Here is a 115,343-nt window from a genome sequence, read left to right on the forward strand (position 1 = left end):
CCGGCGGGTCAGGTCCTTCTGGAAGAACGTGACGTCCCCGAGGGTCGCCGACATCAGCAGGAACTGCGTCTGCGGCAGCTCCAGCAGCGGGATCTGCCAGGCCCATCCCCGTTCGGGTTCGGCGTAGAAGTGGAACTCGTCCATGACGACGACGCCGATGTCGGCGTCGGCGCCGTCCCGCAGAGCGATGTTGGCGAGGACCTCGGCGGTACAGCAGATGATCGGCGCGTCGGCGTTCACGCTGGCGTCGCCGGTCATCATGCCGACGTTGTCGCGTCCGAACATCTCGCACAGGTCGAAGAACTTCTCCGACACCAGCGCCTTGATCGGCGCCGTGTAGAACCCGACCTGGTCACGTCCCATCGCGGCGAACAGCGCCCCCGCCGCGACCAGGCTCTTCCCCGACCCGGTCGGCGTCGAAAGGATCACGTTGGCGCCGGACACGACCTCGATGAGCGCCTCCTCCTGCGCGGGATACAGCGTGATCCCGCGCCCCGACACCCACCGCTCGAACGCCTCGAACAGCGAATCGGGGTCGGTGTCGTTCCCGGACGGAAGCTCATCGATAAGGCTCACCCCTCCATCCTGCCCCCGATCACCCACTGCCCGCGTCACCGCCTCCGCCACCCCGTGACGATCGCCGCCGCGATCCCGATCCCCGCCGCCACCACATTGAGCACCCCACCGATCACCGGCGCCAGCTCCGCGACCGTCTGCATGACCCTCACTCCGTTCCGTCTCAGACGAACGAGATCAGGTTCTACGGGCACCGTGGGAGCTGCGTGTGCGCTGCCGTGCCGCGTCGAGCGCGCCCCTCGTGTCACACCTTTGACCTGCGTGGTTCTGCGGGAAGAACGCACACCGGCGCACACCAGACGTCACGCGATGGCGTGCCCGTGGTCGCCCGCGAGCGACACGAGATCGGGCTCCCCGAACTGCTCGCGCATCGCGGTGAACGCCGCGACTTTGCCTCCCCCGAACCGCCGCACATGGACGGCATAGGAGTCGGCGGCGACGAACGTGGGCGGATCGGTCTTGCTGTGAAACTTGTCGGCGTACATGACGAGCCGCTCCTCGCCGGTTTCGGCCACATAGTCGCCAGCAGGCAACGGAAGCCGCTGCCGCTCGATGTCGTCCCGGGTCAGGCCCACGCCGGTGTGGCGGGAACAGAACCTGCAGATCTCTTCGGGGAAGCCCTCCGCCCGAAGAATCTCGTGCCCCAGAACCCCATGCCGGATGTAGCTCTTCTGGTCGAGTTCCCCGGTGACGTCGTACAGCCGGTAGACGCCGATGTCGTGCAGCAAACACCCGGCCCGGACGAGATCCTTGTCCACGTCGAGCCCGGCCCCGTCCATGATCTGCTCGGCGATCTCACAAACGATCACACAATGCGTCCAAACAAGCTCGAACGCCCCAGGACTCGGCGCATACCTCTCATGCAACGCCCGGATCTCATCGTCCCCTGGAACCCACACCCGGCAAGCCTACGGCGCAGACATCCACGGCACTCTCCGCAGTGCCGCCGCGATGCTTTCGTCCACGTCCGGAACCTCCAACCCCAACCATCGCAACCGCTCGGCCACCTGCCGCAACCCCATCCTCAGCTTCCCTGTCACCCAGAGCAGATGGAACAGCGGTACAGGTTCGTCCACGTCAAGCCACACATCCGGGCCGTTCCGGCGGTGACGCATCAGCACAAGATCCATCGGATTCGCCGCGTCGTCGATATCGCCAGGCGGCAGAGTCATCCCGCACTCGGCCAACCACTCGGCAGCCGCTCGCGGGCTTATCCCCAGTTCAACGGATGCCCTGATCAGGTGGAACCTGGGGACGGGACGGTCCGGTCGGAGCCGCCTTCCCCGTGGAAAGAAGTCCTTGGAAAGCAACCGAAGCCTCGGTTTGTCGATCTCCTTTGGAAACGGTCCGTCCTGAACCTTCAAACCGTATGCGCTGAGGCGCGCTGCCCCATGGGCGGGCTCGACTCCCGCATGGCTACTCGCGGTAAGCAATTCTGGCAGCGTAATACTTGCTCTATAAGAGAACCAGGGTGGAAGGCCATCACCGTCTTGACTGAGCAGCTTCATATCCACGGCGAGAACACGATCGGGCAATTGCTCGGGAACCGTGATGCCGTATGCCGCCAGCCGGGCGGCGACTTGCTGCACAGGCAGGCCCAAGGCGAGTGACGCGCGAACAAGATGAGCAGGAGAAGGAGGAAGACCAGGGTCGAATTCGTCTTTTTCGAAGTAGTCGAGCTTCCAGTCGAAAAACTGATAGTCGTCTTCCGACGGCTGTGCGGGCAACGCGAGTGTTTCGACTCGAAAGCCGAACTCCCGCAACCTTTCACAGACATCACCAGTCGATATTCCCAACTCCCGGGCCGCTCTGACCACGTGACTGCTCGGCAGTGACAGCGGCCTGCTGTTGATCGGTTCATCTGCTTCCGCGTTCCAACACAGCAGACGCAGGTCTTGGGACGAAAGTGGTCCCGTCGGCAGGTCACGGGAAAAAAAGCCTGTGACCGTAATCCTCAAGCCGCGCCGCCAACTCTCGCATCCCATGGCCGAACTGAAGGGCCACGGCGACCAGATGCCCGACGGGAACGACGTCGACCGTGTTCAGCCACTTGGGCCTGCCGTCGCGTCGTTCGCTGAGCAGGGCGAGGTCGACCTCGGACACTGCGGTCTCGGGGAATCGTTCTGGCTCGATCTCATCAATCCCCAGGCTGGTGGCCCGCCTGGCGACCTGACGGGGCGTGGCTCCGGTGAGATACGCATTCCAGAGCACATGCCCTGGACTGGTGCCGATTTCCCCTGGCGTCCAACTCCAGTCATTTGGGTTCGGATGGCGGTCCGGCTGGAGGTGAACTTCGTTGAACCCTAGGAGAATCGAGTCGGACGGCAACGCGCGCAGTACCCTCCGGCTATCGATTTGGGTCTCCTCGGTAAGCCGCCACTGCTTCCCGTGGGCCGCGAGTCGCCATAGCAGCACATGGTCGGCCACATAAGTTCCGAAGTCGGACGACCAATAGCTGGGGGCCTCGTCCAACGACCGCTGTTCACCTTCGTCGCCGTCGAGAATGAGATGGGAGTCTTGCAGGAAACATCCGTGGCGAGGGATGTCCAACGTGCTCATTCTCGTCCGGAAGACCCGGCCGGTCTCGGCGGCGGCTTCGCTGATGAGGTCGCCGAGCCTGGGACTGGCTTCCGTGACGTTGCTCAGCCAGCGCACATCAAGCAGTTTCTTCCCCGTGGTCAAAAGCTCGTCCACCGCCGACCGCAGCAGTCGTTCGACGTCGTCCGCGACGTCGGAAAGGACTTTCCTCCGGTCCACTGAGAGCCGTTCGGGTGCACGTTCGCCGGTGAGGTTGACGACCACACCGTGCAGGGTTCCGTCCCTTAGCCCGGCGAAGACTCCGCGCCGAACGCTCGGCCGAACGTAGATGCCGTCGACGAGCAGACCTCCCCCTTGCTCACACCAGATCACCTGACCACCGTCGTCGTCTTTCCATGGCACGAGTTCGCCGTGCGCGTCGAGCCCGTCGGTCTCCCAGGATGGGCGGGAGCGAGGGCGCAATTCGCCGGGCTTCCAGATTTCCCGTTGGGAACCGTGCTCGGCGATGGTCGCGAACTCGGCGATCCCGAGGAGGCGGCGCAGTTCCTCGACACAGGACGGAGCGGTCTCGTTCTCCCGCAGGTAGAGCTTCACCGTGGTGCCGGAAGAACGGTCGGTGGGGAGGTGCTCGATGCGGAACAGGTGGCCTGGGCCGAAGATCGAGACCTTCAGCGTCGGATGGGGACGGTGGCCGCGGTCGAAGGGGCGGGTGACGACCTCTATCTCGTCGGCGATCATGAAGTAGCTGAGGACGCCGATACCGAAGCGGCTGTTGGCATGGAACGGGACGGGCGGGTCGGCGCTCTTCCAGTCGGCCGACTCGACCAGGAATTCGGTGGTGTCGGTGAAGCGGGTGCCTGCCTGGGAGAAGACGTCGGTGAGGACGGCCTCGGTCATTCCGATTCCGTTGTCGCGGCATTCGAGGTAGGGGCGGCCGTCCGCGTCCACGCCCTGGGTGAACTGGATACGGCCTTCCCAGCCGTCCAGCCAGTCGCCTTGGCTGCGATAGGCGTGGCGGGCGCGACGGTACCGGCAGGCGTCGAGCGCGTTCTGGTACAGCTCGCGAATGGCCAGGCCACGGTCCTGGTAGAGCTGCTCCCCCATCAGCAGTTCCTGGACGCGCCGCTCGTCCAACCGGAATCGGCTGACACGTTGGAAGAGGAGACGCCCGTCATCGTCGGTGCCCGGCCTGACGTCGTCGGCGGACGCGCGGGCGGGTAGTCCCGTGAGCCCCTGCATCGTGGAGTGGTCCCCGCAGCTCTGCCTGACCGTGTGCAGCAGGGCGTCGACCTGGCTCGCGTATTGGCGCAGCCCTTCGAGTTCGGCGGCGTGGTGGCAGTCCGCGCGTAGGACGAGACAGTCCGTTTGGAGCACCCATTTCGCTCGGCTCATCGCGGTTCTCCGCAACTCACCCAGGTCGACGGGATGGGGAATGCCCAGATGGCGGACGACGATGTCCGGAAGCCGGACGAGATCAAGCGTGAGGGCGTAGGTGACGGTGAGCACCTGCCCGATCAACAGTTCCCTGACGCGCTGTTCGTAGGGCTCACCCACGAACAGGACCGTCTCGAACTGCGGGGCGTTCTTCCGGTCGGTGTCCCCCAGTTCGGAGAGGTCTCGGCGCAGAGCGGCGAGGAAGCGCTGGACGGTCTTCGCGTCCAGTACCTCGTCCCGCAGGCGGTCGTCAGCGATCTCCGTCTCATTCAGCATGTCACGGACGGCAGGCAGGGCATATGCCTGCGGATAGCGGGCCGCCCAGCGGTGGAACAACCACCAGCCGATCTCCGTGCCTGCGGAGTCGCGGTCGGGGAGAGTGCGGGCACGTGCGCGATCCACCAGCTCCCGCTGTCCGCCGAGGAAGGTCTCGTACTCGCGGCGCGCCCCGTAACCGCCGTTGGAGCCGAGGTCGAGCGGGCGGATGCCGCGGTGCGTGGCGAGCGTTCTGGCCATGTGCGTGTGGTGCAGGAGCGGGACGAGCACGAGCAGAGCCGCCTCGGCCGGAGAAAGATCGCACAGGGACTCCGCGAACCGGGTGCGCAGGAGCCAGTCCGTTCGCTTGCTGAAGCGGGCGGCCAGTTCCGTGTCCAGCCAGGGGTCGTCGGCCAGGGCCGCCTCACTCTCGCCGCTCAGAACGCCCAGGCGCCCGGCGAGGCCGATGCTCGCGTCCCTGAAGGCGGAGGCGTCGCGCTGCGGGTCGACCAGCGTCCACGCGATGTGCCCGGAGATGTGCTCGGCCCACGGGTGCGGGGACGCGGCGGCCACCTTGGCGGGCGGCACCTGCTCGAAGAGCCGTAGGGCAGCGCGCGCATCGTCCTCTCCCCCACCGAGGGCGCGGACGAGGGCGGCGAGTTGACGGTCGTCGACCGGACGCCTCCGTCCACGGAGGATGTCGTTGACGCGGGACGGCGACGAGAGGTTCATCGCGGCGCCGATGTCGCGGAGGCTCTTTCGGCCGTTGTCTTGGTGGACGGTGTCCAGGAGTTCCAACAATCGCTGGTACGGGCCACCCTCCGGCCAGGCCGTGCGATCGATCCGATGTCCGCCCGTCACGTACGCCTCCCAACGCCGTCCGAAACGTATCTACACGCTCCCGTAGACGGCAGACCACCCGAACCGCACAACGGCCGATTAGGGACGCACCGTTCGGCAACAACCTGCTGGACGGAACAGCCACTGATCGCAAGGGGGCACAGCCATGGGCAAGAAGGACGAGGCGAACGATCGGGGCCCCGGGGCCAGTTCGGGGCTGGAGGACCAGCCGCACGAGCGGGTCGTCCCGGGTACCGAGAGCGCGGAGGAGGGCTACGAGTCCGACGCCGAAAGCGGCACGCGTGAGGGCGACCCGACCGCCGGGGTCGAGCGCGCTCCCGACGAGTCGTGACCTACGACCGGATCGCCATCATCACGGGCGCCGATTCCGGTATCGGCAAGGCGACGGCCGTCGCCCTGGCCCGGAAGGGGTTCGACGTCGGGATCACCTACCGGTCGGACCGTGAAGGGGCCGAGGGGACGGCACGGGAGGTCGAGGCGGAGGGACGGCGCGCCGCCGTCCGGCAGCACGACCTGACAGATCCCGAACGGGCGGCCGGGGCCGTTGACGAACTGGCCGACGAACTGGGCGGCCTCGGCGTCCTCGTCAACAACGCCGGAACGGGAAGCATGCGCCACCTCCTCGACATGGACTTCGAGGAGTGGCGGGAGGTCATTTCCGTCGATCTCGACGGCGCGTTCCTGTGCTCGCAGCGAGCCGCCCGCCGGATGGTGCGGAGAGGCGAGGGCGGCCGCATCGTCAACGTGACCAGCGTCCACGAGGAGTATCCCCGCATCGGCGCCGGACCGTATTGCGCCGCCAAAGGCGGGTTGAAGATGCTGGCGAGAACCCTGGCGTTGGAGCTGTCCGAGCACGGGATCACCGTGAACACCGTCGCGCCGGGCGAGATCGCGACGCCGATGACCGGGCAGCATGACGAACCGCCGAGGCCGGACAGCCGGGCCGGGTATCCGCTGGCCCGGCCCGGCCACGCCCGCGAGGTCGCGGACGCGATCGCGTTCCTCGCCGCCCCAGAAGCGGCCTACATCACAGGCTCGTCCCTGTTCGTGGACGGCGGCCTCGTCCTCATGGGCCCGCAGGCAGCCGGAGCCCTCACGTCCGCAGACTGGCGCCAGGGGTGAGGACCGCCGCCGTCTTCACTCACCTCGCGGCAGGCGTGAGCCGATCAGTTGCCCAGCGGCGACCGAAGACAGTGAAGAAGAGCCGCCCACTCGTCCCGAGTCAACGCCAAGATCGGCCCGGCGCCCTGAGCCTTGGTATCGCGGACACCGATCATGCCATCCGCCGAGCGTCCCACCTCAACGCAGGATTCGCCGGGATCGCTGTGACGTGACTTACGCCATTGAGCGTACTTCTTGGTCATACAGGGGGCCCTATCTTGTCAGTTAGCCTCTTCGCGGTCTCGGTCAGTAGCGCCAGGCTGTCCTCGGGGGCAAGCGCTGCCTGAGCGAGACCCTCATACCTCTGTCTATAACGTTTCACCTCGCGGCGCTCGGTGTGAACCAAGTCCGTGGTGTGCGTCGCGATGACAGCCATTGGCGGGTCTGCGAGTCCGGGAACGTGAACAGGGAGAACGTCACCTTCGGGAGAAGCGCGTCGGCAATATACGCGTCCACAGGAAGTATCCGCACAGCCAGCCTGGGCTCTGCGGCGACCAGATCGGCTATATGGGTCAGCTGAGCAGCCACGATCGATGGCGCCACGTTGAGGCGACGAGTGATCACCTCATCGATGATGAACTCGTAGGTCGGGCCGTCCGGGCGTAGGACCGTCTTCAGGCGCCGAATTCGAGGTCGGCGTAGAGCCGTTGGCGGGGTCCCATGGATTGTCTATAGCGGTCCCACCAGCCCTTGACCGCGGCCTCGTGGGCGAGGCGTATGATTCTCTCCCACTCCTCACCTGTGACGCCGAGGATGTCGAGTATCGACATGACGACGGCGACGTCGGGGCGACCGGCGGCTGTTTCGAGACGGCTGATCTTCGTACGTGAGTAGTAGAGGCGTTTGGCGAGGTCCTCGGTGAGGATGCCGTGCTCCTCGCGGAGCGCTCGCAGCTCGGTGGCGAGTTTTAGGCGGCGTACGTACGGGCTGACCATGGCGAACCCCCGGGGAGCAGGAACGTAATCGTCTCACTACCCTATGTACACGAGATGTGCTTCTCACGCGGGGAAATCAGTGGATCGCCAGGCCGAACATGGCCATGAATTCTTTCGAACACTAAACAAATGGTGTTAATGGGCCGAATGCCCTCGCGTCTGTGGGGACGCGAGGGCTGCGCCAGCGGGTCAGGAGGTGATTTCGGTGCGGTCGGCGCCCCAGAGGGTGTGGTAGGTGCCTTCGCGGTCTACGCGGCGGTAGGTGTGGGCGCCGAAGTAGTCGCGTTGGCCCTGGGTGAGGGCGGCGGGGAGGCGCTTGGCCCGGAGTGAGTCGTAGTAGGCGAGGGCGGTGGAGAAGCCGGGGGCCGGGATGCCCAGTTTCGCGGCCGTGGCGACCACCTCGCGCCAGGCGTCCTGGGCGTCGCCGACCGCTTCGGTGAAGTGGGGGTCGGTGAGGAGGGTGGGGGTCCGCGGGTCGGCCTCGTAGGCGGCGCGGATGCGGTCGAGGAAGCGGGCGCGGATGATGCAGCCGCCGCGCCAGATGGTGGCCATCGCGCCGAGGTCGACGTTCCAGCCGTATTCGGCACTGCCCGCCTGGATCTCGTGGAAGCCCTGCGCGTAGGCGACGATCTTGGACGCGTACAGGGCCTTCTCGACGGCGTCGGGGAGGGTGGACGCGGCGGCACCGCGGGACGGGCCCGGGAGACCCTGGGCGGCTTCACGGAGGGCGGCGTGGCCGGAGACGGAGCGGGCGAAGACGGCCTCGGCGATGCCGCCCACGGGGACGCCGAGGTCGAGGGCGGTCTGAACGGTCCAGCGGCCGGTGCCCTTCTGCTCGGCCTGGTCGAGGACGACGTCCACGAACGGGCGGCCGGTCGCGGCGTCGGTGTGCGCGAGGACCTCGGCGGTGATCTCGATGAGGTAGGACTCCAGGCGGCCGGTGTTCCAGGTGCGGAAGACCTCGGCGATCTCGGCGGGCTCCAGGCCCGCGCCATGGCGGAGCAGATCGTAGGATTCGGCGATCAACTGCATATCGGCGTATTCAATGCCGTTGTGCACCATTTTTACGAAATGTCCAGCGCCGTCGGGGCCGACATGGGCGCAGCATGGGGTTCCGTCGACCTTGGCGGAAATGTCTTCCAAGAGGGGGCCGAGCGCGGCATAGGATTCGGCGGAGCCGCCCGGCATGATGCTCGGGCCGTGCAGCGCGCCCTCCTCGCCGCCGGAGATGCCGGTGCCGACGAAGTGGACGCCGCGTTCGCGCAGGGCGGACTCGCGGCGGCGGGTGTCGGCGAAGTTGGCGTTGCCGCCGTCGACGATCATGTCGCCGGGCTCCAGGAGCGGCGCGAACTCGTCGATGACCGCGTCGGTCGGGTCGCCCGCCTTCACCATGATGACCAGGCGACGGGGGCGTTCCAGGGAGGCCACGAAACGCTCGGCGGTCTCGGCCGGAAGGAAGGTACCCTCGTGGCCGAACTCGTCCACGAGGGACTTGGTGCGGGCGGGGCTACGGTTGTGCACGGCGACGGAATGTCCGTGCCGGGCCAGGTTACGGGCCAGGTTGCGGCCCATCACCGCGAGTCCGGTGACGCCGATACGTGCCGTTTCCATTGGCTCGCTCCTTCTCATATGCCACCCTGATCAAGGGGTTGTACGCGGAATCCCGATCCCTCGTTCGAGCGTCGGCTTTCGCCTGCCCGCGCGTGGGCGTTGGGAATCTCTTCAACGGTGACATTCTTTCAGGGGGTGCGGATGCTGGGACTGCCGGACGAGGCGGCAGCGTGTCTCTTCGATCTCGACGGGGTGCTGACCAGGACGGCGGCGGTGCACGCCGCGGCCTGGAAGGAGATGTTCGACGGCTACCTCCGCGAGCGGGCGGAACGGTCCGGTGAGCCCTTCACCGAGTTCGACGTGGTGAAGGACTACGGCCGGTACGTCGACGGGAAGAAGCGCGAGGACGGGACGCGTTCCTTCCTCGAGTCGCGCGGCGTCGAGCTCCCCGAGGGCGCGCCGGACGATCCGCCGGAGCGCGAGACGATCCGCGGCCTCGGCAACCGCAAGAACGCGCTGGTCCTCAAGTTCATCGAGGAGAAGGGCGTCGAGACGTTCGACGGCTCGATCGACTACGTGCGCGCCGCGCGGGAAGCGGGGTTGAAGACGGCGGTCGTGTCGTCGAGCGCCAACACCGTCCAGGTGCTGCGGACGGTCGGCATCACCGACCTGTTCGACGCGCGGGTCGACGGCGTGATCGCGGCCGAGCGGCGGCTGCCGGGCAAGCCCGCGCCCGACATGTTCCTCGAAGGGGCGCGGGAGTTGGGCGTCCCGGCGGAGCGGGCGGTGGTGTTCGAGGACGCCATCGCGGGCGTCCAGGCCGGGCGGGCCGGTGGGTTCGCCTACGTGGTCGGCGTCAACCGGGTCGACGGCGCCCATGCCGCGGCCCTCGCCGAGCACGCCGACATCGTGGTCTCCGACCTGTCCGAACTGCTGGAGGTGAAGTGACCGAGCATGAGGGGCTGAGCGGGGCCGACCGGCCTGTGTTCACGGTGGAGCCCTGGTGCGTGCGCGAGCCGGAACTACGGCTCGACCGGCTGGCTCAGACCGAGTCGGTGTTCGCGCTGTCCAACGGCCATGTGGGGATGCGCGGCAACCTCGACGAGGGAGAACCTCACGGGCTGCCGGGCACCTATCTGAACTCGTTCTACGAGCAGCGTCCGCTGCCGCACGCCGAGACGGCGTACGGGTATCCGGAGTCGGGCCAGACGGTGATCAACGTCACCAACGGCAAGGTGATCCGGCTGCTGGTCGACGACGAGCCGCTCGACGTGCGGTACGGCCGCGTCCTGCACCATGAGCGGGTCCTGGACATGCGGGCGGGAACGCTCACCCGGCAGGTGGAGTGGACGTCCCCGGCCGACAAGACGATCAAGGTGACGTCGGTCCGGATGGTGTCGCTGACACAGCGGGCCGTGGCGGCGATCTGCTACGAGGTCGAACCGGTGGACGGGGCGGTCCGGGTGGTCGCGCAGTCGGAGCTGGTGGCCAACGAGGCGTTGCCGGGCGGCGGGAAGGACCCGCGGGCGTCGGCGATCCTGGAGAGCCCCCTCGTCAGCGAGGAGCACGTCGCCAACGGCACGAAGGTCCTGCTGCTGCACCGGACGCGGCGCAGCGGGCTGCGGATGGCGGCGGGCATGTCCCACGACATCAAGGGCCCGAAGTCGATGGCGATCGACACCGAGAGCTCCAACGACGTCGGCCGGTTGACGGTCGCGACGCGCCTGGAGCCGGGGCAGAAGCTGCGCATCGTCAAGTACATCGCGTACGGGTGGTCGAGTCGGCGGTCGCGTCCGGCGCTGCACGACCAGGTGGTCGGGGCGCTGGCGGGCGCGCGGCAGACCGGCTGGGACGGGCTGCTCGACGAGCAGCGCGCGTACCTGGACGAGTTCTGGGAGGGCGCGGACGTCGAGGTCGAAGGCGACGCGGAGATCCAGCAGGCCGTCCGGTTCGGGCTGTTCCACGTCATGCAGGCGGGGGCGCGCGCCGAACGGCGCATGATCCCGGCGAAGGGGCTGACGGGCCCCGGCTACGACGGTCACACGTTCTGGGACACCGAGACGTTCGTCATGCCGGTCCTGACCTACACCTCGCCGGGCGCGGCGGCGGACGCGCTGGCGTGGCGGCACATGACGCTGCCGCTGGCGATCGAGCGCGCCACTCAGCTCGGTCTGGAGGGCGCCGCGTTCCCGTGGCGGACGATCCGCGGCCACGAGTGCTCCGGGTACTGGCCCGCCGGGACGGCCGCGTTCCACATCAACGCCGACATCGCCGACGCCGTCGTCCGATATGTCGACGCGACGCGGGACGAACAGTTCGAGCGGGAGATCGGCCTGGACCTGGTGGTGCAGACCGCCCGGCTGTGGCGGAGCCTCGGCCACCACGACGTCGGCGGCGTGTTCCGCATCGACGGCGTCACCGGCCCCGACGAGTACAGCGCGATCGTGGACAACAACGTCTACACCAACCTCATGGCGCGCCGTAATCTCCAGGAGGCCGCGGAGATGGCGATGCGCCACCCGGACGTGGCGGACCGGCTGGGCGTGGACGCCGAGGAGGCCGCGTCGTGGCGGGACGCGGCGGCGGCGATGCTGATCCCCTACGACGACCGGCTCGGGGTCCACCCGCAGAGCGAGGGGTTCACCAACCACGCCCGCTGGGACTTCGCGGCCACCAAACCCGACCACTATCCGCTGCTGCTGAACTTCCCGTACTTCGACCTGTACCGCAAGCAGGTCGTCAAGCAGGCCGACCTGGTGCTGGCGCTGCATCTGTGCGGTGAGGCGTTCACCGAGGAGCAGAAGGCCCGCGACTTCGCCTACTACGAGGGTCTGACCGTCCGGGACTCCTCGCTGTCGGCGCAGACGCAGGCGGTGGTGGCGGCGGAGGTCGGGCAGCTGGAGCTGGCGCACGACTATCTCGGCGAGACCGCGCTGATGGACCTGCACGACCTGAACCGCAACACCCGCGACGGGCTGCACATCGCGTCGATGGCGGGGGCGTGGAGCGGGCTCGTCGCCGGGTTCGGCGGGATGCGGGCGGGCGGCGGTGAGCTGCGGTTCGCGCCGCGGCTGCCGGGCGGCATCAGCCGGTTGGCGTTCCGGATGCGGTACCGGGGCACGCTGATCAAGGTGAACGTGACGGCGGAGGCCGCCTCGTACGAGCTGCTGGACGGCCCCGGAATCAAACTGTGGCATCACGGTGAGCCGTTCACGCTCGGGGACGAGCCGATCGAGCTGCCGATCGAGCCGATCCCGGTGCGTCCGGCGCCCGCGCAGCCGTCCGGACGGGAGCCGATGCCGCGCCGCATCGACCCCCACGGACGGGACCTGCGCCGCCGCTGACGGGATCGGCGGACCGGTGCGGCCGACGGGTTCAGTCGGCCGTGCAGGAGGCGGCCCGGCAGGGATTCGGCGCGTTCCGTTCGTTCGGTGTTCCACCGGACGGGCGGGACGCGCCGCGCCGGGCGAGGAGCCGACGCGGCCCGGGCCCCTCGTCGCCAAGCCGGTCGTAGGGGTTGGCGAGGGCACATTTGTGGATGGACAGGCAGCCGCAGCCGATGCAGTCGGTGAGGTCGTCGCGGAGCCGTTCGAGCTGACGGATCCGCTCGTCGAGGCCGCCGCGCCACATCTCCGACAGCCGCGCCCAGTCCTCCACGGTGGGGGTGCGTTCCTCCGGGAGGGTGGCGAGGGCGTCGCGGATCTCGCTGAGCGGGATGCCGACGCGCTGCGAGACCCTGATGAACGACACCCGGCGGAGCGTGTCGCGGGTGAAGCGCCGCTGGTTGCCCGCCGTGCGGCGGCTGTGGATCAGTCCCTTGGACTCGTAGAAGTGCAGCGCCGAGACGGCCACGCCGCTCCGCTCGGCGAGCTGTCCGACGGTCAGTTCATGCAACCGGTGCTCAAGCCGCGTCATGAACCGCATCCTATGCGACCTCAACCGAGGTCGAGGTTCATCGGGAGGCGTCCGCCCGCCGAGGTCGTCGGCGGGCGGGCGCGCGGCGGCGTGCCGGTCTCCGGTGTGGCTCCTGCCTCGGTGAGGCGGAGGGTCAGTGCTCCAGGCGGCGGACGAGATCGTGGTACTCGTCCCACAGCGCCTTCGGCATGTGGTCGCCGAACTTCTCGAAGTGCTCGGGGACCAGGGCGGCCTCCTGCTTCCACACCTCGGTGTCGACGGACAGCAGCGTGTCGAGGTCGGCGTCGTCGAGGTCGAGGCCGTCGGTGTCGAGCGCCTCCCGGGTCGGCAGGTGCCCGATCGGGGTCTTGACGGCGTCGGCCTGCCCGTTGAGCCGCTCGACGATCCACTTCAGGACGCGGCTGTTCTCGCCGAAGCCGGGCCAGATGAACTTGCCGTCGGCGTTCTTGCGGAACCAGTTGACGTAGTAGATCCGCGGCAGCTTCTCGGCGTCGGTGGCCTTGCCGATCTCCAGCCAGTGGCCGAAGTAGTCGCCCATGTTGTAGCCGCAGAACGGCAGCATGGCGAACGGGTCGCGGCGCAGTTCGCCGACCGTGCCCTCGGCGGCGGCGGTCTTCTCGGACGCGACGTTGGCGCCGAGGAACACGCCCTGCTGCCAGTCGAACGACTCGGTGACGAGCGGGACCGCGGACGCGCGCCGCCCGCCGAACAGGATCGCCGAGATCGGGACGCCCTTCGGGTCCTCCCACTCGTCGGCGATGATCGGGCACTGCCCGGCCGGGGTGGTGAAGCGGGCGTTCGGGTGGGCGGCCGGGGTCTCGGAGTCCGGGGTCCAGTCGTCACCGCGCCAGTCGGTGAGGTGCGCGGGCGGCTCGTCGGTGAGGCCCTCCCACCACACGTCGCCGTCGTCGGTGAGCGCGACGTTGGTGAAGATGCTGTTGCCCCACAGCGTCTTCACGGCGTTGGCGTTGGTGCTCTCGCCGGTGCCGGGCGCGACGCCGAAGAACCCGGCCTCCGGGTTGATGGCGTAGAGGCGGCCGTCGTCGCCGAACCGCATCCAGGCGATGTCGTCGCCGATCGTCTCGACCTTCCAGCCGGGGATGGTCGGCTCCAGCATGGCGAGGTTCGTCTTGCCGCACGCCGACGGGAACGCGGCGGCGACGTACCGGGTCTCGCCGGTCGGGGGCGTCAGCTTCAGGACGAGCATGTGCTCGGCCATCCAGCCCTCGTCGCGCGCCATCGTGGACGCGATGCGCAGCGCGTAGCACTTCTTGCCGAGCAGCGCGTTGCCGCCGTACCCGGACCCGTAGGACCAGATCTCACGGGTCTCGGGGAAGTGGGTGATGTACTTGGTGGAGTTGCACGGCCATTTCACGTCTTCCTGGCCGGGCTCCAGCGGGGCCCCGACGGAGTGGACGGCCTTGACGAAGGTCCCGCGTTCCTCGATGAGACGCAGCGCGTCCGTGCCCATCCGCGTCATGATCCGCATGGAGACGGCGACATAGGCGGAGTCGGTGATCTCCACGCCGAGCTGGGAGATGTTGCCGCCGAGCGGGCCCATGCAGAACGGCACCACGTACATGGTGCGGCCCTTCATGCAGCCGTCGAACAGGCCGCCGAGGGTCTCGCGCATCTCACCGGGCGCGATCCAGTTGTTGGTGGGACCGGCGTCCTCCTCCTTCTCGGAGCAGATGAACGTGCGGTCCTCGACGCGGGCCACGTCGGTCGGGTCGGACGCCGCGTAGAAGCTGTTGGGTCGTTTCGCCGGGTCGAGCCGCGTGAGCGTGCCCTGCTCCACGAGGAGACCCGTCAGCCGCTCCCATTCGGCGTCCGAGCCGTCGCACCATTCGACGCGGTCCGGCTTGGTCAGCTCGGCGATCCCGCGTACCCACTCCGTCAGTTCGCTGTGGCCGGTAGGGGGTTGATCAAGGCCGGGGACCTGGTTGGACACGGGCAACTCCTTCAGCTGTTCGCAGGATGTTTGCATGATGAACAAGACGCGCTGTTTTTGCCATTTGGTCTGGACCAATCCCGCCCATATTTGATGCTTCCTGCCCGATTTGTGATTGATCTCACTGGTACGGGACGGGACGTGCGTCACAGTGCGCGTTCCGGGGCGGGACCAGCCAGGGATGCGCTCAAGCTGGGTAAACGTGGGTCTCGGTGGCCTTCACGGCCGCCCAGACCGCGCGGCCCTCGGACAATTCGAGCTCCGCGACGGCCGCCGGGGTCACCTCGGCGACGGCGTCGAAAGGCGGCCCGGACAGCCGGATTCGGACCCGGTCGCCGTGCCGTTCGACCGCGTCGACGCGGGCGCGCCACAGGTTGCGGGGGCTGCCGTCGGGACGGGTCCGGTACAGCGCCACCGAGGACGGCGCGAACGCCAGAAAGACCTCACCTTCGAGTGAGTCCGCGGTGTCGAGCGTCCAGGTGGGTCCGGTGGCGGCGTCTCCGAGCGTGACCGTGCCCGCCTCCGCGCGTCCCCGGTACAGGTTCAGTCCGACCAGGCGCGCGACATAGTCGGTGCGGGGCCTGCGGGCGACGTCGGCGGGCGTTCCGTCCTGGACGAGGCGTCCGTTCTCGACGACGACGATGCGGTCGGCCAGCACCATCGCGTCCAGCGGGTCGTGGGTGACCAGGACGGCCGCGCCGGGGAATCCGGTGAGATGGCGGCGCAGCGCGGCCCTGATCTCCATTCGCGTGTGGACGTCGAGGGCGGCGAGCGGCTCGTCCAGCAGGAGCAGCCCCGGCTCGACGGCGAGCGCGCGGGCGAGGGCGACGCGCTGCGCCTGCCCGCCCGACAGCGCCCGCGGCCGGGCGGAGGCGAACTCCGCCAGCCCGACGCGGTCCAGCCACTCGGCCGCGCGGCGCCGGGCCTCGCGGCGGCCCGCCCCCTGGCTGCGCGGCCCGAACGCGACGTTCTCCAGGGCGCTGAGATGCGGGAACAGCAGGTAGTCCTGGAAGACCATGCCGATGCCACGGCGTTCGGGCGACAGCGGGCGCAGGTCCTCGCCGTCCAGCCGGATGTGGCCACCGGCCATCATGACGAGCCCCGCCAGGGCGCGCAGCGCGGTGCTCTTGCCCGCCCCGTTCGGGCCGAGCAGCGCCACGACCTCGCCGGGCCCGGCGGTGAGCGCCAGATCTAGGTCGAACGCGCCGCGCCGCACCACCAGCCGCGCGTCCAGCCCCCTCACTCCTTGGTTCGCTCCGCTGGTCATGTGGGGTTCAGCCACCGGTCTCGAAGGGCCGCCAGTACGACCACCGACACCGCCAGCAGGACGAGGCTCAGCACGATCGCGGCCTGCGGGTCGGTCTCCAGGGCCAGGTAGACGGCCAGCGGCATCGTCTGCGTCCGGCCCGGGAAGTTGCCCGCGAACGTGATCGTCGCGCCGAACTCGCCGAGCGCCCGCGCCCAGCACAGCACGGCCCCGGCGGCGATCCCGGGCGCGACGAGCGGCACGGTCACCCGCCGGAAGACCGTCCAGCGGCCCGCGCCGAGCGTGGCGGCGGCCTCCTCGTACCGCGGGTCGGCGGCGCGCAACGCGCCCTCGACGCTGATCACCAGGAACGGCATCGCCACGAACGCCTCCGCCAGCACGACCCCGGCGGTCGTGAACGGGAACGTGATCCCGAACGTGCCGTCGAGCCACGCGCCGACCAGCCCGCGACGGCCCAGCACGAGCAGCAGCGCGACGCCGCCGACCACCGGCGGCAGCACCAGCGGCACGGTCACCAGGGCCCGGACGAGCCGGACGCCGGGAAACGGGACCCGCGCCAGCGTCCAGGCCAGCGGGACGCCGAGCAGCAGGCACAGGAAGGTCGCCAGGGTCGCGGTGACCAGCGACAGCCGCAGCGCGTCGAGCACCTGGTCCTGCATGAGCCGGGTGCCGAGCGTCGACCACGGGGCGCGGACGAGAAGCCCGGCGAGCGGCAGGACGAGGAAGGCGAGACCGGCCAGCGCGGGCAGCAGCAGGATCCACGGCGGCCGACCGACGGGCCTGTCGAGATCTTTCACGGGCCGACGTCTTTCACGGGCCGACATCCTTCACGGCGCCTCGAAACCGGCCCGGCTCAGCACCGCCCTGCCCCGCGTGCCCAGCACGAGCCCGATGAACTCCTTGGCGAGCGCGGGGCGCGGCGCGTCGGCGACCTCCACGATGGGGTACTCGTTGACGGCGCGTGCCGCCCCCGGGAACTCGATGCCGACGACCTTGCCGCGCGCCGCCCCGACGTCGGTGCGGTAGACGAGCCCGGCGTCCGCCTCCCCCAGGCCGACCTTGGTGACAACGGCCTTGACGTCCTGCTCCAGCGACACGGGCTCGACGTCGACGCCCGCCGTGCCGAGCGCCGTCCGTGCGGCGGCCCCGCACGGCACGGGCGCCGCGCACAGCACGACCTTCAGGCCCGGCCTGGACAGATCTCCCACCGCGCGGACCTTGCCGGGGTTGTCCTTGGGAACGGCGATGACCAGGCGGTTCCCGGCGAACACCCGGGGCCGTCCGGTGGCGTCACCGGCGTCCGTGACCGTCTTCATCGTGGCGGGGCTCGCGGACGCGAACACGTCCGCCGGGGCGCCCTGGGTGATCTGCCGCGCCAGCGACGAGCTTCCGCCGAAGTTGAACCTGACCCGGACGCCGGGACGGCCGTTCTCGAAAGTCTTGCCGAGTTCGGTGAACGCCTCGGTCAGCGACGCCGCGGCGAACACCGTCAGCGTCCCGCCGTCAGCGCCGTCGCCGCCCGTTCCGGACGACCCGTCGCCCACGTCGCCGCAGGCCGCCAAGGGCAGCGTCAGCAGGAGAAGGAGGGCGGAGACCCGCGCGACCCGCACGTGCACGATCCTCCTCAGTCGGGGAGCTCGACGACGACGTTCGTGGACTTCACCACGGCCTCGGCTACCACGCCCACTTGCAGCCCGAGGTCGTCGGCCGCCTCACGGCTCATCAGGGACACGACGCGGAACGGCCCCGCCTGGATCTCCACCTGCGCCATCACCCCGTCCCGGACCACGTCGGTCACGATGCCCCGCATCCGGTTGCGCGCCGAGGAGAACCGCTCGCTCCGCTCGTCCGGGGCGGCGCCGCGGCGCGCCTGCTCGCGCACGAACAACGCCAGGTCGGCCGCCGGGACGAGGCGGTGCCCGTGATCGTCGCGGGACGCGGGAAGCCGCCCGCCGTCCACCCACCGCCGGACGGTGTCCGCGCTCACGCCGAGGAGCGCCGCCGCCTCACTGATCCTGAACGTCGTCACGCCGCCCAGGATAACCCGTCGCAGATTCGAGCTGAAGAACGTCCCAGAGACGGCTAATGCACGTTGGGAGACCTAGACGCGGTCGCAGATGCGGTCATGTTCTTCGGTGCAGGGCCTCTGTGATCATGCCGAGGCAGGCCCAGTCCACGAGCCGCTCCCGCAGGATCCGCCCGAACGGGACCACCTCGACGTAGGTGCGCTCGCTGTCGGCGGCCACGCCGTGCGGCCCGGACGCGCGCAGCCGCGCCACCTCCTCGCCGGTGATCTCGGCGGAGAACAGATGCGCCCGGTGCACGGACATCGTGGGGTTCACCTGCCGTGGCCCGTGCTCGCGCAGCCGCGCCGGCTTCACCACGAGCCCGGTCTCCTCCGCGATCTCCGCCAGCGCGACCTCCGCCGGTCCCCCGGCGCCCGAACCGCCCGGGAGTTCGTGGACGAACCCGTTCGCGCACGGGCTCCGGAACTCCCGCACCAGCACGATCTCCGTCTCGTCGAGCGTCTCGGCTGGCCGGTACAGGACGGCGACGGAGATGTCCGGACGTCCGAACACGACCTCGTTGTCCTTCACCCGGTCCTCGGCGGCCACATGCATCCGGACGTGCAGCCCCCAGTGCGTGCCGAACCGGAACACCACCCGCGCCCCGAGCAGCGTGTTGCCCGCCGCCCGCTGGCCCGCGTACCAGCGCCGCAACGCCCTGTCGCGCCACAACAGCAGCGGGATCTCCCGTTCCCCGCCCGTCCGGGACGCGCCCGAGCCGATCCGGTCGAGCGCCGCCGCGATCGTCGCCGGGAGGTCGGTCGCCGTCGGCACACCGAATTTCTCGGCGTAATGCAGCAGATAGCGGTTCTTAGGCGCCTCTGGCGGCGCCCCGAAGACGACCCGGCCGCTGTCGTGCCACATGCCCCACTCCACGTTCGTCGTGAACGCGGGCATCGTCGTCAGATCACGCGGCACATAGAAGATCACCTCGTCGGACAGGTTCAGGCAGCGTTCCTCCCACTCGATCTGCCCCGTGTAGTCGTCGTGGACGCCGTGCCGGTGCTCCGGGACGAACACGACGAGCCGCCCGTTCGCGAGGTCCCAGCGCTCACGCAGGGCGGCGACCGCCTCCGGGCGCCACGACGGATCCCCGGCCGAGCGGGGTGTCGGACCGGCGAGGAAGACGGCCGCCTCCCAACGGTCCGGCGGGTTCTCGTGGGTGTAGACGACGTCCACGCCGGTCACCGCGCTGTCGGCTCCCATACGGGTTCGCTCCTCTCACCACCACCGTGTGGAGTGGTCTCGTCCGGGTAGGGGGTGATTGAAACCAGAACCAACCAGAACCAAACGCCCGGTCAGGAGGAATGATCATGACTGGGACCATGCGCGCACCACGCTCCCGCGGCGGCCTCAGCGGAACGCTCCTGGTGTTGCTCGGTCTCTGGGGCGGCCTGCTGCCCTTCGTCGGCCCCTACTTCGACTTCGGCTTCGCCCCCGACGACCCCTGGGTGTACGACACCGACCGGCTTCAACTCACCATCGCGCCCGCGGTGGCCGTGGTGGTCGGCGGGCTGATCCTGCTCGCCGCCGCCAACCGCGTGTTCGCCGTGTTCGGAGCCTGGCTCGCCGCGCTCGGCGGCGCCTGGTTCGCCGTCGGCTCCTCCGTCGCCACGCTCTGGGACGTGCCCGGCATCGGCGCCCCGCTCGGAACCGGCGAAACGCAACGCGTCGCCGAACAGGTCTCCGGGTTCACCGGGCTCGGTGTCGCCATCGCGTTCTTCGCCGGGCTCGCGCTCGGCCGGTTCGCCGTGATCGGAGCCCGGGAGAAGATGACGATGGACGAGCACCGGCCGACCGATTCGAACACCACCCGGCCGCTCGTCTACGGACGGTACGCGCGGGAGAACGTACCGTCCGCGAAGGAACCCTCGCACGGTGACCGGCGCATCGCCGGAGAGACGCGCTTCGACGGCTGAGGGCCCCGGCACTACTTCTTGGCCTTGAACCGCTTCTCCCGGATCTTCATGGCGATGTCGAGCGGCGTCCCGGGGAAACCGAACTCCTCCCGCAGGCGCCGCTCGATGAACCGCCGGTACCCCTCCTCCAGGAAGCCGGAGGTGAACAGCACGAACCGCGGCGGCCGCACCCCCGCCTGCGTCGCGAACAGCACCCGCGGCTGCTTCCCGCCCCGCACCGGGTGGGGGTGCGAGCTCACCAGGTCGGCGAAGAACTGGTTCAGCTTCGACGTCGGGACGCGGGTGTTCCAGCCCTCCAGGGCCGTCTCGATCGCGGGGACGAACCGGTCCATGTGCCGCCCGGTCTTGGCGGAAACGTTCACGCGCGGCGCCCACCGGGCGTGGTGCAGCTGCCGGTCGATCTCGCGCTCCAGGTAGAGGCGGCGCTCCTCGTCCAGCAGGTCCCACTTGTTGTAGGCGATGACCAGCGCACGGCCCGACTCGATCACCATGGAGATGATCCGGAGGTCCTGCTCGGCGAGCTGCTCCGACGCGTCCACCAGCACCACCGCGACCTCGGCGCGCTCCAGCGCCGACCGGGTGCGCAGCGTCGCGTAGAAGTCGGCGCCCTGGTTCTCGCGGTGCCGCCGCCTGATCCCGGCCGTGTCGATGAACCGCCACGTCCGGCCGCCGAGGTCGATCAGCTCGTCGACCGGGTCACGGGTCGTGCCCGCCACCGAGTCCACGACGGCGCGGGTCTCCCCCGCCACCTTGTTCAGCAGGCTCGACTTGCCGACGTTCGGGCGGCCGAGCAGCGCGATCCGGCGCGGCCCGCCCGTCTCCACGTCGAACGTCTCCGGCGGCGCCTGCTCGGGCAGCGCGGCGAGGACCGCGTCGAGCAGGTCGCCGCTGCCGCGCCCGTGCAGCGCGCTGACCGGGTGCGGCTCGCCGATGCCGAGCGACCACAGCAGCGCCGCGTCCGACTCGACGGCCGCGTTGTCGACCTTGTTGGCGACCAGCACCACCGGTTTCCCGGACCGGCGCAGGATCTCCACCACGGCCTCGTCCACGTCGGTGGCGCCGACGGTGGCGTCCACCACGAACATCACGACGTCGGCCAGGTCGACCGCCAGCCGGGCCTGTTCCGCGATCGCCGCGGCGAGGCCCACCGAGTCCGGCAGCCACCCGCCGGTGTCGACGACGGTGAAGCGGCGGCCGCTCCACGCCGCGTCGTAGGCGACCCGGTCGCGGGTCACGCCCGGAACGTCCTCCACGACGGCCTCACGGCGGCCCAAAATCCGGTTGACCAGGGTGGACTTGCCGACGTTCGGGCGTCCGACCACCGCCACGACCGGCGCTGGGCCCTCGTCGGCGGCGACGTCCTCGACGACGTCGACGGTCTCGATCTCATATTCGCTCACTGTGACATCCCCGCGGGGGCCGACCCGGCCACCCGTTTCACTCATGCTCTTTGGCGAGGCGGACGACCGCCTCGATGACCTCGGCGAGACTCAGGTCCGTCGAGTCGATCTCGTGCGCGTCGCCCGCCCTGGTCAACGGCGACGCCGCCCTGGTCGAGTCGAGCCGGTCCCGCCGCGCCTGCTCCGCCCGCGTGACGGTCACCGTCGCGCCCGGATCGGCCGCGAGGTCCTTCGCCCGGCGCAGGGCCCGCGTCTCCTCGCTGGCGGTCAGGTACACCTTGACGGGCGCGTCCGGCGCGACGACCGTGCCGATGTCACGCCCCTCCACCACGATCCCCCCGGCTCCGATGATCTCGCGCTGGAGCTCGACCATCCGGGCGCGGACCGCCGGGACGGAACTGACGGCGCTGACCGCGTTCGTCACCGGACGGGTACGGATCGGGCCCGACACGTCCGTGCCGTCCACCATGATCGTCGGCGCGTCCGGGTCGGTGCCGGACACGATGACGGGCTCCGCCGCGCGGGCCGCGACGGCGCCCGCGTCGTCCACCGGGACCCCGTGCTCCAGCATCCACCACGTCACGGCGCGGTACATGGCGCCGGTGTCCAGGTAGCGGAGGCCGAGCGCGCGGGCGACCCCTTTCGACGCGCTGGATTTGCCCGACCCGGAGGGTCCGTCCATGGCGATGACGAGCGGCACGATCGAATCCCTCTCTAGTTCGTCGGACCAGGCTACCGGCCTCGCGGCACCGTCACGGCCCGGCGCCTCCGGCCGGGGACGGGACGGACCAGCCGCGGCCCCGCAACTCCGCCGCGAGCCGCTCCGCCTCCTCCGGCACCACCGCGATCTCCAGCACACCCACGGGACGGCCCGGCGAATGCTCGATCGTCACGTCCTCGATGTTGACACCCGCGACACCCGCCGCCTGAAACACCATCGCCAGCTCGCCGGGACGGTCCGGGATCACGACCTGGACGATCGCGTACGCGGACTGGTCACCGCCGTGCTTGCCCGGAATGCGTGACCGGCCCGCGTTCCCGCGCAACAGCAGGTCCGCCACGTGCGCGGCGGCCTCGTCGCTGCCGTCGCGCAGCAGCGACGCGGCCACCGCAAGATCGGTCGCGACCGCCTCCAGCACCTCCGCGACGGGCACGGAGTTCGCCGACAGGATGCCGATCCACAGCCGCGGGTCGCTGGCCGCGATCCGGGTCACGTCCCGGACGCCCTGACCGGACAGGCCGAGCGCCACGTCGTCGGCGCCGGTTAGCCGCGCCGCGACCGCGGCCGACACCACGTGCGGGCCGTGCGACACCAGCGCCACCGCCCGGTCGTGCTCGGCGGCCTCGACCTCGACGGGCATCGCGCCGCACGCCTCCGCCAAGGCCCGGACGACCGCGACCGTCGCCGCCGACGCCTCCGGAGTCGCACACAACGCCCACGGGCGCCCCAGGAACAGGTCGGCGCGGGCCGCGCCCGGCCCCGACCGTTCACTGCCCGCCAGCGGATGCCCCGCCACGAACGTCGACAGGTCACAGCCCAGCTCCGCCGCCTGCGCCAGCGGCAACGCCTTCACGCTCGCCACATCCGTGTAAGCCGTGGCCAAGCCGCGTTTCTGCGCGTCCAGCAGCGTCACCGCCACCGCCGCGGGCGGCACCGCCAGCACCGCCAGATCGGCGGGCTCCGCGCGTGCCGCGTCCGGCAGCGGCTCCCCGGCGCCGAGCTCGACCGCCAGCCGCAGCGCGCCCGCGTCCCGGTCGGTCAGCAGCACCTCGGCGCCGCGCTCCCGCATCGCCAGGGCGATCGACGTCCCGATCAGGCCCGTCCCGACCACGACGACGCGCCGCACCTCCACACCCTCAGTCACGGCCAAAACCCTACTGTGCCCCCGCCCATGCCTCACTACGCTCGGGCGCTATTGCGCGATGTCCATGCCTCACTACGCTCGGGCGCTATTGCGCGATGTCCATGCGCAAAGCCGTCGCGCCCCTCAGGTAGACGTGCTGGACGTCCGAGCGGGGACGGTCGGTGTCGATGTGCGCCATCAGCCGGATCACGCGGGGCAGGGAGCCGGGGACGCCGATCTCCGTCGCGCACAGCAGCGGCACCTCGTGGAAGCCGAGCTTGCGGGCGGCGAGCGCCGGGAACTCCGCCGTCAGATCCGGTGTCACCGTGAAGATGACGCTGATCACGTCTTCGGTGCTCAGCCCGTTGCGGGCCATCACCTCCGCGACGAGCTCCGTCGTCGCCTCCAGGATCTGGTCCCGGTCGTCGGCGTCGATCTGCGTCGCTCCACGGACCGCGCGTACCGCCACAGTCGTCGTCCTCCCCTGTTCGGTGCCTGTTCGCCTCGTGCGCCGCGCCGCGCTACAGCCCGACGGCCTTGTACAGTTCCCCGATCTCCCGCACGGTCAACGCCCGCATCGTGCCCGGTCGCAACGATCCCAGCTTGACCGGCCCGAACTCGGTGCGCGCCAGCTGCTGGACGGGGAACCCCACTTCCTTCAGCAGCCGCCGGACGATGTGCTTACGTCCCTCGTGCAGGGCGATCTCGACGAGAACGCGCTTGCCGACCTGGTCGAAGACCCGGAAACGGTCGGCCTTGGCGGGCCCGTCGTCCAGCGTCACGCCCGCCCTGAGCCGCTTGCCGAGGTCACGCGGGATCGGGCCGTGGATCTCCGCCAGGTACGTCTTGGTGACCCCGTAGGACGGATGCGTGAGCCGGTGCGACAGCTCCCCGTCGTTGGTCAGCAGGATCAGGCCCTCGGTGTCGGTGTCGAGCCGCCCGACGTGGAACAGCCGCTCGGGCACCTCCACGTAGTCGGCGAGGGACTTGCGGCCCCGTTCGTCGGACATCGTGGACACCACGCCGCGCGGCTTGTTGATCGCGTAGTAGCGCATCTCGGCGCGGGTCTCGACCCGTTTGCCGTCCACATGGATGATGGCGCGCTCCGGGTCGACGCGCTCACCGAAACGGAACACCTTCTTCCCGTTGACGGTGACGCGGCCCTCGCCGATCAGTTCCTCGCAGTGGCGGCGGCTGCCGATCCCGGCCTCGGCCAGGACCTTCTGCAGCCGCACGCCCTCTCTGTCGCTCACGTGTCCTCAACTATGTCTTCTGGCAGGTCGTCGGGAAGGTAGGGGGCCAGCTCGGGCAGCTCGTCCAGGTCGCGGAGCCCGAGCCGTTCCAGGAAGTACCCGGTGGTGCGGTAGAGGTGCGCCTGCGACTCGGGATCCTGGCCGACGTCCTCGATCAGGCCGCGCAGCGTCAGCGTGCGCATGACCCCGTCGCTGTTGACGCCGCGGATCGCCGACACCCTGGCCCGGCTCACCGGCTGCCGGTAGGCGACGACGGCGAGCGTCTCCAACGCGGCCTGGGTGAGCCGCGCCTGCTGCCCGTCGGTGACGAACCGCTCCACGACCGGGGCGCACACGTCCCGGGTGTAGAACCGCCAGCCTCCGGCGACCTCCCTGAGATCGAACCCGCGGCCCTGGGCGGTGTATTCCGCGGCCAGCTCGCGCAGGGTCTCCGCGATCTCGCCGCGGGGACGTTCCAGCAGCTGCGCGAGGGTCATCTCGGTGACGGGCTCGTCCACCACGAGCAGGATCGCCTCGATCGACGCGCGCAGCCCCGGAAGCTCCGGCGCGTCCGCGCCGGGTCCGTCAGTCATCGTGTTCCTCGTCCTTCTCGTCCTTCTCGTCTCTCGGGTCCTTGGCGGGGGCGCCCTCGTAGTCGTCGCCGACCTCCACGTCGCCCTCGTCGGAGCCGATCCACGTGATGTGCAGCTCGCCGAGCGGCTCGTCCTGCTCGAACGTGACGTTCCGGTCGCGGTACAGCTCCAGCACCGCCAGGAACCGCGCGACGACCTCGTAGAGGCCGTCGGCGTCGGACGCGATGACGCGGAACGTCGTCCGGCGGAGCCGACGGAGCTTCTCCACGACGATCGCGGCCTGTTCCTTGACGCTGGCCTTCGGCTGGTAGATGTGCTCGACGGACACCGAGGGCGGCTCTTTCGGGGTGAGCGCCTTGGCGGCGAGCCGGGCGAACTCGTCAGGTCCGAGGCCGAGCAGCACCTCCGGCAGCACGTTGGCGAACCGGGGCTCCATCGGCACCAGGCGCGGGAACCGCCGGTTCGCGTCGGCGATCCGCGCCGCCATCACCCGCGCGACCTCCTTGTAGGCGCGGTACTGCAGGAGCCGCGCGAACAGCAGGTCGCGGGCCTCCAGCAGCGCCAGGTCCTCCTCGTCGTCGACCTCACCGGACGGCAGCAGCCTGGCGGCCTTGAGGTCCAGGAGCGTCGCGGCGACGAGGAGGAAGTGGCTGGCCTGGTCGAGGTCCCAGTCCTTGCCGTGGGCGTGGATGTGCGCGATGAAGTCGTCGGTGACCTTGTGCAGGGACACCTCGGTGATGTCGAGCTTGTGCTTGGAGATCAGCCCGAGGAGCAGGTCGAACGGGCCGTCGAAGTTGTCCAGGTGGACGTGGAAGCCGTGCTGCTCCTCCTCGGCTCCCTGCCCCGGCTCCGGCGGCGTCTCGTCCACGTCGCTCACGGTAGCGGAGGCCGTCTCCCGCACTGTGCTCACCGGCCCCATCGTCCCACGCGTGGCGCGTGCTCGTGCCACGCGTGGCGCGTGCTCGTGCCACGTCCGGAGCCGCCGGGGCCGGTCAGGAGCGGTGGCGGCGGGGATGGTGGCGCGGTCAGGGGTTCCCGTTCCCCGTCATCCGCTTGACGAAGGTCTCCGCCTTCGCCCGGTCGAACGCCCCGGAGATCATCACGGCGCCGCCGGGGATGGGTGCCTGGACGCTCGGCGCGGAGATGACCTTGCCGCCGACGACCACCGCGATCTGCCGGGTCGGCGAGCCCTCCGGTTGCGCGGCGACCTTCCCGGTCAGCCGCCCGAACGCGGCCGCGTCGGCCGTGGTGAGCTTGAGTTCGACGGACCAGCCGGTCTGCCCGCTCGCGCCGTCGTAGACGGCCCGGATGGAACGGACCCGACCGATGGTCATGCGGTCGGCGCCGAGGCGGTAGCAGGCGGTCCCCTCGACGTCGGGCACGGTCCCGGACGCGCACGGCGCGGTGGAGGTCTCCGCGACCTGCTGGAACGTCACCGGTTCGCGCAGCACCGCCGGGCCCGCGTCCACGCCCTCCCGGTCGTCGCCCCCGCGGGAGGCGTCGACCACCAAGATGATGGCGAGGCCCGCCAGGACGAGAGCGAGCGGCACGAGAACGGCGAAGGCGACCACGCGCCCGCCGCCGCCTTTGGCCGGAGGCCCCGGCGGTGGCGGAAACCCGCCCTGGAACGGGTCATGGGGCGGGCCGGGCGGAGGACCTGGCGGGGGGCCGGGCGGAGGCCCGGGTGGTTGGGTCATGGAGGATCCGGTTCGTCCGGGAGGGCTACGCCGCGAAGACTATTCGGCCTCGGCCCACCTGACGAGCACCTCCCGGGCCAGGGACCGGTAGGCGTTCGCGCCCATCGAGTTCGGGTCGAAGAACGTGATCGGCTCCCCGGCGACGGTCGCGTCCGGGAACCGCACGGTGCGGTTGATGACGGTGTGGAAGACCTTGTCGCCGAACGCCTCGACGATGCGTCCGAGGACCTCGCGGGTGTGCAGGGTCCGCGAGTCGTACATGGTGCCGAGGACGCCGTCGATCGCCAGACCCGGGTTGATGCGGCCCTGGACCTTCTCGATGGTCTCCATCAGCAGCGCGACACCGCGCATCGCGAAGTACTCGCACTCCAGCGGGATCAGCACGCCCTCGCTGGCGGCCAGCGCGTTGACGGTGAGCAGGCCGAGGGACGGCTGGCAGTCGATGAGGATGTAGTCGTAGTGCTCGACGGCCGACTTCAGGGCGCCCTGGAGGATGTACTCGCGGCCGACCTCGTGGACGAGCTGCACCTCGGCGCCGGACAGGTCGATGTTGCTCGGCAGCAGGTCCATCCCGTCGACACCGGACTCGATGACGACGTCCTCCCACTCGGTGTCGCGTTCGAGCAGCAGGTTGTGGATCGTGACGTCGAGCTGACGCGGATCCCCCTTGCCGAGCCCGACCGACAGGGCCCCCTGCGGGTCGAAGTCGACGAGCAGGACGCGGCGGCCGTACTCGGCGAGCGCGGCGCCCAGATTGATCGTCGTGGTGGTCTTGCCGACGCCGCCCTTCTGGTTGCAGACGGCCACGATCCGCGCGGGTCCGTGCTCGTCCAGCGGCTCCGGCTCCGGAAACACCGGGACGGGTCGCTGGGTGGGGCCGAGGGCGCGGCTCGGATCGGTCTCTATGGTGGCGGAGGACAGGACTCCGTCCGCACCGTCAGTGCTGGTCACCAGATCCCTCCCGGGTGGCGCGGAAATGCCGTCCAGAACGGGGACTCTAGGGCCGTCCCTCCCGAGGCTCAAGCCGACGCGCGCCGATCGTATGGATTCGTCAAGTCCGGGCACGAGGGTGCGAGGTGGCATAAACCTCCCGCAGCATCTGTACGGTCACCAGCGTGTAGACCTGCGTGGTGGTCACCGAGGCGTGCCCGAGCAGCTCCTGGACGACGCGGACGTCGGCTCCCCCGTCCAGCAGGTGCGTGGCGAACGAGTGCCGCAGCGTGTGCGGCGACACCTCCGACAGCCGCGCCCGGTCGGCGGCGGCGCGCAGCACCATCCACGCGCCCTGCCGCGACAGCCGCCCGCCACGGGCGTTCAGGAACAGCGCCGGGCCGCCCCGCCCGGCCGCGGCGAGTTCGGGACGGGCCCGCACCAGGTAGGCGTCCACGGCCTCGCGGGCGTAGTCGCCGATCGGCACGACCCGGCCCTTGCCGCCCTTGCCCGCCACCCGGACGAACCCCTCCCGCGGGTCGAGGTCGTCGACGTCCAGGCCGACGGCCTCGGAGATCCGGGCGCCCGACCCGTACAGCAGTTCCAGCAGCGCCCGATCGCGCAGCCCCCGGGCGCCGCCCTGGTCGCCGGGAGGACCGGCCGCCGCGGCGAGGAGCCGTTCGACGTCGTCCAGCGAGATGGCCTTGGGCAGCCGCCGCGGCGGCGTCGGCGGCTTCACCTCGTACGCCGGGTCACGGGACGCGAGCCCCTCCCGCAACGCGAAGCGGTGCAGCCCCCGGACGGCGACGAGCGCGCGGGCCGCCGACCCCGCCGACAGCGGCGGATGGTCGTCGTCGCCCTCCCGGAGCCGCACCAGGAACGCGCGGACGTCGTCCTCGGTGATGTCGCCGATGGCGGCGCGGCCCCGACCGTCCTGAACCTGGACGTAGCGGCGCAGGTCCCGGCGGTAGGAGCTGAGCGTGTTGGCGGCCAGTCCCCGTTCGACGGCCAGATGCCCCAGGTAGGTGCGCACGGCCGAGCCGAGCGCGGAACCGGTGTCGGCGTCGGGGGGTCGCTGGGTGCTCCGGGGGGTCGGCGTCGGGGACAGCGGGGCACCTCTTCCGGCCGTGGCTCCGGGGACGTGCCCATCATGCCCCCTCCGGCGTCCGGAGGGGGCGCTCATCCGGCTCAGGCCTCCGGCGCGTCGACCGGGCGCAGGTTCGCGAACCCGGAGGCGCGGGCGGCGTGCGCCGCCAGGATCCCCAGGGTGGCGATCGCGTTGTGCACCTCGCCCGCCAGGACCTTGCGGACCGCCTCGTCCAGCGGCACCCACACGACCGGCATGTCGGCCTCCTCGTGGACGCGTTCGAAGTCGATCTGGTCGGCGGGCACCTCGGTGAGATCGCGGGCCAGGAAGATCCGGACGCGCTCGTCCGACATGCCGGACGAGGTGAACACGTCGACGAGGGTGTCCCAGCGGTCGGCCCGGTACCCGGCCTCCTCCAGGAGCTCCCGCTCGGCGAGTTTGTGGAGCGGCTCGCCCGCCACGTCCCGCAGCCCGGCGGGCGCCTCCCACAGCAGCCGCCCCACCGGATGCCGGTACTGCCGCAGCAGCAGCACCCGTTCGCGGTCGTCGAGGGCGAGGACGCCGACGGACCCGGGGTGCACGATCACGTCCCGGTCGACGATCTCGGTGCCGTCCCCGCGCGGCATCTCCACGGCGTCGCGGCGGACGTCGAACACCCGGCCCCGGAGCACCGTGGTCTCCTCCACGACCGTCCACCGCTCGGGCCGGTCGCGCACGTCGTCCGGGGTCATGGCGCGGTCACGTTCCCCGTGGCGCCGTCGCGGGCCTCGGCGTAGTCGAGCGCCGCCGAGACGAGCCCGGTGAACAGCGGGTGGGGACGGGTCGGGCGGGACCGGAACTCCGGGTGCGCCTGCGTCCCGACGAAGAAGGGATGCTGTTCGCGCGGCAACTCCACGTACTCGACGAGACGCCCGTCCGGGGACAGGCCGGAGAACAGCAGCCCGGCCTTCTCCAGCCGGTCGCGGTAGGCGTTGTTGACCTCGTACCGGTGCCGGTGCCGCTCGGACACCTTCGCCTCCCCGTACAGGGCCCGGACGACCGATCCCTCCGCGAGGTCGGCCGGGTACAGGCCGAGCCGCATCGTCCCGCCCATGTCCCGTTCACCGGCGACGACGTCGACCTGTTCGGCCATCGTCGCGACCACCGGATCGACGGCGGTCGGGTCGAACTCGGCGCTGTCGGCGCCGGTGAGCCCGCCGAGCGTCCGCGCCGCCTCGATCACCATGCACTGGAGCCCCAGGCAGATGCCGAGCAGCGGCAGCCGACTCTCGCGGGCGTGCCGCACCGCGCCGATCTTCCCTTCGATCCCCCGGACCCCGAACCCGCCGGGGATGAGCACGCCGTCGACGCCGTCCAGCTCCCGTCTGGCGCCCTCGGGGGTCTCGCAGTCGTCGCTCTTCACCCAGCGGATGTGGACCCTGGCGTCGTTGCCGAAGCCGCCGTGCCGCAGCGCCTCGGTGACCGACAGGTACGCGTCGGGCAGGTCGATGTACTTGCCGACCAGCGCGATCGTCACCTCGCGGGCGGGCTTGTGGACGCGGCGCAGCAGCTCGTTCCACGCCCCCCAGTCCACGTCGCGGAACGGCAGGCCGAGCCGCTGCACGACGTAGGCGTCCAGCCCCTCCGCGTGCAGCACCTTCGGAATGTCGTAGATGCTCGCGGCGTCGACCGCGGAGACGACGGCCTCACGGTCCACGTCGCACATCAGGCTGATCTTGTGCTTGAGCCCGTCGGTGATCGGCCGGTCGGACCGGCACACGATCGCGTCGGGCTGGATGCCGATGGAGCGCAGCGCCGCGACCGAGTGCTGCGTCGGCTTCGTCTTCAACTCCCCGGACGGCCCGATGTACGGCAACAGCGACACGTGCAGGAAGAAGCAGTTGTCGCGCCCGATCTCGTGCCGGATCTGCCGCACCGACTCCAGGAACGGCAGCGACTCGATGTCGCCGACCGTCCCGCCCACCTCGGTGATGACGACGTCCACCTGGGTGTCGGCGGCCATCCCCCGAATGCGGTCCTTGATCTCGTTGGTGATGTGCGGGATCACCTGGACGGTGTCGCCGAGGTACTCGCCGCGCCGCTCCTTGGCGATCACGTTGGAGTACACCTGCCCGGTCGTGACGTTCGCGGACCCGTGCAGTTCGGTGTCGAGGAACCGTTCGTAGTGCCCGACGTCCAGGTCGGTCTCGGCGCCGTCGTCGGTGACGAACACCTCCCCGTGCTGGAACGGGTTCATCGTCCCCGGGTCGACGTTCAGGTACGGGTCGAGCTTCTGCATGGTGACCCGAAGGCCACGGAGAGTGAGAAGCCGTCCCAGGCTGGAAGCCGTCAACCCCTTGCCGAGGCTGGAGGCGACACCGCCGGTGACGAACAGATGCTTGGTGGGACGTGATCTACCAGTGTCTGCCGAAGGCAAAGAAGGCGCTCCCGTGGTCGATGCGAGGCGGACAAAGCTGCCTGTCCACGGGCCACCAGAATAACAGCCACGGCAAATCGCCCCACATATGCCCAGGCTGTGCTTATGGCAGTGCACTCCTCCTTCGGCCCTGGAGGGCCTCCATCGTCGTGAACTGCGGTGCGATCGCTGGCATCGCTCCGACTCGCCTGACGGCTCGCTACGCGATCAGGTTCTCGCTTCGCTCGATCCTGCCTTCGGACGCGATCGCAGGGGTCGAGGTCGTCGCGGGGTTGCCGGGGGCGGTGAGCAAGGCGGGTCACTGGCTCGCCTGGCGGCTCGCTGGTTCTCGCCTCGCTCGTGCCTCGGCCCCCGGCCGGGTTTTCCCTTGGCGCTCAGGGCCCGAAGGAGGAGGGCAATGCATTAGATGACGAGGGCAGGGCGTTCGATCCCGCGGGCATGATGGTGCGGAGTTGTCTGGTGAGTTCGTCGATCAGGGACCGGGCCTGGTCGGCGGCGTTGCGGGCGGCGTCGCGTTCCTGGGACAGTTCGGCGATCTGGGCGCGCTGCTCGGTGACGGCCTGGGCCAGCTGGTCGACCCACTGGTCGCGTTCGGCGAGCTTCTCGGCGACGGCGTCGCGTTCGGCGGCCAGTTGCCGCATGGCGGCGACGGTCTTGTCGCGTTCGCGGCCCGCCTGGTCGGCGCGGCCGCGGGCCAGGGTCAGCTCGGACTCGGCGCGGGCCTGCGCCTGGACGGCGGCCTCCCGGGAGCGTTCGGCGGCCTCGCGGGCCTTGGCGTTGGCGTCGCGTTCGCGTTCGGCCTTCTTGGCGGCCTCCAGGGACTGCGCGGCGGTGTCGAGGGCCTGCTGGCGCTCGGTCTCGGCGGCGTCGGCGCGTGCGGCGGCGTCCTTGGCGCGGCGGTCGGCGTCCTGCGCCCGGCGGTCGGCGTCCTGGGCGCGGCGCTCGTTCTCCTGGGCGCGGCGCTCGGCGATCTCGGCGCGGCGGCGGGCCTCGTCTGCCTCCTTGCCGGCGGCGACGACGGCGTGCTGGAGGTTCTGCGCGGTCATCTCGGCGTCGGTGAGCTTGGCGCGCAGGGCGGACAGTTCGGCGTGCGCGGCCTCCAGCCCGCGGGACAGCTCCGCGGCCTGCTCGGCGACGCGGTCGCGTTCGGACTCGGCGGAGCGGCGCCCGCTCACGGCGTCCTCGACGGCGCGGAGCGCGTCGTCGCGGGCCTCGCTCATGGCGTCGCGCTGCTGGATGGCCTGCCGGACGGTGGCCTCGGTCTCGGCGACGCGGCGCTCGGCCTGCTCGACCTGCGCCTGCACCTGCTCCAGCTGCGCGCGGGCCTGGTCGGCCTGGGCGCGGGCCTGGTCGGCCTGGACCCGTCCCTGCTGGGCCTGGTTCCACGCGGCGGCCGCGTCGCGCTGCGCGTTCTCCTTCTCGGTCTGAAGGGCGGCGATCTGCGCGACCGCCTCCTTCTGGACGTCGGCGGCGCGGCGGTCGGCCTCGGCGAACTGCCGCTCGGCCTCGACGGCGCGGCGTTCGGCCTGCTCGGCCTGCCCCCGGGCGCGCTGCACCTCACCCCACGCGGCCGCGGCGTCGCGCTGCGCGGACTCCTTCTCCGCGGTGACGGCGGCGACCTGCGCGGCGCTCTCGTTCTGGGCCTCGACGGCGCGGCGTTCGGCCTGCTCGGCCTGCCCCCGGGCGCGCTGCACCTCACCCCACGCGGCGGCCGCGTCGCGCTGCGCGGACTCCTTCTCCGCCGTGACGGCCGCGACCTGCGCCGCGATCTCGTTCTGCGCCTCGCTGACCTTGCGTTCCCCGGCGGCGAGCGCGTCGCCGATGAGGTCGGCCATCTGGCGGAGCCGCTCGACGATGTCCCACGGCTGCGCCTCGGGCTGCTCGCCCTCGGGGCGCGCGGTGTCGCCGGCGCCCGGCTTGGCCAGTTGGATCGGCTGCTGGGCGGCGGGCACGGGCGTCTCGGACGCGCGGCCGGGGTCACGTCCCATGGTGGGCCAGGGTGACGCGGCGTCCGGGAGCCCGCGGGCGCCGCCCGATCCGTTCAGCTCGCTCACTGCTCTGCCCGCCTCGCGGCGCGGGGCCCCGTGGCCCCGCTCGTCGTGGTGCCCGCGTTCCTCGCCCGACGGCGCGTCATCTCGCTCACGTGTCTCCTCGCCCGGCGGCGCCCGGCCGTGTTCGCGGGGGTGGGTGTGCACATTTCGATCGCTCCGCTACCGGCCCTGAGCCTCGTCGCTTCGCTCACTGAAGGCACTCTAGCCCCGACCAGCGGAACGTTTGCCCAGTTTGGGGTTTGCTTTCCCGAGCGCCGCGCTGTGTTCGCGCACGCAGGAGGCCTGGTCGGGGGCGGAACGGCCCGCCCGGCGGTGCCATGGGTCACATCCGGCGGGCGGGTGGGAGAATCGCGGGCCATGGAACTTCGCACGCTGTACCCGCCGATCGAACCGTACGATTCCGGGCTGCTCGACGTCGGCGACGGCGACCAGATCTACTGGGAGGTGTGCGGTGATCCGGACGGCAAGCCCGCGGTGATGCTGCACGGCGGCCCCGGCGGGGGATGCAGCCCCGAGCACCGACGCCAGTTCGACCCCCAGGCGTACCGGATCGTCCTGTTCGACCAGCGCAATTGCGGGCGCAGCCTGCCGCACGCGAAGGATCCGCGGGTGTCGCTGGAGGCGAACACCACCTGGAACCTGGTCGCCGACATGGAGAGGCTGCGCGAGCACCTCGGGATCGAGCGGTGGCTGGTCTTCGGCGGGAGCTGGGGAAGCGCGCTGTCGCTGGCGTACGCGCAGACGCATCCGGATCGGGTGACCGAGTTGGTGCTGCGCGGCATCTTCACCATGCGACCGTTCGAGTTGTACTGGTTCTACCAGGAGGGCGCGTCGTTGCTCTTCCCGGATCTGTGGGAGAAGTTCGTCGAGCCGATCCCGGAGGACGAGCGGGAGGACCTCATGTCCGCGTTCCGCGAGCGGCTGGAGTCCCCGGACCGGGACGTGCGGATCGCCGCGGCCAAGGCGTGGGCGACGTGGGAGGGTTCGACGGTCACGCTCCTGCCCGACCCGGATCTGGCCGCCGGGTTCGGTGAGCCCGACTACGCGGTGGCGTTCGCCCGCATCGAGAACCACTACTTCGTGAACGGGGGGTTCTTCGAGGAGGGGCAGCTGATCCGGGACGTGGACAGGATCCGCCACATCCCGGCCGTCATCGTCCAGGGCCGCTACGACGTGTGCACGCCCGTCGCGACCGCGTGGGATCTGCACCGCGCGTGGCCTGAAGCGGACTTCCACATCGTGGACGACGCCGGACACGCCTACAGCGAGCCGGGAATCCTGCACCGCCTGATCGAGGCGACCGACCGATTCGCCGGAAAGTCCTGACCGTATCCCACCTCGGGCGGGCGGCCGGACGGGTCGCCCGCCGAGCGGATCGCCGATACGGACAGGACACAATCGCCCGGCAGGTTTGACCGAAATAGCACCTTAAATCCGGTTTCAGTGTCGCGTTCCAGGCGCTCAATGGGCGGCCGAAATGTCATAAATCTTACTCTTGAGCTACCCATGCGTTACCGTTCGGCCGGTAAACAGACCCCTTGTCGGCAAGCCGAGTCGACCTCACAGAACACGCGTCGACGCCTTGGCTCACACCCGCACCAACGCGTCCCCGACCGGACGACCTCGCGCGATGCGACGTGACGTCCGCCGCACCCGACCCGTTGACACGAAATCCGAGTGACTTACCTCACACAACCGATACACAAATTCGCTCCCACTGTCACTACGGAACATTAAGGTGGCGTTCAGGCAGCGTCCTGGGAAGGCCGTCGCCGAAGTCGGCAGTACCTCCTGCGTAACACGGGAAATAGCGGACAAGTGCCGTTGTGAACTCGCGCAGAATTGCACCGAATTCGGCATAGCCATTAACCCTACCCAGGCCGGCGCTTCGCTAAACATCTCGCCGATAACATTACTCTGCGATCACGGCCCGAGATTCGCTAAGTTGCCTGGACATGGCAACGCAACCCCTGGAAAGACCGACCCGACGCCCCGGCGCGAACGAGACGAACGCGGACGTGCAACTCCAGGAGCCTAGCCTCGCCGATGGCCCAGAGCTATGGCGTCTCGCCCGCGACTCACGAGTGCTGGACGTCAACTCGCCTTACAGCTACACGCTCTGGTGCCGCGATTTCGCGGACACTTCCGTGGTGGCACGCGAGGACGGTGTTCCCTGTGGATTCGTCACCGGATACGTCCGCCCGTCCCGACCCGACACGTTCTTCGTGTGGCAGGTCGCCGTCGGTCCCGACCACCGCGGCCGCGGCCTCGCCCACCGCATGCTGGACCGTCTCGCCGACCGGCTCGCACCTCGTGGCCACCGGTTCATGGAGGCCACGGTCACGCCGGACAACGCCGCTTCCACCGCCATGTTCGAGGCGTTCGCCCGTGGCCGTGGCTGCGAGGTCACCCGCAGCCCGCTGTTCGGCTCCGAGCACTTCCCCGAGGCGGGACACGCGCCCGAGGTGCTCTACCGGATCGGCCCGATCGTCCGTGGGAACTGATCCTCCACCCGCCTGTCCGCCGCCCACCGCTACCTGCCTGGAGGCAGAAAATGGACGTCTTCGACCGTATGGAATCGGAAGTCCGCGGCTACTGCCGAGGTTGGCCCACGGTGTTCACCACCGCGCGTGGCAGCCACATGACCGACGAGAACGGCAAAACCTACCTCGATTTCTTCGCCGGCGCTGGAACTCTCAACTACGGGCACAACAACCCGCAGCTGAAACGACGGCTGCTGGACTATCTGAGCGCTGACGCCATCGTCCACAGTCTCGACATGTACACCGCGGCCAAACGAGACTTCCTGGAACGCTTCAACGAGTACGTTCTGCGTCCGCGGGGCCTCGACTACAAGGTCCAGTTCCCCGGTCCCGCGGGCAACCACTCGGTCGAGGCCGCGCTGAAACTCGCGCGCAAGTGCACCGGCCGCGAGACCGTCGTCAGCTTCACCAACGCCTTTCACGGGATGACGCTCGGTGCCCTCGCGGTCACCGGGAATTCCATGAAGCGCACCGGGGCCGGCGTGCCGCTCGGCCACGGCGTCGCGATGCCGTACGACAACTACCTGGACGGCCGGACCCCCGACTTCCTGCTGTTCGAGACGATGTTGGAGGACAGCGGCAGCGGCCTCGACAAGCCCGCCGCCGTGATCGTGGAGACCGTGCAGGGGGAGGGCGGCGTCAACGTCGCCACCGCCGAGTGGCTGCGCGGCCTGCAGGACCTGTGCCGCCGCCACGACATCCTCCTCATCGTCGACGACGTGCAGATGGGCTGCGGCCGCACCGGCCCGTTCTTCAGCTTCGAGGAGGCGGGGATCGTCCCCGACATCGTCTGCCTGTCCAAGTCCCTCAGCGGCTACGGGCTGCCGTTCGCGGTCACGCTGATGAAGCGCGACCTGGACGTGTGGGACCCGGGCGAGCACAACGGCACCTTCCGCGGCTTCAACCCCGCGTTCGTCACCGCCGTCGCCGCGCTGGAGACCTACTGGACGGGCGACGGCATGGAGAAGGAGACCGTCGCCAAGGGCCAGCAGGTCCAGACGGCGCTGGAGTCGATCGCGCTCAGGCACGCCGGCGCCGTCGACGGCGTCCGCGGACGCGGGCTGGCGTGGGGCCTGGTGATGAGCGACGCCGAGCTGGCGCCGCAGGTGTGCAACGAGGCGTTCCGGCGCGGGCTGTTGATGGAGACCTCCGGTCCGGAGAGCGAGGTGGTCAAGCTGCTGCCGCCGCTCACCACGACCGAGGAGGAGCTGGACCGCGGCCTGGAGATCCTCTCGGACTCGCTGGAGGCCGTCCGCCAGAAGGTCTCCGTCTGACCCGGCGTCCACGCCGCCCGGCGCGCCGGGCCCACCGTCACGCGGGCCCGGCCGGGGCATATCCGAAAAGAGGAGATTCATGATCGTTCGTTCCCTTGACGAGATCATCGGCACCGAACGCGACGTGCAGGCGCCGACCTGGTGCAGCCGCCGGTTCGTGCTCGCCAAGGAGGGCGTCGGTTTCTCGCTGCACGAGACGATCCTGTACGCGGGCACCGAGACGAAGATGTGGTACGCGAACCACATCGAGGCCGTCTACTGCATCGGGGGCTCGGGAGAGCTGACCAACGACGAGACCGGCGAGAAGCACAAGATCGAGCCGGGCGTCATGTACCTGCTGGACGGCCACGAGCACCACACGCTGCGCGCTCACACGGACCTGCGCACCGTCTGCGTGTTCAACCCGCCCTGCACCGGCAGGGAGGTCCACGACGAGAACGGGGTGTATCCGCTGCTGACCGAGGAGGACGCGTGAGCATCATCGAGTCCCATCCGACCATCGACGACGCCTACCCGACCCGCAAGGCCGCCGAGGCGGCCCTGCTGTACCGGCAGGACCCGGTGGTGTACGGCGGAGCCGGGGACGGTCCGATCGACGAGGCCACCCTCGACTCGTTCGAGGCGAACGGATTCCTCGGCGTCGACCAGTTGCTCGCCCCTGAGGAGGTCGAGGACTACCGCGCCGAACTGCGTCGGCTGTCCTCGGATCCGCAGATCCTCGCCGACGAGCGCACCGTGACCGAACGTGGTTCGGACGAGGTCCGCTCCATCTTCGAGGTCCACAAGATCAGCGAGGTGTTCGCCGAGCTTGTCCGCGACCCCCGCGTCGTCGGCCGGGCCCGGCAACTTCTCGGCTCCGAGGTTTACGTCCATCAGAGCCGGGTCAACTACAAGCCAGGATTCACCGGCAAGGACTTCTTCTGGCACTCGGACTTCGAGACCTGGCACGCGGAGGACGGCATGCCCCGGATGCGCGCTGTGAGCATATCCATCGCGCTGACGGAGAATTTCGTGCACAATGGCGGGCTAATGATCATGCCTGGTTCGCACAAGACGTTCGTGGCGTGTGTCGGGGAGACCCCCGACGACCACTACAAGGAGTCTTTGCGGGGCCAGGAGATCGGGACACCTGACCCGGCCAGCCTGTCGATCCTGGCCGACAAGCACGGGATCGAGCTGTTCACCGGCCCCGCCGGCTCGGCCACCATGTTCGACTGCAACTGCATGCACGGCTCGAACGGGAACATCACCCCGTTCCCGCGATCCAACGTGTTCATCGTGTTCAACAGCGTCGAGAACACCTGCGTCGAGCCGTTCTCGGCCCCCGCACCGCGTCCGGAGTTCATCGGTGCCCGCGACTTCACCCCCGTGGGCGGCTGAATGATCACAACGATTCGATAACCCGACGTCAATCCCCGCGCCCGACGGGGGGCTCAGGCTCCCCTGTCGGGCGCGGAGTCACACATCCAGGAGTTCAATGATGACTTCCTCGAGACGCGACTTCCTGCGCACCGCCGTGCTGCTGTCCGCCGCGGTACCGCTGGCCGCGGCGGGCTGCTCCACGACGGATCCGGAAGAGGAGCGCTCCGGCGGGGGAACGCTGCAGAAGGCCAAGGACGCCGGGTCGATCACGGTCGGCTTCGCCAACGAGGCGCCCTACGGCTACACCGACAAGTCCGGCAAGCTGACCGGGGAGGCGCCCGAACTGGCCCGCGCCATCTTCAAAAGGCTCGGAATCGACGAGGTCAAGGGCGTACAGGTCGACTTCGGCGGACTGATCGGCGGTCTCAACGCCCGGCGGTTCGACGCGATCGCCGCGGGGATGTTCATCACGCCGGAGCGCTGCGCCTCGGCGGCGTTCGCGAACCCCGAGTACGTCGCCAAGAGCGCCTTCATGGTGCCCGAGGGCAACCCGAAGGGCCTCAAGACCTACACCGACCCCGGCAAGAAGGGCGTCAAGGTCGGGGTCCTCCAAGGCGCCGTCGAGGGGGACTACGCGGCCAAGACCGGCGTCGAGAAGGGCAACATCATCTCCTTCCCCGACCAGCCGAGCGCCTACGAGGGGCTCAAGTCCAAGCGCGTCGACTGCATCTGGCTGACCCGCATCTCGCTCGCCGACCTGCTGGCCAAGCACAAGGGCGAGGGCTACGAGGTGACCGAGGCGTTCACCCCGGTGATCGACGGCAAGGAGCAGTTCGGCGCGGGCGCGTTCGTGTTCCGCAAGGCCGACGGCGAGCTGCTCAACGCCTGGAACACCGAACTCGCCAAGCTGAAGCAGGAGAACGGGCTGCTGCCGATTCTGCAGCCGTTCGGTTTCACCCAGGCGGAGATGCCGGGACCGGACGACACCGCGGCCCAGTTCTGCAAGGCCTGATCCGTGTCCACCGTCCTGGACAGCTACGAACAGTGGCTGGACGGCGCGTGGGTGACCGTCCAGCTCACCGTCTACGGCTGCGCGCTGGCGCTGGTGCTCGCCCTGGCCTTCGGCCTGGCGGGCACCAGCCGCCGCTGGTGGGTGCGCGTGCTGAACCGGATCTACGTGGAGTTCTTCCGCGGCACGGCGACCCTCGTCCTGCTGTACTGGTTCTTCTACGCGCTGCCCCTCGTCGGCCTCAAGATCACCTCGCCGATGACGACGGCGGTGCTGGCGCTCGGCCTGAACGTCGGCGCCTACGGCGCGGAGGTGGTGCGCGGCTCGATCAACGCCGTGCCCCGGGCACAGTACGAGGCGACGGTCGCGCTGAACTTCACGCCCTTCCAGCGCATGCGGCGCGTCCTGCTCCCCCAGGCGTTCGCGCTCATGCTGCCCCCCTTCGGGAACCTCGTCATCGAGCTGATGAAGGGCACGGCCATCGTCTACACCATCGGCATGGTCGACCTGACCAAGGTCTCGAAGAACATCCAGGGCTTCTCCGGTGAGACCGTCGCGCCCTTCCTGGCGGTCCTGGTCCTGTACTTCGTGATCGCCCAGGTGCTGCAGCTCTTCATCCGCTATGCCGAGTGGCGGGTCGACCGGATGCTCGGCCGCCGCCCGTCCCGCGAACCTTCGGTGTCGACGGTCGCGGCCGGCGCGCCCGGAGCGGGGGTGAGCGGCTGATGGACTGGAACTGGGACTTCACCTGGGAGATCCTTCCCGAGCTGCTGGAGGGGCTGCGGACCACCGTCATCGCGACGCTGTGCGGCTATGTGATCGCGCTGGTCCTCGGCCTGGTCTGGACGCTGCTGCGCCGCTCGCCCAGCCGGATCCTCAACCAGACCGTCCGGTGGGTGACCGAGTTCATCCGGTCGACGCCGCTGATCCCGCAGCTGTTCTTCGTGTTCTACGTCCTGCCGTCCTGGGGGTTGACCATCGGTCCCCTCACCGCGGGGATCATCACGCTCGGCATCCACTACTCGACCTACACGGCCGAGGTGTACCGGGCCGGGATCGCCGACGTCCCCAAGGGCCAGTGGGAGGCGTGCACGGCGATCAACCTGCCGAGATCGCGGGTGTGGCTGGACGTGATCCTGCCGCAGGCGATCCGCCGGGTGATCCCGACGCTCGGCAACTACCTGATCGCGATGTTCAAGGACTCGCCGATGCTGCTGGTGATCAACGTCTCCGAGGTCCTTCTCGTCGCCTACCAGGAGGGCGGACGGACCTACCAGTACCTGGAGCCCATCACCGTGGTCGGCGTGCTGTTCGTCGTGGTCAGCGTCATATCGTCGATACTCGTCCGCCGTTTGGAGAGGCGCTATGCCACCACCTGACACGACAGCCGGATCCCCCACGCCCGAGGAGTCCGGTGGGGCATCGACCGGGGAGGGCGTCTCCACCCAGAAGAGTGACGTCGCCAAGGGCGGCGCGACCAAGGGCGTGGCCGCCACGGAGTTGCCGCGCGGCGCCGCGCCGGGCATCCGCTTCGAGAAGGTGGTGAAGCGGTTCGGCCACAACGTGGTGCTCCGCGAGCTCGACTTCACCGTGGGGCCGGGCGAGCGGGTGACCCTCATCGGGCCCAGCGGGTCGGGCAAGACCACCATCCTGCGGTTGCTGATGACGCTGGAGAAGCTCGACGACGGCCTCATCTGGATCGGCGACGAGACGCTGTGGCACATGAAGCGCGGCGACAAACGCGTCCCGGCGAACCAGAAGCACCTGCACGAGATGCGCAAGCAGGTCGGCATGGTGTTCCAGCAGTTCAACCTGTTCCCCAACATGAACGTGCTGCGCAACCTCACCGAGGGGCCGGTGCGGGTGCTGGGGCTGTCCAAGGACGAGGCGGTCGAGCGCGCCCGCGGCCTGCTGGACATGGTGGGACTCGCGGACAAGATCGACGCCCATCCGTCCCAGCTGTCGGGCGGGCAGCAGCAGCGGGTCGCGATCGCGCGGGCGCTCGCCATGCAGCCGAAGGTGCTGCTGCTGGACGAGGTCACGTCGGCCCTGGACCCCGAACTCGTCGTCGGCGTCCAGGACCTGCTGCGCGACATCGCCCGGCAGAGCGACCTGACACTGCTGTGCGTCACCCACGAGATGACCTTCGCCAGGGACATCTCCGACCGGGTCCTGATGTTCGACCAGGGCCAGATCGTCGAGGAGGGTCCACCGGACCAGATCTTCGGCGAGCCGTCCGAGCAGCGCACCCGCGACTTCCTGCAGGCCGTTCTGGCGACCTGAGGGAGGGTCCCGGCCCGTCCGCCCGCGTCCCCGTCGCCCCGGGGACGCGGGCGGTCCGCGTTCCCGGCGGCGTGGCCGTGCTAGCGTATTAGTAAATGCACGTTCATTTACTAATGTCGGAGGGTCGATGGCGGGGCGGCCACGCGGAGTCGACGACTCGGTGATCCTGCGGGCGGCGGTCGAGGTGATCGGCCGGATGGGTCCGGCCGGGCTCACGCTCGCGGCGGTGGCCGACGAGGTGGGGCTGGTGCCGGGCACGCTCGTCCAGCGGTTCGGGTCCAAGCGCGGGCTGCTGGTGGCGCTGGCCGCCCGGTCCGTCCAGGACGCGGGCACGCTGCACGAGCGGGCGCGCGAACGGCACGAGTCGCCGCTGGCCGCGCTGCGGACGCTCGCCGTCGAGTCGATGTCGGACGTCTCCACACCGCGGACCTACGCCAACCATCTGGCGTTCCTGTGCATGGATCTCACCGACCCGGAGCTGCACGAACACGCGCTGGCCGTCCACCAGGCCCGGGGGCGGGCGATCGAGGCGCTGCTGCGGGCGGCGGTGTCCGCCGGCGAGCTACGGGACGACACGGACACCGCGGCCCTCACCGGGAGCGTCCAGACCGCCATCGCCGGGGCCGGGCTCACCTGGGCGCTCGACCGCCGCGGCACGCTCCCCGAACGGCTCCGAGAAGAGATCGACACCGTACTGGCGCCCCATATCCGGAGGAGGACATGACCATGGGGACACGTCCGCTGAGCGACGCAGTGGCCCTGGTCGCGGGCGGCACCCGAGGCGGCGGACGGGGCATCGCCGTCCAGCTCGGGGCCGCGGGCGCGACCGTGTACGTCACGGGCCGCAGCGGCGGCTCGCGCCGTTCCGACCTCGGGCGGCCGGAGACCATCGAGGAGACCGCCGAACTCGTCACCGCCGCGGGCGGGGAGGGCATCGCCGTCCGCACCGACCACGGCCGTCCGGACGAGGTCCGCGCGCTCGTCGACCGGATCGCGGCGGAACGCGACGGACGCCTCGACGTGCTCGTCAACTCCGTGTGGGGCGGCGACCCGCTCACCGACTGGACGCATCCGCTGTGGGAACAGGACCTCGACAACGGGTTCCGGCTCCTCCGGCAGGCGGTGGACACCCACGTGATCACCAGCCGGTTCGCCCTGCCGCTGATGGTCGCGCGGGGACGAGGGCTGGTGGTCGAGGTGACGGACGGGAACACGGCCCGCTACCGAGGCTCGATCTTCTACGACCTGGCGAAGTCGACGGTGATCCGGCTGGCCGTCGCGCAGGCCGCGGAGTTGAGGCCGCACGGCGTCGCGGCCGTCGCCATCACCCCCGGGTTCCTGCGGTCGGAGGCCGTCCTGGACCACTTCGGCGTCACCGAGGACACCTGGCGGGACGCCGTCGCCGAGGACCCGCACTTCGCCCACTCCGAGACCCCCGCCTACCTCGGCCGGGCCGTCGCCGCCCTCGCCGCCGACCCCGACATCATGACCAAGACCGGCCGGGCCCTCGCCACCTGGAGCCTCTCCAAGGAGTACGGGTTCACCGACCTGGACGGCACGCGACCCGACTTCGCCGCCCACTGGGCCGAAGCCCTCGTCGACGAGTACGGGCCGCTCGGCGATCCCCTGTGACCGTCCCGGTCAGGCGGGCGCGTCGATGACCAGCCGACCGTCACGCGTCTCGACGTTCGCGCCGAACGCCGCGCACGCCCGGGTGAAGCGTTCGCTGATCCACCGGTGGTCGGCGCCTTCGGCCAGGCGGGTGCGGCAGTAGTCGAGGCTCAGCGGCACCGCCTCGATCCGGGACGGCCCCGCCCGGTCCAGGGTGACCAGGAACAGCAGCCCGAGGTCGTTGCGGAGGACGTCGTCCACGGCGTAGTCGTCGATGAAGTCGCCCATGTCGAAGATGACCGGCCAGGCCACGCCGTGGAAGACGTGCGCCGAGCTCCCCGCGACGAGCGTGGCGCCCGCGTCCAGCAGCGTCCGTGCCGCGCGCCGCACGTAGTGGAGCGGCTCCCACGTCATGTTCGGGCCCCAGTGCGGCAGGACGAGCACGACGTCGTTGACCTTCCGGAGCCGCCGGATCCGCTCCACCAGGTCGTCGGGCACTCCCCGCTCCAGGTCGGTGAGCGCGACGCCCGGACGGTCCGGCCCCGCGGCGAAGTCGGACGGGTGATCGGTGACGCCCACCACCGCGACCCGCACTCCCCCGGCCTCCAGGACGACGCTCCGCCGCGCCGCCTCCTCGTCCGGGCCCGCGCCGACGCACCGGACACCCGCCCGGCCCAGATGGTCGAGCGTGTCGTTCAGGGCGTCCGGGCCGTAGTCGAGCGCGTGGTTGTTGGCGAGCGTCACACAGTCCACGCCGAGGTCCGTGAGCGCCTCCACCGCCACCGGAGGCGCCCGGAAATGGAAGGGTTTGCCCGGCGCGTCCCACCGGTGGCCCCGGGCGGACACGCAACACTCCAGATTCAGCAGGGCGAGATCGGCCTCGGCGAACACGTCGCGCACGCCCCTGGAGAAGAGACCGTGCGGGCCGAACGCGGCGATCTCCTCCGCCACGCCGCGTCCGAGCATGGTGTCCCCGGCCAGCGCCATGGTGACGGCCATCGGTCCCCCCATCGGATCGACGGGACTTCCGCCCTCCACCCTACGAAGCGCGGGTGAACCACCTGGCCCCGCCGTCCTAGACGAGCGGGCGGCCCGGCCCCTTCCTGATCTGCTCGATGAACAGCCGGGCCAGGGCTTGCTGCCCGGCGATGGTCGGGTGGTAGCTACGCGGCTCCGCCGCCAACGCGGGCAGGTTCACCAGCAGGCCGTTCATGTAGGCGTTCCCGCTGCCGACCTCGTGACCGGCGAACGCGCTGTAGGCGTCGACGAACTCCACGCTGCCCTGGCCGCGGCGGGCGGCGATCCGCGCGTCGGCCTCCTCGGCCGACTGGCGGATCAGCCGGCCGAGATCGTACGCCCGAGCGTTCAGCCAGCGCTGGTCGGCCACGGTGATGTTGTCGCCGTCCACGCCGTCGACCTCGGAGAACGCCTTCGGATAACCCATGAGGATCACCCGGGCGCGCGGCGCCCGCGCGTTGATCTGGCCGATCAGGTCGGCGAGGCTCTGCCGGAGCACGGCCATCCGTTCGGCGACGTCCTCGCCCTGCCGGATGCAGCTCCTGCTCCACGGCAGTTTGATGACGCAGCCCGCGAGGACCCGGGAGAACCCGACGTCGTTGCCGCCGATGCTCAGGGTGACCAGGCTCGTACCGGGGCCGATGCGGCCGAACTGCGCCGGCTCCCCGCCCCGCCCCTTCAGGAAGTCGGGGATGGTGGCGCCTGAGCAGGCCCAGAACGCGCTGCCCTCAGCGAACCGGAACGCCCGCGAGACCTCGTGGTAGTACGCCTTCGACGTGCGGTGACACCGGTCGAGCGGATTCTTGTCCGCCACGGTCGCCTCCGCGCCGAGCCCCGCCGAGTACGAGTCGCCGAGGGCCACGTACGCCCCCCGCGTCGCCGCCTCGACCGGTGTGGGCGCCTTCTCGGCCACGACCGGATCGGCGCGCAGCTCCTCCAGCACGGGCTCGTGACAACCGCTGCCGAACACCTCGCACCGCGTCGCCGGCAACACCGCGAGCGGAACGACGGCCATCGCCACCAAACCCACGAGCAGGGCGACGCCGAGACCTCGTTCGCCGAGGCGGCCTCGAACCCACGTCACCGGGTTATGCATCGTCCTCCTTCGCGTCCAAGGGCGAGATGTCCGAATTGCTCCACCGGTTCCGGCCTTTACATTGTAGATCTTTTTCTGGGATCGGTCGGGGCCCACATCACGAGGCGCGTCCCCAGTTCGTGCAGCCCGGCCTTGATCTCGGCGTCCCAGTGCGCCCTGATCCCCGGGCCCCACCGCTCCCCGGGCAGTTCGGTGAAGCCGTGCCGGGCGTACCAGGGCCCGTTCCACGGGACCTCCCGGAACGTCAGCAGGCTCACCCCCGGCGCACCGGACCCGGCCGCCCGCGCCATGACCGCGTCCAGGAGCCGGGCGCCGATCCCCCGGCCGACCAGGTCGGCGCGGACCGAGATCTGCTCCAGATGCACCGCCCCGTCGACCTCCTCCACCGCCGCGAAGCCCACCGGCGGATCCCCGGCCACCAGGATCTCCCCACCCTTGTCGATCATGTCGTTCACCACCGCAGGACCGGGCGGGAACACGATGCCGACCTCGGCGAACATCGCGTCGCCGGAGTGCTCGATCGCCGCCAGCCCCGACAGATCCGCCGGACGCGCCACCCGAACCCCGTACTCCATCCCATGATCGTAGGTCGTCCTCGGCGGACCGTCCCCACCCGTAAGGCGACTCAGACGCACAGGAGTGTGCGCCCTTCCCGTCCACACCCCACGGACCATCCGCTTTTCACCCACGTTGGGGAGGCGGATCACGCGCGGGAGGGAGGCCAGGCACCACCCCCCAGCCCTTCACTGGCCTTGAACAACTCGAAACGAAGGACCTCCGCAGTGACGAACAACCTCGTGGCAACCGGGCGCCGGACCCATTGGCGAAGCGCACCCGGTTTTGACGCACCGATCGGCCCGCACATCACCCGAACCCGCCACTCGCCACAAACGGCTGAAAACGAAGGGTGCCGGCAGTGACGAACAACCTCGTGGCGATCGTGCGGCGGGCACACGGGCGGACGGTCGACAACGCGCCTCGGTGGGCGGTGATCGCGGCCTACGCCGCGAGCCTCGTCGTGCTGCCGTCCTGCCTCTGGCGGATCGCGCTCGGTTTCGGCGCTCCGATCGGCCCGGACCTCGGCGACGCCGAGGATATGAGCGGGGATCTGCCCGACTGGGTGCCGATGTGGTCCTACACGCTCCTGCTGAGCGTCGTCAGCGAGGCGCTGGCGTTCCTGGCGGTCGGGCTGGTGAGCCAGTGGGGGGAGGTGTTCCCCCGCTGGGTTCCGCTGCTGCGTGGACGCCGGGTGCCGACGTCGGCGGCCGTGATTCCCGCGGGGGTGGGCGCCGCCGTCCTGACGGTGGGAACCCTTGCGTCGGTGCCCGGGTTCGACGAGTTCTCGGCGCCGGATGGCGGCACGGTCCATCTCGAAGGATGGAGGCTCGGGCTGTTCGTCGCCACCTACGGCCCGCTGGTGCTCTGGGGGCCGCTGCTGGCCGCCGCGACCGTCGCCTACTACCTCCGGCGGACACGTACGCCGCTCCCCCGTCCCTGAGCCCGCGGACAACGGGACGCGGGCGAGCCGCCCTCCACATGGTCGGGTCAGCGGTGTCGGCCGGTGATCACTTGACGCCGGCCTCCTTCATCTCGCGGAGTTCGCGCTTGAGCTCCTTGACCTCGTCGCGGAGACGGGCGGCTAGCTCGAACTGGAGATCGGCGGCGGCCTGGTGCATCTGGTCGGTCATCTGCTCGATCAGAGCCTCCAGCTCCTCGCGGGGGCGTTCGCCGACGAGATCGGCGGCGTGCCGGCCGACCTCGCCGCCGCGCGCCGAGCGGGAGGCCAGGCCGGGGACGGGGGCCTTGCCGCGGCTCTGCTGGCGTCCGGCGCCGCCGATGAGGGTCTCGGTGTCGGCGTCCTCGCGGGCGAGGGAGTCGAGGATGTCGGCGATGCGCTTGCGGAGCGCCCGCGGTTCGATGCCGTGCTCGGCGTTGTAGGCCTGCTGCTTGGCGCGGCGCCGGTTGGTCTCCTCGATCGCCCGTTCCATGGACGGCGTGACCGTGTCGGCGTACATGTGGACCTGGCCGGACACGTTGCGGGCCGCGCGTCCGATCGTCTGGATCAGCGACGTCTCCGAGCGCAGGAAGCCCTCCTTGTCGGCGTCCAGGATCGCGACCAGGGACACCTCGGGCAGGTCGAGGCCCTCGCGGAGCAGGTTGATGCCGACCAGGACGTCGAACTCCCCGGCGCGCAGCTCGCGCAGCAGCTCGATGCGGCGCAGCGTGTCGACCTCGCTGTGCAGGTAGCGGACCTGGATGCCGAGTTCGAGGAGGTAGTCGGTGAGGTCCTCGGCCATCTTCTTGGTGAGGGTGGTGACGAGGACGCGCTCGTCCCGGTCGGCGCGCTCGCGGATCTCGTGGATGAGGTCGTCGATCTGGCCCTTGGTCGGCTTCACGACGATCTCGGGGTCGATCAGGCCGGTGGGACGGATGACCTGCTCGACGACGTCGCCCTTGACGCGGTTCATCTCGTAGGAGCCGGGCGTCGCCGACAGGTAGACGGTCTGGCCGATGCGGTCGAGGAACTCCTCCCACTTCAGGGGACGGTTGTCCATCGCGGACGGCAGCCGGAAACCGTGCTCGACCAGCATCCGCTTCCGGGACGCGTCACCCTCGTACATCGCCCCGATCTGCGGGACGGTCTGGTGGGACTCGTCGATGACGAGGAGGAAGTCCTCCGGGAAGTAGTCGAGGAGGGTGTTGGGGGCGCTGCCGGGGCCTCGGCCGTCGATGTGCCGGGAGTAGTTCTCGATCCCGGAGCAGGTGCCGACCTGCCGCATCATCTCGACGTCGTAGGTGGTGCGCATCCGCAGCCGCTGCGCCTCCAGCATCTTGCCCTGCCGTTCCATCACGGCGAGGGTGTCCGCCAGCTCGGCCTCGATGTCGGCGATGGCGCGCTCCATGCGCTCGGGCCCGGCGACGTAGTGGGAGGCGGGGAAGACGTACAGCTCGTCGTCCTCGGTGATCAGTTCGCCGGTCAGCGGGTGCAGCGTGGCGAGCTTCTCGATCTCGTCGCCGAACATCTCGATGCGGACGGCGAGCTCCTCGTACTGCGGGATGATCTCGATGGTGTCGCCGCGGACGCGGAACGTGCCGCGGGTGAACGCCAGGTCGTTGCGGGTGTACTGCATGCCGACGAGCTGCCGGAGCAGGTCGTCGCGTTCGATCTCCTGCCCGACGGTGAGACGGACCATGCGGTCGACGTACTCCTGCGGGGTGCCGAGGCCGTAGATGCAGGACACGGACGCGACGACCACGGTGTCGCGGCGGGTGAGCAGCGAGTTGGTCGCCGAGTGCCGCAGCCGGTCGACCTCGTCGTTGATCGAGGAGTCCTTCTCGATGTAGGTGTCGGTCTGCGGGATGTACGCCTCGGGCTGGTAGTAGTCGTAGTACGACACGAAGTACTCGACGGCGTTGTGGGGCATCATCTCGCGGAGCTCGTTGGCGAACTGGGCGGCGAGCGTCTTGTTCGGCTGCATGACCAGGACGGGCCGCTGCACCTTCTCCACCAGCCACGCGATCGTGGCGGTCTTGCCCGTGCCGGTGGCGCCGAGCAGCACCGAGTCCTTCTCGCCCGCCTCGACCCGGGCGGCGAGTTCGGCGATCGCCTGCGGCTGGTCGCCCGACGGGGTCATCTCGGTGACGACCTCGAACGGCGCCACGCGCCGCCGTAGATCCGTGATCGGCCGCATCGTCGCCCCTCCCTCATGATCCGCTTGGTCCGGTTTGATCCGGTGGTCCTCCGCTGCGTCCCAACACTACGCAAGGCCCCCGACATTCCGTGTCGGGGCAGGTCAGGAGGCGGGAAGCGGGATTCTGGCGCGGACGGCGTAGCCGCCCCCGCTGGGCCCGGCCTCGAAGCTGCCGCCGAGGGCGGTGACGCGCTCGCGGAGGCCGACCAGGCCGTTCCCGCCGCTCGGCAGCCGGTGGTCGGGCCCGGCGGTGGGTCGATCGTTGGCGATCTCCACCTCGATGGCCTCGGGCAGCAGGTCGAGGCCCACCCGGGTGTCGGCGGAGCCCGCGTGCTTGTGGACGTTGGTGAGCGCCTCCTGGATGAGGCGGTAGACCGTCCGTCCGACGGCGACGGGCATGGGACGCTCGTCTCCGCGGATCGACAGGTCGACGCGCAGGCCCGCCGCGCCGGACTGTCCGACGAGCTCGCGGACGTGCGCGAGGGTCACGGCCTCCTGGGGCAGCGCCTCCTCGCCCTGTCGCAGGACGCCGATGACGTGGCGGAGCTCCTCCAGTGCCTGCCGCCCCATGTCACCGATGACGGAGGCGGTCTCGGCGGCCCGGGACGGGTCACGGACGGCGATGGCCTTGAGCGCCCCGGCGTGCACGACCATGACGCTGATCCTGTTGGCGACCACGTCGTGCATCTCCCGGGCGATGCGGGTGCGCTCCTCTCCCCGTGCGCGTTCCGCGAGGAGGTGCTGTTCCCGTTCGAGCCGCGCGGCGCGTTCCTGGAGAGAGGCCAGGAGTTGTTTCCGCGCGCCCATGTACAGGCCGAGCAGGACCGGGACGGCGATGAACGCGATGCCGGTCACGGCCTGCACGGCGAAGGGCTCCGTGCCCGAAGTCGGCGTGGGGAAGACGAGCAGGGTGACGTAAGAGGCGACCGCGAGCCCCAGGACCGTTCTGCGGGACGAGGTGTACGCGGCGAGCGAGTACAGGACGATGAGGGGAGCGAACGCGCCGCCGCCGGTGATGGTGCCGGCGATCAGCATGACCACCGTGAGCTGGACGGGGTAGACGCGCCGCACGACCAGGGTCAGCCCGAGGATGACGCTGCTCGTCGCCGTGACGGGCGGTGGCAGCCAGAACTCCTGTTCGGCGAACCACAGGAAGGCGCCGTCGCTCGCGGCCAGTGTCAGTGCGATCAGGATGTCGAACGCCCGTGACCGCGGCGAAGGCCACGCCGTCGACCACCAGCCCCGCACACGCATGCGATGAGCCTATAGCGACCTTTGGACGGCCAAGGACGTCCAGGTGGGGAGGGTGCCGGACGCCGCCGGCACAGGCGGCGCCACGAGACACGCGATTCCCGCGTCCGCGGGACTATCCCGCCCTCCGGGCGCTGTGGTTACGATGACGACGCCGCCGGACTAGGACGGGACTACTACAGAACATGGGCCGCTTCGCCAACTGGCTCGGGAAGAACGCCGACGCCGTGATCGCGCTCGTGCTGGCCATCGTGGTCGCGGTGATCGGCCTCGGGGTGCAGCTGGAGAACGAGGCAGAGATCACCAACAGCGCGATCCTCGCCGTGATCGGCCTGCTGGCGACCTCGGTGCTGCGGGACCGCGGCCGCCGCGCCCCGGTCGAGGCGGAGGTGCGCGACACGCTGCGGGCGTCGTCGACGACCCTGGACGATCTGAGCGGCAGGCTCACGCACATCGAGGGGTTCGAGAACGTCCTGTCCGACACCAAGCGGGCCCTGGACGAGAGCACGGTCGTCCGTGTCATCAACGGCGCGCAGGTCGCACAGGTCCTCGAAGAGGCCCGCCGCGACACCGATCGCTGGTTCTTCAAGGGCGGGACGGGCACCTACATCCGGGCGCGGACCCTCCCCGAGTGCGTGGCGACGGCCCGCCGGGAACGCCGGACGCTGCTGTTCCGCCTGGAGATCCTCGACCCCACCGACGTGGAGGTGTGCGAGGCGTACGCGCGGCACCGCCGTTCGGTGTCGGACGGCCCGGACGCGACGGGCGAGCCGTGGACGCTGGAACGCACCCGCAAGGAGGCGTACGCCACGATCCTGGCGGCGTGCTGGCACAAGCAGCGGTTCGCGATGCTCGACATCGACATCGGCCTGGCGCGGACGATGACGACGCTGCGCTACGACCTGGCGGCGTCCCGGGTCGTGGTCACGCGTGACGACCCGCGCGGTGAGGCGCTGGTCGTCGACAGCACCAAGTTCTATTACGGCTGGGTGAGCGCGGAGCTTCAGACCAGCCTGGACCAGGCGCGCCGCGTCCCCATCGAGCAGGCGAGGCTGGCGCCGCTGGACGACGAGCCCACGGTCGAGGAGGCCCGCAAGCTCTTCGAGGTGATCGGGATCGATCTCGCCCGGCACTACACCGACCGCGACGTCATCGAGATCATCCGGAAGGCGCTGCGGGCCAAGGACCCCTACGAGAGACCGTGAACGTGACCGTGAACGGGTGACCGGGTGAGGTACGAGGAGATCCGCCGGGAGATCGACGCCGGGACGGCGGCGCGGACGCTGCCGGGGTGGGCCGGGCGTGTCCTGGACGACGTGGCGGCGGGCCGTTCCGGTGTCCCGGCCGTGCGTCACCCGCTGGGGTTCGTGTGCCTCCCGGTGGAGCGGGACGGGGATCTCGGCGTGTGCCTGCACATCTGGACGCCGGAGGTCAGCCCGGCGCCGTCCACGACGTCGCCGGTGCACTGCCACAGCTGGGACCTGCTCAGCTTCGTCCTGTACGGGACGGTCCGGAACGTGCGCATGGACGTACGGGCGGGCGCGGCCCCAGGGGAGGCGACGCGGCAGGTCTTCGAGGTCGTCAGCCAGGGCGATGTAGACGAACTGCGGGCCACCGGACGGGTCGTCCGCCACTCCCCCGGCCTGTCCAGCACGCATCGCACCGGTGACTCGTACACCCTCCCGGCGGGCGTGTTCCACACCACGCTGATCGAGGACGGCCGGGAGGCGGCGACGGTCGCGCTCGGTCGCGAGACGCCCGGCGGCGGCGACCTGTCGCTCGGCCCGCTGGACACGCCCACGCACCGGGTGCGCCGTTCGCGCTCCGACCACGCCGCCACCGTGCGCGCCCTGCGGCGCTCCGCCCGCCGCATCGCGGCCGCGCATCCCACGTCCGTGCCCGCGTCCGTGCCCGCGTGCGCGGCGACGCCGTTCGGCGTCGGCTGCGGTTCGGCAACGGACCGGCCACCGGATCCGACTGGAGAGACCCCATGAGATCCCTGCCCCCGCCGTCGGCCCGTCCGGTCGATCTGTCCGCGGCCCGCCGCGTGGCCGTGGACGCGGCCGAGGCGGCGGGCGCCCTGCTCAGCGCCGGTGTGGCCGGGCCCCTGACGGTGCGGGCGAAGGGCACGGCCGGGGACGTGGTGACCGATCTCGACATGGCCGCGGAGAAGGTGATCCTGGGACGGCTGCGGGCGGCGTATCCGGGGCATCGCGTCATCGCCGAGGAGTCCGGGATCCTCGACGGCGCGCCGGGCGAGGAGATGGTGTGGCTCGTCGATCCGCTCGACGGCACCAACAACGTGGCGATCGGCATGCCCGTGTACGCGGTGGGCCTGGCGTTGTGTGCGCGCGCCGAACCCGTCCTCGGCGTCGTTCACGACCCGGTGACGGGACGGACCTGGTCTGCGGTGCGGGGCGAGGGCGCCGTCGGACCGGACGGCGAGTCGCTCAGCCTCGCGGGCCGTCCGCGGCCGGAACGGAAGGGCAACTTCGTCCTGGCGTGGACGCAGGGGCACCAGGTCTCGGCGGGCGACCCGGTCGCGTCCGGTCTCCGGGCCGCGCTGGAGGGACGGTGCGCGCGGATGCTCCAGCTCTGGGCGCCCCTGGTCGCGTGGACGATGCTGGCGCGCGGCGACATCGACGGGATGGTCGGCTACCTGCCCGAGATCGTGGATCTTCCGGCGGGGGCGCTCCTGGCCGCCGAGGCGGGGGCGGAGTTCCGGCGCCTGGACGGGCGGCCGTACCGTCTCGGCATCGACCGTCCCGCGTCTGAGCTCGGTTTCGTCGCGGCGCGCCCGGAGCTGCTCGACCGTCTCCTGGAGACCACGACGAAGTTCCAGGACGGCTAGCGAACCGTCACCCCGCCAGTAGCAGCGCGGGGACGGCGGCCGCACAGCCCGCCACGGCCAGGACCGTCCCGGTGAGGACGAACTTGCGGATGGGGACGCGAACGTCCCAGCGGCGGCACCATTCGAACCACAGCAGTGTGGCCAGCGATCCCCACGGCGTGATGACGGGCCCCACGTTCGCGCCGATGAGCAGTGACAGGAGCTGGTCCTTGTTGGACGCGGGAACGGCCGACTCGCCCGCCACGTAGGCGGGCAGGTTGTTGAGGACGTTCGACAGTCCGGCACCGGAGAACGCGGCCCGGAACGCCCCCGCCGCGCCGTCGTCTCCGCCGATCAGGGCGCGCATGGCGTCGTCCAGGCCGAACCGTTCGAGTGTGGGCACGACCAGGAACAGGCCCGTGACGAACACCATCAGCTGCCACGGGATCAGCGCGGGACGCAGCGCCGACCGGTCGCGGACGACGAAGGCCGCCACGGCGACGGCGGCGGCGACCGTCGCGGCGACGCCGAGCTGGATCCCGGTGTGCACGCCCCCGAGGATCGCGCCGATGAAGACCAGGCACGCGAGACCTGTCGCGGAGAACAGCACGCGATCCTTGACAGGGGCGGGTTCCGGCGGGTCGTAGGAGTCGGCGCCGCGCATCCGCCGCCGCCAGTAGAACACCCACAGCAGTGCCATCGTGACGGCCAGGACCGCCAGTTGCGGCGCCCACATGCGGGCGGCGAACGCGCGGGTCTGCAACGCGACCCGGTCGGCGGCGAGCAGGTTCGTCAGGTTCGAGACGGGCAGCAGGAGGCTGGCCGTGTTGGCGAGCCACACCGTCGTCATGGCCAGCGGAAGGGTCGCGATGTGTGCGCGGGCCGCGAGCGCCAACATGACCGGGGTCAGCAGCACGGCCGTCGTGTCCAGGTTTAGGAAGATGGTCGTGGCCGACGCGAACGCGACGCACAGCAGGAACAGCGCGACGTAGTTGCCTCGCCCGGCCCGTGCCATTCGCTGCGCTATCGCGTCGAAGACCCCGGCCTCCTTGGTGAGCTCCGCCAGGATGATGACGCTGAACAGGAAGAGCAGCAGGGGCGCGACACGCTCGACGCTCGAACGCGCGGTGTCGGCGGGCAGCAGCCCGGTGGCGACGAACACGACGCCGACAACGAGGACGCCGATGCGAACCCAGTCGAGAACTCCCAGGGCGCGCGCCGCACGTCGCGCGAACTCGATCCGGGGTGACACGCGCGCAATGATCCCATAGGCGCCGTGGAGGGCGTCCGCGGGCTGGGGAGTGTGCGGCTGGGGGAGTGCGGCATTGCGCGCTGTGTTCGGCGGTCCCGCGGGCGATACTGACGGCATGACACCCCCCGGCGGCCACACCAGGCAGGAGCGTCCCACCGATTTCTTCATCAGCTACTCCCCCGCGGACGAGCGGTGGGCGTCCTGGATCGCCTGGCAGTTGGAGGCCGCGGGGCACCGGACGATGATGCAGGCGTGGGACTTCGTGCCCGGCACCAACTTCATCGACTTCATGGACCGTGGCCTGTCGGAGGCCAAGGCCGTGGTCGCGGTGCTGTCCAGTAACTACCTGCGCTCCCGGTACGGGCGGTTGGAGTGGATGGCGGCGCTGCGGGCCGACCCGGACGACCCGGCCCGCAAGCTCGTCACGGTCCGGATCGAGGACTGCCCGATCGACGGGCTGCTGTCCACGATCACCTACGTGGACCTGGTCGGGATCGACGACCCGGACGAGGCGCGCCGGCTGCTGATGCGGCGCATCGAGGAGGCCCTCGCGGGCCACGCGCGGCCGGAGAACGGCCCTGGCTTCCCCGGGCCGGGCCGGAGCCTCCCTGGTGCCCGGCCGCCGCTCTCCGGGCGTCTGGAGGGCTCTGAGGGGCCGGCGGAGCACGCCGAGCCCTCATGGAGCGACCCGGCCGGGGAGCGGCCCGCCCGGCGGGCGCCGGTGGCGGCGCCGGCGTTCCCGGCCGCGGGCGGCGACGACGGGCCCCGCGAGCGGCTCAGCGTCCTGCACGTCTCGGGTCCCCGGTTCGGCCGGACGCTCGCCGAGCCCGGCGAACCCACCACGGCCTCGGAGTTGCAGGACCGCATCTGGAGCGACGTGACACGGCTCGCCGACTCCGGCGTGCCGCGCCCCGATCTTCTCGTCGTCACCGGCAACCTCACCCACTCGGGCAGCCGCAAGGAGTTCGCCGAGGCGCTGTCGTTCCTGACGAGCCTGCGTGCGCTGCTGGGTCTGGAGGCTCAGCGCGTCGTCGTGGTGCCCGGCACGCACGACGTGACCCGGGCGGCGTGCCAGGCGTACTTCTCAAGCTGCGAGGCCGACGACATCGAACCGCAGCCGCCGTACTGGCCGAAATGGCGGCACTACGCGGGGCTGTTCAAGGAGTTCTACCAGGGCATCGACGCGCTCATCTTCGACAGCGCCCAGCCGTGGACGCTGTTCCCGGTGCCCGATCTGCGGGTCGCCGTGGCGGGGCTCAACTCGACGCTGCCGCAGTCCCACCGCGAGGCGGACCGGTACGGGATGGTCGGCCGCGCGCAGGCCGCGTGGTTCAACGAGCGTCTGCGGCACTTCAAGGACGAGGGTTGGCTCCGGTTGGGAGCGGTCGAGCACACGCCCATCCCGGGTGAGCCGGGCGCGCTGCGCGACCCCGAGACCGTCGAGATGCTGCTCGGCGGCCACGTCAACCTGTTCTTCCAGGGGGCGCAGTCGGAGTTCGGCGCCGTGCCGCTGCTCGGGAACGGCGTCCCGTCCGTCCCGGCGCTCGGCCCCGGGCGTCACCAGATCGTCGTCCTGCGACGGGACGGCCTGGACCGGTGGATCCCCGAGGACGCCGAACGGCGCGGCCCGGAAATCCTCGACGTGGCCTGGCCGAGCGTGCACGGAACGTTCCCCCCACCGGCCGCGGAGATCCCACCGGCGCCGCCCGTTCCGGAACTCGGCCCGGGAACGGACAGGGTCGTCGACCCGGTGACCGACCCGACGGCCCAGTTGCTCGACCGTCTGACCGAGGCGTGCGAGACGCGCTTCGAACGCGCGACGATCCGGCGCATCGTCCCGTCGCCGCGCGGGGACGGCCGTTCCGACCCGCCGCACCTGCTGCTGACCCACCTGGAGGACGGATTCGTCCGCCAGTACCGCATCGGCGCCCACGTGGGGCAGGTGACCGAGGCGGACGTGGACGCGTTCGTCCGGCACGTGCACGCCGACGGCACCGACCACGGGTCCGAACTGGTGTACCTGGGTCCGGCCCCGGCCCGGTCACTTCGGGAGGACGCTCTCCGGCGCGGCATCCGCGTACGCAGCCTCACCGAGTTCCAAGGGCTCGTCGACCTGTCGGAGTACGTGACGGCCCAGACGGGGCGCCTCTCGGCAGGGGGCCTGTACCCGCCGAGCCTGTACGTTCCGCAGCGCTACCGGGAACTCGACCGGTTTCGAACGGAGACCACGTCCGGTGAAGGGGCCCGTCCCACCGCCGACGTCCGCGACGACGTGGTCGGCGAGATGCTGCGTCTCCTGGCCGCCGACCACGGCCGGTTCCTGCTGCTGCTCGGCGACTTCGGGCGCGGCAAGACGTTCGCGCTGCGAGAGTTGGCCCGCCGCATCCCCTCGGAACTCCCGCACGTCATCCCGATCCTGATCGAGCTGCGGGCCCTGGACAAGGCGCACTCCGTGGACGGCCTCGTCGCCGCGCACCTGGCCAACCACGGCGAGGAGCTGATCGACCTCAAGGCGTTCCACTACATGCTCCGGCAGGGACGCATCGTCCTGCTCTTCGACGGTTTCGACGAGCTGGTGACACGGATGACCTACGACCGGGCCGCCGACCACCTCGACACGCTCCTCCAGGCCGCCCAGGACAAGGCGAAGATCGTGGTGGCGAGCCGCACGCAGCACTTCAAGTCGCAGGCGCAGGTACTGACCGCGCTCGGCGAGAAGGTGGGGGTTCTGCCGCACCGGCGCGTCCTCGGACTGGAGGACTTCGCGCCGCCGCAGGTCCGCTCGTACCTGGTGAACCGGTACGGGGACGAGGGCACCGCGGAGGCGCGGTTGGACATGCTGTCCGGCATCGAGGAACTGCTGGCGCTGACGTCCAACCCGCGGATGCTGTCGTTCATCGCCGACCTGCCCGAGGAGCGGCTCCGCGCGGTCGCGCGGGCGCGCCGCGCCGTCAGCCCCGCCGACCTGTACCAGGAGATCCTGTCGTCGTGGTTGGCGTACGAGGCCGACCGGGTCGGCGGCGCGGGCGGCCCGTCCGGGCTGAAGGCCGACGACATGTGGCGCGCCGTGGGCACGCTCGCGCTGCGCCTGTGGGAGGGCAACGAACAGTTCCTGCGGCTCGCGGAGCTCGCGGACGTCGCGGACACGCTGACCGGCCTGGCCGGGGGACGCCTGTCCCCGCACCAGGTGACGCACGCCGTCGGCGCGGGAAGCCTGCTCGTCCGCACCGACGAGGGCCTGTTCGGGTTCATCCACACGTCGGTCATGGAATGGCTGATCGCCCGCCACATCGCGGACGAGTTCGCCGACGACCCGGCGCCGGCAGCGCTGGGCCGCCGCGCGCTGACCCAGCTCGCCGTCGACTTCCTCTGCGACCTCGCCGACACCCGCGCCTGCCAGGAGTGGGCGGCCCGGGTGCTCGCCGACCCCGACGCCGACGACATCGCCCGCGCCAACGCGATCCGCGTCACGACCCGGCTGCGCACCCCCGCGCACACCGACCTGCGCGGCGCGCGCCTCCAGGGCGAGGACCTGTCCTACCGCGACCTGCAGGAGGTCGACCTGACCGGGGCCGACCTCACCGACGCGCAGCTCGTCGGCGCCAACCTGTCGCGCGCCGTCCTGCGGGACGCGTCCCTGGCGGGGGCGCGCCTGGACGAGGCCACGCTGACGGGCGCGGATCTGCGCGGCGCGGATCTGTCCCGGGCCCGCCTCGCCCGCGCCGACCTCCGCGACGTCACCGTCGACGGCAGCAGCTGGACACGCGCCGCGCTGGTCGACGCCGTCCTGCCCGAACGCGTGGCGCAGGCGCCGGAACTGCGGGAGGCGGCGATCGCTCCCGGCCGCCCCATCGACATCCAGGTCCGCCCGGCAGCGGTGGGCGTCCCGTACGGGTTCCACTTCCAGACCAGCCGCCTTCCGCAGCCCCTGGCGTACAGTCCGGGCGGCTCCGTCCTGGCGGTGGGCAGCGAGGACGGCGGCGTCCTGGTGTGCGACGCCGTCACCGGCACTCCCCTGCGCACACTCCAGGGCCACACCGACCGTGCCTACGCGGTGGTGTTCGACTCGCGGGGAAACCTTCTGGTGAGCGGCTCCGCGGACGGCACCATCCGGTTGTGGGACCTCGCCACCGGCCACGCCACGCACACGCTCACCGTCCACCCCGAAGGGGTATGGCCGGTCGTCGTCGGGGGACGCTCCCCGTCGGGCGGCGAACTCGTCGCGGCGGGCGCGGCCGACGGCACCATGCGCGTCTGGGACGCCGCGTCCGGCGACCTCCTCCACGAGCTGCCCGGACACACCGCGCCCGTCTACACGGCGGTGTTCGACCCCGCCGGTTCGTTGATGGTCACCGGCGACAGGGGAGGAACCCTGCGCGTCTGGGACACGGCCACAGGCGAACTGCGCCGCGAACTGACCGGCCACCGCGGCGCCGTGTACCGGGCCGTGTTCCACCCGGACGGCTCCCTCCTGGCCGCCGGGGACGAGGCGGGCGCCGTCCGGCTCTGGGACATCCGCACCGGCGAGATCAGGCGGGAACTCCGCGGTCACACCGGCCGCGTCTACGCCATCGCCTTCCACCCGGACGGGCGCATCCTCGTCACCGGCGACACCGTCGGGTCCGTCCGCATCTGGAAGGACGGGCACGACCACCGGACCCTCCAGGGTCACGGCGGCGCCATCTACCAGGCGATGTTCAGCCCGGACGGCGGCCGTCTCGCGACCGCGGACAGTTCCGGGTCCGTCCGCCTGTGGGACGCCGAGACCGGCGGGCAGCGCCTCGAACTGGCCGGGCATCGCGGCGCGGTGTGGCCGTTCGCGTTCCGCCCGGACGGCGCCCAACTCGCCACCAGCAGCAACGACGGAACGGCCCGTATCTGGGACGCCGAGACCGGTCAGTCCCGCGTCGTGCTGCGCGGCCACGGCCGACGCGTCACCGGCGTCACGTTCAGCCCGGACGGCGGGATGCTCGCCAGCAGCGGCAACGACGGCCTCGTCCGGCTCTGGGACCCGCGCACCGGCCGCATGATCCGTGAACTCCGCGGTGTCGCCGACAACCTCACCTCCGCCGTGTTCAACACCCGCGACTCGCAGCTCGCCACCGCCACCAACGACGGCGGCGTCCACCTGTGGCAGGCCGGGACCGGCACGTTCGAACGCGAACTGAACGCGGAGACCGACCACGTGTGGGCGCAGGCGTTCTCCCCCGCCGGGGACGTCCTCGCCACCGCCAACGACGACGACACCGTCCGACTCTGGTACTGGACGACCGGCCGCGAGACCGTCAACCTGGCCGACCACCGTGGCCGTGTCCGCTCCATCGACTTCCACCCGGACGGCACCCTCGCCACCGGCTGCGACGACGGTCTCGTCAGACTGTGGCACCCGCGCACGGGCGAACTCCGGGCCACCCTCCAGGGCCACACCGACCGCGTCTACCGCGTGGCGTTCTCACCGTCCGGGGAAACGCTCGCGTCGGCCAGCAACGACGGCACCGTCCGACTGTGGAACCCGGCCACCGGCGAGACCGTCCACACACTCACGGGCCACACCGGCCGCCTATGGACGACCGCGTTCCACCCGTCCGGCAGGCTCCTCGCCACGGCGGGCGACGACATGGTCGTCCGCCTGTGGGACCCGTCGACCGGGGAGACCGTCCACACGCTCACGGGCCACACCCGCCGCATCTGGTCGGTCGCCTTCAGCCCCGACGGCACCCTCCTGGCCACGGCGGGCGACGACGGCGCCATCATCCTCTGGGACGTCCCGGAGGAGACGACCCCCACTCACCGCGCGACCCTTCTCGGCCTTGCCGAGGGTTGGGCCGCGCTGGCCCCGGACGGCCGCTACAAATGGGAGGGCAACGTCACCGCAGAATTCTGGTACGCCGTGGGAATGTGCCGCTTCGAGCCGGGCGAACTGGACGCCTACCTCCGCGACGTGCACCAACTCCCCCTGGACGCCCCTTTCTGAGGCTGTTCGGCCGTCAGAAGTTCAGGACGTGGCCGTGCTGGTGCCGGGCACAGCCGTCGTTGGTGATGGTCTCGAAGTACGGCTCGATCGGCACGCCCCGCCAATAACCGGTCGCGGTCGCGTCCACCGGTTCCCAGTACTGAAGGCACAACCATCCCCTGTTCCAGGGAACGTCCTTGATGCGCCCGTTCACCTTGGCGAGCTCGGCACAGGCGACTTCGGCGTTGGCATGGGTCCCACCGGCCGGTTCGCAGGTCAGCGTCGCGGTACGGGGCTTGCCGCCCTCTTGGGGTGTGACCGCAAGCTTGATCTCCGTCAGTGGCAGGGGCGGACTGCTCGCGGCGACGGCGGGAGCCGTCACGGCGACACCGCCCGCGACCAGGCTCAGTCCCATGAACAGGCGAATCGCTACGGAAGTCATGAACACCTCCATGATCAAGAGTGATTGGGCTCATTACACCACCGACAAAAATTCTGTCCAGGCCCATATCCGCTCACGAAGGGGTCACCGAAAGACCGTTTTCACCATTTTTGATGGCCCCGGGAAGGTTCCGCACCCACCCAGAAAAATGTTTCACCCGCGGAGACGTCGAAGAACGGCGACGCGGCCCCACCGATCGTCACGAGACGAATCGCGACGACCACGTGGGGTGCGCGATAACGACCTCAGTCGCCCTGCCTGCGGGTCAGGGCGTACCAGAGGGCGTCGACCTGGGCTTTCAGGGCGTCGAGGGAGCCGGAGTTGTCGATGACGTGGGTGGCGACGGCACGGCGGCCCTCGCGGGACGCCTGGGCGGACATGCGGGCGCGGGCGTCCTCCTCGGTCATGCCGCGCCGGGCGACGAGACGGTCGAGCTGGACGTCCTCGGGAGCGTCGACGACGACGACCTCGTCGTACTGGGACGCGAGGCCGTTCTCCGCCAGCAGCGGGACGTCGTGGACGACGACGGCGTCGTCGGGGGCCTCGTCCATCAGCCGCTTCGTGCGCTCCGCGACCAGGGGGTGGACGATCGCGTTCAGGGCGGCGAGCCGTTCCGGGTCGGCGAACACGATCCGGCCGAGCCTCTCACGGTCGAGGGCGCCGGACGGCAGCAGCACGTCCGCGCCGAACTCCGCGACGACGGCGGCGAGGCCCGGCGTGCCCGGCTCCACCACCTCGCGGGCGATCCTGTCGGCGTCGATGACGACGGCGCCGTGTTCGGCGAGGCGCCGCGCCACCTCGCTCTTGCCCGACCCGATCCCGCCGGTGAGGCCCACTTTCAGCACGGGCCCCACCCTAGACCGTCAGGCGGTTTCGACGGGGACGAGGGGTTTGCGCATGTGCACGAGGGTGAGGTGCGCCGCGACCCGTTCCCGGTGCGTCTCGGTGTAGCCGAGGCGGCGGTACAGGCGCAGGTTCGTCTCGCTGAGGTGGCCGGTGAACAGCACGCACGCGTCGGCGCGCCCGCCCACCGCGGCCTCCAGCGCGGCCAGGAGCCGCCCGCCGATGCCCCGGCCCTGCAGGTCGGGGACGACGACGAGCCGGCCGATCAGGCACGTGTGGTCGCTGAACTGGGCGCGGACGGCGCCGACGACACGTCCGTCCAGCACGGCCTTCAGGACCACCGCGTCACCGGCCAGAGCCTTCCGGAGCTGCTCGACCGACTCGACCAGCGGGGGAAGGAACGGGTCGCCGTACAGTTGCGCCTCCGTGACGTAGGCGGCGCGCTGAACGGTCAGCAACTCTCCCGCGTCCTGCGGCCCGGCCCGTTCGATCGAGACCGTCGGTTCGCTCATGCCATGACCCTAGCGGCGGAGCGGAGGCCGGGTCCGGTCAGCGGCCGATCCGGACGGTGACGGCGACGGGATAGTGGTCCGAGGCGTCGGAGACGGGCACGTCGTATTCGGTGACGAGGACCCCGTCCGATCCGAAGATCCAGTCGACGTGGGCGCCGTCGGACCTGGTCGGGGACGAGTCGTCGCCGATCGCGGCGCTGCGCAGCTCGGTGCCCTCGGTCAGCGCGACCAGTTCGGGGCTGCCGGGCTCGGCGTTGAAGTCGCCGCCGATCAGCGTGCGGGGCGCGCCGCCCCAGGCCCGCAGCAGCACCGCGATCGACCGGGCGCGTTCCTCCGCCTGGCCCTCGCCGCCCTCGAGGTGCGTCGACCACACGTCCATGGTGGTGCCGCCGACTCCGAGCCGCGCCCACACGTAGCCGCGGATCTGCGACCAGTCGCCGCGCGACATCCGTCCCGTCCCGGAGCTGCGCACCGGCAGGGACGTGAGGATCGCGTTGCCGAACTGGCCGTCGGCGGCCGGGCCCCAGATCAGCGTCATGCCGAGGCGCCGCGACAGCCACACGCCGACGTCGGCGGTGCCGGACAGCAGGGACCCGCGGCCCGCCTCCTGAAGCAGGACGACCTGGGCGCGCTGCCCCTCGATGACGCGGGCGACGCCCTCCGGGTCGAGCCGCCCCGACTGGTCGACCGCGTCGTGGATGTTGTAGCTGAGCACCCGCACCTGTCCGGGGACGGGCGCCGCCTGCGCCTTGCCGTCGGGCGCGGCGACGGTGAACACGAGCGTCCCGGCGAGGAGGCCGAGCGCGGCGGTCCCGGCGGTGAGGGCCCGCAGCGGCGCGCGGGCGGGCAGCGGCCCGCCGCGGGCGGCGGCGATCGCGGCGAGCGCGCCGAGCAGGATCCCGGCGAGCCCGGGCAGCAGGTTGTTCGGGAACGGCAGCGGGGAGACGGCGCTGACCTGGTACGGGACGAGGACGACGACGATGAGCAGGCCGCCGAGCGCGGCGCCCGCGTCGATCCGCCAGACGGGGCCGCCGGTCCCGGCGCGCCGCAGCGGCGCCCGGCACGCGACCGCCAGCAGCCACGCCGACAGCACCTGCCCGACGATCACGATGGGAACGATCTCGACACCGGAGATCGCGTACGTTCCGGCGACGGCGCCCGCGCCGACCCCGAGGACGGTGCCGCCGAGCACGCACACGCCGCCCGGGACGGCCCGGACCGCGAGACCGGACGCGAGGAACGCCAGCGCGAGCCCCTGCCCGGCGACGATCACGATGTGCGCGACGGTCAGCGACCGCCATCCCGACGACGCGACGAACGCGGGGCTGGACAGGACGAGGACCTGCAACGCAAGGAACGGGCCGAACGCGGCGGCGCCGAGCGCGTCCCGCCACGAGATCCCGGGCGCGGCGACCGGCCCGGACGCCAGTTCCCGGTACAGGGCGGCGACTCCGACGCCGACGAACACCAGGCACGCCGCCCACGGGCCGACGCCGGACCGCCACACCGGGTCCCAGGTGGCGAAGCACATCCGTACGGCGGTGTCGATCGACAGGCCCGCGACGGTGGCGGTGGCGAACCCGACGCCGGACAGGCCGCGGGCGCCCTCGTACAGCGCCGCGACGGCGATCATGCCGATGGCGGTGCCCGCGAACGCGAGCCACGTCCGCGGTTCGATGGCCTGGGCGATGAGCCGGACGGCGAACAGCCCGCCGATCCCGGCGAGCAGCAGGCCGCGGAAGCCGGCGTACCGGCGGATCAGCGGCGCGGCGAACCCGGCGAGGCACACGACCAGGACGCCCAGGGCGGCGGCGGCCGTCCCGGCCTCGTCGGCGAAGTGGTCGAGCTGGGGCGGCGAGAACCGCAGGGTCTGCGCGAGAACCGCGACGGTGACCGCGATCAGTGCGAGTCTCGCGGGGCCCTGCGGCACGATCGGCGGTGCGGCCTCGGCGGGGCCGCCGGTCCTGGCGCCGGTGACGGTGTCGGCGTCTGTGCTGGCCAATTGAACGAGTGCTCCCGGGACGAACGGCGAGACTACCGAAAAGAACAGCGCAACCGAGCACGGCCGGAGGCCGATCCATCAAGATCGTTCTCCGGCCGTGGTCGGGATGTCACAGGCCGATGTTCGGCCCCGGGGTCACTGGCCTCCGGACAGCTTCTCCCGCAGCGCGGCGAGCGCCTCGTCGGTGGCGAGCGCGCCACCGCCGGACTCGCTCTCCCCGCCGCCGGAGTAGGAGGTCTCGCCGCCACCGCCGCCGCTGCCGCCCGCGGGCTCCCCGCCGGCCTCGGCCTCGGCCTTGCGGGCCTCCTCGATCTGCTTGCGGTGCGCGTCGAACCGGGACCTGGCCTCGGCGTACTGCCGCTCCCACGTCTCACGCTGCTCGTCGAAGCCCGGCAGCCACTCGCCCGTCTCGGCGTCGAAGCCCTCGGGGTACTTGTAGTTGCCCTGCTCGTCGTACTCGGCGGGCATGCCGTACAGGGTCGGGTCGAAGTCCTCTTCCTCGATCCCGGCGGCGCCCTCGTTGGCCTGCTTGAGGGACAGGCTGATCCGGCGCCGGTCGAGGTCGATGTCGATGATCTTCACGAAGATCTCGTCGCCGACCTGGACGACCTGCTCGGGGATCTCCACGTGCCGCTCGGCCAGCTCGGAGATGTGCACCAGGCCCTCGATGCCCTCCTCGACGCGGACGAACGCGCCGAACGGCACCAGCTTGGTGACGCGTCCCGGCACGACCTGCCCGATCTGGTGGGTGCGGGCGAACTGCTGCCACGGGTCCTCCTGCGTCGCCTTCAGCGACAGCGAGACCCGCTCGCGCTCCATGTCGACGTCCAGGACCTCGACCGTGACCTCCTGGCCGACCTCGACGACCTCGGACGGGTGGTCGATGTGCTTCCAGGACAGCTCGGAGACGTGCACCAGCCCGTCGACCCCGCCGAGGTCGACGAACGCGCCGAAGTTGACGATGGACGACACGACGCCCTTGCGGACCTGGCCCTTCTGCAGGGTGTTGAGGAAGGTCTGGCGGACCTCGCTCTGCGTCTGCTCGAGCCACGCGCGCCGCGACAGCACCACGTTGTTGCGGTTCTTGTCCAGCTCGATGATCTTGGCTTCGAGCTCGCGTCCCACGTACGGCTGCAGGTCGCGCACGCGCCGCATCTCGACCAGCGAGGCGGGCAGGAAGCCGCGCAGCCCGATGTCGAGGATGAGACCGCCCTTGACGACCTCGATGACGGTGCCGGTGACGATGCCGTCCTCGTCCTTGATCTTCTCGATCGTGCCCCAGGCGCGCTCGTACTGGGCGCGCTTCTTGGACAGGATCAGCCGCCCCTCCTTGTCCTCCTTCTGGAGGACGAGGGCCTCGACGTGGTCCCCGACGGACACGACCTCGTTCGGGTCGACGTCGTGCTTGATGGACAGCTCACGCGAGGGGATGACGCCCTCGGTCTTGTAGCCGATGTCGAGGAGGACCTCGTCACGATCGACCTTGACGACAGTGCCCTCGACAATGTCGCCGTCATTGAAGTACTTGATGGTCTCGTCGATCGCGGCGAGGAAGGCTTCCTCGGACCCGATGTCGTTGACCGCTACCTGCGGGGTGGTCGAGGTGGCCTCGGTGCTGCTCGTCATGTGTCGGCTGGCTCCGGTACGGACATGGAAGTCGTATGGGTTGTGCGCGGAGGGCCGTTATCCGCCCTGCCGAAGACCGGAATGGGACGCGGACACCGCCGCGTCGGTGAACCGAACCGTTGTCGCCGACCTGACCGAGCGCGAGCCTGCTCCGTCCGAAGCGCACGCAGGCCCACAGCGCAGCGATCAGGATATGGGACCAGCCTCGCGGGGTCAATCCGCTCAGGGTCAGTACGCCCGCGCCCTGCCGCGATGTTCCTTGGCCAGCCGCCCCTCGGCCGTCCTGGGAAACGTCACGGTGTTCGAGTCCCCGTCAGATGTGTACCGTTCATCAGGATTCTTGTCCAGGTAATCGAGCCACGCCGTCGAACAGAACTTCGTACAGTCGTTCTCTTCGACCTTGCCCTCGGACCGCACCCGGGTGATGTTCCACCGGTCGAAGTTCTCGTCGAACGGCGACGGCGACGGCCGCCACCCCGCGAGGAAGATTCCCCGGAAGGTGTACCGGCCGCCGTCCGCCCGAGCCCACGCCGCCTTCCGCGGGACCGCCCCGTACGGGTACGCCAGCGTCGTCGTGTGCCTTCCGGTCAGCCGGACGACCCGATCCTCCAGCCCACCGATCTCCGCACGCACCTCGCCCTGCGACAGGCCCCCCAGGCTCGGATGCGACATCGTGTGGTTGCCGAGCTCGAACCCGCGCTGGACGAGCCACTTCAGCCCCACCGCCGCCTGCGCGTCCGCCATCCCGAACAGATCCTTGTTCAGATAGAACGTCGCCACCGCCCGAAACCCGGGGTTCTCCCGCGCGACCCGCTGAATGATCGCGACCGCCGTGTCGCCCTTCGGCCACCCGTTCGCGTCGAGCGCGAAGTGCCCGGGCGTGCTGTCGTCGAACGTCAGCACCACCGGATGCCTCCCGGCCGGCACATCGAACCGCCCACCGACGAACTCCGCCGCCGTGATCGGCGTGTATCCACTCTTGGCCAGCCGCGTCAGCTCGTCGTACAGCTCTTTCGTCGACCGATCCAGCGGCGTCTCGGCCTTCGGCACGATCCGGTGATACATCAACACCGGAACCTGTCCCAACTCGTTCGCCTTGACGGCCACGGCCCCCGGCGCCGCCCCCGGAACCGGCCCCGCCGGCGTCGCGACCACCGCCGGCGCCCGAGGCGTTCCGCTCACCTCGGCGCCCGCCCCACCGACCCGCGCCGCGGCTTGCCTCTTCTCAGGCCGAACCGCCGGCAACACCAGCCCGAGGACCACCGCGCAGACGACCACAACTCCAGCGATCTTGTGAAGCAGAGGCACGCTACCCCCCGCCGGTAAACCCGAACAGGACCCGGGGACACAGTACGGCCCCCCAGACATCTACGGACACCCACCCGAATACCCGCATGATCCCCATTAACCCTGCGGCGCGACTCCCAGACTCTCCGTCACGAGGCGACGATGCTCACCCCTCAACACCCGCCTCACCGACCAGGCGCACTGTGCCCGCCCCGCACACCAGCCCGTCCGGCCAGCCGAGGCGCACCGGAACAAGGCCAAGACTTGACTCACCAAAACCCCGCAATGACCCGCACCGCACCAATCCGCACCCAAGCACTTCCCGCTCTGAAGCAGTCCGGTGTCAAGGCGACCGGCCTGGATCACCCCGCGTCGAGAACGGCGTCCGACGAGTCCTTCTCGGTCCGACTCCCCTCCGTCGCCGGCTGGGGCCTGCGCCAACGCGGGTTGCGCCGCACACCGAGGTTCTCGAGGCCGACCTCGTTCCCGGTGTCGCTGCGTAGCTCGACCCGCACCGGAGCGCCGGTGTCGTGTTCGACGTACAGGAGCGGCGCCTGGCCGTCCTGGAGGTACTTGTCGCCCCACTGCATCAGGGCGAGGACGACCGGCAGCAGGTCGCGGCCCATCTCAGTGAGCACGTACTCGTCGCGGGTGCGGCCGCCCTCGTCGCGGTAGGGGCGCTTGGCGAGCAGTCCGGCCTCGGTGAGGTGGCGCAGCTGCCTGGCCGCGATGCGCTCGGTGATCCCGACGCGTCGCGCGAAGCCGGTGAATCGGGTGGTTCCGTAGTAGGCCTCGCGCAGGATCAGCAACGTCGACCTGGTCCCGACGATCTCCAGGGCCTTGACCAGCGAACAGTGGTCGGTCTTCCACGAGCCGAGGTCCGCGAGGGGACCTTCCATCACAGCGGGCATGCCCCCATGCTATCCGCCACGACTTCACCAATGTATAGTCAGCGATCTGCCTATACAAAAGTGAAGTCAGATGGGATGTTCCGGATGGTTTCAGAAGCGCCGACGACCGCCGCCCGGCGAGGCGACCGGTCGACCGCCGTCGTGTTCGTGCTCTGCGCGGCCGCGTTCATGGCCATGCTCGACGTCTTCGTGGTCAACGTCGCCTTCACCGACATCGGCAGGAGCTTTCCCGGCTCGTCCCTGCCCGACCTCAGCTGGGTTCTCAACGCCTACACGATCGTCTACGCGGCGCTGCTGATCCCGGCCGGACGCCTGGCCGACCGGCACGGCCGAAAGATGGGATTCCTCACGGGCCTCGTCCTCTTCACCCTCGCCAGCGCCGCCTGCGCGACCGCACCGACGCTGTGGTGGCTGGTGACGTTCCGCGTGCTGCAGGCCGCCGGTGCCGCCGCGCTCACTCCCGCAAGCCTCGGTCTGCTGCTCACCGCCCTGCCCCCCGAGCGGCGCGCGGGTGCGGTGAAGATCTGGGCGATCACCAGTTCCCTTGCCGCGACGCTCGGTCCGGTGACCGGTGGGGCACTGGTGCAGTTGTCCTGGCAGTGGGTGTTCCTCATCAACCTGCCGATCGGCATCCTGGCCTTCGCCGCGGCGAGGCGCGTCCTCCCCGAGTCGCGCGACGTCTCGGGGAGGACCCCCGACCTTCCCGGCGGGGCGCTGCTCGCCATCACCCTCAGCGTGGCCGCACTCGGCCTGGTGAAAGGCGACGTGTGGGGTTGGGCCGACACGCTGACATTGGGCGCCTTCACCACCGCGATCATCGGACTGGCGCTCTTCCTCCTCAGGATCAAACGGCATCCCACCCCGTTCATCGATCCGGCCCTGTTCCGCGTGCCGGCCTTCGCCTGGGCCAACACCACGGTCCTGCTGTTCTGCACGGCGTTCGGCGCGGCCTTCCCCTGCGTCGTCCTGTGGCTGCAGAACGTCGCGGGGTTCAACGCGATCGACACCGGCCTCGCGATCATGCCGGGCCCGCTGATGGTCCCGGTCTTCGCGATAGCCGCCCAACGGCTGGTCCGACGAGTCTCCCCAAACATCGTGGTCGCCTCGGGAAACCTTCTGTTCTGCGCCGGCGCGGCGATGCTGGCCCTCGGCGCCTCCGCCGACGTGCGCTACGTGACGCAGATCCTGCCCGGGTGGCTCATCATCGGCGTAGGCATCGGCCTGGCCCTCCCCACCCTGCTGGGCGCCGCCACCACCGGCCTGCCCCCCGCTCAGGCCGCCACCGCCAGCGCCGTGGTCAACACCAGCCGCCAACTCGGCTACGTCCTCGGCGTCGCCATCCTGGTCGCCGTCATGGGCACGATCCCCTCCTCCTCGAACCAAGCACAAGCACTCTTCGAGCACGCCTGGTGGTTCATAGCCCTGACAGCGGCCCTAAGCGCCCTCACCGCCCTAGCCATCAAGCCCCGCAACACCCACCCATAACCGACCCCGATCTCGCACCCGGCAGCACGACAATCCACCCCACTGCAACGAACCAGCCCCCACCGTCCCCCGACCCCACAACCACCCCATTAGTTCCAACGTCTGCGACCGCGTCCGGTGGCAGCTTCAAACGAAGCAAGAACCCGATCGCGCAACGAGCCCAAGCCAAGCCGAACCCACCACCCCACCCCCCCACACAACCTCAGGGTTCGCGATCGCGTCCGAAGGCAGGTTCAAGCGAAGCGAGAACCTGATCGCGCAGCGAGCCGCAAGGCGAGCCGAAGCGATGCAGCGATCGCACCGCAGTTCACGACGATGGAGGCCCCCAGGGCCGAAGGAGAAGTGCACTGCAAACAAACACAGCAACCCGCCCTACCCACCCACCCCAACCCCCACAGCAACCCCCCAACAACCTCAAGGTTTGCGATCGCGTCCGAAGGCAGGTTCAAGCGAAGCGAGAACCTGATCGCGCAGCGAGCCGCCAGGCGAGCCGAAGCGATGCAGCGATCGCACCGTGTTTTTCGACGATGGAGGGCCGCCAGGCCCGAAGGAGGAGAAAAATACAAAAAGGCTAGTGCGCTGCTTCCTGCCAGGTTCGGCCGGTGCCGGTGGAGATGCTGAGGGGGGCGCGGAGGTCGTAGGCGCCGGCCATTTCGGTGCTGACGAGGGTTTTGAGGTCGTCGAGTTCGCCGGGGGCGACTTCGAAGACGAGTTCGTCGTGGACTTGGAGGAGCATTCGGGAGGTGAGGCCGGCGGTGGTGAGGGCGCGGTCGACGTTGAGGCTGGCGACTTTGATGATGTCGGCGGCGGAGCCTTGGATGGGGGCGTTGAGGGCCATGCGTTCGGCCATTTCGCGGCGTTGGCGGTTGTCGGAGTTGAGGTCGGGGAGGTAGCGGCGGCGGCCGAGGATGGTTTCGGTGTAGCCGTCCTGGCGGGCTTTGGAGACGACGTCGCGGAGGTAGTCGCGGACGCCGCCGAACTGTTGGAAGTACTCCTCCATGAGGCCGCGGGCCTCGTCGGGGGAGATGCGGAGTTGTTGGGAGAGGCCGTAGGCGGACAGGCCGTAGGCGAGGCCGTAGTTCATGGCCTTGATGCGGGCGCGGAGTTCGGAGTCGATCTGGTCGGGTGGGAGGCCGAAGACGCGGGAGGCGGTGATGGTGTGGAAGTCGGCGCCGGAGTTGAAGGCTTCGAGGAGGGCGTCGTCTTCGGAGAGGTGCGCCATGATGCGCAGTTCGATCTGCGAGTAGTCGGCGGTGAGGAGGGTTTCGTAGTCGTGGGAGACGACGAACGCCTCGCGGATCTGGCGGCCTTCGGCGGTGCGGATGGGGATGTTCTGCAGGTTCGGGTCGGTGGAGGAGAGACGGCCGGTGGCGGCGATCATCTGGTTGAAGGTGGTGTGGATGCGCCCGGCGTCGTCGGCCATGGGGATGAGGGAGTCGACGATGCTCTTGAGTTTGGCGACTTCGCGCCAGCGGAGGATGTGGTCGAGGACGGGGTGGGGTTCTTTCTCCTGGAGGTTGGTGAGGGCCTCGGAGTCGGTGGTGTAGCCGGTCTTGGTGCGTTTGGTCTTGGGCAGTTTGAGTTCGTCGAAGAGGACTTGCTGCACCTGTTTGGGCGAGCCGAGGTTGAATTCGTGGCCGACCTTCTCGTGTGCCTGTTGTTCTTGCTCTTTGACCTGGGCGCCGAGGGACGCGGAGAGCCCGGCGAGGTGGTCGGTGTCGACGGCGATTCCGGCGCGTTCCATGCCGGCGAGGACGCCGACGAGCGGGAGTTCGACGTCGTGGAGGAGGCGGGTGGCGCCGCGTTTGTCGAGGTCGATGTCGAGGACGTCGGCGAGTTCGGTGACGGCGCGGGCGCGGACGGCGAGGGCCTGGGCGGCTTCTTCCTCGCCGGAGCCGTCGAGGGTGAGCTGCCCGTTGTCCTCGGTTTCGCTGCGCAGTTCGCGGTGCAGGTAGCGGAGGGCGAGGTCGGCGAGGTCGAAGGTCCGCTGTCCGGGGAGGGCGAGGTAGGCGGCGAGGGCGGTGTCGCTGGTGACGCCGTCGAGGGTGAGGCCGCGGGCGGCGAGGGCCAGCATGGGCCCTTTGGCGTCGTGGATCGCCTTGGGGCGGCGGGCGTCGGCGAGGTAGTCGGCGAGGGCGCGTTCGTCGTCCTCGATCAGCTCGGCGGGGTCGAGGTGGACGGCGGGGCCGTGTTTGGACGCCAGGGCCAGGGCGGTGATCTCGCCGGTGCCGCGGCTCCAGGTGCCGGTGACGGCGATGCCGAGGCGGTCGCCGGCGTTGGCGTCGAGCCAGGCGCCGAGCGCGCCGGGCTCCAGGGTGTCGAGCTGGACGTCGAAGCCCTCGTCGGCCTCGGGTTCGGCCGTGGAGATGGTGGCGTACAGGCGTTCGCGCAGGACGCGGAACTGGAGCGAGTCGAAGAGGGTGTGGATCTCCTCGCGGTCCCACTGGCCCATCGCGAGCTGCGGCGGCGTCAGTTCGAGGCCGACCTCGGTGTCGAGCTTGTTGATCTGGTGGTTGCGCAGCACTCCGGCGAGGTGTTCGCGGAGGCTGTCGCCGGCCTTGCCCTTGATCTCGTCGACGCGGTCGACGAGGGTGTCGAGGTCGCCGTACTTGGTGAGCCATTTGGCGGCGGTCTTCGGGCCGACGCCGGGGACGCCGGGCAGGTTGTCGCTGGTCTCGCCGACGAGCGCGGCGAGTTCGCGGTACCGCTCGGGTGGGACGCCGTACTTGGCCTCGACGGCGGCGGGGTCCATGCGGGAGAGCTCGGAGACGCCGCGGACCGGGTACAGGATGGTGACGTCGTCGTTGACGAGCTGGAAGGCGTCGCGGTCGCCGGTGACGATGAGGGTCTGCATGCCCGCGTTCTGGGCCTGGACGGACAGGGTGGCGATGATGTCGTCCGCCTCGAACCCGGCGACGGACAGCCGCGGGATGCGCAGCGCGTCCAGCACCTCGAAGATCAGGCTGATCTGGCTGCGGAACTCGTCCGGGGTCTTCTGCCGTCCGGCCTTGTACTCGACGTACTGCTCGTGCCGGAACGTCGGCTCGGAGCGGTCGAACGCCACGGCGATGTGGGTCGGCTCCTCGTCGCGCAGGACGTTGATGAGCATGGAGGTGAAGCCGTACACGGCGTTGGTCGGCTGGCCGTCGGTCGTGGAGAAGTTCTCCACGGGCAGCGCGAAGAACGCCCGGTAGGCCAGGGAGTGCCCGTCGAGCAGGAGGAGCCGTTCGCGCTTGTCAGGGGTCGCTGCTTTCGTCGCCACACCAGGACTCTAGTCTGCGTGGACGACACTTTCTCGGAGGTGCGGTGACCGGAGACGTGTACGGCGACCTGGCGAGGACCATGGGCGTCGAGTACCTGGAGACCTCGGCGGAACGCGTGGTGGGGCGGATGCCCGTGGCGGGCAACACCCAGCCGTACGGGTTGCTGCACGGCGGCGCGTCGTGCGTCCTGGCGGAGTCGCTCGGCTCCATCGCCGCGATGATGCACGCCGGGGAGGGCCGTATCGCCGTCGGCATCGAGATCAACGCCACCCATCACCGGTCGGCCACGGAGGGGCATGTCACGGGTGTGGCGACCCGGGTGCACGGCGGCCGGACGCTCGCCACCTACGAGATCGTCGTCACCGACGACCGGGACCGGCGGATCTGCACCGCGCGCCTGACCTGCATGATTCGGGACGCTCCCGGGGCGTGACGGCGTGCGCGGCCCGTCGGGGTCGTCCTTCCTTTGCGGTGCGCGCCTCGGGGTCTGTAGCGTGGATCGGAACGGCCCGGGGTCACCGAGTAGACAACGTACGCGCCCGGGGAAGGTTCGTACGGCCCCAAAGGTGACCCCGGGTCAACGCGTGTCCGGGGACGGTGCGACACCGGCATAGCGCCGTCGGTGGTTTCGGTTGGGTTGCGAATCGCCCCGGCGTCTTCAACCGCGCCGTGATCGGCCGTACCGTCCGAGCATGCGCCTGCGTGTCCCTCGTCCGCGGATCCCGGCCGCCGCGATCGCGCTCGGCGCCGTCGCCGTCGCGCTGCCCGGCTGCTCCGGTTCAGAGCGGGCCGAGGCGCCGCCCACCTACCACGTACCGGCCGAGCGGGCCCGCGAGGACGAGTCCGTCCCGCGTGGCAAGACCGGGCGCAGCGCCGACCTGCACTTCACCGTCCTCGGGTTCCGGGAGGGCATGACCGAGGTGATGGGCACCCACGCCGCGATGGGCTCGAAGGGCACTTTCACCCGCGTCCGGGTCCTGGCCGTCAACACCGGTCGCGACATCCAGGTCTTCGACACCTGGAAACAGCGTCTGGTCACCACCGACGGCGCGGCCCACTCCCCCGACGTCAACGCCACCATGATCAAACGGCAGCCGGAGCGGCTGTCGGTCGGGGCGTCCATGCGCGTCGAGTTCGACGTGTGGTTCGACGTGCCGCGCGGCGCGCGGACCCGGGCCGTCCGCCTCTACGGCTCCCCGCCCGTCGGCGCCGTCAGGGACCCCGCCCCCGCCGAGATCCGCCTTCCCTGACCCGGCTCGCCCGGCCCCCAGGCGCACCCCAGAGCGCACAACGCGACGCGCCCGCCCAGACCCGGCGAACCGGACTGGACGGGCGCGTGACGCGAACTGGGAGCCGTTACGTGGAACTTCCCTCTTCCCGGTCGTCCGCCGGTTCGGCGGACGGGGCGTCCGAGGCCGAGGCAGCCGACGAGGCCGACGCGACGTCCGGGGCCGCGGCCAGGTCGTCGCCCGACGCGCCACCCAGGTAGGCCGCGCGGACCTGCGGGTCGTCGAGGAGGTCGCGCGCCGGGGCCGACTTCACGACCCGGCCCGTCTCCAGCACGTACGCGCGGTGCGCGATCTGCAACGCCTGCTGGGCGTTCTGCTCCACCAGCAGCACCGTGGTGCCCCGCCGGTTGATCTCCACGATGATCGAGAAGATCTGCTGGACGAGCATGGGCGCGAGGCCCATCGACGGCTCGTCCAGGAGCAGCACCTTCGGCTTGGCCATGAGCGCGCGCCCGATCGCGAGCATCTGCTGCTCGCCGCCGGACATCGTGCCGCCCGCCTGCGTCCGCCGCTCGGCCAGGCGCGGGAACAGCTCGTACGCCTCGGCCAGTTCCTTGGACGCGTCGTCCTTCCGGGCGTAGGCGCCCATCAGGAGGTTCTCCTCCACGGTCATCCCGGGGAAGATCCCGCGCCCCTCCGGGGCCTGCCCGATCCCGGCGAGGACCCGTTTGTGCCCGGGCATCCGGCTGATGTCCCGGCCGTCGAAGCGGATCGCGCCCGAGGACAGGTTCCGCAGGCCCGAGACCGTCTTCAGCGTGGTCGTCTTCCCGGCGCCGTTCGCGCCGATCAGCGTCACGATCTCGCCGTCGTCGACGGACGCCGTGATGCCCTTCAGCGCCGCGATCTTTCCGTAGTGGACGTGGATGTCCTCGATCTCAAGAAGCATCGGCCGGAGCCCCCAGATACGCCTCGATCACCCGCGGATCGTTCTGCACCTCGGCCGGAAGGCCGTCGGCGATCTTCTGCCCGAAGTCGAGCACCGCGACCCGGTCGCTGATCCCCATCACCAGGCTCATGTCGTGCTCGATGAGCAGCACGGTCACGCCGGTGTCGCGGATCCTGCGGATCAGGTCCTGCAACGCCACCTTCTCCGCGGGGTTCATGCCCGCGGCGGGCTCGTCCAGCAGCAGCAGCTTCGGGTCGGTCGCCAGCGCCCGCGCGATCTCCAGACGCCGCTGGTCGCCGTACGGGAGGTTCTTCGCGGCCTCCTCGCCGCGGTGCGGGATGCCGACCAGTTCCAGCAGCTCACGGGCCTTCTCCCGGCCGCGGCGCTCCTCCCGGCGATGCCACGGCAGTCCGAGGCTCGCGCCGACGAATCCCGTCCGGTGGTGCGCGTCCGCGCCCACCAGGACGTTCTCGACCGCCGACATGTTGTGGAACAGGCGCACGTTCTGGAACGTCCGCGCCACACCCAGTTTGGTGACGACGTACCGCTTCTTTCCGTCGATGCGCTTGCCGCGGAACACGACCTGGCCCTCGGACGGCCGGTACACGCCGGTGGTGACGTTGAACACCGTCGTCTTCCCGGCGCCGTTCGGGCCGATCAACGCGAAGATCTCGCCCTCGGCGATCGTGATGTTCACCTTGTTGAGCGCGACCACGCCGCCGAACCGCATGACGATGTCGCGCAGTTCGAGCACGGGCATCGGGTTCTTCGTCCCGCTCACTTGCCCTCCTCCCGTGTCTCCACCGGGCCGGGGCCGTCATGTTCCGGTACGGCGACCTCGGCTCCCAGGCTGCCCATGCCGCCGGTGCCCTCGGCCAGTTCGGCCTTGCGCTGCCGGGACGGCCACAGCCCCTCCGGACGGAAGATCATCATGACCACCAGTGCCGCACCGAAGATCAGCATCCGGTAGTCCTTCAACTCCCGGAACCGCTCCGGCAGCCAGGCCAGCAGCGCGGCGCCCAGCATCACGCCGGGCAGGTTGCCCGAACCGCCCAGGACCACACCGGCCAGGATCAGCGCCGACACGATGAACTCGAAGTTCAGCGGGGTGATGGACGTCTGCTGCGAGGCGTAGACCACGCCGCCGCTGCCGCCGATCGCGGCGCCGATGGCGAACGCCGCCAGCTTGAACTTGAACGTCGGCACGCCCATGAGCTCCGCCGCGTCCTCGTCCTCGCGGATCGACGCCCACGCGCGGCCCACCCGCGACCGCTCCAGCCGCTTCACGAAGATGATCGAGACGATGATGAACAGCAGGAGCAGGTAGTAGTACGGACGGGCGTCCAGCAGGCCGTACTTCAGCGGCTGCACGCCGAGGATCTCCCACTCCGACAGCGACGGCGGGTGCGGGATGCCCTGCACACCGCGCGGTCCGTTCACGTAGTCGCTGTTGTTCGCGGTCCGTTTGACGATCTCACCGAAGCCGAGCGTGACGATCGCCAGATAGTCGCCGCGCAGCCGCAGTGTCGGCGCACCGAGGATCACCCCGGCCAGCGCGGAGAACGCGATCGCCAGGACCAGCGACTCCCAGAACGTCCAATGGTACTTGGTCGCGAAGATCGCCATCGTGTAGGCGCCGACCGCGTAGAAGGCCACGTATCCGAGGTCGAGCAGGCCGGCCATGCCGACCACGACGTTCAGGCCGATCGCGAGCAACACGTAGATCGCGATCTGGGTGCTCAGCATCCCGGGCCAGTCGACGCCGCTCGGCGCCATGAACGAGCCGATCGACTCGCTCGGCAGGAGCAGCCCGCCGATGATGAGCAGGCCGTACACGATCCAGCGCACCGCGGCCGGGGCGCCGGCCCAGGCGTCGCGGAGCGGATCGAGGGAGAGCCTGTCGCGGACCTGGCCGAGGCCGCCGTTTCCGTTTCCGTTCTTCGTGAGGTTCATGCGCGCGCCCGCTGGAGAGATTCACCGAGAATGCCGGTGGGACGGAACATCAGGACGAGGATCAGCAGGGTGAACGCGACGACGTCCCGCCACTGAGATCCGAAGATGCTCGACCCGTACATCTCCAGCAGCCCCAGGGTGAAGCCGCCGGCCAGCGCGCCGCGGATGTTGCCGATGCCGCCGAGCACCGCCGCGGTGAAGGCCTTGATGCCGAGCAGGAATCCGACGAAGTAGTTCGTGGTCTCGAACCGCAGGAAGTACAGCGCGGCGGCGACGCCCGCCATGATGCCGCCGACGAGGAACGTCGCCGACACCACCCGGTCGATGTTGACGCCCATCAGGACCGCGGTCTCCGGGTCCTGCGCCGTCGAGCGGATTCCGCGGCCGAGCCTCGTCCGGTTCACGAACTGGTCCAGCGCGACCATCATCAGCACCGCGCCGACGAAGATGATCAGTTGATCGTTGCGGATCACGATCCCGCCGGTGTCGACGACGTTCGACAGATCCTTGAAGTGCTCGTTGACGTCGAGCTTGCCCCCCTCCTTCGAGGTCCCGAAGATCCAGCGAACGCCCACCGTGCCCATCAGCTGCTGGATGAAGATCGACGCGCCGATCGCGGAGATCAGCGCCGCGAGCCGGGACGCGCCTTTCTTGCGCAGCGGCCGGTACGCGGTCGCCTCCAGCAGCATCGCGCCGCCGCCCGCGACGGTGCCGGCCACCACGGCCATCAGCACCACGACGCCGATGAGGGCGAAACCCCCCACGTCGGACACGCCCATGGACCGCGCGGTCCACAGCGCGGCGAACGTACCGACCATGAAGATGTCGGCATGCGCGAAATTGATCAGCCTGAGCACGCCGTAGACCATCGTGTAGCCGAGCGCCAAAAGCGCGTAGATCGCGCCTAGCGCCAGCCCGTCGATGGTCGACGGCCAGAATTGATTGATGAAGTCGTCGAGCACCTTCGGTCGCCTTCGTCAAAGGAGCGGGAGCGCTGTAGCGCTCCCGCTCCCGCGCCATCAAGGGCCCCCGGAACGGGGGACGGTCAGGTCTGTACTGGCGTGGTGACGCCTACGAGACCTTCGCTTCGTTGCTGTTTCCGAGGAGGGGGATCGTGTTGCCCTTCACCTCGTAGATGAAGATGTCCTGCGCCGCGAGCTCACCCTTGTCGTCGAACTTGATCGGCTTCCCGACACCCTGGGCGTTCAGCGTCTTCAGGAAGTTGTTGATCGCCTCCGGCTCGGTGTGGCCCGCCTTGACCGCCTCGATGAAGGCCGTCGCGGCGTCGTAGCCCTCCGTCGAGTAGATCGCGACCTCGGAACCGAACTTGGTCTTGTAGTCGGTCGCGAACTTCTTGGCCTTCTCGTTGGTCTTGCCCTCGGCGTCGATGAGGCAGCCGCAGCTCAGCAGCGCGCCCTGCGCGTTCTCCTGGCCGGCGCCCTCGATCAGCCCGGCGGCGAGCGAGCCGTCGCCCGACATCATCTTGCCCTTGTAGCCGCCCTCGCGGAGCTGCTTGAAGAGCCGTCCCGCCACCGCGTAGTAACCACCGAAGTACACCGCGTCGGGCTTGAACTGGTTGATCTTGTTGACGGTCGAGGAGTAGTCCGTGGCCTTGTCGTCCACCGCGTCCGTCTGGGTCTGGGCTCCCTTGCCGCCGGCCGCCTTCGCGATGGCGTCGGTGAGGCCCTTGCCGTAGGCCTGGTTGTCGGACACCAGGTACAGCTTCTTCGCCTTGACCGAGTTCACCAGGAAGTTCGCGGCGCCGTCACTCTGCACGGCGTCGTCGGCGACCACGCGGTGCCAGTACTTCCAGCCCTTCTCGGCCAGCGTGATGCTCGTCGCGGACGGCGACACGCTCGGGACCTTGGCCTCTTCCAGGATCGGACCGACGCTCTCGGACTCACCGGAGAAGGCGGGCCCGATCAAACCAACGATCTTGTCGTCCTTGACCGCGCCCTGCGCCAGGGGCGTCGCCTGCTCCGCCTTGCCCTGGCTGTCATATGTCTTAAACTTGATCTTGACCTTGGGGTTGGTCGCGTTGTACTGCTCGATGGCCAGCTGCGCGCCCTGCTTGGGCGGGATCACCAGACCCGAGTTCTCACCGGTCAGGTCGCCCATGAACCCGATCGTGACCTCGTCACCGCCGCCGCCGCTACCCCCGTCGTCATCGCCACCGCAGGCCACGGCGCTGAGTGCGAGCGTCACGCCCATCACCACCGCGCCGGTGATCCTCATCTTGTTGCGCCGCAAGGTGCCCAACCTTTCCATCCGGATCCAGGAGAGGATCGGGTACGAGTCGTGCCCCGACGCCGACTCTCGGTTGGAGGAATCGGTCAACCGGGGACCAGGTATGTCGTACACCGTCGACCCGCCCCAGAACAGGACCCTCGGATAGAAGGGTTACTCGTTCGTTACGACCCCGTGCTCATCCGATACCGGGCATTGCCAGGCATGATTACTCTACGTAATCAACCAGGTCCAGTCCGAATCTTTCGGTTTGACTCTTGACAACGTGATGAATGGCAGGGTTGAAACGTCAACTCGCGGGCGGCTCGTCCGGCCCCTGCGGCCCCGTCCCGGAGCCCCGCGACTCGCCTCCCGCGGCCCCCGCCACGACCGCCTCCGCGACGGCCCGCATCGTGAGCCGCCGGTCCATGGACGTCTTCTGGATCCACCGGAACGCGTCCGGCTCCGACCACCCGTGCGCCTGCTGCAACAGCCCCTTGGCGCGGTCGACCACCTTGCGGGTCTCCAGGCGTTCCTGCAGGCCTGCGACCTCCGCCTCCAGCGCCCGCAGCTCGGTGTACCGGCTGACGGCCATCTCGATCGCCGGCGCGAGGTCGGTCTTGGAGAACGGCTTGACGAGGTAGGCCATCGCGCCCGCCTCCGTGGCACGCTGGACGAGTTCGCGCTGGGAGAACGCGGTGAGGATCACCACCGGCGCGATCCGCTCCGCCGAGATCCGCTCCGCCGCCGAGATGCCGTCCAGCACCGGCATCTTGACATCGAGGATCACCAGGTCGGGACGCAGCTCACCGGCCAGCCGCACGGCCGCCTCACCGTCCCCGGCCTCTCCGACGACCTCGTATCCGTCCTCCTGAAGCATCTCCTTCAGGTCCAGCCGGATCAGGGCCTCGTCTTCCGCGATCACCACTCGCCGAGCGCTCTCCACGCCCACGAGCCTACCGAAACCCGCTACCCTGTCCTGTGCCGCCCCTGCCAGGGCACCGCCCAGCTATCATCGCCTCGTCGTCCGCTTTCACCGGACCAAGCCCCGATATCCCAACGGCAGAGGAAATGGTCTCAAACACCATCTAGTGTGGGTTCGAATCCCACTCGGGGCACACCTCACGAAGCCGCCGCCCGGCGAAAGGCGGCGGCTTCGACGCTTCTTCACCCCTCACGCGTCCGTCGAACGGCCCCGGACGGACGACGAGCGCCTCGCGGACAGCGAATTATCGACGGTCGTCCACGCCACCGCGCGCACGTTTCCGGAGTGACGTGCAAATGAGATCGGTTAGTGATCCAGCGCCTCGAACCAGCGGCGCCGGTCTGAGACCGGGGCACCGCGCGGGTGCGGTCGCGCGGTGCCCGGCGGGCCGCCCGGGGCGCCGGTCAGTGCTGGACGGCGATGGCGTCGCCGATGGCGTGAACGCGGAGCGCGTTGGTGGAGCCGGGGGTTCCGGGGGGCGAACCGGCGACGACGACGACCTTGTCGCCCTTCTGGCAGCGGCCGAGTTCGAGGAGGGCCTGTTCCACCTGGGCGAACATGGCGTCGGTGTGGTCGGCGTGCGGGACGACGAAGGTCTCGACGCCCCACACGTGGGCGAGGCGTCCCCGGACGGCGGGCACGGACGTGAAGGCGAGCAGCGGGATCGGCGACCGGTAGCGGGACAGGCGCCGGGCGGTCTCCCCCGACATCGTGAACGCGGCGAGCGCCTCGGCGCGGACGATGGCGCCGACCTCGGCGGCGGCGCGGGCGATGGCCCCACCGACCGTCTCGGGCATGCGCTCCAGGGTGTGGGTGGCCTGGAGGGCGGCCTCCTCCGCGGTCTGCACGATCCGGCTCATGGTCAGCACCGACTCGACGGGATACTGACCGACGCTGGTCTCGCCGGAGAGCATCACGGCGTCGGCGCCCTCGAAGACGGCGTTGGCGACGTCGGAGGTCTCGGCGCGGGTGGGCCGCGGCGCGGAGATCATCGATTCGAGCATCTGGGTGGCGACGATGACCGGGCGGGCCTTCTCGCGGCAGAGCTCGATGGCGCGCTTCTGGACGATCGGGACCTGCTCCAGGGGCAGTTCGACGCCGAGGTCGCCGCGGGCGACCATGATGCCGTCGAAGGCGGCGACGATCTCGGGAAGCCGCTCGACCGCCTGCGGCTTCTCGATCTTGCCGATGAGGGGGACGCGCACGCCCTCCTCCTCCATGATCTGGTAGCAGATGTCGGCGTCGGCGGGGGTGCGGACGAACGACAGGGCGACCAGGTCGACGCCGAGGCGCAGCGCCCAGCGCAGGTCCCGTTCGTCCTTGTCGGTGAGGGCGGGAACGCTCACCGGGACGCCGGGAAGGTTGAGGCCCTTGTTGTCGGAGACCATGCCCCCGACGGTGACGGTGGTGTGGACGCGGGCGCCGTCGACGCCGGTGACCTCCAGGGCGACACGGCCGTCGTCGATGAGGACGGTGTCGCCGGGGCTGACATCGCCGGGCAGGCCCTGGTAGGTGGTGGAGACCTCGCGCCGGGTGCCGGGAACGTCGTCGGTGGTGATGGTGAACGCGTCGCCGAGGGTGAGGCGCACGGGGCCGTCGGGGAAGCGCCCGATGCGGATCTTGGGACCCTGCAGGTCCGCGAGGATGCCGACGCCGCGTCCGGTGGCGTCGGCGGCGGCCCGGACCCGGTGGTAGACCTCCTCGTGGACGGCATGGTCGCCGTGGCTCATATTGAGGCGCGCGACGTCGATGCCGGCCTCGACGAGGGCCTGGATCTGCTCGGTGCTGGAGCAGGCGGGGCCGATGGTGCTGACTATCTTCGCTCGACGGTTCACGTGCACAACCGTACTTAGTTACCTGCGGGTAGGTATGTTCATGCAGGATATGGTCGTTTGGGGTTCACCGAGTGGTCTAGCTCAAGGTCTAGACCACAGGGGGCCGGTCAGCGTTTGAACGCCTCGACGGCGGCCTGGCAGAACGCCTTGAGATCGTCGGGCTTGCGGCTGCTGACCAGGACGTTGGGCCCGTCCTCGCAGATCCGCACCTCCTCGTCCACCCAGGTGGCCCCGGCGTTGCGCAGGTCCGTCCGGAGGCTCGGCCACGAGGTGACGGTGCGGCCCCGGACCACGTCCGCCTCGATGAGCGTCCACGGGCCGTGGCAGATGACCGCGACGGGCTTGCCCGCGTCGAAGAACGCCTTGACGAACGCGACCGCGTCCGGGTCCGTGCGCAGGAAGTCGGGGTTGGCGACGCCGCCGGGCAGTGCGAGCGCGTCGAACGCGCCGGGATCGGACTCGGCGACCGTGGCGTCCACGGGAAAGGTGTCGGCCCGGTCGAGGTGGTCGAACGCCCGGATCTCCCCGGACGCGGTGGAGATCAGCCGGGGCGTCCCGCCGGCCTGCTCGACGGCCGTCCAGGGTTCGGTCAGCTCGACCTGCTCGGTGCCCTCGGGTGCGCAGAGGAAGGCGATTGGTCCTGCCCTGGAGATCATTGTTCGGCATGGTCGTTCTCCTGTTCGGAAGGGGTCCTCCGTGGCCCTGCCCGCGAGCGCGGGTGATATGCAGGAGAGGTGAAGGCGACGGGCTCTGTTCGGCCGAGTTATCGCGAGTATCCGGCGCCGGGGCTGGCGTGCTCGTGGACGGCGACGCTGCCGCGGGACGCCGAGCCGTTCACGCAGCGCGTCGTGCCCGACGGGTGCGTGGACCTGATGTGGTCGGCGTCGGGAATCCTGGTCGCGGGTCCGGACACCGGGCCGATCCCGGCGGTGATGGAGCCGGGCGACGCGGTGACGGCGGTGCGGTTCGCGCCCGGGACGGCGCCGCCGGTGCTGGGCGTCCCCGCGGACGCGATCCGCGACGGGCGGCTGCCGCTGCGGGACCTGTGGGGCGGGGAGGCCGACCGGCTGGCGGAGACCGTCGGCGCGGCGCGCGACCCCCGTGCGGCACTGGTCGCGGCGGTCCGCGAGCGGATGCGGCCCCCGGATCCGCTCGTCCCGGCGGTGGTGTCCGGGCTCGAAGACCGTTCGGTGCGGGACGTGGCGGACGGCCTCGGCATCAGCGAGCGACAGCTCCGGCGACGTTCCCTCGCGGCGTTCGGTTACGGACCGAAGACGCTCCAGCGGGTACTGCGATTCCAACGGGCGCTGAGGCTGGCCCGCGCAGGCGAGCCGCTGGCGGGCGCTGCGTTCGCGGCGGGCTACGCCGACCAGGCGCATTTCGCACACGAGGTCCGCGCACTGGCGGGCGAACCCGCCCGAAACCTGCTGTGAGCTGTACTTATTGCAGGCACGGCCCACTTCGCTCGCCTAGCGGCTCGCTACGTGACCGTCCCTGGGCGAACGCGCATCGCTTCGCGATCCGCCCGGTTCCGCTCGCCTCCGGCATCGCTGCACCGGGCGGGTCACGCGTTCGCGTGCGGGCTGAGGCCGTTGCGTTTTGCAGGTCCGGCCCTCCCCGCTTGCCTTGCGGCTCGCTTCGTGAACGTGTCTGGGGGAACGCGGTATCGCTTCGCGATCCGGTCGGTTTCGCTTGCGACGGGCGGGTGTGCGGTCGCGTGCCTGGCTAGGGCTTGAGGCGATTGTGGGCGTGGAGGGTGCGTAGGCGTTCGACGGTGATGAGGCCGCGCCATTCGGGGCGGGTGATCGGCGTCCAAATGAGGAAGGGGACGTCCCAGCCGCCGTCGTCGGCCTGCGCGTCGATCAGGGCGTCGAGGTGGGCGTCGATGGCGTCGGCGGTGAAGAGGCGGCGGCCGTACCCGTCCGGTGTCGGGGCGAAGTCGAGCGGAAGGTGCTGGGCTCCGGCGGCGTGCGGGTCCAGGGTCACGGGTGCGGCGAGGGCGTCGCGGAGGCGGGTGAAGGCCGCCTCGGCGCGGTCCCGGTCGGGGACGTGGTCGAGGAACGCGAGGATGGACAGGGCGTCGTACGGGCCCGGTTCGGTGTCCGTGTCCTCAAGGTGGCGCCAGCAGAAGTCCGTGGCGGGGCCTAGCCAAGGGTGGCGGGAGCCCGCGCGGTACAGCATCCCGGCGAGGGTGCCGGTGGGGTTGATGGCGCCGGGCGGGTCGTCGGGCGTCTGCCACCACGGCGCGTGAGGGGTTTCGCGGACGCTCGGCAGCACGAACGGGACTCCCCCGTCCGGCGCGGTGATGGACGCCAGGTAGTCGCCAATGCGGTCGACCCTCGGGTCGTCGTCGGCGCCGCACTCGTGGAGGACGTCGAGGGCGTGCTGGGCGGGGACGGGTTGGCTGCCCTCGCCGCGCAGGTCGGGCTCGAGGGCGTGCCCGTATCCGCCGTCGGGGTTCTCGTAGGCGCGCAGGGCCGCGAGGACGGGTCCGGCGGGCCCGCCGCGGAAGTGGAGGGCGAACCGGTGCCGGTCGATGAGACGGCCGTTGAGGCGGAGGAACTCGGCGGCGCGGTCAAGGCCGCTCGCGGGCAGAACCTTCATGACCCCACCGTAGGAGGGCCGCATCCGGCCGGTCTTGCAGGAAACGGACACCGGGATCCGGGTCAGGGGGTGGGCCCGGCCACCCCAGCGGTGAGTGGCCAGGCCCCTGAGGTCCCGCGTGCAACGTGCGGGAGCAGGCGGTTCACGGTGGCGTGACAGGGCTCGGGCCGTCCGGCCGCCGTTCGATGAACCTGGGCCGGACGGTAGTCGACCGACCGGGAGTCCACAAGTGGGTGCCGGGTGGCCGGATGTGTCCGTGATCTGGTGGTTGCGTGAGTGGCGGAGCCCGTTCCCGGAGAGGGGCTGTATGTGGTCTGCTGTCCGACATGAGTGATCCGCTTGACGAACGTGACGTGGCCGGCGAGCCGCTCGCCGTGGTGGCGCGGGCGGCGGGGCCGTATTTGGAGGGGCTCGGCGAGCGCCCGGTCCACGACCCCGCGCAGGACGTCCTGCTGGACGAGCTCGGCGGCCCGCTGCCCGCGGAGGGCGACGGGGCGGTCGCCGCCGTGGAACGGCTGGTACGGGTGGGGACGGGCGCGGCGACGCATTCGTCCGGGCCGCGCTGCTTCCACTTCGTGGTGGGCGGGGCGACCCCGGCCGCGATGGCGGGTGACTGGGCGACGTCGCTGCTGGACCAGGGCGCGGGCCTGTGGGTCCTGTCGCCGTTCGCCGCGCGGGCGGAGACGGTCGTGCTGGGCTGGCTGAAGGACCTGTTCGGGCTGCCCGCCTCGTTCGGGGGCGTGCTGACCCCGAGCGCGACGCTCGCGCACGTGACGGGCCTGGCGTGCGCCCGGTACTGGTGGGCGGACGGCTACGGCGTGGACGTGACGTCACGCGGCCTCGGCGGGCTCCCGGTGATGCCGGTGTTCAGCAGCGGGCTGGTGCACGTGAGCACCCGCAAGGCGCTGCAGATCCTCGGCTGCGGCCGGGACACGCTCCGCACGTTCGCGCGGGACGACGCGGGCCGGGTCGATCTCGCCGCGATGGAGGCGGCGCTGGAGCGGGTCGGCGGCCGGGCGGTGATCGTGGCGAACCTCGGTGAGGTCAACACCGGCGACTCCGACCCGATCGACGAGCTCGCCGACCTGGCGGAGCGGCACGGCGCGTGGCTGCACGTGGACGGCGCGTTCGGGATGTTCGCCGCCCTGTCGCCGCGTACGGCGCATCTGGCGCGCGGCGTGGAACGTGCCGACTCGGTGACCGCGGACGGGCACAAGTGGCTGAACGTGCCGTACGAGAGCGGTTTCTCGTTCGTCCGGGACCCGGCGCTGCTGTCCCGCGCGTTCGGCGCGTGGGGCGCGGCGTACCTGCCGGACGCGGACGACGAGCGGATCAACTACAACATGCTGGGCCCGGAGTCGTCGCGGCGGGCGCGGGCCCTGCCGATCTGGGCGACGCTGCGCGCGTACGGGCGCGACGGCTACCGCGCGATGGTGGAGCGGCATCTGGACGTCGCCCTGCACCTGGGTGAACTGGTCGAGGCGGCGCCGGACCTGGAGCTGCTCGCGCCGGTGCGGCTGTGCATCGTGTGCTTCCGGTACCGGCCGGACGGCGTCCCGGAGCATCGCCTGAACGAGCTGAACGCCCATCTCGGCGAGGCCCTCCTCGCCGACGGACGCGTCTTCGCGGGGACGAGCACGTACCGGGGCATGACCGTGTTCAGGCCCGCGCCGCTGAACTGGCGGACGACGAAGTCGGACGTGGAACTCCTCGTCGACGTCGTCCGGGAACTCGGCGCGGACCTGAACGGCTGAACGGTCAGGCGATGGGACGGGCGGTGGGCGGGATCGGGTACGGCAGCGACGTGTGGCCGGTGAGGTAGGCGTCGACGGCGTGCGCGGCGGCGCGGCCCTCGGCGATGGCCCACACGATGAGCGACTGGCCGCGGCCCATGTCGCCCGCGGCGAACACGCCGTCCACGGACGTGGCGTAGTCGCGGTCGCGGACCACGTTGCCGCGCTGGTCGAGGTCCACGCCGAGCTGGTCGAGCAGCCCCTCCCGCTCCGGGCCGACGAAGCCCATCGCGAGCGTGACCAGTTCGGCGGGGATCTCCCGTTCGGTGCCCTCGACCGGCTGGAACCCGGTCTGCGGGCCGCCGACCTCCACGAGCCGCAGCGCGCGGACGTCGCCGTTCCCGTCGTCGACGAACTCGGTGGTGGACACCGCGTACACGCGGTCGCCGCCCAGGTCGGCGAGTTCCTCGTGGGCGCTCTCCACCTTGAACAGCATCGGGTACGTCGGCCACGGCTGCGCGTCAGGACGGGTCTGCGGCGGGCGCGGCATGATCTCCAGCTGGGTGACGGACGCGGCGCCCTGCCGGATCGCGGTCCCGATGCAGTCGGCGCCGGTGTCGCCGCCGCCGATGACCACGACGTGCTTGCCCTTCGCGGAGATCGGCGACTCGTCGAAGTCGCCCTCCTGGACCCGGTTGGCCGGCGGCAGGTACTCCATCGCCTGGTGGACGCCGTTCAGCTCCCGTCCGGGGACGGGCAGGTCGCGCCAGGCGGTGGCGCCGCCCGCGAGGACGACGGCGTCGTGCCCGGCGCGCAGCTCGTCGGCGGTGACGTCGACGCCGACGTTCACCGACGTCCGGAAGACGGTTCCCTCGGCGCGCATCTGGTTCAGGCGCCGGTCCAGGTGCCGCTTCTCCATCTTGAACTCGGGGATGCCGTAGCGCAGCAGGCCGCCGATACGGTCGGCGCGCTCGTACACGGTGACGTCGTGCCCGGCGCGGGTGAGCTGCTGCGCGGCGGCGAGGCCCGCGGGCCCCGAGCCGACGACCGCGACCGTCCTACCGGTCCGCACGGCGGGCGGCTGCGGGCGCACCCAGCCCTCCGCGAACGCCCGGTCGATGATCTCGACCTCGACCCGCTTGATGGTCACCGGGTCCTGGTTGATGCCGAGGACGCAGGCGCTCTCGCACGGGGCGGGGCACAGCCTCCCGGTGAACTCCGGGAAGTTGTTGGTGGCGTGCAGCCGTTCGATCGCCTCGTGCCAGTCCTCGCGGTAGACGAGGTCGTTCCACTCGGGGATGAGGTTGCCGAGCGGGCAGCCCTGGTGGCAGAACGGGACGCCGCAGTCCATGCAGCGGCTCGCCTGCTTCTCGACGCGGTCGCGGCCGAAGTCCTCGTAGACCTCGGACCAGCTGCGGATCCGCACGTCGACCGGGCGGCGCTTCGGGAGCTCCCGCCGGACGGTCAGAAAACCCTTCGGGTCGGCCATTGAAGGAAGTCCCCCTCTCTCAGCTCTGCGCGGCGGCCATGACGGCCTCGTCCACGTCGCGTCCCTCGGCCTCGGCCCTGGCCATGGCCTCCAGGACGCGCCGGTAGTCACGCGGCATGATCTTGGTGAAGCGGGCGGCGGCGGCGTCCCAGTCGTCCAGCAGGCGGCGCGCCACCGCGGAACCCGTCTCGGCGAGGTGCCGTTCGACCAGCGTCCGGACGAACTCCACGTCGCCGCCGTCCAGCGGTTCCAGGTCGACCATCTCGCCGTTGACCCGCTCGGGCACCAGGTCCAGGACGTAGGCGATGCCGCCGGACATCCCGGCCGCGAGGTTGCGTCCCGTCGGGCCGAGAATCAGGGCTCGGCCCCCGGTCATGTACTCGCAGGCGTGGTCGCCGACGCCCTCCACGACGGCGGTGGCGCCCGAGTTGCGGACGCAGAACCGCTCGCCGACGATCCCGCGGGCGAACAGCTCACCGGACGTCGCGCCGTACAGGATGACGTTCCCGCCGATGATCTGCTCCTCGGCGGCGAACCCGGCGTCGGCCGGTGGACGCAGCGTCAGCCGCCCGCCCGACAGGCCCTTGCCGACGTAGTCGTTGGCGTCTCCGACGAGCCGCAGCGTGATCCCGCGCGGCACGAACGCGCCGAACGAGTTGCCCGCCGAGCCGGTGAACGTGATGTTGATGGTGTCGTCGGGCAGCCCGTCCGCGCCGCGCGCCCGGGTGATCTCGTGCCCGAGCATCGTCCCGACCGTGCGGTTGATGTTGCGGATGGGCAGTTCGAGGTTCACCTGGGTGCCGTGCTCGATGGCGCCCTCGGACAGCTGGATCAGCGTGTTGTCGAGCGCCTTCTCCAGGCCGTGGTCCTGGTCGGTGGTGCGGCGCAGCGCGGCGCCGTCCGGGACCTCGGGCGCGTGCAGGATCGGGGACAGGTCCAGTCCGGCCGCCTTCCAGTGCTCCACGGCGTCCCGCGTGTCGATCATCTCGACGTGCCCGATCGCCTCGTCCAGGGACCGGAACCCGAGGGCCGCCAGGTACTCGCGGACCTCTTCGGCGACGAACTCGAAGAAGTTGACGACGAACTCCGGCTTGCCGGAGAACCTCTGCCGCAGGACGGGGTTCTGGGTGGCGACGCCGACCGGGCAGGTGTCCAGGTGGCAGACCCGCATCATGACGCAGCCCGACACCACGAGCGGCGCGGTCGCGAAGCCGTACTCCTCCGCGCCGAGCAGCGCGGCGACGACGACGTCCCGGCCGGTCTTCATCTGCCCGTCGGTCTGCACGACGATGCGGTCGCGCAGCCCGTTCAGCAGCAGCGTCTGCTGCGTCTCGGCGAGGCCCAGCTCCCACGGCGCGCCCGCGTGCTTCAGCGACGTCAGCGGGGACGCGCCGGTGCCGCCGTCGTGCCCGGAGATCAGCACCACGTCGGCGTGCGCCTTGGACACCCCGGCCGCGACGGTGCCGACCCCGACCTCGGCGACGAGCTTGACGTGCACGCGCGCCGCCGGGTTGGCGTTCTTCAGGTCGTGGATGAGCTGCGCCAGGTCCTCGATGGAGTAGATGTCGTGGTGCGGCGGCGGCGAGATGAGGCCGACGCCGGGCGTGGAGTGCCGGGTCTTGGCGATCCACGGGTACACCTTGTGGCCGGGCAGCTGACCGCCCTCGCCGGGCTTGGCGCCCTGCGCCATCTTGATCTGGATGTCGTCGGCGTTGGTCAGGTACTCCGACGTCACCCCGAACCGGCCGGACGCGACCTGCTTGATGGCGCTGCGCCGCAGGTCGCCGTTGGCGTCGGGGATGAATCGGGACGGGTCCTCGCCGCCCTCACCGGTGTTGGACTTGCCGCCGAGCCGGTTCATCGCGATCGCGAGGGTCTCGTGGGCCTCCGCGGAGATGGACCCGTACGACATCGCGCCGGTGGAGAACCGCTTCACGATCTCGGACACGGGTTCGACCTCGTCCAGCGGCACGGGCTCCCGCTCGCCCTCCTTCAGCCGGAACAGGCCGCGCAGCGTCATCAGCCGCTCGGCCTGCGAGTCGACCGTGGAGGTGTACTCCTTGAAGATCTCGTAGCGGCGGGTGCGGGTGGCGTGCTGGAGCTTGAACACCGTCTCCGGGTCGAACAGGTGCGGTTCGCCCTCGCGGCGCCACTGGTACTCGCCGCCGACCTCCAGCGTCCGGTGCGCGAGGTCGTTGCCGCCCGGCGGGTAGGCGCGGGCGTGCCGCTCGGCGGCCTCCCGGGCCAGCACGTCGAAGCCGACGCCGCCGAGCCGGGACGTGGTGCCGGTGAAGCAGCGGGACACGACCTCCTCGCCGAGCCCGATCGCCTCGAAGATCTGCGCGCCGGTGTAGGACGCGACCGTGGACACGCCCATCTTCGACATGATCTTCAGGACGCCCTTGCCATACGCCTTGACGAGGTTCCGGACGGCCCGGACCACGTCCTGCGCCGGGTCGAGGCCGTCGACGGCGCCGCAGCGGACGAGGTCCTCGACGGTCTCGATCGCCAGATACGGGTTGATCGCGGACGCGCCGTACCCGATCAGCAGCGCCATGTGGTGGCACTCGCGGGCCTCGCCCGTCTCGATCACCAGACCGACGCGGGTGCGGGTCTTCTCGCGGATCAGATGGTGGTGGACGGCACCGGTCAGCAGCAGCGACGGGATCGCGGCGCGTCCGGGGTCGGCGCCGCGGTCCGACAGCACGATGATCCGGGCGCCCGCCTCGATCGCCCGGCTCACCTCGGCGTTGATCTCCTCCAGCCGGGCCGCCAGCGCCGCTCCCCCGCCCGCGACGTCGTACAGGCCGTGGACGACATGGGCGCGCAGATGCGGCAGAGACCCCTCGTCGTCAATGTGGATGATCTTGGAGAGTTCGTCGTTGTCGAGGATCGGGGTCGGCAGGACCAGCCGCCGGCACGAGTCCGGGCCGGGGTCCAGGAGGTTGCCCTCCGGACCGAGCGTGGACTGCAACGAGGTGACGAGCTCCTCGCGGATCGCGTCCAGCGGCGGGTTCGTGACCTGCGCGAACAGTTGCTTGAAGTAGTCGAACAGCAGTCGCGGCCGCTCCGACAGGACCGCGATCGGAGTGTCGGTGCCCATGGACCCGATCGGCTCGGCGCCGGTCCGCGCCATCGGCGTCAGGATGATCCGCTGCTCTTCGAGGGTGTATCCGAACGACTGCTGCCGCTTCACGAGCGTCTCGTGCGTCGGGATCTCCCGCTCCCGGTGCGGCAGCTCCTCGAACCGTACGAGGCCCTCGTGCAGCCACTCGCCGTACGGGTGCTCGGCGGCCAGCTGGGCCTTGACCTCGTCGTCCTCGACGATCCGTCCGGCGGCGGTGTCCACCAGGAAGATCTTGCCGGGCTGGAGGCGGCCCTTCCGGACGACCTTGGCCGCCGGGATGTCCAGGACGCCCGCCTCGCTGGACAGCACGACCAGGCCGTCGTCGGTCACCCAGTACCGGCCGGGGCGCAGCCCGTTGCGGTCCAGGACGGCACCGGCGACGGTGCCGTCGGTGAAGCTGACGCTGGCGGGGCCGTCCCACGCCTCCATCAGCGTGGAGTGGAACTCGTAGAAGGCCCGGCGCCGCGGGTCCATCTCGGTGTGGTTCTCCCACGCCTCCGGGATCATCATCAGCACGGCGTGCGGCAGCGACCGGCCGCCGAGATGCAGCAGTTCCAGGCACTCGTCGAACGAGGCGGTGTCGCTGGCCTCGATGTCGATCACCGGGTAGATCCGGGACAGGTCGCCGGGGATCAGGTCCGACGCCAGCAGCGCCTCCCGGGCCCGCATCCAGTTCCGGTTCCCCTTCACCGTGTTGATCTCGCCGTTGTGGGCGATGAACCGGTACGGGTGCGCCAGCTCCCAGGCGGGGAACGTGTTGGTCGAGAACCGGGAGTGGACCAGGGCGATCGCGCTGGTGAAGCGGCGGTCCGACAGGTCGGGGAAGAACGGCTCCAGCTGCGGGGTCGTCAGCATCCCCTTGTAGACGATCGTCCGGCTCGACAGGCTCGGGAAGTAGACCGGCACGTCCTGCTCGGCGCGCTCGCGCATGCAGAACACGACACGGTCTAGTTCCAGGCCGGTCTTGCCGGCGTGCGGACCGTCCGGGGCGGCGGCGACGAACAGCTGCGCGAACTGGGGCATGACCCGCCGGGCGGCCGGGCCGGTGAAGTCGGGGTCGTGGGGAAGCTCACGCCAGCCGAGGACCGTCAGGCCCTCCTCGGCGCACAGCGCCTCGATGTGGGCGGTCACGGCGGCGCGCTCGTCACCGTCCCGCGGCAGGAACGCGGCACCGGCCGCGTAGGAGCCGGGAGCGGGGAGCGGGAAGTCGCAGACCTCGCGGAAGAACGCGTCCGGGATCTGGACGAGGATGCCGACGCCGTCGCCGTCGTCCGGCTCCGCGCCCACGGCGCCGCGGTGGTCGAGGTTCTTCAGAACGGTCAGGGCGTTCTGCACGATGTCGTGGCTCTTGCGGCCGTGCAGGTCGGCCACGATGCCGACGCCGCAGGCGTCGTGTTCGTTCGCCGGGTCGTAAAGGCCCTGGGCGCGGGGACGGGCCGTCGCGCCGGGCGTGCGGGCAGCAGGTGTGAGGGCAGCAGAAGCCATCAACCCTCCCGTCGTCGTCGTGTCACTGCTTCGATGTCAGTGCAGGCTCGGGACGACGTTGGCCCTGCTGCGGTGAGATGACATTACAGCACTGCCGGGATCATGCCCGACCGCCCCAGATCGCGAAACTTCCAGGCGTCGATCCGACCGTGCGTCATCTCACAGTGGTTTAGACCATTCTACCCGGGAAGGTCAGTTTGAAGCGCGGGCGGCCCTGCCGAGCACGGCGGGAGCCTTACCGCCCTCGATCAGCAGCGACAGCAAAGTCTCGTTCTTCGCCTCATTCTTTACCTGGCCCGTCGCCTGGCCCGTCGCGCCGCCCGTACGCCGGCCCGCTCCGTCGCCGTCCAGGCGCTCCGCCCACGTGATCACGGCGAAGTGGCCCATGGCCAGGCCGCGCGCCATCCCGAAGCCGCGACCGAACCGGTCCAGCGGGGCGGGCGCCTCCAGCGGCCGGACGAAACCGGCGCCGAGCGTCTCCTCCAGCGTCGTGACGAACCGGTCCGCGTCCGCCGACCCGGCCAGGTTGAACACCGTGACGGCCAGCGCGTAGCCGTTCTCGGTGTCGGAGTAGATCCCCCGTGCCGCCTGGGTGCAGCCGCCCTTGCCCAGGACGTCCCCGATGGTCGCGCCCCACACGGCGGCGGCGCAGTCGGCGTCCAACCGTTTGGCGCGCAGCTTGACCGTCACCGTCTTCTCCCCGTCGTCGCCCGGGGCGGACAGCTCCGCGACCGACGCCGGGAACGCCTCCCCCACCGTCAGCGGCGCGGCGTCCGCGCCGCGGGACGCGATGCCCGCGTACGCCGACGTCGAGGGCGAGTTGGAATAGGAGTCCGGCGACGGGCCGTTCCCGACCGGTTTCCCGATCTTCGCGTGGGGCGTGGGACGGGGGGCGGCGCCGCTCTCCTCACCGTTCCGGAGGACGACCGCGCCCAGTCCGGCGAGCACGAGCAGGCCGAGGACGGCCGCCGCGCCGAAGTACGGCTTCGGCCCGAACCCGCCCTTGCTCCGCCTCGGACGGGCCTTGCGCGCTCGGGGCGGCGGGGCGTCCAGAGGCGGGTCGTACTCTCCGAACTCGTCCTCCACGGGGCCGTACGGCGGTGGTGGTGGAGGGGTGCGTTCCGGGCGCGGCGGACGGCGGGGCGGGGTACGCGGTCGGGACGTGCCCGCACGGCCGGGGGCCGCGCGGCGCGGGCCGGACCGCCCCCGGGAGGACGGACCGCCCTGGCGGCCGCCCGGCGCTCGCCGGGGGCCGCCGCCGCGGCGGTGCTCATCGGGGTCCACGGACGCGCAGACTACCGGCCGGGTTTCCCGGCGGCCAGGTTGAGCCGCCCGTACAGGAAGTCCGCCGCGTTCTCGACGGCCAGGCTCACGTCGATCATCTCGTTGAGCGAGCCGGGCCGGGCCCCACCGGCCCGCTCCACCAGCGTGATCACCGCGTAGTGGCCGTAGGTCTTGGCGTAGGCGGCGCTGAACCCGGCCCCGGACGCGGGCACGCCGGGCGCCTTCAGCGGAACCGGCCACCCCGCCTCGGTGCGCGGGTCGAGGTCGCGCAGGATCTGCTTGACACCCTCCTCGCTCACCAGGTTGATCACGACGAACTGGCCGACGTGCTTCTTGTCCGCGCTCACGTACGCGGCGCGGGCTATCTGGGTGCAGCCGAACTTGGCGAGGTCGCCCTGCAACCGCGCGCCCCACGTCGCGGCCTTGCAGTCGGACGTCAGGTCGGACGCGGCGAGCGTGAAGGAGTACGCGCCGGACTTCAGGCTCTTGGCGGAGAACGCCTCGCCCTCGGTGATCTGGCGACCGTCGGCGGACCGGGCGGCGATCGAGCGGAAGCCCTCACCGTCGTAGTCCGGCGTGTACGCGGTCGGCAGGACGTTCCGCGGCGCGGCCTCGTCCTTCTTCCCACCGCCGGTCAACATCGTCACCGCCACGATCGCGACGGCCACCGCCACCAGGACGGCGGCGGCGCCGAACAGGAGCTTCGGGCCGGGGAACCGGCGGCCGGGTCTGTCGTCCGGCCAGAAGTCCCGCCCGCGCCCCTTGCGCGCGGCCTTCGGGGAGCCTGTGTCACGAGCCTCGATCACGTCCGGGAGCTTAGCGGCACCGGCTGCCCCCGCGTGGCCAAAAGGGCGTTTCATCCAGATTCCTTGGGCGAACGGCCTACTTCCCGTCCTTGACGGGCTCCCCTTCCCGCTCCTCGCCCGCGTCCGCCGGCTCCTCGGGCCCCTTCGGCTCCCCGGGCTCCGCGTCGCCGGGCTCGGCGTCGGCCTTCTCGTCCCCGGTTCCGGACTCCTCCGCGGCCTCGTCCGCCTCGGCCTCGTCCGCCCGGGCGTCGTCGACCTCGGCGTCGTCCTGCGCCTCGTCCGTCGCTTCGTCCTTCGCTTCGTCCTTCGCTTCGGGCTCCGGTTCGGCCGTCGCCGGGGCGTCGGACGCCGGGTCCGTGGCGGCGACGCCGACCTTCTCCGGGCCGGTACGGCCGCGGGCCTGGTACAGGTAGGCGACGGCGCCGACGAAGAGGACGAACGACACCCAGTCGTTCAGCCGCAGGCCGAGGATCTCGTGCGCCTCGTCGATGCGCAGCGCCTCGATCCAGGCGCGTCCGAGCGTGTAGGCGGCGACGTAGAGCGCGAAGGCGCGGCCGTGCGTGAGCTTGTAGCGGCGGTCCGCCCAGATGACCAGGATCGCGACGCCGACGCACCACAGGAACTCGTACAGGAACGTCGGATGGTAGGTCGCGACGTCGGCGTACTCGGGGTCGAGCTGCACGGTGCCGTCCAGCCGGGGCCGCTTGTCCTCGCTGATCTCGATGGCCCAGAAGGCGTCGAGCGGCCGGCCGTACAGCTCCTGGTTCCAGTAGTTGCCCCACCGGCCGATGCCCTGCGCGAGGACGATCCCGGGCGCGACGGCGTCGGCGAGCGCGAGCACGGAGACCCCGCGCCGCCGGCATCCGATGGCCGCGCCGAGCGCGCCCAGCGCGATCGCGCCCCAGACGCCGAGGCCGCCCTCCCAGATCTTCAGCGCGCGGACCGGGTCGCCGCCGTCGCCGAAGTAGCGCTGGTAGTCGGTGGCGACGTGGTAGAGCCGCCCGCCGACGAGACCGAACGGCACCGCCCACACGGCCATGTCGACGACCACGCCGGGCGTGCCGCCCTTGGCGGCCCAGCGGCGTTCTCCCAGCCAGACCGCGACGACGATGCCAAGAATGATCATGACGGCATAGGCGCGGATCGGGACGGGCCCGAGGTGCCAGACACCCTGCGAGGGACTCGGAATATAGGCCAGCGGCTCCATGCCCGCAGACGTTACCGCGTCCCGGAGGCGGTGCGCGCCGTCTACGCCGCCGCCGGGTCGCCGCCGGCCGCCGTGTCGCGCGAGCGGGGGCCGCCGGACGCCGGTGCCAGGCCGCCGCCCGCCCGGGCCACGGCCTTCGTCAGCTCGTCCGGGGAGCGCAGCACGTCGTCGTCGACCTTCCTGCCGTTCAGCGCCAGGTACGGGGTGGAGTCGACCCCGGACCTCCCGGCCTGGGCGCTCGCCTTCTCGACCAGGTCGACGCGCTGGGCGTCGTGGACGCACGTGGCGAACGCCGGGTCGGTGACGCCGAGCTCGGCCGCGTACTTGATCAGGTTCTCGTTGGAGAAGCCGATGTCGCCCTCGGGGGGCTGCTCGGCGAAGAGCCTGTCGTGGTAGCGGACCCAGCGGTCGACCGGCAGGCACGCGGCGGCGTTCGCGGCCCGCCGCGAGTTCGACATGAGCGGGTCCTGCTGGAACAGCTGGAACGGCCGGTAGACGACCTTGACCCTGCCCTCGGCCGCGAGTCTCTTGATCGTCCCGCCGACCCTGGTCTCCACGGTCCGGCACATCGGACACTGGAAGTCCTCGTACAGGTCCAGGACGGGGGCGGTGACGCCGGGCCGTGCCATGGCCACGGCGCCGTGCTGCTCGCGGGTCGTGGGAGCCAGCGGGCCGTCGTAGGCGTCCTCCGCGAACCCCCGGCCGCCGCCGCGGGAGAAGGCCACGACGACGCCCGCGACGAGGACGGACGTCACGGCGACACCGCCGAGGACGACCTGGAGCAGCCGTTTCCGCCGTTCCCTCGCCGCGGCCCGTGCCTGGTGCTCCGTGAGCAGCCGGCGCGCGGACGGCTCGTTCTCATGCTCGCTCATCGATCCCCCGATCGCCACCGTACGTGACCGTTCATGCACGGACGAGCATACCGGGGCGCGGCGTGCGGAGCCCGGTGAAGCGCGCCGCGCCGCGCCGATCGCGGTGATCGGCGCGGCGCGGCGGAAGACGAATCAGGCGGGTCAGGCGGGTCAGGCGGGTCAGGCCGGGAACGTCACTTTCCGGACGCCCGGGCCTGGTCGACGGTGGCCCGCAGCGCACCCGGGTTCATGACCTGGCCCATTTCGAGCTTCTGGCCGTTCAGGAAGACCGTCGGGGTGCCTTCGACGCGGCGGTCCTGCAGGGCGTACTTGGTCATCGCCTGGACCTGGGTCTTCTTCTCCTCGTCCCGGACGCACTTCTCGAAGTTCGCGTCCGTGACGCCGACGTCCTTGCCCCACTTCACGAGGTCGTCGGGAGCGAAGCCCTCGTCGCCCTCGCGGGGCTGGAACCGGAAGAGGGCGTGATGGTAGGAGATCCACTTGTCGGCCGGGACGCAGAGCGCCGCCTCGGCCGAGCGCAGCGAGTTGATCTTGATGGGGTCGCGCTGCTGCCCGAACAGGTGGAACGGCCGGTAGACCACCTTGACCTTGCCCTCGCGGGCCAGTTCCAGGATGGTCTTGCCGCTGCTGTCCTCGAACTGCTTGCAGACCGGGCACTGGAAGTCCTCGAAGATCTCCAGTTCCGGTTTGGTCACGCCGGGCTGCGCCATCACGATCGAGCCGTCCTGCTGGCGGCTGAGCGGGGCCAGGGCGCCGGTGTACGCCTCGGCCTTGCCGTTGTCGCGCTGCCGGTCGACGATCAGGACGGTCCCGACCACGATGACCGCCACCGCGACCACGGACCCGAGGACGATGGCGAGCAGCCGCCGCTGCTTCGCACGCGCCGCCTGCCGCTTGCGCTCGGCGGACAGGCGCTCCCGCGCCGACCGCTCCCGTGCGGCCTTGCTCATGGGGTTTCTCCTATTGCGTGGGGGCCGCGCCGCGACCGTGCGGCGCGGTCCCGGCGAGACTAGTCGACTTGACCGATTCGCCGGAATTCGTCGATCAGTACGAGAACGAACAGCAGGACGGTGACGACGTGCACCCCGCTGCACCACAGGCAAATTTTGTGCAGAATTGCCAGTTCCACGGTGACGAGATAAACGACGAAGAGCATGCCGACCGACACGCTCGCGACCCGTCCCCACCGCAGCGGCGGCCAGGTCGACCGCAGCGCCCACGGTGTCATCAGCGCACCGAACGCGACGAAGAACGCCAGACCGAGCAGCGGCATGGGAATGCCGACCAGCGACGAGTACTCGCTGGTCGTGACCGCGTGACAGTCGACGGTCCTGGACGCCGAGCACACCAGCGCCTCTTCGTCGTAGTGCGTGATCGTCAGGTAGACGGAGATCCCGAAACCGGCGATCGTCAGGATCCAGGCCACGACCTGGGACCATACGGGCGGCAACGGCGGTGCGGCCGTGGTGGCCTCGTCCTTCGCCGTCATCTCTTGCGTCATCGTGATCCTTCCAGGTCCGTCTCACCCGGCGAACACACCTTACGGGAGAGCGGCGGAAGCACAAGCACGACTCGGAGGCACCGTCCGGAGTTACCAAAAGGTCCCGGGGACCCGGCCCGCGGGGCGGGCCGGGTCGAACGTCAGCGCCGGCCCGCGCGGACGCCCGCGGCCAGTTCCTCGGTGAGCGCGCGGATCCCGGCCAGCCCGGACGGCGGGTCGGGCGCGTCGAGCAGGCGGCGGACGAACGCCGAACCGACGATCACGCCGTCGGCGAATCCGGCGACCTCCGCGGCCTGTGCGCCGTTGCCGACGCCGAGCCCGAGGCCGACCGGAAGGGCGGTGCCGTGCTTGTCGATGACGGCGCGGGTCCGTTCGACGAGCCGGGGCGCGCCGGTGTCGACGGCGGAGCGGGCGCCGGTGACGCCCATCAGCGACGCCGCGTACACGAACCCGCGGGACGCCTCGGTGATCTTCTCGATGCGCTCGTCGGTGGAGCTGAGCGCGACGAGGAACACCCGGTCCAGGGCGTGCGCGTCGGACGCCTCCAGCCAGCCGGCGCCCTCCTCCGGGGTGAGGTCCGGGGTGATGAGCCCGGTCCCGCCGGCCGACGCCAGGTCGCGGGCGAACCGGTCGACGCCGTAGTGGTCGACGGGGTTCCAGTACGTCATGACGAGGGTCGGGACGCCGGTGGCGGCGACGGCCTCGACCGTCCGGAACACGTCGGCGACGCGGACGCCGCCGACGAGCGCCTGGTGCACGGCGTCCTGGATGGTGGGGCCGTCCATCATCGGGTCGGTGTAGGGCAGGCCGATCTCGATGGCGTCGCACCCGGCGTCGACCATCGTCCGCGCCGCCTCGATGGCGCCGTCGACGGTGGGGAACCCGGCGGGCAGGTAGCCGACGAGCGCGGCGCGGCCCTCCGACGCGGCCTTGTCGTAGGCGGTCCGGACGCTCACTGGCCCTCCCCCTCGGGGACGAGGCCGAAGAAGCCGGCGGCCGTGTGCATGTCCTTGTCGCCGCGGCCGGACAGGCACAGCACGATCACGGCGTCCCGGCCCAGTTCCGCGCCCAGCTCGGGGCCGATCTTGAGCGCGCCCGCGAGCGCGTGCGCGGACTCGATGGCCGGGATGACGCCCTCGGTGCGGCACAGCAGCGCGAACGCCTCCATCGCCTCGGCGTCGGTGATCTCGCGGTAGTCGGCGCGGCCGGAGTCGCGCAGCCACGAATGCTCGGGGCCGACGCCGGGATAGTCGAGCCCGGCGGAGATCGAGTGGGTCTCCACGGTCTGGCCGTCGTCGTCCTGGAGCAGGTAGGTGCGCATGCCGTGGATGACGCCGAGGGAGCCGCCGACGAGCGTCGCGGCGTGCCTGCCGGTCGCGACCCCGTCGCCGCCCGCCTCGAACCCGTACAGCCGGACGGACTCGTCGGGGATGAAGGCGTGGAACGCGCCGATCGCGTTGGAGCCGCCGCCGACGCAGGCGACGACGGCGTCGGGCAGGGCACCGGTCAGCTCCAGGCACTGCCGCCGCGCTTCCACGCCGATGATCCGCTGGAAGTCGCGGACCATCATCGGGAACGGGTGCGGGCCCATGACGGAGCCGATGCAGTAGTGGGTGTTCTCGACGCTGGCGACCCAGTCGCGGAACGCCTCGTTGCAGGCGTCCTTGAGGGTGCGGCTGCCGGTCGTCACGGGGACGACCTCGGCGCCGAGCATCCGCATCCGGGCGACGTTGAGGGCCTGCCGCTCGGTGTCGACCTCGCCCATGTAGACGGTGCACTCAAGGCCGAGCAGCGCCGCGGCCGTGGCGGTGGCGACGCCGTGCTGCCCGGCGCCCGTCTCGGCGATCACGCGGGTCTTGCCCATGCGCCGGGTGAGCAGCGCCTGGCCCAGCACATTGTTGATCTTGTGTGAGCCGGTGTGGTTGAGGTCCTCGCGTTTGAGGAGCACGCGGGCGCCCGCGTGCGCGGAGAACCGTTTCGCCTCGGTCAGGAGACTGGGACGGCCCGCGTAGCCGGCGAGGAGGTCCTCCAGTTCGGCGGTGAAGGCCGGGTCACGCTTGGCGGTCTCGAACTCGCGGGTCAGTTCGTCCAGCGCCGCCATCAGCGCCTCGGGGGCGAACCGGCCGCCGAACGGTCCGAAGTGGCCCGTGGCGTCGGGCACGGCGGTATCGGTGGTCATGAGTAACGCGTCCTGTCATACGAGTAGGGGGCTTGTTCGCTGGGTTCAGTGAAAGCCCCGCCATCGCTCCCGGAGCGGCTCGACCTGCATGCCCGTACCCTATCCGGTGGCTCAGCCGCTCTGACGCAGAGCGGGGTGGGCTCCGGCGGCGACGAGGTCGGCGACCGCGGCGCGCGGATCCTTGCCGATCACCAGGCTCTCCCCGACCAGCACCGCGTCGGCGCCGCTGGAGGCGTAGGCGAGCAGGTCGTGCGGGCCCCGCACACCCGATTCGGCGATCTTCACGACGTCCTTGGGGAGGTGCGGCGCGACCCGCGCGAACACGCCCCGGTCGACCTGAAGGGTCTTCAGGTCACGAGCGTTGACCCCGATGACCTTGGCGCCCGCGTCAACGGCCCGTTCCGCCTCCTCCTCGGTGTGCGCCTCCACGAGCGGGACCAGCCCGATCGACTCGGCCCGCTCGACCAGCGACACCAGCGCGTCCTGCTCCAGCGCGGCGACGATCAGCAGGGCCATGTCGGCGCCGTGGGCCCGCGCCTCCCACAGCTGGTACGAGGTGACGATGAAGTCCTTGCGCAGGACGCAGACCCCGACGTTCGCGCGGACCTCGGCGAGGTCGTCCAGGCTGCCGCCGAACCGCCGCCGCTCGGTCAGCACGCTGATCACCTTCGCGCCGCCGGCCTCGTAGTCACGGGCGAGTGCGGCGGGGTCGGCGATGGCGGCGAGCGCGCCCTTGGACGGGCTGCTGCGCTTGACCTCGGCGATCACCGTGACCCCCGGGCCGCGCAGCGCGGCGAGGGCGTCCCGGGGGGCCGGGGCGTCCGCCGCCTTCTCCTTCAGAGCTTCGAGCGGGACCTCGCGCTGCCTTTCGGCGAGATCGGCCCGGACGCCCTCAACGATCTCGTCCAGAACGCTCAATGTCGCAGGCCCCCTATTTCAGGTCGTTCCGTCCACCGATCGTAGCCGCCCCCTCGGACGTCCCCCGCATCCGGGACGTCTCAGGGCGCCAACGCCTCGGCGAACGGCAGGTTGCGGACGACCCAGAACACGGCGACGACCCCCACGAACGAGTACGCCACCGCCGGCCTCAAGATCGCGCTCCGCATCGGCAGCCCCCGCGCGCTCGACACGGTCCACCGCACGAACAGGTAACCGAGCACGGGCAACAGCAGGAACACCAACGGGTTGAAGCCGAACGCCGTCCCGACGTCCCCGTGCGTGAGCGCGTGGACGAGCCGCATCATCCCGCATCCCGGGCAGTAATACCCGGTGATGGCCAGGAACGGGCAGCTCGGATAGTGCCCCGCCTCGTTCGGATCCCGAAACGCCACGAGCAAGGCCCCCGCAGCGACCCCACCGAGCACAAGCCCTTGCGGCAGCAGCGTCCGCCCCGGAGATCGGTATGACACGCGAGTCACGTTCTCAGCGTAGGCGAGGGGTTCACCGGTCCAGGACGTAACCAACGCCCCGAACGGTCCTGATGGGGTTCCCCGCGCCGAGCTTGGCGCGAAGCTGCGCCACATGAACGTCCACGGTACGGCTTCCCGCCCCGGCGCCCGGCCCCCACGCCGCCTCGAGAAGCTGCTCGCGGCTGAACACCCGACCGGGGTTGGCCATGAGAAACTCCAGAAGGTCGAACTCGGTGACCGTAAGGGCGGCACGTCGATCACCCACGACCGCGGTGCGACCAGCGGGATCGAGAGCGATCTCCCCGGCCCGGAGCACCCCGGGTGCCGCGGCGGGAACAGCGCCACGAAGCGCGTCGGCGACAGCACGCGCGAGAACACGCGGACTGAACGGCCGACCAACCCGGTGATCACCGAAGGCGTCACCGGGCTCCAGCGAACCCGTGACGGCGACGACGGGCGCGGGGTACGCCGCGTCGGCGACGCGGCGATACAGATCGGCGGGCAGCGCGGCAACCGACAGATCGAGCACGACGACATCGGGACGTCCACGCGCGGCGGCGCCAGGGGCCCGCGCGGGATCGGTCTCGATCTCCACGTCGAAGCCCTCACGAGCCAGGTAGCGGCGCTGCATCTCGGCGACCGCAGGGTCATGCTCGACGACGAGAACGACCCCGTCGCCGCTCATGCCCGCCCGTTCCGCTGAGCGGTCGGGTCCTCACCCCGATCAAGAGACTTCCACATGGCGGACGGATCGTCATCAACGACCGCACGCGGCGCCGAACGCTCGTAACGCGCGGACATACCGGGCCAACGCGCCCCCCGCGCCACCGTGAGAGCCCCGGCGACGATCAACAGCACCCCTCCGGCGAGGGAGACCGTCCACCAGAGGCTGACGTCGACATCAGGCTGAGCACCCAATCTCAACAGCCCAGTCTGATCACCTGCAGCGGACAACACGGCAGACCGCCGAACCGCGACAACCGAGGCGTAGGCGATACCAGCCCCGAACAACCCAAGGAGCACCCCGACACCAACACGTACCCGCCCTCTGGTGGCGAACAGAGCGGCAAGCCCCGCAAGCCCGGCCCAGCCGAGCGCACTCGGGGCGCCGCCGAGATCCCCACCGGTCAGGGTCCGGCTGAGCGGGGTGATGGCGTCCTCGGCCCGGACGGTGGCCCAGGTACGACCCGCGGCGAGCAGGGCGAGACCGGCCCCGACAGCGCACAGCAACGCCGTCAGGCCGCGTTCACGCCCGGGTGTCATTCCGGTTCCGGCCGTTCCCCGACCACGGCGGGAAGCACGTCGGCGTCCCAGCAAGTGCGATCCCCGGTGTGACAGGCCGCACCGACCTGATCGACCTTCACGAGAATCGCGTCGGCATCACAATCAAGCGCGACCGACTTGACCCACTGCTGATGCCCGGAGGTCTCCCCCTTCACCCAGTACTCCTGCCGGCTGCGAGACCAGTAGGTGCAGCGGCCGCTGGTCAGAGTACGGTGCAACGCCTCATCGTCCATCCACCCGAGCATCAACACCTCACCGGTGTCGTACTGCTGGGCGATGGCCGGCACGAGCCCGTTGGGGTCGCGCTTCAACCGATCAGCGATCTTGGGGTCCAAACCGGACGCTCGAACGGACATGTGTGAAGTTTATTGCAGCCCCCTCCCCCACCGACCACCACACCGCACGCCCCCAAGCCCTTAAGGCGAGCCGAAGCCATGCAGCGATCGCACCGCAGCTGAGGACGATGGAGGGCGCGCAGCGCCCCAAGGAGGAGTGCACCGCAACGAATACGCGAGCCAGCACCCGCCGTGCCCACCAACCCCAGCCCTACAGCAATACCGCGACAACCTGAGGGTCTGCGATCGCGTCCGAAGGCAGGTTCAAGCGAAGCGAGAACCTGATCGCGCAGCGAGCCGCCAGGCGAGCCGAAGCGATGCAGCGATCGCACCGCGTTTCACGACGATGGAGGGCGCCCCGCGCCCGAAGGAGGAGTGAAACGCAATAAACACGAAAGGGCCCGCATCCCGGTGGGGGAACGGGCCCAGACGTACGACTACGGGCGTTACAGGGGGACGACCTGGTCGGCCTGCGGACCCCGGTTACCCTGCGTCACCTCGAACTGAACGCGCTGGTTCTCGTCCAGGGTGCGGTATCCGGAGCTCTGGATAGCCGAGTAGTGGACGAAGACGTCCGGCCCGCCGCCGTCGACGGCGATGAACCCGAAGCCCTTCTCGGCGTTGAACCACTTCACGGTGCCCTGCTGGGGCATGTCTTTCTCCTTGCGGCAAAACCTGGGCCCACACCTCGCGGGCCCGCGCGGTCGCTGCGGAACGCCCTCGCCCCCGGTACGGTCCCGGAAAAGCCAAAACGCCCGCTGCCATCAGTCCGCGGGCGTCTGAACGATCGAGAACCACGACTGCAACCGACCGCCCCACCGTATCACCGCTTCCGCGTAAAGCGGAGGAGCCGCATGGCTTCCGATTCTCCTCTCCGCGAACCGCGCCGTTACCTGGCCGTTAAAGACTCCAACCGGTCTCGGTCAGGGTCTTGACAGCGTTCGTGGCCCCGATGAGGCGAACGTCCGCGACGTCGCGGCGCCCCAGGGCCCAGAGGACGAGTTCGCCGACGGGACCGTGGACGCGGACGGCCTCGCGGCCGCGTCCGGACACGCGGAGGCCGCGGCCGTCCGGTTGTACGAGCGTTACTCGAACGTGAACTTTTCTTAGGACAAAGCGGGCAATTTTTATCCGTCGCCAGAGCAGTTCCTCTAGTTCCGGGGAGATCTCCCGCGGCTCCCAGTCGGGGCGGGCGCGCCGGACGTCCTCATGGTGAACAAAGAACTCCACGCCGTTGGCGTTTTTGTCCACGCCGGGAAGCGCGTACGGCGAGAACTTGGGCGGTCCCTGCCGAAACCGTTCCACCAGACGGTCGAACGGTACACCCCGTGCCGTCCGGCGCCGCACGCGCTCGGTGTAGAAGGCCAGGGGGCGCAGAAGTATTCCCGGGGCGGCGTCGGGGCGTCCCTCCCGGACGATCAGGTGCGCGGCCAGGTCGCGGGCGGTCCAGCCGGAGCACAGGGTCGCGGCGTCGGGCCCGGCCTCCGCCAGGGCGTCCGCGAGCAGCCGTCTCTCCCGGCGGACGGGGCCGTCCTCGATGTCACTCATCGCCCCGATCGTAGGACGTGGCGGTAGGTCCGGGAATAAAGGGTGGGGGCCGGATGGTAGGCACTATCCGAGCCCGCATACCCCCAAACCCGGTCACAGGGGGCAATTCCCCGGGCGCTCGCCGTGATGAGGAGTTCGCCGTGCCACCTGGTCAGAGACGGGTCAGCCCGCATGTCCTCCGGGAGGGGATGGGGGTGCTGTGGGTGGCCGTGAAGGCCGAGCCCCGGATCTTCACCCTCTCCGTCCTCGGCAGCGCGCTGTACGCGGCGATGACCGTGGCGACCGCTCAGGTGCTCGGCTGGGCGACCGAGGAGGTCGTGCTGCCGGCGTTCGAGTCCGGGGACACGACCGCCGGAGCGCTGGCGGGGGTCGCCGTCGCGATCGTCGGGGTGGCGCTGCTGAAGGCGATCGGCGTCGCGGCGCGCCGGTTCTACGCGGGCCTCATGCAGTACCGGCTCCAGGCCGAGTACCGGCGGGCGGTGACCCGGCAGTACCTGCGGCTGCCGCTGGCGTGGCATCACCGGCATCCGACCGGACAGTTGCTGTCGAACGCCAACGCGGACGTGGAGGCGGTGTGGGCGCCGATCGCGCCGCTGCCGATGGCGGTCGGCGTGCTGTTCATGCTGCTGATCGCGGCGGTGTCGATCATGGTCACCGACCTGGTCGTGGCGGGGGTCGGGTTCCTGGTGTTCCCCGCGATCGCGCTGATCAACGTCGTCTACCAGCGGCGGCTGGCGCCGGTGGCGACCCGGGCGCAGCAGTTGCGCGCCGAGGTCAGCGAGGTCGCGCACGAGAGCTTCGAGGGCGGCCTCGTCGTCAAGACCCTCGGCCGGGAGGAGTCCGAGACGGAGCGGTTCACCGAGCGGGCGGAGGCGCTGCGGGACGCCAACGTCGCGGTCGGCCGGATCCGCGGGCTGTTCGACCCGGTGCTGGAGGCGCTGCCGAACCTGGGGGTCCTCGCCGTCCTGCTGATCGGGTCGCTGCGGTTGGAGTCGGGGGCGATGTCACCCGGCGACCTGGTGAACGTCGCGTACCTGTTCACGCTGCTGTCGTGGCCGGTCCGGGCGCTGGGCTGGGTGCTCGGCGAGGTGCCCCGCAGCGTCGTCGGCTGGGAACGGGTCCGGGGCGTCCTGGACGCGACCGGCTCCCTCCCGTTCGGGGACGGCTCCCTGGACGGGAAGGGCAGGGCGACGCCGCTGGAGGTCCGGGAGGTTCGGTTCGCGTACGAGTCCATGGACGACGACGCGGCGGGACGGGACGTCCTGCACGACGCGACGTTCGCCGCGTCCCCCGGCCGGACGATCGCGGTGGTCGGACCGACGGGCTCCGGCAAGTCGACGCTCACCTCGCTGCTCGTCCGTCTGGTCGACCCGGCCCGCGGAGCGGTGCTCCTGGACGGCGTCGACCTGCGGGACGTGCGTCGCGGCGGGGTCGCGGAGACCGCCGCGCTCGTCCCGCAGCAGACGTTCCTGTTCGACGACACCGTCCGCGGCAACGTGACCCTCGGCCTGGACGTCCCGGACGAGCGGGTCTGGGAGGCGCTCCGCCTCGCGCAGGCCGACGGGTTCGTCGCGGCGCTCGGCGACGGGCTCGACACGCGGGTCGGGGAGCGCGGCGCGACGCTGTCGGGCGGGCAGCGGCAGCGGCTCGCGCTCGCGCGGGCCCTGGTGCGGCGGCCGCGGCTCCTCGTGCTGGACGACGCGACGTCCGCCGTCGACCCACAGGTCGAGGCGCGCATCCTGCGGAGCATCCGGGAGGCGCAGTCGGGCGAGGCGGGCGGCGCGACCGTCGTGGTCGTCGCCTACCGCAAGGCGACGATCGCGCTGGCCGACGAGGTCGTCTACCTGGAGCACGGGCGCGTCCTGGACCGCGGCGCCCACGCCGACCTGCTGGAACGTTCGGAGGGTTACCGCAACCTCGTCAACGCCTACGAGCGAGCGGAAACGGAACGGGAGACCGTCGAAGGCGGCGAGGAGGCCCTGGCATGACCGTGACGAGTGGACCGGGACTCAGCGACACCGCGCTGTCCGAGGGGGCCTTCACCACGCTGAGGCGCGGCATCATGCTGAGCCCCGAGTTCCGCGCCGGGCTGGCCGGGACGCTGGTGCTCGCGCTGATCTCGACGGCGGGGCGCGTGGTGGTGCCCATCGCCGTCCAGCAGACCATCGACAAGGGCCTCGGCGGCCCGGGCGGCCCCGACATCGGCTTCATCCGGTCGGCGGTGGCGCTGTGCGCGGTGGCCGTGCTGGTCACGGCCGTGTGCGCGTACCTGATGAACGTCCGGCTGTACAGGACGTCCGAGGGCGGCCTGGCGGCGCTGCGGACCAAGGCGTTCCGGCACGTGCACGACCTGTCGATGCTCACCCAGAGCGGGGAGCGGCGCGGGGCGCTCGTGTCGCGGGTGACCGGGGACGTCGACCAGATCAGCCAGTTCATGCAGTCCGGCGGGCTGATGTTCATCGTGTCGATCGGGCAGCTGATCGTCGCGAGCGTGCTGATGGTCGTCTACTCGTGGCAGCTGGCCCTCCTGGTGTGGGCGGCGTTCCTGCCGCTGGCGTGGGCGCTGCGGCACTTCCAGCGGATCCTGTCGGCCGCCTACATGGGGGTGCGGGAGAAGATGGGCGACCTGCTGGCCGCGGTCAGCGAGTCCGTCGTCGGCGCCTCCGTGATCCGCGCGTACGGGTCGGAGGAGCGGACCGGGCGGCGCGTGGACGAGGCCGTGGACGCCCACCGCGACTCCCAGACCCGCGCGCAGGCCATGGTGGCGCTGACGTTCCCGGTCAGCGAGCTGGTCGCGGCCGTCGCCACCGCCGCCGTCGTCATCGCCGGGATCCTGCTCGGCGTGGACGGCCACGTGACGGCCGGTGAGCTCATCGCGTTCCTGTTCCTCGTCACGCTGTTCGTCAGCCCGATGCAGGCCGCGACGGAGGTGTTCAACCAGGCGCAGAACGCGATCGCCGGGTGGCGGCGGGTCCTCGGTGTTCTGGATACCGTCCCGGACGTGGCGGACCCTGGCGACGACGGCGAGACGCTGCCGCGCGGCCCGATCGAGGTGCGGTTCGAGTCCGTGGGGTTCGCCTATCCGGGCGGGCCGCCCGTCCTGCACGACGTGAACGTGGACATCGCGCCGCGCAGCCGCGTCGCGGTGGTCGGCGAGACCGGCTCGGGCAAGACGACCTTCGCCAAGCTCCTCACCCGCCTCATGGATCCGGTGTCCGGCCGCGTCCTGGTGGACGGCGTGCCGCTCGACCGGATCCGGTTCTCCTCGCTGCGGGAGCGGATCGTCATGGTGCCGCAGGACGGTTTCCTGTTCGACGCCTCGCTCGCCGACAACATCCGCTACGGCCACCCGGAGGCGTCCGACGACGATCTCGTCCTCGCCCTGACGGAACTGGGCCTGGCCGACTGGCTCGACGGCCTGCCCGGCGGCCTGGAGACCCCCGTCGGCCAGCGGGGCGAGTCGCTCTCGGCGGGCGAGCGCCAGCTCGTCGCCCTGGCCCGCGCCTACATCGCCGACCCTGACCTGCTCGTCCTGGACGAGGCGACGTCCGCCGTCGACCCGGCCACGGAGGTGCGCATCCAGCGTGCCCTGGACGGGGTGACGCGGGGCCGCACCGCGATCTCCATCGCGCACCGCCTCTCCACCGCGGAGGCGGCCGACGAGGTCATCGTCTTCGACGCCGGACGTGTCGTCCAACGAGGCCCCCACGCCGACCTGGTCGCCCGACCCGGCGTCTACGCCGACCTCCACGCCTCCTGGAGAGCCCAGAGGTCCCTCTAGCCCCCAGTGACAAACCCCACGTCCGCAGACCGAACCCCAGCCACCCCCGGGTCGAACACCAGCCACCCCACGGTTCGTGCGGCCGGAGGCGCCCAGCGCCGGAGGTCGCACGAACCGCCGACGCAGGCGACCGCAGCGACGCCACACACACCCGTCACAGGCACGACGGACCGCACGGGCGGCGGGAGGATCGCCTGCGTCGTGACGGGGGTTCCAGGGGGTCGCCCCCCTGGGAAAATCAGCGCTAAAGCACTTGCCCGGAATCTGGTCTCGTGCGCATTCTGCATGGGTGAGTAACGAGGTCGTCTTGGAATCGGCGAGCACGCTGCACGGTCAGTTGCAGCGGGGGCTCGGGAGGGCCGCGCGGCGCGCGGCGGACAGGCCCGGTGCGGGCGAGTACGTCTATGACTGCATTCGGCGGGACCCACGGTGGGATCACCAGTGTGAGTCTCGGCGGTTGTACTACGCCCGGTTGATGGTCGATCTTGAGATGCCGACGGGACCGGTGGCGGCGCATCTGTTCGATCCGTCCGACCATCCCGATGCCGACGAGTGGCGGGTCGATCTGGCGTTGGGCGTGTTGGCGGATCTGGTTCGGTTGAGCAGGCGGGAGGCTGCGGCGCCGTTGCGGCGGTACGCCGAGGAGGGCGCGCAGTGGTTCGACGCGGTCGTCGAACTGATCGATCTTGAGGATCCGGCGTTGACGCTCGGGCTGGACGATCTCGTCGCCGCGCGGTGCGACGAGTCGGATCTGGCGTCGCTGATCCCGGCGCACCACAACCCGGTGATCGAGGCGTGGGCGGCGCGGCAGCCGAGGATCGCCGACGCCCTGGCGCGCCAGCGGGAGGCCGGACGGGCGGCGCGCAGGGCGATGGCGACGGCGCCGGGGCGGGACCGGCAGAGCGAGGCCGAGCTGCTGGACCTCGCCCGGCGGCGGGGCGAGGGCGCGATATCGGCGATATTCGAGTTGGGACGCAGGCGGACGCTCGCGCTGCTCGACCTGGCCGAGGAGCTGCTGCCCCGGGACGGTCACGACACCGGGCCGAGCCGGTACGGCGGGGCGGTGTGCCGGGCGCTGCGGGAGTACGGTCCAGAGGCCCTGCCGCGGGCGCGGGCGTGGGCGGCGCAGCGGGGCGGCTGCGCGGACATGGGGCTCAGCATCCTCGCGCGCTACGGCACCCGGCAGGACGTCCCGCTGCTCATGGACCAGTTGCGCGACGCCCTCGGGAGGCGCGAGTGGCGGGCCGCCGCCAGCCCGATCGAGGGGCTCGGGCGGCTGCGCGCCGGTGAGGCCGTCCCGTTGCTGAAGTCCGCTTGGACCGAGTCGACGTACGCCTTCCTGAGACCCCGCATCCTGACCGCGCTGACGAGAACGGCCCCGCACACGGCCGAGTCCTACACCGTCGAGGGCCTGTGGGACTGCGAGGAGGGGGTCAGGCGCGAGGCGGCGCAGTTCGCGCCGGTCACCTCCGAGACGCGGATCCGCCTGCAACGCCTGCACCACGACGCGTCGGAGGAACCGGGGGTCCGCGCCGCCGCCGCGGCGAGGCTGGCGGCCTGAGGACCCGATGAACCCCCGCCGGGGCGGGGCGCGTATTCACCACCCGAAACGCGCATCCCACCCCGGAGGAAGAGCGATGGGTTCCCGACACCTTTCCGGCCTGACGAGATCGGCCCTGCTGTGCGCGGTCGCCGTGGCGCTGTCGGCGGGGGGCTGCTCGACGAAGTCGGACGCCTCACCCGGCGACGCCAAGGTCGCCAAGCCCGCGAGTCTGCAGCGGCTCGCGGAACAGACGGGGTGTTCGCCGACCGGTCAGCGGAAGGTGGCGGACCTGGAGCAGGGGAACTGCAAGAACGCCCGCGGACGGTACGTCCTGCTCAGCTTCACGTCCGAGAAGGGGATGAACACCTGGTTGCACGAGGCCAAGCCGTGGGGCGGCACGTATCTCGTCGGCGCCCGCTGGGTCGTGGTGAGCACCGACCGGACGCTGGAGACGCTCCGCAAGGACCTGGGCGGCGAGATCGTCCACGGGGACGGCCACGGGACGGGCGGCGGCGCGAGCCACGGGACGGGCCACGGCGCGGGCCACGGCTGACCGTCAGGGCGTGCGGGCCTCGGTCTCCCCGTCCTCGCCGCGGACGAGCAGGACGCCCCACCGTTCGAGGGCGGGCCCGGTGCGGGCCAGGACGCGGCGGGCGGCGAGGCCGCGACCGACCACGCCCGGGTGCAGCAGCGGATGCCCGGGGCCGTCGACGACGACGCGGACGGCCGCGACCGGGCGCTTCCCGGCGTGTGCGGCGACCACGGCGGACTCCATGTCGGCGACCCGCGCCCCCCGCGCGGCCCATCTCGCCCGTTCCGCGGCCCGGACGACGTGGTCCGTGGTCACGAGCGGCCCGACCTGGACGCTCAGCCCGTCCCGGATGAGCTCCTCGGCGAGCAGGCGCGGCGCGGCGCACGGCACCGAGCCCGGTCCCGTGCCGCGGATCTCGTCGGCGACCAGGACGTCCCCGGGCCGCAGCCGTTCGTCGAGCGCGCCACCGAAGCCGACGACGACGAGCGCGGCGCAGGCGTCCGGCAACCGGTCGGCGCGGCGGGCGCGGTAGCCGACCACCACGACGGGCGTGCGGGCGAGGCCGCGCCGGACCGCGCGGGCCTCCAGGCCCAGCGCCGCGCACACCACCGGCCCGACCATCGGTCTCCACTCCCCCGCTTCGTCACTGGTCACCGGGTCACTGGTCACCGATCCAGCGAAACATGCCGCGGACCCGAGTGCCAGTCGCGTCACCGTGCGGTAGTACATCCGGCCCCGGTCAGATCCGTCTTCCGGATGGCGCCGCGCCGGGGAGCGTGCCTCTAGACTCCCCGGCATGACCTCCATCGCCGTTAGACGGAAGCTGGCCGTCCTCCCGTTCGTCGTGCTGCCGCTCGGCGCCGTCGCCGCGTGCAGCGGCGAGGGCACCAACAGCACCACCGACTGCAGCGTGAACGCGTGCACGGTGACGTTCGACCGGGGTGTCGACGCCAGCGCCTCCATCCTCGGCATCAAGGCCGAGCTGGTGAAGGTCGAGGGCCAGATGGTCACCCTCAAGGTCGCCGGGCAGACGGTGACCGTGCCGATGGGCGAGGGCGAGCAGGCCGAGGGCTTCGACGTCTCGGTGCAGTCGGTCACGCAGGACAAGGTGGTCGTGAAGATCTCCGCCGGGGGCGGCGGCTAGACTTTCGCTCATGCGTTCGATGAGCGGCGCCGAGCGGCGCGCCCGGCTCGGTGTCCGCCACCGGTTGTCCCCCCAGACCAGGACCGACGACGTCGTCGACATCGCCCGGTCCATGGTGGTGCTGCACGCCACCGACCCCGCGACCGTGTTCCTGTCGGTCGCGGCCCGCAGCGTCGACGCCGTCCCCCAGGCGGTGGAGCGGGCCCTGTACGACGACCGGACCCTTCTGCGGATGCTCGCCATGCGCCGGACGATGTTCGTCGCGCCCGTCGAACTGCTCCCGGTGCTCCAGTCGTCCACGGCGGACGCGCTGGCCGCCAAGCAGCGCGCCACCTACGGCCGGACCATCGAGCGGGGCAGCGACATCGCCGACGCGGCCGCCCTGTTCGCGGAGGCCGAGAAGGCCACGCACGCGGCGCTGCTGGCGCGTGGGGAGGCGACGGGCGCGCAGCTCTCCGCGGACGTGCCGCTGCTGCGGACACAGGTCGACCCGGCGCCCGGCAAGTCGTACTCCAGGCCCACGAACATCACCACCTGGGTGCTGGTCACGCTCGGCTGCGAGGGCCTCATCGTCCGCGGCCGTCCGAACGGGTCGTGGACCAGCAGCCAGTACCGGTGGTCGCCGGTCGAGGCGTGGCTGCCCGGCGGGATCGAGCGGATGCCCCCGGCCGAGGCCCGCGCCGACCTCGTCCGCCGGTGGCTGCGCGCGTTCGGTCCCGCCCCGGTCTCCGACCTGAAGTGGTGGACGGGCTGGAACGCCGGTGACGTCTCCAAGGCCCTCGCGCTCCTCGACGTGACCGAGGTCGACCTCGACGGCGCCACCGGCGTCGCGCTGTCCGACGACCTGGACCCGGTGCCCGCGCCGGAGCCGTGGGCGGCGCTGCTGCCCGCACTGGACCCGACGCCGATGGGCTGGCGGGACCGCGGCTGGTTCCTCGGCGAGCACGGGCCGCTCCTGTTCGACCGGAACGGCAACATCGGCCCGTCCGTCTGGTGGGACGGCCGCGTCGTCGGCGGCTGGGCCCAGCGCGCGGACGGGGAGATCGCCGTCCGCGTCCTGGAGGACGTCGGCGCCGACGCCGAGGCCGCGATCGAGCGGGAGGCCGCGCGCATGGCCGCCTGGTACGGCGACGTCCGCGCCATTCCCCGCTTCCGCACTCCGCTGGAACGCGAACTCACGTCCTGACCGGCCGCGCCGAAGGGTCATGCCGAACGGTCCGGTCAGTGGTCGTACGCGGCGGTGACGGCGGCGACCTTGCGTTTGGCGGCGCCGCGCCGGACGACGGTGACCACGAACACGAGGGTCGCGGCGCCGCCGAGCCCCAGCGCCGCGACGACGGCGAAGCCGAGGTAACCGTGGGCGGTGTCGTCCGGTGTCACCAGGATGGGACCGTCGCTGCCGCGGCAGGTGAGCACCGCCTCACCGGACGCGGGAGCCTCGAACGAGGCCGTGTACCGGTAGGACGGACGCTGGGCGGCGCTCCACGAGTTCTTCCGGGTCAGCGGGATGGGCCCGGAGCGGTCCCCGACCCTGACCGAGCAGGAGAACGGCGACGAGCCGCCCGTGCGGACGTAGAGGAAGTATCCGTAACCCTGCGTGATCCTGATCGGCACCCCCGCCACGGGGTCACCGGAGGCCGACGGCCCGCCCGCGACCTCCGAGTCGTCCCACAGGACGGCGAGCATGCCGAAGAACCCGACGGCGGCCACGAGGACCAGGATCACCGCCAGGACGTACCATCCCGCCGACGGCGTGACGACGGGGCGCGGAGCGGCCCACAACGGGCCCGCCGGGCCAGATCCCGGGGGCGGTGGTCCGATCGGCGGGTTCGTCCCGGGCCACATGTGTTCCCCTTTACGGAGCCGGCTCTGCCGAACGCAAGAATCCCAGAGAACCTCGCACCCCGCCAGGGACCCCTCACGACCGTCGCTCGCAGGCCCCGCGAGCGGTTACCTTACTAGGTAGTAGCAAATGGTGGACGGAGGTCGCATGGCTCCCTGGGACCGGCTTCCCACGCCGCCGATCCGGCTGGGTCTCCCCCGGGGCCTCCCCCGGGGCCTGGGCCGCTACACGGTCGAGCGGGACCTGCCGGTGACCATGCCGGACGGGGTGACGCTGCTCGCCGACCGGTACGTCCCGGCCGGGGTCACGCGCCCGCCGACGATCCTCGTGCGGACCCCCTACGGGCGGCGCGGTCCGGCGGCCCTGGCGAACGGGCTGCTGTTCGTCCCGTGCGGCTTCCAGCTGGTCGCGCAGAGCACGCGGGGGACGTCCGGTTCCGGCGGCGACTTCGACCCCCTCGGGCACGAACGCGACGACGGGCTCGCCACCGTCGAATGGCTGAAGCGGCAGCCCTGGTTCCACGGCTCCTTCGCCGTGTTCGGCCCGAGCTACCTCGGGTACACGGCGTGGGCGGTCGCGGCGGAGGCCGGCCCCGAGCTGAAGGCCATGTCGTTGCAGATCACCGCGTCCTCGTTCCGGGACGCCGCGTACGTGGGCGGGTCGTTCGCGCTGGAGTCCACCCTCACCTGGACCGGGCTGACGCACCGGCAGCGGCGGCCCCTCGGCATGGTGACCGCGCCGCTGACGTCGCGGCGACGTGCCGTGCGCGCCGCCAGGTCCGGGCGACCCCTCGCCGAGCTGGACGTGCTGGCGGGCGGCGAGCCCATGCGCTTCTACCAGGACCTCCTCGCCAACCACACCGGCGAGAACGGGTATTGGGACGACCGCGACTTCAGCGGAACGGTCGGGGACGTCAGCGCGCCCGTCACGCTCCTCGGCGGCTGGTACGACGTGTTCCTGCCCTGGCAGCTCAGGGACTACCTCGCGTTGCGCGCCGCCGGGCACGTCCCGTACCTCACCATCGGGCCCTGGTGGCACACCGACCCTCGGCACGGCCTGGTGACGATCCGCGAGTCGCTCGCCTGGTTCCGCGCCCACCTGCTGGGCGACCCGTCCGGGCTGCGCCGCGACCCCGTCCGCCTGTACGTCACGGGCGCGCGGGAGTGGCGGCACTACCGCGACTGGCCCCCGCCCGGGTCCCGGCAGATCCGGTGGCACCTGCACGCGGGCGGCGGGCTCG

At 70.7% G+C, this 115,343-nt stretch carries 102 protein-coding genes, 1 tRNA gene and 1 pseudogene (2 of these 104 only partly in view); 34 read left to right on the plus strand and 70 right to left on the minus strand.

The window, feature by feature from the left end:
• From D0T12_RS08975 to D0T12_RS08990, 4 genes are all read right to left on the minus strand, one after another.
• Positions 1-576, minus strand: the beginning of a protein-coding gene (locus D0T12_RS08975; RefSeq protein WP_117399053.1) for a DEAD/DEAH box helicase. The gene continues 1,932 nt to the left of window position 1, outside the view; only the first 576 of its 2,508 coding nucleotides appear in the window; the start codon lies at positions 574-576; the stop codon falls past the left edge of the window.
• A gap of 302 nt (positions 577-878) precedes the next feature.
• A complete protein-coding gene (locus D0T12_RS08980; RefSeq protein ID WP_117399054.1) occupies positions 879-1,475 on the minus strand; it encodes an HD domain-containing protein in 597 nt (198 codons plus the stop codon).
• Between the two features lie 9 nt (positions 1,476-1,484).
• Positions 1,485-2,561, minus strand: a complete 1,077-nt coding sequence (locus tag D0T12_RS34825; RefSeq protein ID WP_147339454.1) for a wHTH domain-containing protein — start codon at positions 2,559-2,561, stop codon at positions 1,485-1,487.
• Positions 2,500-5,664 carry an HD domain-containing protein gene (locus D0T12_RS08990; protein WP_147339456.1) on the minus strand — a complete coding sequence of 1,055 codons (3,165 nt, stop codon included), beginning with the start codon at positions 5,662-5,664 and terminating at the stop codon, positions 2,500-2,502. Before D0T12_RS08990 ends, D0T12_RS34825 begins: the two co-directional genes overlap by 62 nt.
• A gap of 145 nt (positions 5,665-5,809) precedes the next feature.
• Between D0T12_RS08990 and D0T12_RS08995 the strand changes: the two genes are divergently transcribed.
• Both D0T12_RS08995 and D0T12_RS09000 read left to right on the plus strand, forming a co-directional pair.
• The gene (locus tag D0T12_RS08995) at positions 5,810-5,995 is read left to right on the plus strand and encodes a hypothetical protein (RefSeq protein WP_117399057.1); all 186 of its coding nucleotides are present in this window, start codon (positions 5,810-5,812) and stop codon (positions 5,993-5,995) included.
• On the plus strand, positions 5,992-6,786 hold the full coding sequence (locus D0T12_RS09000) for an SDR family oxidoreductase (protein WP_117399058.1): 795 nt from the start codon (positions 5,992-5,994) through the stop codon (positions 6,784-6,786). The genes D0T12_RS08995 and D0T12_RS09000 overlap by 4 nt, the downstream gene beginning before the upstream one ends.
• Positions 6,787-6,830: 44 nt before the next feature.
• Here D0T12_RS09000 and D0T12_RS09005 read toward each other — a convergent pair whose 3' ends face one another.
• The 4 genes and pseudogenes from D0T12_RS09005 to gndA form a co-directional block, all read right to left on the minus strand.
• Positions 6,831-7,028 carry a DUF397 domain-containing protein gene (locus tag D0T12_RS09005; protein WP_117399059.1) on the minus strand — a complete coding sequence of 66 codons (198 nt, stop codon included), beginning with the start codon at positions 7,026-7,028 and terminating at the stop codon, positions 6,831-6,833.
• Positions 7,025-7,491, minus strand: a pseudogene (locus D0T12_RS37365) (Scr1 family TA system antitoxin-like transcriptional regulator). The gene D0T12_RS09005 and the pseudogene D0T12_RS37365 overlap by 4 nt, the downstream one beginning before the upstream one ends.
• Positions 7,440-7,760, minus strand: coding sequence for a helix-turn-helix transcriptional regulator (locus D0T12_RS09010; protein WP_117399060.1), 321 nt, complete (start codon positions 7,758-7,760; stop codon positions 7,440-7,442). The pseudogene D0T12_RS37365 and the gene D0T12_RS09010 overlap by 52 nt, the downstream one beginning before the upstream one ends.
• Positions 7,761-7,949: 189 nt before the next feature.
• Positions 7,950-9,371: an NADP-dependent phosphogluconate dehydrogenase gene (gene gndA / locus D0T12_RS09015; RefSeq protein ID WP_117399061.1), complete on the minus strand. Its 1,422-nt coding sequence runs from the start codon at positions 9,369-9,371 to the stop codon at positions 7,950-7,952.
• A 117-nt stretch (positions 9,372-9,488) separates the two neighbouring features.
• Here gndA and D0T12_RS09020 point away from each other — a divergent pair, with 117 nt between their 5' ends.
• A complete protein-coding gene (locus D0T12_RS09020; RefSeq protein ID WP_407642057.1) occupies positions 9,489-10,259 on the plus strand; it encodes an HAD family hydrolase in 771 nt (256 codons plus the stop codon).
• Positions 10,256-12,655 (plus strand): glycoside hydrolase family 65 protein, encoded by a 2,400-nt coding sequence (locus D0T12_RS09025; protein ID WP_199487386.1) that lies wholly within the window; start codon positions 10,256-10,258, stop codon positions 12,653-12,655. Before D0T12_RS09020 ends, D0T12_RS09025 begins: the two co-directional genes overlap by 4 nt.
• Positions 12,656-12,686: 31 nt before the next feature.
• On the opposite strand, the gene soxR is transcribed toward D0T12_RS09025, so the two are convergent.
• The 7 genes from soxR to D0T12_RS36425 all read right to left on the minus strand — a co-directional run bounded on the left by soxR (position 12,687) and on the right by D0T12_RS36425 (position 19,716).
• Positions 12,687-13,226, minus strand: a complete 540-nt coding sequence (gene soxR / locus D0T12_RS09030) for a redox-sensitive transcriptional activator SoxR (RefSeq protein WP_117399711.1) — start codon at positions 13,224-13,226, stop codon at positions 12,687-12,689.
• A gap of 133 nt (positions 13,227-13,359) precedes the next feature.
• Positions 13,360-15,177, minus strand: a complete 1,818-nt coding sequence (locus D0T12_RS09035) for a phosphoenolpyruvate carboxykinase (GTP) (protein ID WP_233525928.1) — start codon at positions 15,175-15,177, stop codon at positions 13,360-13,362.
• Positions 15,178-15,364: 187 nt separating this feature from the next.
• Positions 15,365-16,444 carry an ABC transporter ATP-binding protein gene (locus tag D0T12_RS09040; protein ID WP_117399062.1) on the minus strand — a complete coding sequence of 360 codons (1,080 nt, stop codon included), beginning with the start codon at positions 16,442-16,444 and terminating at the stop codon, positions 15,365-15,367.
• Positions 16,441-17,268 (minus strand): ABC transporter permease, encoded by an 828-nt coding sequence (locus D0T12_RS09045; RefSeq protein WP_117399063.1) that lies wholly within the window; start codon positions 17,266-17,268, stop codon positions 16,441-16,443. The genes D0T12_RS09040 and D0T12_RS09045 overlap by 4 nt, the downstream gene beginning before the upstream one ends.
• A 3-nt stretch (positions 17,269-17,271) precedes the next feature.
• Entirely contained in the window at positions 17,272-18,063 is a 792-nt protein-coding gene (modA, locus tag D0T12_RS09050; RefSeq protein ID WP_117399064.1) for a molybdate ABC transporter substrate-binding protein, read from the minus strand.
• 5 nt (positions 18,064-18,068) lie between these two features.
• Complete coding sequence (locus D0T12_RS09055) at positions 18,069-18,473, minus strand: TOBE domain-containing protein (RefSeq protein WP_117399065.1); 405 nt, start codon at positions 18,471-18,473, stop codon at positions 18,069-18,071.
• Positions 18,474-18,567: 94 nt separating this feature from the next.
• The gene (locus D0T12_RS36425) at positions 18,568-19,716 is read right to left on the minus strand and encodes a nucleoside 2-deoxyribosyltransferase domain-containing protein (protein ID WP_117399066.1); all 1,149 of its coding nucleotides are present in this window, start codon (positions 19,714-19,716) and stop codon (positions 18,568-18,570) included.
• 107 nt (positions 19,717-19,823) lie between these two features.
• Between D0T12_RS36425 and D0T12_RS09065 the strand changes: the two genes are divergently transcribed.
• On the plus strand, positions 19,824-20,429 hold the full coding sequence (locus D0T12_RS09065) for a hypothetical protein (RefSeq protein ID WP_147339458.1): 606 nt from the start codon (positions 19,824-19,826) through the stop codon (positions 20,427-20,429).
• 11 nt (positions 20,430-20,440) lie between these two features.
• On the opposite strand, the gene der is transcribed toward D0T12_RS09065, so the two are convergent.
• The 13 genes from der to D0T12_RS09135 all read right to left on the minus strand — a co-directional run bounded on the left by der (position 20,441) and on the right by D0T12_RS09135 (position 33,823).
• Positions 20,441-21,829, minus strand: a complete 1,389-nt coding sequence (gene der / locus D0T12_RS09070) for a ribosome biogenesis GTPase Der (protein ID WP_233525930.1) — start codon at positions 21,827-21,829, stop codon at positions 20,441-20,443.
• Positions 21,830-21,866: 37 nt separating this feature from the next.
• Entirely contained in the window at positions 21,867-22,529 is a 663-nt protein-coding gene (gene cmk, locus D0T12_RS09075; RefSeq protein ID WP_117399069.1) for a (d)CMP kinase, read from the minus strand.
• A 52-nt stretch (positions 22,530-22,581) separates the two neighbouring features.
• A complete protein-coding gene (locus D0T12_RS09080) occupies positions 22,582-23,700 on the minus strand; it encodes a prephenate dehydrogenase (protein ID WP_233525931.1) in 1,119 nt (372 codons plus the stop codon).
• A gap of 79 nt (positions 23,701-23,779) precedes the next feature.
• Positions 23,780-24,142 (minus strand): chorismate mutase, encoded by a 363-nt coding sequence (gene aroH / locus D0T12_RS09085; protein ID WP_117399070.1) that lies wholly within the window; start codon positions 24,140-24,142, stop codon positions 23,780-23,782.
• A 52-nt stretch (positions 24,143-24,194) separates the two neighbouring features.
• On the minus strand, positions 24,195-24,926 hold the full coding sequence (locus D0T12_RS09090) for a pseudouridine synthase (protein ID WP_117399071.1): 732 nt from the start codon (positions 24,924-24,926) through the stop codon (positions 24,195-24,197).
• The gene (scpB, locus tag D0T12_RS09095; RefSeq protein WP_117399072.1) at positions 24,923-25,498 is read right to left on the minus strand and encodes an SMC-Scp complex subunit ScpB; all 576 of its coding nucleotides are present in this window, start codon (positions 25,496-25,498) and stop codon (positions 24,923-24,925) included. Before scpB ends, D0T12_RS09090 begins: the two co-directional genes overlap by 4 nt.
• On the minus strand, positions 25,491-26,366 hold the full coding sequence (locus D0T12_RS09100) for a segregation and condensation protein A (RefSeq protein ID WP_233525998.1): 876 nt from the start codon (positions 26,364-26,366) through the stop codon (positions 25,491-25,493). The genes scpB and D0T12_RS09100 overlap by 8 nt, the downstream gene beginning before the upstream one ends.
• A gap of 157 nt (positions 26,367-26,523) precedes the next feature.
• Positions 26,524-27,069 carry a SecDF P1 head subdomain-containing protein gene (locus D0T12_RS09105; protein ID WP_117399074.1) on the minus strand — a complete coding sequence of 182 codons (546 nt, stop codon included), beginning with the start codon at positions 27,067-27,069 and terminating at the stop codon, positions 26,524-26,526.
• Between the two features lie 165 nt (positions 27,070-27,234).
• The gene (locus D0T12_RS09115; protein ID WP_233525999.1) at positions 27,235-28,101 is read right to left on the minus strand and encodes a ParA family protein; all 867 of its coding nucleotides are present in this window, start codon (positions 28,099-28,101) and stop codon (positions 27,235-27,237) included.
• A gap of 145 nt (positions 28,102-28,246) precedes the next feature.
• Positions 28,247-29,308 carry a site-specific tyrosine recombinase XerD gene (locus tag D0T12_RS09120; RefSeq protein WP_117399076.1) on the minus strand — a complete coding sequence of 354 codons (1,062 nt, stop codon included), beginning with the start codon at positions 29,306-29,308 and terminating at the stop codon, positions 28,247-28,249.
• Positions 29,309-29,313: 5 nt separating this feature from the next.
• A complete protein-coding gene (locus D0T12_RS09125) occupies positions 29,314-29,943 on the minus strand; it encodes an NUDIX domain-containing protein (protein WP_117399077.1) in 630 nt (209 codons plus the stop codon).
• On the minus strand, positions 29,940-31,628 hold the full coding sequence (locus tag D0T12_RS09130) for a CTP synthase (protein WP_117399078.1): 1,689 nt from the start codon (positions 31,626-31,628) through the stop codon (positions 29,940-29,942). The genes D0T12_RS09125 and D0T12_RS09130 overlap by 4 nt, the downstream gene beginning before the upstream one ends.
• Positions 31,629-32,002: 374 nt before the next feature.
• Complete coding sequence (locus D0T12_RS09135; RefSeq protein ID WP_117399079.1) at positions 32,003-33,823, minus strand: coiled-coil domain-containing protein; 1,821 nt, start codon at positions 33,821-33,823, stop codon at positions 32,003-32,005.
• A gap of 213 nt (positions 33,824-34,036) precedes the next feature.
• Between D0T12_RS09135 and pip the strand changes: the two genes are divergently transcribed.
• The 11 genes from pip to D0T12_RS09190 all read left to right on the plus strand — a co-directional run bounded on the left by pip (position 34,037) and on the right by D0T12_RS09190 (position 43,782).
• Positions 34,037-35,005: a prolyl aminopeptidase gene (pip, locus tag D0T12_RS09140; protein ID WP_117399080.1), complete on the plus strand. Its 969-nt coding sequence runs from the start codon at positions 34,037-34,039 to the stop codon at positions 35,003-35,005.
• Between the two features lie 629 nt (positions 35,006-35,634).
• Positions 35,635-36,183 carry a diaminobutyrate acetyltransferase gene (gene ectA, locus D0T12_RS09145; RefSeq protein WP_117399081.1) on the plus strand — a complete coding sequence of 183 codons (549 nt, stop codon included), beginning with the start codon at positions 35,635-35,637 and terminating at the stop codon, positions 36,181-36,183.
• A 50-nt stretch (positions 36,184-36,233) separates the two neighbouring features.
• Positions 36,234-37,496, plus strand: a complete 1,263-nt coding sequence (gene ectB, locus D0T12_RS09150) for a diaminobutyrate--2-oxoglutarate transaminase (RefSeq protein ID WP_117399082.1) — start codon at positions 36,234-36,236, stop codon at positions 37,494-37,496.
• A gap of 79 nt (positions 37,497-37,575) precedes the next feature.
• Positions 37,576-37,971 carry an ectoine synthase gene (locus D0T12_RS09155; protein WP_117399083.1) on the plus strand — a complete coding sequence of 132 codons (396 nt, stop codon included), beginning with the start codon at positions 37,576-37,578 and terminating at the stop codon, positions 37,969-37,971.
• Positions 37,968-38,876 (plus strand): ectoine hydroxylase, encoded by a 909-nt coding sequence (thpD, locus tag D0T12_RS09160; protein WP_117399084.1) that lies wholly within the window; start codon positions 37,968-37,970, stop codon positions 38,874-38,876. Before D0T12_RS09155 ends, thpD begins: the two co-directional genes overlap by 4 nt.
• 100 nt (positions 38,877-38,976) lie before the next feature.
• Complete coding sequence (gene ehuB, locus D0T12_RS09165) at positions 38,977-39,870, plus strand: ectoine/hydroxyectoine ABC transporter substrate-binding protein EhuB (RefSeq protein ID WP_117399715.1); 894 nt, start codon at positions 38,977-38,979, stop codon at positions 39,868-39,870.
• Between the two features lie 3 nt (positions 39,871-39,873).
• The gene (ehuC, locus tag D0T12_RS09170; RefSeq protein ID WP_117399085.1) at positions 39,874-40,593 is read left to right on the plus strand and encodes an ectoine/hydroxyectoine ABC transporter permease subunit EhuC; all 720 of its coding nucleotides are present in this window, start codon (positions 39,874-39,876) and stop codon (positions 40,591-40,593) included.
• Entirely contained in the window at positions 40,593-41,246 is a 654-nt protein-coding gene (gene ehuD, locus D0T12_RS09175) for an ectoine/hydroxyectoine ABC transporter permease subunit EhuD (protein WP_117399086.1), read from the plus strand. Before ehuC ends, ehuD begins: the two co-directional genes overlap by 1 nt.
• Complete coding sequence (gene ehuA / locus D0T12_RS09180) at positions 41,233-42,150, plus strand: ectoine/hydroxyectoine ABC transporter ATP-binding protein EhuA (protein WP_117399087.1); 918 nt, start codon at positions 41,233-41,235, stop codon at positions 42,148-42,150. Before ehuD ends, ehuA begins: the two co-directional genes overlap by 14 nt.
• Before the next feature lie 127 nt (positions 42,151-42,277).
• On the plus strand, positions 42,278-42,874 hold the full coding sequence (locus D0T12_RS09185) for a TetR/AcrR family transcriptional regulator (RefSeq protein WP_117399088.1): 597 nt from the start codon (positions 42,278-42,280) through the stop codon (positions 42,872-42,874).
• Positions 42,871-43,782 carry an SDR family oxidoreductase gene (locus D0T12_RS09190; protein ID WP_117399089.1) on the plus strand — a complete coding sequence of 304 codons (912 nt, stop codon included), beginning with the start codon at positions 42,871-42,873 and terminating at the stop codon, positions 43,780-43,782. The genes D0T12_RS09185 and D0T12_RS09190 overlap by 4 nt, the downstream gene beginning before the upstream one ends.
• 9 nt (positions 43,783-43,791) lie before the next feature.
• Here the strand turns inward: D0T12_RS09190 and D0T12_RS09195 are convergent, their stop codons facing one another.
• The 3 genes from D0T12_RS09195 to D0T12_RS09205 all read right to left on the minus strand — a co-directional run bounded on the left by D0T12_RS09195 (position 43,792) and on the right by D0T12_RS09205 (position 46,449).
• Positions 43,792-44,772, minus strand: coding sequence for a CapA family protein (locus D0T12_RS09195; RefSeq protein WP_233525932.1), 981 nt, complete (start codon positions 44,770-44,772; stop codon positions 43,792-43,794).
• 64 nt (positions 44,773-44,836) lie between these two features.
• A complete protein-coding gene (locus D0T12_RS09200; protein WP_117399091.1) occupies positions 44,837-45,874 on the minus strand; it encodes an SGNH/GDSL hydrolase family protein in 1,038 nt (345 codons plus the stop codon).
• 56 nt (positions 45,875-45,930) lie between these two features.
• On the minus strand, positions 45,931-46,449 hold the full coding sequence (locus D0T12_RS09205) for a GNAT family N-acetyltransferase (RefSeq protein WP_117399092.1): 519 nt from the start codon (positions 46,447-46,449) through the stop codon (positions 45,931-45,933).
• 341 nt (positions 46,450-46,790) lie between these two features.
• On the opposite strand from D0T12_RS09205, the gene D0T12_RS09210 reads away from it, so the two are divergent.
• Positions 46,791-47,372 carry a hypothetical protein gene (locus tag D0T12_RS09210; protein ID WP_233525933.1) on the plus strand — a complete coding sequence of 194 codons (582 nt, stop codon included), beginning with the start codon at positions 46,791-46,793 and terminating at the stop codon, positions 47,370-47,372.
• Between the two features lie 67 nt (positions 47,373-47,439).
• On the opposite strand, the gene uvrB is transcribed toward D0T12_RS09210, so the two are convergent.
• Together uvrB and D0T12_RS09220 are read right to left on the minus strand one after the other, a co-directional pair.
• Complete coding sequence (uvrB, locus tag D0T12_RS09215) at positions 47,440-49,566, minus strand: excinuclease ABC subunit UvrB (RefSeq protein WP_117399093.1); 2,127 nt, start codon at positions 49,564-49,566, stop codon at positions 47,440-47,442.
• A 102-nt stretch (positions 49,567-49,668) separates the two neighbouring features.
• Positions 49,669-50,820 carry a sensor histidine kinase gene (locus D0T12_RS09220; protein WP_117399094.1) on the minus strand — a complete coding sequence of 384 codons (1,152 nt, stop codon included), beginning with the start codon at positions 50,818-50,820 and terminating at the stop codon, positions 49,669-49,671.
• 182 nt (positions 50,821-51,002) lie between these two features.
• Between D0T12_RS09220 and D0T12_RS09225 the strand changes: the two genes are divergently transcribed.
• Genes D0T12_RS09225 through D0T12_RS09235 form a run of 3 tightly spaced genes read left to right on the plus strand, consistent with a single transcriptional unit; the run spans position 51,003 to position 53,668 of the window.
• Positions 51,003-52,022, plus strand: a complete 1,020-nt coding sequence (locus tag D0T12_RS09225) for a hypothetical protein (RefSeq protein ID WP_117399095.1) — start codon at positions 51,003-51,005, stop codon at positions 52,020-52,022.
• 24 nt (positions 52,023-52,046) lie between these two features.
• Positions 52,047-52,811, plus strand: coding sequence for a hypothetical protein (locus D0T12_RS09230; protein ID WP_199487388.1), 765 nt, complete (start codon positions 52,047-52,049; stop codon positions 52,809-52,811).
• Positions 52,808-53,668, plus strand: coding sequence for an inositol monophosphatase family protein (locus D0T12_RS09235; protein ID WP_117399096.1), 861 nt, complete (start codon positions 52,808-52,810; stop codon positions 53,666-53,668). Before D0T12_RS09230 ends, D0T12_RS09235 begins: the two co-directional genes overlap by 4 nt.
• A 7-nt stretch (positions 53,669-53,675) precedes the next feature.
• Here the strand turns inward: D0T12_RS09235 and D0T12_RS09240 are convergent, their stop codons facing one another.
• Complete coding sequence (locus tag D0T12_RS09240; RefSeq protein WP_233525934.1) at positions 53,676-54,899, minus strand: ArsB/NhaD family transporter; 1,224 nt, start codon at positions 54,897-54,899, stop codon at positions 53,676-53,678.
• 115 nt (positions 54,900-55,014) lie between these two features.
• Between D0T12_RS09240 and D0T12_RS09245 the strand changes: the two genes are divergently transcribed.
• Positions 55,015-60,873, plus strand: coding sequence for a WD40 domain-containing protein (locus D0T12_RS09245; protein ID WP_117399098.1), 5,859 nt, complete (start codon positions 55,015-55,017; stop codon positions 60,871-60,873).
• 13 nt (positions 60,874-60,886) lie between these two features.
• Here the strand turns inward: D0T12_RS09245 and D0T12_RS09250 are convergent, their stop codons facing one another.
• The 7 genes from D0T12_RS09250 to D0T12_RS09280 form a co-directional block, all read right to left on the minus strand.
• A complete protein-coding gene (locus D0T12_RS09250; protein WP_158581460.1) occupies positions 60,887-61,294 on the minus strand; it encodes an SSI family serine proteinase inhibitor in 408 nt (135 codons plus the stop codon).
• A gap of 245 nt (positions 61,295-61,539) precedes the next feature.
• Positions 61,540-62,139, minus strand: a complete 600-nt coding sequence (gene coaE / locus D0T12_RS09255) for a dephospho-CoA kinase (protein ID WP_117399100.1) — start codon at positions 62,137-62,139, stop codon at positions 61,540-61,542.
• Between the two features lie 18 nt (positions 62,140-62,157).
• Positions 62,158-62,649, minus strand: a complete 492-nt coding sequence (locus D0T12_RS09260) for a GNAT family N-acetyltransferase (RefSeq protein WP_117399101.1) — start codon at positions 62,647-62,649, stop codon at positions 62,158-62,160.
• A gap of 37 nt (positions 62,650-62,686) precedes the next feature.
• Positions 62,687-64,651 carry an endonuclease/exonuclease/phosphatase family protein gene (locus D0T12_RS09265; RefSeq protein WP_233525935.1) on the minus strand — a complete coding sequence of 655 codons (1,965 nt, stop codon included), beginning with the start codon at positions 64,649-64,651 and terminating at the stop codon, positions 62,687-62,689.
• Between the two features lie 135 nt (positions 64,652-64,786).
• Complete coding sequence (gene rpsA / locus D0T12_RS09270; RefSeq protein ID WP_117399102.1) at positions 64,787-66,277, minus strand: 30S ribosomal protein S1; 1,491 nt, start codon at positions 66,275-66,277, stop codon at positions 64,787-64,789.
• A gap of 228 nt (positions 66,278-66,505) precedes the next feature.
• A complete protein-coding gene (locus D0T12_RS09275; RefSeq protein WP_233525936.1) occupies positions 66,506-67,459 on the minus strand; it encodes a polysaccharide deacetylase family protein in 954 nt (317 codons plus the stop codon).
• A 467-nt stretch (positions 67,460-67,926) separates the two neighbouring features.
• Positions 67,927-68,475 (minus strand): winged helix-turn-helix transcriptional regulator, encoded by a 549-nt coding sequence (locus D0T12_RS09280; protein WP_117399104.1) that lies wholly within the window; start codon positions 68,473-68,475, stop codon positions 67,927-67,929.
• Between the two features lie 84 nt (positions 68,476-68,559).
• Between D0T12_RS09280 and D0T12_RS09285 the strand changes: the two genes are divergently transcribed.
• Positions 68,560-69,960, plus strand: a complete 1,401-nt coding sequence (locus D0T12_RS09285; protein ID WP_117399718.1) for an MFS transporter — start codon at positions 68,560-68,562, stop codon at positions 69,958-69,960.
• Between the two features lie 571 nt (positions 69,961-70,531).
• On the opposite strand, the gene polA is transcribed toward D0T12_RS09285, so the two are convergent.
• A complete protein-coding gene (gene polA / locus D0T12_RS09290) occupies positions 70,532-73,222 on the minus strand; it encodes a DNA polymerase I (protein ID WP_117399105.1) in 2,691 nt (896 codons plus the stop codon).
• A 14-nt stretch (positions 73,223-73,236) separates the two neighbouring features.
• Between polA and D0T12_RS09295 the strand changes: the two genes are divergently transcribed.
• Both D0T12_RS09295 and D0T12_RS09300 read left to right on the plus strand, forming a co-directional pair.
• The gene (locus D0T12_RS09295) at positions 73,237-73,656 is read left to right on the plus strand and encodes a PaaI family thioesterase (RefSeq protein WP_407642070.1); all 420 of its coding nucleotides are present in this window, start codon (positions 73,237-73,239) and stop codon (positions 73,654-73,656) included.
• Between the two features lie 259 nt (positions 73,657-73,915).
• Positions 73,916-74,473, plus strand: coding sequence for a DUF4352 domain-containing protein (locus tag D0T12_RS09300; protein ID WP_117399106.1), 558 nt, complete (start codon positions 73,916-73,918; stop codon positions 74,471-74,473).
• Between the two features lie 106 nt (positions 74,474-74,579).
• Here D0T12_RS09300 and D0T12_RS09305 read toward each other — a convergent pair whose 3' ends face one another.
• The 6 genes from D0T12_RS09305 to D0T12_RS09330 all read right to left on the minus strand — a co-directional run bounded on the left by D0T12_RS09305 (position 74,580) and on the right by D0T12_RS09330 (position 80,505).
• Positions 74,580-75,398 carry an ABC transporter ATP-binding protein gene (locus D0T12_RS09305; RefSeq protein WP_117399107.1) on the minus strand — a complete coding sequence of 273 codons (819 nt, stop codon included), beginning with the start codon at positions 75,396-75,398 and terminating at the stop codon, positions 74,580-74,582.
• A complete protein-coding gene (locus D0T12_RS09310; RefSeq protein WP_117399720.1) occupies positions 75,388-76,158 on the minus strand; it encodes an ABC transporter ATP-binding protein in 771 nt (256 codons plus the stop codon). The genes D0T12_RS09305 and D0T12_RS09310 overlap by 11 nt, the downstream gene beginning before the upstream one ends.
• Before the next feature lie 17 nt (positions 76,159-76,175).
• Positions 76,176-77,351, minus strand: coding sequence for a branched-chain amino acid ABC transporter permease (locus tag D0T12_RS09315; protein ID WP_117399108.1), 1,176 nt, complete (start codon positions 77,349-77,351; stop codon positions 76,176-76,178).
• Entirely contained in the window at positions 77,348-78,313 is a 966-nt protein-coding gene (locus D0T12_RS09320; protein ID WP_117399109.1) for a branched-chain amino acid ABC transporter permease, read from the minus strand. The genes D0T12_RS09315 and D0T12_RS09320 overlap by 4 nt, the downstream gene beginning before the upstream one ends.
• Positions 78,314-78,422: 109 nt before the next feature.
• Positions 78,423-79,601 carry a branched-chain amino acid ABC transporter substrate-binding protein gene (locus D0T12_RS09325; RefSeq protein ID WP_199487389.1) on the minus strand — a complete coding sequence of 393 codons (1,179 nt, stop codon included), beginning with the start codon at positions 79,599-79,601 and terminating at the stop codon, positions 78,423-78,425.
• Between the two features lie 286 nt (positions 79,602-79,887).
• Positions 79,888-80,505 (minus strand): ANTAR domain-containing response regulator, encoded by a 618-nt coding sequence (locus D0T12_RS09330; protein WP_117399111.1) that lies wholly within the window; start codon positions 80,503-80,505, stop codon positions 79,888-79,890.
• Positions 80,506-80,622: 117 nt separating this feature from the next.
• On the opposite strand from D0T12_RS09330, the gene D0T12_RS09335 reads away from it, so the two are divergent.
• Positions 80,623-80,695 (plus strand) — tRNA-Leu (locus D0T12_RS09335).
• 271 nt (positions 80,696-80,966) lie between these two features.
• Here the strand turns inward: D0T12_RS09335 and pyk are convergent.
• The gene (gene pyk / locus D0T12_RS09340) at positions 80,967-82,397 is read right to left on the minus strand and encodes a pyruvate kinase (RefSeq protein ID WP_117399721.1); all 1,431 of its coding nucleotides are present in this window, start codon (positions 82,395-82,397) and stop codon (positions 80,967-80,969) included.
• A 107-nt stretch (positions 82,398-82,504) separates the two neighbouring features.
• Positions 82,505-83,053, minus strand: coding sequence for a type 1 glutamine amidotransferase domain-containing protein (locus tag D0T12_RS09345; protein ID WP_117399112.1), 549 nt, complete (start codon positions 83,051-83,053; stop codon positions 82,505-82,507).
• 78 nt (positions 83,054-83,131) lie between these two features.
• On the opposite strand from D0T12_RS09345, the gene D0T12_RS09350 reads away from it, so the two are divergent.
• Positions 83,132-83,830 (plus strand): helix-turn-helix domain-containing protein, encoded by a 699-nt coding sequence (locus tag D0T12_RS09350; RefSeq protein ID WP_117399113.1) that lies wholly within the window; start codon positions 83,132-83,134, stop codon positions 83,828-83,830.
• A gap of 292 nt (positions 83,831-84,122) precedes the next feature.
• Here the strand turns inward: D0T12_RS09350 and D0T12_RS09355 are convergent, their stop codons facing one another.
• Positions 84,123-85,001 carry a hypothetical protein gene (locus D0T12_RS09355; RefSeq protein WP_147339460.1) on the minus strand — a complete coding sequence of 293 codons (879 nt, stop codon included), beginning with the start codon at positions 84,999-85,001 and terminating at the stop codon, positions 84,123-84,125.
• Positions 85,002-85,327: 326 nt separating this feature from the next.
• Here D0T12_RS09355 and D0T12_RS09360 point away from each other — a divergent pair, with 326 nt between their 5' ends.
• Positions 85,328-86,755, plus strand: a complete 1,428-nt coding sequence (locus D0T12_RS09360) for a pyridoxal phosphate-dependent decarboxylase family protein (RefSeq protein WP_117399115.1) — start codon at positions 85,328-85,330, stop codon at positions 86,753-86,755.
• A gap of 4 nt (positions 86,756-86,759) precedes the next feature.
• Here D0T12_RS09360 and D0T12_RS09365 read toward each other — a convergent pair whose 3' ends face one another.
• From D0T12_RS09365 to D0T12_RS09445, 17 genes are all read right to left on the minus strand, one after another.
• Complete coding sequence (locus D0T12_RS09365) at positions 86,760-88,223, minus strand: glutamate synthase subunit beta (protein ID WP_117399116.1); 1,464 nt, start codon at positions 88,221-88,223, stop codon at positions 86,760-86,762.
• Between the two features lie 19 nt (positions 88,224-88,242).
• Positions 88,243-92,835, minus strand: a complete 4,593-nt coding sequence (gene gltB / locus D0T12_RS09370) for a glutamate synthase large subunit (protein ID WP_117399117.1) — start codon at positions 92,833-92,835, stop codon at positions 88,243-88,245.
• A 192-nt stretch (positions 92,836-93,027) separates the two neighbouring features.
• A complete protein-coding gene (locus tag D0T12_RS09375; protein ID WP_147339462.1) occupies positions 93,028-94,119 on the minus strand; it encodes a hypothetical protein in 1,092 nt (363 codons plus the stop codon).
• Positions 94,120-94,130: 11 nt separating this feature from the next.
• Positions 94,131-94,925, minus strand: a complete 795-nt coding sequence (locus D0T12_RS09380; RefSeq protein ID WP_117399119.1) for a hypothetical protein — start codon at positions 94,923-94,925, stop codon at positions 94,131-94,133.
• A 76-nt stretch (positions 94,926-95,001) separates the two neighbouring features.
• Positions 95,002-96,132 carry a prolipoprotein diacylglyceryl transferase gene (gene lgt, locus D0T12_RS09385; protein WP_117399120.1) on the minus strand — a complete coding sequence of 377 codons (1,131 nt, stop codon included), beginning with the start codon at positions 96,130-96,132 and terminating at the stop codon, positions 95,002-95,004.
• A gap of 41 nt (positions 96,133-96,173) precedes the next feature.
• Positions 96,174-97,004, minus strand: a complete 831-nt coding sequence (locus tag D0T12_RS09390) for a DsbA family protein (RefSeq protein WP_117399121.1) — start codon at positions 97,002-97,004, stop codon at positions 96,174-96,176.
• A 173-nt stretch (positions 97,005-97,177) separates the two neighbouring features.
• Positions 97,178-97,954 carry a DsbA family protein gene (locus tag D0T12_RS09395; protein ID WP_117399122.1) on the minus strand — a complete coding sequence of 259 codons (777 nt, stop codon included), beginning with the start codon at positions 97,952-97,954 and terminating at the stop codon, positions 97,178-97,180.
• A gap of 59 nt (positions 97,955-98,013) precedes the next feature.
• Entirely contained in the window at positions 98,014-98,505 is a 492-nt protein-coding gene (locus D0T12_RS09400; protein ID WP_117399123.1) for a vitamin K epoxide reductase family protein, read from the minus strand.
• Positions 98,506-98,645: 140 nt separating this feature from the next.
• Entirely contained in the window at positions 98,646-99,461 is an 816-nt protein-coding gene (gene trpA / locus D0T12_RS09405) for a tryptophan synthase subunit alpha (RefSeq protein WP_117399124.1), read from the minus strand.
• The gene (gene trpB / locus D0T12_RS09410; protein ID WP_117399125.1) at positions 99,458-100,684 is read right to left on the minus strand and encodes a tryptophan synthase subunit beta; all 1,227 of its coding nucleotides are present in this window, start codon (positions 100,682-100,684) and stop codon (positions 99,458-99,460) included. The genes trpA and trpB overlap by 4 nt, the downstream gene beginning before the upstream one ends.
• 111 nt (positions 100,685-100,795) lie before the next feature.
• Entirely contained in the window at positions 100,796-101,602 is an 807-nt protein-coding gene (gene trpC, locus D0T12_RS09415) for an indole-3-glycerol phosphate synthase TrpC (RefSeq protein WP_117399126.1), read from the minus strand.
• 80 nt (positions 101,603-101,682) lie between these two features.
• Positions 101,683-102,015, minus strand: a complete 333-nt coding sequence (locus D0T12_RS36430; RefSeq protein ID WP_233525938.1) for a DUF2752 domain-containing protein — start codon at positions 102,013-102,015, stop codon at positions 101,683-101,685.
• Positions 102,016-102,124: 109 nt separating this feature from the next.
• Positions 102,125-102,778 (minus strand): response regulator transcription factor, encoded by a 654-nt coding sequence (locus D0T12_RS09425; RefSeq protein ID WP_117399128.1) that lies wholly within the window; start codon positions 102,776-102,778, stop codon positions 102,125-102,127.
• Positions 102,775-103,356 (minus strand): Trp biosynthesis-associated membrane protein, encoded by a 582-nt coding sequence (locus D0T12_RS09430; protein WP_117399129.1) that lies wholly within the window; start codon positions 103,354-103,356, stop codon positions 102,775-102,777. The genes D0T12_RS09425 and D0T12_RS09430 overlap by 4 nt, the downstream gene beginning before the upstream one ends.
• On the minus strand, positions 103,353-103,733 hold the full coding sequence (gene hisI / locus D0T12_RS09435) for a phosphoribosyl-AMP cyclohydrolase (protein WP_117399130.1): 381 nt from the start codon (positions 103,731-103,733) through the stop codon (positions 103,353-103,355). The genes D0T12_RS09430 and hisI overlap by 4 nt, the downstream gene beginning before the upstream one ends.
• Positions 103,734-104,158: 425 nt before the next feature.
• The gene (locus D0T12_RS09440; protein ID WP_018657218.1) at positions 104,159-104,365 is read right to left on the minus strand and encodes a cold-shock protein; all 207 of its coding nucleotides are present in this window, start codon (positions 104,363-104,365) and stop codon (positions 104,159-104,161) included.
• A gap of 247 nt (positions 104,366-104,612) precedes the next feature.
• Positions 104,613-105,260, minus strand: coding sequence for a TIGR03085 family metal-binding protein (locus D0T12_RS09445; RefSeq protein WP_117399131.1), 648 nt, complete (start codon positions 105,258-105,260; stop codon positions 104,613-104,615).
• A gap of 188 nt (positions 105,261-105,448) precedes the next feature.
• Here D0T12_RS09445 and D0T12_RS09450 point away from each other — a divergent pair, with 188 nt between their 5' ends.
• The 4 genes from D0T12_RS09450 (at position 105,449) to D0T12_RS09465 (ending at position 111,137) form a co-directional block, all read left to right on the plus strand.
• Entirely contained in the window at positions 105,449-107,248 is a 1,800-nt protein-coding gene (locus D0T12_RS09450; protein ID WP_233526000.1) for an ABC transporter ATP-binding protein, read from the plus strand.
• Positions 107,245-109,041 carry an ABC transporter ATP-binding protein gene (locus tag D0T12_RS09455; RefSeq protein ID WP_117399133.1) on the plus strand — a complete coding sequence of 599 codons (1,797 nt, stop codon included), beginning with the start codon at positions 107,245-107,247 and terminating at the stop codon, positions 109,039-109,041. The genes D0T12_RS09450 and D0T12_RS09455 overlap by 4 nt, the downstream gene beginning before the upstream one ends.
• A gap of 475 nt (positions 109,042-109,516) precedes the next feature.
• On the plus strand, positions 109,517-110,602 hold the full coding sequence (locus D0T12_RS09460; RefSeq protein WP_233525939.1) for a hypothetical protein: 1,086 nt from the start codon (positions 109,517-109,519) through the stop codon (positions 110,600-110,602).
• A gap of 76 nt (positions 110,603-110,678) precedes the next feature.
• Entirely contained in the window at positions 110,679-111,137 is a 459-nt protein-coding gene (locus D0T12_RS09465; protein ID WP_117399135.1) for a hypothetical protein, read from the plus strand.
• A gap of 3 nt (positions 111,138-111,140) precedes the next feature.
• Here D0T12_RS09465 and D0T12_RS09470 read toward each other — a convergent pair whose 3' ends face one another.
• Positions 111,141-111,770 carry a phosphorylase family protein gene (locus D0T12_RS09470; protein WP_199487390.1) on the minus strand — a complete coding sequence of 210 codons (630 nt, stop codon included), beginning with the start codon at positions 111,768-111,770 and terminating at the stop codon, positions 111,141-111,143.
• A 142-nt stretch (positions 111,771-111,912) separates the two neighbouring features.
• Here D0T12_RS09470 and D0T12_RS09475 point away from each other — a divergent pair, with 142 nt between their 5' ends.
• Both D0T12_RS09475 and D0T12_RS09480 read left to right on the plus strand, forming a co-directional pair.
• The gene (locus tag D0T12_RS09475; protein WP_117399137.1) at positions 111,913-112,260 is read left to right on the plus strand and encodes a hypothetical protein; all 348 of its coding nucleotides are present in this window, start codon (positions 111,913-111,915) and stop codon (positions 112,258-112,260) included.
• Positions 112,261-112,270: 10 nt separating this feature from the next.
• Entirely contained in the window at positions 112,271-113,446 is a 1,176-nt protein-coding gene (locus D0T12_RS09480; protein ID WP_117399138.1) for a winged helix DNA-binding domain-containing protein, read from the plus strand.
• 35 nt (positions 113,447-113,481) lie between these two features.
• Here D0T12_RS09480 and D0T12_RS09485 read toward each other — a convergent pair whose 3' ends face one another.
• Positions 113,482-114,105, minus strand: coding sequence for a hypothetical protein (locus D0T12_RS09485; protein ID WP_147339464.1), 624 nt, complete (start codon positions 114,103-114,105; stop codon positions 113,482-113,484).
• Positions 114,106-114,250: 145 nt separating this feature from the next.
• Between D0T12_RS09485 and D0T12_RS09490 the strand changes: the two genes are divergently transcribed.
• Positions 114,251-115,343, plus strand: the 5' portion of a protein-coding gene (locus tag D0T12_RS09490) for a CocE/NonD family hydrolase (RefSeq protein ID WP_117399140.1). 608 nt of this gene lie beyond the right edge of the window; 1,093 of the gene's 1,701 nt are visible here — the first part of the coding sequence; its start codon is at positions 114,251-114,253; its stop codon lies off the right edge, out of view.

It is taken from the genome of Actinomadura spongiicola, assembly GCF_003432485.1.
Taxonomy (GTDB): domain Bacteria; phylum Actinomycetota; class Actinomycetes; order Streptosporangiales; family Streptosporangiaceae; genus Spirillospora; species Spirillospora spongiicola.

What these genes read in the sequence shown, in the direction of transcription:
- D0T12_RS34825 (WP_147339454.1), bottom strand. Translation starts at nt 2,561, where the DNA reads ATGGGATGCGAGAGTTGGCGGCGCGGCTTGAGGATTACGGTCACAGGC.
- D0T12_RS08995 (WP_117399057.1), top strand. Translation starts at nt 5,810, where the DNA reads ATGGGCAAGAAGGACGAGGCGAACGATCGGGGCCCCGGGGCCAGTTCG.
- D0T12_RS09005 (WP_117399059.1), bottom strand. Translation starts at nt 7,028, where the DNA reads ATGACCAAGAAGTACGCTCAATGGCGTAAGTCACGTCACAGCGATCCC.
- D0T12_RS09010 (WP_117399060.1), bottom strand. Translation starts at nt 7,760, where the DNA reads ATGGTCAGCCCGTACGTACGCCGCCTAAAACTCGCCACCGAGCTGCGA.
- gndA (WP_117399061.1), bottom strand. Translation starts at nt 9,371, where the DNA reads ATGGAAACGGCACGTATCGGCGTCACCGGACTCGCGGTGATGGGCCGC.
- soxR (WP_117399711.1), bottom strand. Translation starts at nt 13,226, where the DNA reads ATGACGCGGCTTGAGCACCGGTTGCATGAACTGACCGTCGGACAGCTC.
- D0T12_RS09040 (WP_117399062.1), bottom strand. Translation starts at nt 16,444, where the DNA reads ATGACCAGCGGAGCGAACCAAGGAGTGAGGGGGCTGGACGCGCGGCTG.
- D0T12_RS09045 (WP_117399063.1), bottom strand. Translation starts at nt 17,268, where the DNA reads ATGTCGGCCCGTGAAAGACGTCGGCCCGTGAAAGATCTCGACAGGCCC.
- D0T12_RS36425 (WP_117399066.1), bottom strand. Translation starts at nt 19,716, where the DNA reads ATGGGAGCCGACAGCGCGGTGACCGGCGTGGACGTCGTCTACACCCAC.
- D0T12_RS09065 (WP_147339458.1), top strand. Translation starts at nt 19,824, where the DNA reads ATGACTGGGACCATGCGCGCACCACGCTCCCGCGGCGGCCTCAGCGGA.
- scpB (WP_117399072.1), bottom strand. Translation starts at nt 25,498, where the DNA reads ATGACTGACGGACCCGGCGCGGACGCGCCGGAGCTTCCGGGGCTGCGC.
- D0T12_RS09120 (WP_117399076.1), bottom strand. Translation starts at nt 29,308, where the DNA reads ATGAGCGCCCCCTCCGGACGCCGGAGGGGGCATGATGGGCACGTCCCC.
- D0T12_RS09125 (WP_117399077.1), bottom strand. Translation starts at nt 29,943, where the DNA reads ATGACCCCGGACGACGTGCGCGACCGGCCCGAGCGGTGGACGGTCGTG.
- pip (WP_117399080.1), top strand. Translation starts at nt 34,037, where the DNA reads ATGGAACTTCGCACGCTGTACCCGCCGATCGAACCGTACGATTCCGGG.
- ectA (WP_117399081.1), top strand. Translation starts at nt 35,635, where the DNA reads ATGGCAACGCAACCCCTGGAAAGACCGACCCGACGCCCCGGCGCGAAC.
- ectB (WP_117399082.1), top strand. Translation starts at nt 36,234, where the DNA reads ATGGACGTCTTCGACCGTATGGAATCGGAAGTCCGCGGCTACTGCCGA.
- D0T12_RS09155 (WP_117399083.1), top strand. Translation starts at nt 37,576, where the DNA reads ATGATCGTTCGTTCCCTTGACGAGATCATCGGCACCGAACGCGACGTG.
- ehuB (WP_117399715.1), top strand. Translation starts at nt 38,977, where the DNA reads ATGACTTCCTCGAGACGCGACTTCCTGCGCACCGCCGTGCTGCTGTCC.
- ehuD (WP_117399086.1), top strand. Translation starts at nt 40,593, where the DNA reads ATGGACTGGAACTGGGACTTCACCTGGGAGATCCTTCCCGAGCTGCTG.
- ehuA (WP_117399087.1), top strand. Translation starts at nt 41,233, where the DNA reads ATGCCACCACCTGACACGACAGCCGGATCCCCCACGCCCGAGGAGTCC.
- D0T12_RS09185 (WP_117399088.1), top strand. Translation starts at nt 42,278, where the DNA reads ATGGCGGGGCGGCCACGCGGAGTCGACGACTCGGTGATCCTGCGGGCG.
- D0T12_RS09190 (WP_117399089.1), top strand. Translation starts at nt 42,871, where the DNA reads ATGACCATGGGGACACGTCCGCTGAGCGACGCAGTGGCCCTGGTCGCG.
- D0T12_RS09195 (WP_233525932.1), bottom strand. Translation starts at nt 44,772, where the DNA reads ATGGGGGGACCGATGGCCGTCACCATGGCGCTGGCCGGGGACACCATG.
- D0T12_RS09200 (WP_117399091.1), bottom strand. Translation starts at nt 45,874, where the DNA reads ATGCATAACCCGGTGACGTGGGTTCGAGGCCGCCTCGGCGAACGAGGT.
- D0T12_RS09205 (WP_117399092.1), bottom strand. Translation starts at nt 46,449, where the DNA reads ATGGAGTACGGGGTTCGGGTGGCGCGTCCGGCGGATCTGTCGGGGCTG.
- uvrB (WP_117399093.1), bottom strand. Translation starts at nt 49,566, where the DNA reads ATGCGGCCGATCACGGATCTACGGCGGCGCGTGGCGCCGTTCGAGGTC.
- D0T12_RS09220 (WP_117399094.1), bottom strand. Translation starts at nt 50,820, where the DNA reads ATGCGTGTGCGGGGCTGGTGGTCGACGGCGTGGCCTTCGCCGCGGTCA.
- D0T12_RS09225 (WP_117399095.1), top strand. Translation starts at nt 51,003, where the DNA reads ATGGGCCGCTTCGCCAACTGGCTCGGGAAGAACGCCGACGCCGTGATC.
- D0T12_RS09235 (WP_117399096.1), top strand. Translation starts at nt 52,808, where the DNA reads ATGAGATCCCTGCCCCCGCCGTCGGCCCGTCCGGTCGATCTGTCCGCG.
- D0T12_RS09245 (WP_117399098.1), top strand. Translation starts at nt 55,015, where the DNA reads ATGACACCCCCCGGCGGCCACACCAGGCAGGAGCGTCCCACCGATTTC.
- D0T12_RS09250 (WP_158581460.1), bottom strand. Translation starts at nt 61,294, where the DNA reads ATGACTTCCGTAGCGATTCGCCTGTTCATGGGACTGAGCCTGGTCGCG.
- D0T12_RS09260 (WP_117399101.1), bottom strand. Translation starts at nt 62,649, where the DNA reads ATGAGCGAACCGACGGTCTCGATCGAACGGGCCGGGCCGCAGGACGCG.
- rpsA (WP_117399102.1), bottom strand. Translation starts at nt 66,277, where the DNA reads ATGACGAGCAGCACCGAGGCCACCTCGACCACCCCGCAGGTAGCGGTC.
- D0T12_RS09280 (WP_117399104.1), bottom strand. Translation starts at nt 68,475, where the DNA reads ATGCCCGCTGTGATGGAAGGTCCCCTCGCGGACCTCGGCTCGTGGAAG.
- D0T12_RS09285 (WP_117399718.1), top strand. Translation starts at nt 68,560, where the DNA reads ATGGTTTCAGAAGCGCCGACGACCGCCGCCCGGCGAGGCGACCGGTCG.
- D0T12_RS09300 (WP_117399106.1), top strand. Translation starts at nt 73,916, where the DNA reads ATGCGCCTGCGTGTCCCTCGTCCGCGGATCCCGGCCGCCGCGATCGCG.
- D0T12_RS09305 (WP_117399107.1), bottom strand. Translation starts at nt 75,398, where the DNA reads ATGCTTCTTGAGATCGAGGACATCCACGTCCACTACGGAAAGATCGCG.
- D0T12_RS09310 (WP_117399720.1), bottom strand. Translation starts at nt 76,158, where the DNA reads ATGCCCGTGCTCGAACTGCGCGACATCGTCATGCGGTTCGGCGGCGTG.
- D0T12_RS09315 (WP_117399108.1), bottom strand. Translation starts at nt 77,351, where the DNA reads ATGAACCTCACGAAGAACGGAAACGGAAACGGCGGCCTCGGCCAGGTC.
- D0T12_RS09345 (WP_117399112.1), bottom strand. Translation starts at nt 83,053, where the DNA reads ATGATCTCCAGGGCAGGACCAATCGCCTTCCTCTGCGCACCCGAGGGC.
- D0T12_RS09355 (WP_147339460.1), bottom strand. Translation starts at nt 85,001, where the DNA reads ATGAAGGTTCTGCCCGCGAGCGGCCTTGACCGCGCCGCCGAGTTCCTC.
- D0T12_RS09360 (WP_117399115.1), top strand. Translation starts at nt 85,328, where the DNA reads ATGAGTGATCCGCTTGACGAACGTGACGTGGCCGGCGAGCCGCTCGCC.
- D0T12_RS09365 (WP_117399116.1), bottom strand. Translation starts at nt 88,223, where the DNA reads ATGGCCGACCCGAAGGGTTTTCTGACCGTCCGGCGGGAGCTCCCGAAG.
- gltB (WP_117399117.1), bottom strand. Translation starts at nt 92,835, where the DNA reads ATGGCTTCTGCTGCCCTCACACCTGCTGCCCGCACGCCCGGCGCGACG.
- lgt (WP_117399120.1), bottom strand. Translation starts at nt 96,132, where the DNA reads ATGGAGCCGCTGGCCTATATTCCGAGTCCCTCGCAGGGTGTCTGGCAC.
- D0T12_RS09390 (WP_117399121.1), bottom strand. Translation starts at nt 97,004, where the DNA reads ATGAGCGAGCATGAGAACGAGCCGTCCGCGCGCCGGCTGCTCACGGAG.
- D0T12_RS09395 (WP_117399122.1), bottom strand. Translation starts at nt 97,954, where the DNA reads ATGAGCAAGGCCGCACGGGAGCGGTCGGCGCGGGAGCGCCTGTCCGCC.
- D0T12_RS09400 (WP_117399123.1), bottom strand. Translation starts at nt 98,505, where the DNA reads ATGACGCAAGAGATGACGGCGAAGGACGAGGCCACCACGGCCGCACCG.
- trpB (WP_117399125.1), bottom strand. Translation starts at nt 100,684, where the DNA reads ATGACCACCGATACCGCCGTGCCCGACGCCACGGGCCACTTCGGACCG.
- D0T12_RS09425 (WP_117399128.1), bottom strand. Translation starts at nt 102,778, where the DNA reads ATGAGCGGCGACGGGGTCGTTCTCGTCGTCGAGCATGACCCTGCGGTC.
- D0T12_RS09430 (WP_117399129.1), bottom strand. Translation starts at nt 103,356, where the DNA reads ATGACACCCGGGCGTGAACGCGGCCTGACGGCGTTGCTGTGCGCTGTC.
- hisI (WP_117399130.1), bottom strand. Translation starts at nt 103,733, where the DNA reads ATGTCCGTTCGAGCGTCCGGTTTGGACCCCAAGATCGCTGATCGGTTG.
- D0T12_RS09440 (WP_018657218.1), bottom strand. Translation starts at nt 104,365, where the DNA reads ATGCCCCAGCAGGGCACCGTGAAGTGGTTCAACGCCGAGAAGGGCTTC.
- D0T12_RS09445 (WP_117399131.1), bottom strand. Translation starts at nt 105,260, where the DNA reads ATGAGTGACATCGAGGACGGCCCCGTCCGCCGGGAGAGACGGCTGCTC.
- D0T12_RS09450 (WP_233526000.1), top strand. Translation starts at nt 105,449, where the DNA reads ATGGGGGTGCTGTGGGTGGCCGTGAAGGCCGAGCCCCGGATCTTCACC.
- D0T12_RS09455 (WP_117399133.1), top strand. Translation starts at nt 107,245, where the DNA reads ATGACCGTGACGAGTGGACCGGGACTCAGCGACACCGCGCTGTCCGAG.
- D0T12_RS09460 (WP_233525939.1), top strand. Translation starts at nt 109,517, where the DNA reads ATGGTCGATCTTGAGATGCCGACGGGACCGGTGGCGGCGCATCTGTTC.
- D0T12_RS09465 (WP_117399135.1), top strand. Translation starts at nt 110,679, where the DNA reads ATGGGTTCCCGACACCTTTCCGGCCTGACGAGATCGGCCCTGCTGTGC.
- D0T12_RS09475 (WP_117399137.1), top strand. Translation starts at nt 111,913, where the DNA reads ATGACCTCCATCGCCGTTAGACGGAAGCTGGCCGTCCTCCCGTTCGTC.
- D0T12_RS09480 (WP_117399138.1), top strand. Translation starts at nt 112,271, where the DNA reads ATGCGTTCGATGAGCGGCGCCGAGCGGCGCGCCCGGCTCGGTGTCCGC.
- D0T12_RS09485 (WP_147339464.1), bottom strand. Translation starts at nt 114,105, where the DNA reads ATGTGGCCCGGGACGAACCCGCCGATCGGACCACCGCCCCCGGGATCT.